This window comes from Pseudomonas mandelii (assembly GCF_024138395.1).
Classification (GTDB): domain Bacteria; phylum Pseudomonadota; class Gammaproteobacteria; order Pseudomonadales; family Pseudomonadaceae; genus Aquipseudomonas; species Aquipseudomonas mandelii_E.
Genome location: NZ_JAMYDU010000003.1, coordinates 230,686 through 343,908, shown reverse-complemented (window position 1 = coordinate 343,908; position 113,223 = coordinate 230,686). Strand labels below are relative to the sequence as shown.

Sequence of the window (113,223 nt, the reverse complement as noted above, 5' to 3'; positions counted from 1 at the left end):
TGGCCACGACGGTAGAAGACAACGTCGCCATCAAGCACTTCCAGAAAGTCGCCAAAGAACTGCAAGTAGTGCTGCCAATCAGCTTCTACGAACTGGCCGGTCGCGCGCGTTTCAACAGCATCGCGATCATCGATGCCGATGGCAGCAACCTCGGGATTTATCGTAAAAGCCACATCCCGGATGGCCCTGGCTACCACGAAAAGTACTACTTCAACCCGGGCGATACCGGCTTCAAAGTCTGGAACACCCGTTACGCGAAAATCGGCGTGGGCATCTGCTGGGATCAGTGGTTCCCTGAGTGTGCCCGCAGCATGGCGCTGCAAGGCGCGGAAATTCTGTTCTACCCGACCGCCATAGGCAGCGAGCCACACGACAAGAGCATTTCGTCCCGCGACCACTGGCAGCGCGTGCAACAAGGCCATGCCGGCGCCAACCTGATGCCGCTGATCGCCAGCAATCGCATCGGCAACGAAGAGCAGGACGGCTACGACATTACCTTCTACGGCTCGTCGTTCATTGCCAACCAGTTTGGCGAGAAAGTCCAAGAGCTGAATCAAATAGAAGAAGGCATTCTGGTTCACAGTTTCGACCTCGATGAGCTGGAGCACATTCGCAGCGCATGGGGCTCGTTCCGTGACCGTCGCCCGAATCTGTACGGCGCGATCAAAACCCTCGACGGTTCCCTGGAGTCCTGAACCATGACCACTTTGAACAGCACCCCTCGCACCGACGGCTTTTACATGCCCGCCGAATGGGCACCACAGACCCAGACCTGGATGGTCTGGCCCGAACGCCCGGATAACTGGCGCCTGGGCGGCAAACCGGCGCAAGCCGCGCACGTGGCAGTGGCCAAGGCCATCGCGCGATTCGAACCGGTGACCGTGGCGGTCTCCGCCGGCCAGTACGAAAATGCTCGTGCCCGTCTCGACGTGCCGAATATTCGTGTGGTGGAGATGTCCAGCGATGACGCCTGGGTTCGGGATACTGGCCCGACGTTCGTCATCAACAATCGCGGCGAAGTCCGTGGTGTGGATTGGGACTTCAATGCCTGGGGCGGTTTCGACGGTGGTCTGTATTCCCCGTGGAACCGTGACTCGCAGGTGGCGGGCAAGATCCTCGAAATCGAGCGCAGCCCGCGCTACCGCACCGAAGGTTTTGTGCTCGAAGGTGGCTCGATCCATGTCGATGGCGAAGGCACCCTGATCACCACCGAAGAGTGCCTGCTCAACCGCAATCGCAACCCGCACATGGACCGTGCGCAAATCGAAGCAGTGCTCAGTGCAAATCTGGCTGTGGATAAAATCATCTGGCTGCCGGACGGTTTGTTCAACGACGAAACCGATGGCCATGTGGATAACTTCTGCTGCTACGTGCGCCCGGGCGAAGTACTGCTGGCCTGGACTGACGATCCCCAGGACCCGAACTACCCGCGCTGCCAGGCGGCAATGAACGTTTTGCAAAACAGCACCGATGCCAAGGGGCGCCCATTCACGGTGCACAAGATGCCGATTCCTGGGCCGCTGTACGCGACTGAAGACGAGTGCGCCGGCGTGGATCCGGTAGACGGCACTCAGGAACGCAATCCGACCGTTCGTCTGGCCGGCTCTTATGTGAACTTCCTGATCGTCAACGGCGGCATCATCGCGCCGAGTTTCGATGACCCGTTGGACGGTCCGGCCAAAGAGATTTTGCAGGCTTTGTTCCCGCAGCATGAAGTGGTCATGGTGCCGGGCCGCGAACTGTTACTGGGTGGCGGAAACATCCACTGCCTTACCCAACAACAGCCCGCGCCGCACAAGGAATGAGTGAGGTTGTAACAGCTTGAGTTGATTGAAGAATCGATTGAGCAACGATTCAGCCTCGTCGTTTCATGGAAAGCCCCCAGCCCATCAGGACTGCGGGCTTTTTTTGTATCCACTTATGGACACTTCGAAAACATTGGCACAGCTCTTGTATCTCCGATGGGGCAACACGGGGGAGGGAGAGAACTTCGATGTTCTGTCATAAACCTTGGATATGTTAGCCGCTCACAAACCGGGAGAGAGCGCTGAGATGAACGCCGAAATGAACGTCGTGAGCGAGCGGGCAATGCATCCCCTGGCAGTTAACAGCGAATCGCTCCAGGTCTTGGCGCAGTGGTTGAAGTCCAATGGAACGCGTCAGATCAGGGAACCTGATCCGCGCCGGATGATGATCGAGCGCTACCCTGCTGGTTTGTTCAGCGAGGCGGAACTGGAAGCACTGTGGGATGTGATGGAAGGATAAGAAGAAAAACAACGGATTGATAAAAGCGCTGCCGGGAAGGCGGCGCTTTTTTTATGGGCGAAGGTTTTTATGATTGATCGTTGCCGCGCTGCGTGGGAACGCCTCACCGGACGCTCCGCGTCCATAGGGGACGCAGAGCGTCCCTGGCTGCATTCCCACGCAGAGCGTGGGAACGATCAACCCAAACCGTATCAACAGTGTTTAGAAACGGTAAGTTCCAGTCACGACCAGGCTCCGGGGTGCGCCCGGTTGAATCTGTGCCGCACTGGTGGCCGACGAGTAATACTCGCGATCGGTGATGTTGTTCAGCGCCGCCCGCAAATCCCAATCCTTGTGCCGGAACCCGGCCAATGCATCCCAACGGCCATAACCTGGCAGTACGGTTGTGTTGAGGTTGTCGGCGTAACGCTGACCCACCAGGGTCAAACCGGTTTCGGCGTACCAGCCCATTTCCGGTTTCCAGGTCAGGAACAGGCTGCCGTTGTGCTTGGCCACGTTGCTGATGCGTTTGCCTTCGAAGCCGTTGTTGTCCTTCTCGACTTTTGCGTCCTGCACGCCGACGCCACCGCGCACGTACCAGTTGCCAGCGATCTTGCCGGTGCCGGTCAGTTCGATCCCGCGCGAGCGTTGCAGGCCGGTGAGCAGGATCACGGTCGGATCGTTCGGGTCGCTGGTGCGACGGTTGGCCAGTTCCAACTCGTAGATCGCCAGCGTAGTGCTCAGGCGATCGTCGAGCCAGTCGCTCTTCACGCCGATCTCCTTCTGCTTGGTCAGCTCGGGACTCAGGTCGTTGCTGTTGCCGGCCGCGCCTGGGGTGATGCCGATCAAGCCGCCACCCACCGGGGAAAAGGTCTTGGTCCAGGACGCATAGAAGGAGTGATTCTGCAGCGGCGTCCAGACCACGCCTACTCGCGGGCTGGTGCTGTGGCTGTCCCGATCTTCGGAAATGCCCCGCAGCTTGTTGGTCGAATCGATATCAAAGGTGTCATATCGCAAACCGGCGAGCAGTTGCCATTGATCGTTCAGACGCAGTTGATCCTGCACGTACACCGCACGGCTTTCGACTTCGGTGTGGGTGCTGCTCGACACCTGCATGCGTCCGGTATGACGCAAGTCGCGATTCGGGTTGTACAGATCCAGCGCCGGTACCGGCGAACTGCCCCGCCCAGTCGTTGCTGCGTTGTACAGCGTCGGATCGCGACGCTGGCTGCCGATTTCGGTGCCGGTCAGCAGTCGATGCTCCAGGCCGAATGTGTCGAAGCCGCCTTCCAGTTCGACGTTGTTATAGACGTTACGGGTGGTCAGGTCTTGCTGCCAGTGCTGGCGCGTGACCTTGTTGGTCGCCGGGATGTAACCGGTCAGATAGGTGTTGTCGAAATCGCTGTTGAGCTTGAACACGCCCAAGGTATGACGCAGTTGCCAGTTGTCGCTGAGTTCATAGCTGAGTTTCGAACGCAGGGATTGCGACGTGTCGTCGATGAAATCGTGTTCGCTGCCGTAGGTCGTGTCCGGTCCTACATCCGCCGGGCGCCCGTTGACCCCGGGGATGCCGCGATCCGGCGTACGGTTGTAGCGGCTGTATTCGTACTGCACCAGCCAATTGAGGTCGGGCGTCAATTGCCAGCTCATGGACGGTGCGAACAGTTGGCGATTGCCACTGACGCCATCGCGAAAGCTGTTCTGGTCCAAGTTGCCCATGTTCAGGCGCAGGCTGATGTTCTCGCTCGGGTCGGTGCTGAGGTCGGCATACAGGCTGCGCAGATCGTCGCTGCCACCTTGGGCTTCAAGTGTCGAGCGGCGACCGAACTCCGGCAGCTTACTGACCCGGTTGACGATCCCGCCCTGACTGCCACGGCCATACAACACGGCCGCCGGGCCTTTGAGGACTTCGATGCGTTCGATGTTGTGCAAGTCGCGCACGTACTGGCTGTCGTCACGGATGCCATCGAGGTAGAAGTCGTTGCTGGCGTCAAAACCACGGATGCGCAAGCTGTCGAAACGGGTGTCGGCGCCACTGCTGACGTTGGGAATACCACTGAGTGCCGTGCCCAGATCGTTGGTGCCGTAATCCACCACGTTCGCGGTTTTCACCGAATCGATGGCCTGCGGCACGTAACGCACCGGTGTAGCCGTGCGAGTTGCGGTGCTGGTTTCCTTTACGCGCGGATCGTCAGCTTGCGCTTCGGCGTTGACCGAGGTCTCGGGTAAAACGGTCGTCGCGGCACAGGTAAAACCGGCAGACAGGAACGCGGAAAGCCCAAGGGTGACGGGCATAAGGCGGGAAGGGGCAGGCATCTGAAGCGCATCCGGAAGGGTAGAGAAAATCGAAGGCGCGAATGGTAATGCTTGTTATTTACTTCCGTTAATTATTCTTGAACGGTTCCTCTGTTTGATTGTTTCAAGTTATGTCGTGATTGGTACAAAAGTACTGAGGGTTATTCGACCGATTCATGAAACAGACTGAAAGCCATTCCAGCGTTTTTCCGAAACTGTCTGGGGGCTAATCTGCCGGCATCGAGTTTTCTTACTTTGTTGCCGGAGTCTTCCCATGATCCTTCACTACATTTACGACCCTTTGTGCGGCTGGTGTTACGGCGCCAAACCACTGGTCCAGGCTGCCCAAACCGTGTTGCCTGTCTTTGCCCACGGTGGCGGCATGATGACCGGCGCCAACCGCCAGACCGTTTCGCCACAACTGCGCAATTACGTAATGCCCCATGACCGACGCATCGCCGAGTACACCGGCCAGCCGTTTGGCGAGGCGTATTTCGAAGGTTTGCTGCGCGATGAGACTGCGGTGTTCGATTCCGCGCCGCCGATTGCCGCTGTGCTGGCAGCCGAGCAGATCGCAGAACGCGGCCTTGAATTGCTGGGGCGTTTGCAGACGGCTCATTACGTGGAAGGTCGACGAATTGCTGATAACACCGTGCTGCTGGAACTCGCCACAGAAATAGGCCTTGAACCTGAGGCCTTCCAACAGGCATTTAATGAAGCCGACACCGATCGCCATATCAAAGACAGTCGCGCACTCTTGGCCAAGGTCGGTGGTCACGGTTTCCCGACTTTCGCGCTGGAAAAGGATGGCCAGTTCACTCTGGTCGATATCGGCCCGTGGCTCGGCAAGCCGCAAGCTTTCGCCCAATGGTTGAGCCAGTCGTTTGCGGCAAAAGAGTCTTCATCCGCGTTTCAAGCCTGTGGCCTCGACGGCTGCGCCCATTGAATTCACCAGGAGTCACCATGGATAACCTGAGCCTGATCAAAAGCACCTACGAAGGCGCCAACTCTCAGGAGAACGCGCGCAACACCGCCGCGGCGCTGGCCGATGACGCTCGATGGACAGAGGCCGCGGGCTTCCCATACGCCGGGACCTATGTCGGTTTCGACGCTATCGTCGAAAACGTCTTCAAGCGCCTGGCCACCGAGTGGGAAGATTTTCAGTTCAAGGTCGAGAACTACGTCGCACAGGGCGACAAGGTGTTTGCCTACGGCAATTACAGCGGAATCTACAAAGCCACCGGCCGCCCGATGAATGCTCGGGTCGCTCACTTGTGGACCCTGGCCAACGGCAAAGTCACGCATTTCGAACAATTCGTCGACAGCCATACCGTGCAATTGGCTATCGCTGACAAGTGATTCCTGGACGATTTTTGCCTATTTACAGACGATTCATGAAATTGAAACAGACTTGATAAAAACCCCCGACCGGTTCGGGTTTTTTTTCGCCCTCATGAACGTAGGAAAATACGAAAAATGGCTGTTTTCGATCGCAAAAAGTCGAATTAAAGCAACTTCATACCGCGTTTCAACCAACGCTTGATATGCCTGAAATTCTTTCTCATGGGCCGCAAATCCTGCACCTACTAGATTAAGCCGCTAAATGCAGCGGAGACCTGGTAATGATCGTTTTGAACAGAGAAGTTGGCGAATCGCTACGGCGCGACAAATATGTCAACGTCCAGGGAGCTGACTTTAATCTGTTCGGTCATTTTTCCGACTTTGTCAGATTGACCAAAAGTTGGGAAAGCATGGAGCCGGACAGTTATTACGGCCAGGCCGAGGCGGGCATGCGTTTCCGTCGTTACAGCGATTTCGAATACAACCCGGTTACCCGTGACCTGACGCAGCTGGAACACCGCGCCTACGTGCAATCGAAGGCCAACAACAGCTATGTCGGCGGACTCGAGCGGCACTTCCAGGACTTCTCCAATGAAGTCATCAATTCGCCGGTGATGCGTAGCCTCATCGATGCGGATTTCGAGGTGTACAAAAACGTATTGCCGCCGGAGTTGCACGATGAAATCTGGCAATGCCAGATCCATCAGATCCGCATCGAGATCAAGCCGGGCAAGCAACTGGAAATTACTCCTGAAGGCATTCATTGCGACGGCTATCCGTTCAGCGGTGTGCATTTCTGGGGCCGCAATAACGTGGATGGCGCGGAGAGCCGTTTGTATTCGGCCCAAGAGGAACAATTGGCGGCGACGACCTATCTGGAAATCCTCGATACCACCTATTTCCTCGATCGCGACATGCGTCACTACGTGACACCTGCACGCAACACCCACGCTCACGAAATGGCCTATCGGCAGATTCTGGCCATTTCCTTCTCGCGGCCCGGGACCGCTTTCGACATTGTTCGCTGAACAGCTAGACCCCATGCACATCGCCGAGTGCCCTGCCCCGGTGATGCTGCAGCGCGCGACGGCCAAGGATGCCCAGCGCCTGGAACGCTTCTTTCGGCAATTCGAAGAAGTGTCGTTCTGTGAATGGCAGGACGCCAAATGCCTGCGCGGTGTGTTGGTGCAAAAAACCACCGCTGCGTTCCTCGCGCTCGATCTCCGTGGCGAAGTGGTCGGCGCGGTGTTGGGCGGCATGCTCGGCAGCCGTGGCACCATCAATCACCTGGCGGTGAGCCCGGTATATCGCAGCCAGGGCGTCGGTCAGCGTCTGGTTGAAGCGGCGTCGGCAGACATGAAACGGGTCGGTGTGCTGCGGATGTTCCTGTTCGTCGACGATGCTAACCTTGCCGGCAAACGTTTTTGGAGTGCCCAGGGCTTTTGCGAGCCGCGCGGCGAAACGACCTTTGAGAGGGACCTATGAATGAGACGTCCAGCAGCCAGCCGCTGATGGTCGAGCCCCAGCCCTCGCGCACGTTCGCTGAAGCCAGCCCGGTTATTGCAGGCTACTTCACGGTGTCGTTTGTGTTCGGTTTGATGGCCGTCAATGCCGGGTTGCCCGTGTGGCTGCCGGTCGCGATGTGCCTGTTCGTCTATGCCGGTGCCTCGCAGTTCGCCGCCCTGGCGCTGATCTCCAGCGGCGCGTCGCTGACCACCATCATCCTCACCACGTTTCTGATCAATGCACGGCACATGCTGATGTCGGTCTACATGGCCAAGGCCTTGCAGGCGATGGGGCTCAGTCGTCTCGAGCGCTGGTGTTATGCCGGCGGGCTGACCGATGAATCGTTTGCCTTCCACAGCGTCAAGCTGGGCAAGGGCACGCCGGTCAATGTGCGTTACCTGATCGGTTTCAATCTGTATTGCCACACGTCGTGGGTGCTGGGCGGTTTGCTGGGAGCGATCTGCGCGCAGTACGCGGCGCACCTGATCAAATATCAGCTCGATTATGCGCTGACCGCAATGATGCTCTACGTGCTGGTATCGCTGTGCAACACCCGCAACAAACTGATCGCCGCACTGGCCGCGGTCGCCTGCATGGGTGTCCTGAGCCTGATCGGTAATTCACCCTTCAACGTGTTCATCGCCACATTCGTCGGCTGCGGAGTGGGTGTATGCCTGACCAAACGTTCCTGATCCTGGTCGTCGCGCTGATGATGGCCGTGACGTTCCTGCCGCGCGCGTTGCCGCTGCAGGTGAGCACCGATCATTGGCCACCCCTGGTCGCCCGGGCGCTGGAATACCTGCCGGTGGCGATCGTCGCTGCAATCAGCCTTACGCCGCTGTTGATCAAAGATCAACAGGTGCAGCTCGATCGCCCGGAATTTTATGCAGCCATTCCGACATTGTTATGTGCGTATTTCAGCAAAAACCTCTTTCTCAGCGTAGCGGTGGGAACGGCTGCGTACATCGCGCTCGGATCGTTCATGTAGCGACAGAGCGACCACATCGTTCAAGGCCTGGCCCGACAACTCGGGGTTATTGACCGCCAACCGCACTTCGAGGGAATCCTCGAAACCCGGGAAAATGGTCAGGCCGTTACGCAGCGCCGCCTCACGGGAAACCATGCCGAGGCCGTCCATTTGCGTGATCAACGACAGGGTCAGGGTCTCGCTGCAGGAATAGATCATCCGCTTGCCTGACTCGTAATTACCTAGGCCTGCGTCGAGAAAACGCAAGAAGCTGTGGGAATACGGACAATCGTCGGCAGGGCGAACCTGAAACTTATTGCCGAGCAGCATCAGCGGGTCGTTTTCCTGACCGCAATGAGCCCCGACCACCTGCACCTGTACATCGGGCAGCGCAATGCTGGGTAACCCCGGTTGTTGCGGGCCGATCAACACGGCCAGGTCGAAATCCTCATTCTTCAACTTGCTGAGGTTTTCCATCGACTCGGCGTAGCTGAATTCCAGCTGATAATCAGGAAACACCTCAATGAGGCGTCCGATCATTCGCCGGTTGAAGTCGGCCGAGAGCGTGGTGTTAAGTGCAACCTTGAGCGTGCGCTGCCCAGGCACCTTGAGTGCGGCGACTTTTTCTTCCAGTTGCCGCGTAGCGACCAACACCTTGTCCATGTAGGGCGTGAGCTCCGTGCCCTGCGTTGTCAGAGTCAGCCCCTTGTTGGAGCGACGAAACAACCGAAAACCGAACTGCTCTTCGACCTTGTTCAACTGTGCGGCCAATGCCTGCACGGTCAAACAGGAATGCTCTGCCGCCGCCGACAATGAGCCGGTCTGCACAATGCGCATGAGGTTACGTAAGGTTCTGCTATCCATTTGGGTAATGCCCTCTAAAGTGGGCTGGCTATTGTTGTGTACCTGACCGCCCCGGTGGGCGTCGGTCGCGTGCTGGCTATGATCCTGCACCTGAGCATGCTTGTCCCGAGTTTAGTAGCGAAATGATTCCGCGTCCGATGGTTGGGGGCTTACACGGGATTAAGGTTTTCGGTGAGGTATAGATGATCGGAGCAAAAATGGCCCGAACGGGAAAGGTGTGGGCTTTTTCTGAGTGACGGTTTATCAACGAAACCTTTTCCCAAGGCAAAAAAAAGCAGCCTGATCAGGCTGCTTTCATGAATAGGTGCTTGATATTGTGCTCCCTCAAGCAGGGGAGGAGAGGTTTACCCGAACGCTGATTTCCAGGTCATCAACGGGGTTCCTAGCGTCGACTATCGCCACCTGAAGGCAGTCGGTTTCGCGCTCTCGATTAGATTGTCTGCCCGTGAGGGGTGGGTGTCAACGTGTGTGTTTGACCGTGTGTCGGCACCACGATCGGCTGATGGAAGAAGCCGGCGTGCTCGCCCGCATGTGCCCCGAAGACCGCGTCTCCGGCCCCGGCTCTACGCCAGTTTGGCGATGTGGAGCAAATCGGAGGCGTGGGGGGAGAGACGCCTGAGAACGAACGCGTGGGTTAAACGTTTAGTGATTTTTATGGCTGGGCAATAATTATTGGCTAGCCATAATTTTCATAATTTCGACGATTGAATACCAAAGGCTCTAGATATGGGCTATAGCCGAGTTCCGTGTCCCCCAAGCGTTCGATCAGACAAACGTGCGTTGCTCATCTATACGGCAAAGCCGTATAGTTCGGCTCATGTTCACGATTATCGAAACCGAAATTTTCAAGCGTTATGCTGAGTCCATCTGGGACGATGGCGAACGTCATGAATTCATTACCTGGCTGGCGGCTAATCCGTTGGCCGGCGATGTGGTTCCTGGTAGCGGAGGCCTGCGCAAGGTTCGTTGGTCCCGTAGCGGAATGGGGAAACGAGGTGGTACACGTGTCATTTACTACAACACGCTTTCCGAAGGCTCTATCTGGTTGCTGATCGCTTACACCAAGGCGAAGCTCGATAATTTACCCGCAGCCTTCCTCAAGCAACTGAAGGAGGAAATCAGCAATGGTCAATGAACTGGAACAGTTCCAGCAGGACTTGCTGGAGTCTGTACGTCAAATGAAAGCCGGCAAAGCTGCTCGCGTGACAGAGGTGCCGCTGTCTGCGGCTGCTGAAGCGCGAGCCAAAGTGGGCGTTTCTCAGAGCGCGTTCGCCAAGCTAATTGGAGTTAGTTTGCGAACGTTGCAGGACTGGGAGCAAGGGCGTCGGCAACCGACGGGAGCAGCGCAGACACTGCTACGTGTTGCGAGCCAGCATCCTGAGGCATTGCGCGATCTACAGGCGGTTTAGGATATAACGGGGTACTCATTAGCTGGTTTCAAGCCAAGGCTAATGGGTGCCCTTTATTTGGATTTCGATGATTTATCGGGCCCAATCAACGCTCGAGCGTGAGCCAGACTTCTCAGCTGTTCGGCCAATTCCCCAAGGTGTTGAACGCTTCAATCCGGAGTGCGCTCACAGTTCTTCTTTGAGATTTTTCGGGCCGAGCGTTGGTTTTTCAGTGCAGACCTCTACTCATTACACCAAGTAACTAATGATGTTCCCGCCCCCACCTTTATCCCTCTGACCCAACCTCCTACATTCTTCTCCAACGCCTCCTCATCATTCCGTTGAGAAGGCCACTGGAGATTTCCCCATGCCTTTCGTAAGCGTACGCATCACCCGCGATGGCGTTACCCCAGAGCAGAAAGCTCAGGTGATCGCTGAAATCACTGAAACCCTGGAACGCGTCCTCAACAAACGCCCGGACCTGACCCACATCGTGATCGAAGAAGTCGACACCGATAACTGGGGCTATGCCGGCATCACCACCACCCAGTACCGAAAGCAACTGGCTGAGGAAGGGGGGCAGTCGTGACTGCGTCCGTCACCATCGATTTCGTCTCCGATGTGGTGTGCCCATGGTGCGCCTTGGGCGCGACGGCGCTGGAGCAAGCGATCGAGAACCTGGCCGGTGAAGTCTCCGTCGAGCTGACCTTCAAGCCCTTCGAGTTGAACCCGGACATGCCGGCGGAAGGCGAGAACGCGATCGAGCACTTGATGCGCAAGTACGGGCGCAGCGCCGAGGAAGTCGCCGCCGGCAAAGCGATGCAGATCGCTCGCGGTGAGGCCATCGGGTTCAAGTTCGATCTGGAGAAGCGCAGTCATTTCTACAACACGTTTGATGCTCATCGTTTGTTGTTCTGGGCGTCGCAGGAAGGGCGGCAGATCGCACTCAAGCGAGCGTTGCTACGCGCTTACTTCGCCGACGGCCAGAACCTGAGCGATCACGAGACGCTGGTGCATCTGGCGGCTGAGGCGGGACTGGATGCGGAGCGAGCAGGCGAGGTGCTGGTTTCCGGAGCGTTCGCCAACGAGGTGCGTGAGCTTGAAGCGTTTTACCGCGAGCGCGGCATCAATTCGGTACCGGCCATGGTGCTGAACGGTCGTCACCTGGTGTCGGGCTCGCAATCGGTCGAGTACTACGAACAGATGCTGAGGCAAATGGCGCAGGCCCCCGCCGAAGCCTGATTGATCACTTTTCAAAACCATCATTTATTAGTAGAGGTTCATCATGAGCAATTCGAAAAAAGTCATCGTTATTACTGGCGCCTCCCAAGGTCTCGGCGCAGGCATGGTCAAGGCCTTCCGTGATCTCGATTACCGGGTAGTCGCCACTTCGCGTTCGATCCAGCCATCCACCGACCCGGACATCCACACCGTTGCCGGCGACATCGGCGATCCGGCGATCGCTCAGCGAGTCATCCGTGAAACGATCGAACGTTTCGGCCGTATCGACACCTTAGTGAACAACGCCGGGATCTTCGTCGCCAAACCGTTCACTGCCTACACCCCCGAAGACTACGCCGCGGTGCTGTCGGTGAATCTGAATGGTTTCTTCTACATCACCCAACTCGCGATCACCGAGATGGAAAAACAGGGCCGCGGCCACGTCGTCAACATCACCACTAGCCTGGTGGACCACGCGATTGACGGTGTGCCGTCGGTATTGGCTTCGTTAACCAAGGGTGGCTTGAACGCGGCGACCAAATCTCTGGCCATTGAGTACGCCAAACGCGGGATTCGGGTGAATGCGGTTTCCCCGGGCATCATCAAGACGCCGATGCATGGTGAGGAAACTCACGAAGCACTGGGGAATTTGCACCCGGTTGGGCACATGGGGGAGATCAGCGATATTGCTCAGGCTGTGGTGTATCTGGACAGCGCCAACTTTGTCACCGGCGAGATCTTGCATGTTGATGGTGGGCAGAGCGCGGGGCACTAAGAGTGATTCAGGAGTAGGGCGCTGTTCACAGCAGAAACGACGACCAGCGCTCTCATCCTTGAGTCATTAACCTCCGAACGGCGCTACCTTGATCGGTTCACCTTTTTTCGCGCATGACGGCGGATTGGTCATACCCAGCGTCAGCAGGTTGCCGCCGTTAATAATGCAGTTGAACTGCTGGTTATCGTTGGTTTTCAGCGCGACATAAGTATTCGTGCCTTCAGTACGACGGCTGACAATACTCAAGTCAGAAGGTGAATAGCCCAACGCGCCGGCGCTCTGAGATTTGATCTGCTCATCGGTTAGCGTGTTGGTACTGCTGGCGATGGAGTTGCAGCCGGCCAGAGTGAATAACAGCGCACCAGCCAGGGTTATTTTGTGGAGAGTCATGGGAGTGGTCCTTACTCGTTTGTGCTTCTTTCGGTCGTGTGGTGCCACGGACTTCCGGAAATCACAACTGAGGAAGCAGTGGCTTGTGAAGCGTAGCAGAGGGAAATCTGCTCATTAGTGGCTGAGAGACTTCTTGTGCTGACTGTGTAGGCCAATGCTGTCAGCCCCACGAACCCCAGAAACAACAAAGCCCTCGCATTTCTGCGAGGGCTTTGTTTTGTATGGTGCCGGCACCAGGAGTCGAACCCGGGACCTACTGATTACAAGTCAGTTGCTCTACCAACTGAGCTATACCGGCGTGTTAGGGCGACGATTATAGCGATTGGGTTGGTTCTGTAAACCCCTGAATTCAGACTATTTTTATGCAGGCGTTTGATCAGGCGCGAACCAGTACTTTCTTGAGTTTCTGAAGGGTGCGCCAGGCTCGGCTGTTTTGCATCGCTCGCAGCTGCGCTTCGGCATGTTCAGCGCGTTGCAGGGCGGCGGCGAGGTGGATTTCAGCGTCGGTGACGGGGTGGCTGAAATTATGGCCTTTGCAGAACTGGAAGTCGTCCAGGTTGCACGGCGGGATGTCGAAGGCGGGTTTGAGCGCCAGGTGTTCTTCGGCGAGATAGTAGGTGTTGATGCCGTCGAACAGGATGGACTGGTAACCGGCGCCGCTGACGAGGGTTTCCCAGGTCTGGTCGCGTTCCCATGGGGTTTCGATGAGGATGATCCACGGCCGCCATTGGGTGAAGTCCATGCCGCGCAGGACGGTTTCTTCGTGGCCTTCGACGTCGATTTTCAGGAAGTGGATGGGGCGGTTCCGGGCGTGTTGTTCGCAGATGGAGGCCAAGGTGCGGGATTTGACGGCTTGGCTGCGCACGTCCATGCCGGCGTCTTTGTGTTGCTGGGCCAGGGCCGGGTCGAGGGTCGACAAGCCGGTGCCGGCGATGCCGTAGAAGGTCAGGTCATCGGCGCTTTCGCCGGCCACGCATTGCAGGTTGGTGTCTTTTGGGCGTTGTTGGCACAGGGCGTCATAGTAATTTGGCATGGGTTCGACGTTGATGCCGGTCCAGCCGCGATCGTAGAAGGCTTTGGTGACGGAGTCCTGGGTGGGGTCGTTGGCCCCGATGTCGATGTAAAAGCCGTCTTCGACATCTTTGAGGGCGCGCCACAGGCGGATGTCTTCGAAATTCTGTGCGTAAGAAATGAACGTCACGGTCGCATCCTGTCGGTCAGATTTTTCTTGTTCAGGGCCGCACTGCCGGCGTCCTTGTATGCGTGTATAGCAAGGGACTTTGCAAGACGCAATTTTCCGCTATGGATGTCCGGTGTTGGGCGGTTATGTCGTTTTGATTAAATGCTTATGCACAATGGACCAGGAGCGATGGTCTGTTGATTACGATTTTGTGGACTCGTTCTCATTTGTCCGCAAACGCCTGTTTTACGGGTTTTTTATTGGTGTGAACAAAAAATGACCAGCAGTGTTTCAGGCGTAAAACAGCGTGGATATTGGATCCACGATAATTCCATCAACAGAGTTATCCACAGGATGTGGTTGTTTAAGGGCGTTCTGCCAGGAGTAGGAAATTGCGCGGTGTGAGTGGGGTTTCACAGAAGATGCCGAGGCGAACGGTGTAACCCTGCTCTATGAGAAAAAGTGCTCGATCAAGTACTAGCCACAGCTCCAAAGGCCGTCGGAAAAGGCCTCGCAGAAGCTCCAGGTTGCGCACTTCGGCCAAACGCTGCCAGCCGGCAACTTCCAGCGCGGCCCAATCCGACGCGTCGTCTGTGGATAAGTCTTTGAGCGCTGCCAGATCGCGGCAGTAATCGGCGAAAGGTTTGTCCAGCCAGGCGCTGGGCAGAGAAGGGGTCGGCAGGTATTCGTCGACGCCGCGCAGTTGCCGTTGCAGCAGGTCGAACGCCAGGCGCCGGGCCATGGAGGTGTCGCGCTGGCGTCGGACGCGAGCACCGGCGGTGACGGTTTCGCTCATCGGCAGCGCAAGATCATCGAGGGAAAGGTGTAGGTCGGAGCGCTCAGCCGCGCAGGAAAGTGGCTGATAGGTGTCCAGACTGATCCGGTTGTAGCAGCAGGGTGCAATGGCCAGTTGTTTGCAACCGGCGGCGCTGGCGAGCTGGATCAGTCGCACATGCAGATCACCGCAGGCGTGCAGCGCTACGGGCGTGTGATCGGCGTTCAGCACAGAGGCTGCGCCAGGCGCGAGCACATCCTGTTCGACATGCAACGCATGCAATTGATGACGCTGGCTGAGTGCCTGGCCGCTGGCGACCAGCGCCGGGTCGTACTCCAGGCACGTCAGTTGTTGCCCGGTTTGCAGCAGGCGTCGCCCCAAATGGCCTTTGCCCGAACACCAATCCAGCCAATGCCTCGGTGCATGAGCGAACTGCAAGCGACTGGCGAACGCTTCGATTTGCTGCCATTTGCGTCCCGGCACATCCACATTTAATCGATGGCCCGCCGCTTCAAGCGCACGAGCCGGCAATTCACCCACCGCGCTCAGTTCAGCAGACATCGCCGCCAATGAAGCAAACGGCTCCGGCGCATCAAGTAAACAAGGTTGGTTATGACTCTTTTCCGCATTCTCCAGCGACCGCCCGCGTAGCCAAAACGCCAATTCCGGGTAGGTCGCTTCCCAAGGCAATTGCAGATGGGTAAACGGTCGAGGCTTCCACAGCGCCTGATGCTCGAACAGAAAAGCATCCAGCGCGGTGAAACGGGCGAGCAGGGCCTCGCCCGTCAACACGCAGGAATCAACGCCCTTGGCAGGCATCGACGCGCAACCAGCGCTCCAGCAGTTTGAAGCCACGAACCAGCACGTAAGCCATCAGCAGGTAGAACATGCCTGCGGCGAAGAAGATCTCCACCGGCAAGTAGGTGCGGGCAATGATGGTGCGAGCCATGCCGGTCAATTCCAGCAAGGTCACGGTGCTGGCCAGGGCACTGGCCTTGAGCATCAGGATCACTTCGTTGCTGTAGGCCGGCAGGCCGATGCGCGCAGCACGTGGCAGCATGATGTAGAACAGTGCTTTGGCCCGGGACATGCCCAACGCCCGCGCTGCTTCAATCTCGCCCGGCGGAATCGCCTGAATTGCACCGCGCAGGATCTCGGCGATGTAGGCCGCGGTGTGCAGGGTCATGGTCGCGGTGGCGCACCAGAACGGACTGCGCAAGTACGGCCACATCGAGCTATTACGCACCGCGTCGAACTGCGCCAGGCCGTAATAGACCAGGAACAGCTGAACCAGCAACGGCGTACCACGGAAAAAGAAGATGTAGCCGTAGGGGAATGCCCGCACGTACCAGAGTCGCGACGAACGAGCGATGCCCAGCGGAATCGCCAGCAGCAACCCGGCAATCACGGCGATGGCCACCAGTTCCAGGGTCAGCGTCGCGCCCTGAGCCAGTTTCGGCAGCCACTTGATGATGACTTCCCAGTTCATTGGGTGCTCCTCGCGAAGCCGCGAGCGGCGCGTCGTTCCATAAAGTGCATGCCGGTCATGGCCAGAATGGTCAGGCCCAGATACATGAAGGCGGCCACCATATAGAAGGTGAACGGTTGCTTGGATATGGTCACGCCGATTTGTGTGTGACGCATGATTTCTTCCAGGCCGATGACGGATACCAGCGCGGTGTCTTTCATCAGGATCATGAACAGGTTGCCCAGGCCGGGGAGTGCGATGCGCCACATCTGCGGCATGATCAGCCGGGTAAAGATGCGAAATTTCGACAGGCCCAGGGCCACGCCGGCTTCACGGTGACCTTTGGGGATCGCCAGAATCGCGCCGCGAAACACTTCCGTGGCGTAGGCGCCGAAGCACAGCCCCAGCGCGATTACGCCGGCGGCGAAGGCGTTGAGTTCAAGGTCGGGGTTGCCGAAGAACTCGCCCAAGGCACGCATCAGGTTGACTGTGCCGAAGTAGATCAGCAGCACCCAAAGCAATTCCGGGATACCGCGAACCAGTGTGGAATAAGTGCCGCCAAGCCATTGCAATGGCTTGTACGGGGAAGTCTTGGCCAAGGCGCCGAGCAGACCGAGCACCAGCCCCAGGCACAAGGCCGAGAGTGCCAGTTTCACAGTCATCAGCGCACCAGCGGCGAGCGCCGGGCCGAATCCGTAGAGGTCGATAATCATGGATTTCTTTTCAAATCGCGGCAGGCAATGCCAAGACCGGCACCGTCAGCGAACGGCGCCGGTCAGGCAGGTCAGAATCAGTAGATGCTGAACGGGAAGTACTTGTCGTTGATCTTCTTGTAAGTGCCGTCTTCGACGATTTCTTTCAGGGCAAGGTTCAGCCTCGCGCGCAGGGTGTCGTCTTTACGCACGGCGATACCGATCTTGTCGCTTTCTTCCACCGGGTCGCCTTTGAATTCGTAAGCACGGCCGGCGTCGCTTTTCAGCCATTCGTAGTTGACGTACTTGTCGGCCAGGATGCCGTCCAGACGTCCGGAAGTCAGATCCAGATAAGCGTTTTCCTGGGTGTCATAGAGTTTGACTTCAACACCGGGCATGTTGTCTTCCATCCAGGTGCCGGCGAGGGTCGCGCGTTGTGCACCGATCACTTTCCCCTGCAGGGAATCCTTGTCGGTTTTGAACTCTTTGTCTTTCGGTGCGATGAACTGCAGCTTGTTGGAGTAGTACGGTTCGGTGAAGTCCACCGCTTGCTTGCGCTCGTCGGTGATCGACATCGAGGAGATCAGGAAGTCGAATTTCTTGGCGTTCAGGGCCGGGATGATGCCGTCCCAGTCGGACGTGACCACGGTGCACTCGACTTTCATCTTGGCGCACAGGGCATCGCCGATTTCTCTGTCGAAGCCGACGACATTGCCACTGGCATCTTTGTTGTTGAACGGCGGGTAGGCCGCTTCGATGCCCATCTTCAAGGTCTCGGCGGCGGCACCGGCGCTGAAAGCCAGGGTGACAGCAGCGGCCAGGAAGATTTTTTTGTAGTTCTGCATGCGGGTAGCTCCGTTAGCGGTTGCTGGACATGAATTGTTTGCAGCGCGCCGAAAGCGGGTTTTCGAACACCTGCTGCGGCGATCCTTGTTCTTCTACCAGGCCCTGGTGGAGGAACACCACTTCGCTGGAAACCTGACGGGCAAAGCCCATCTCATGGGTCACGAGCAGCATGGTGCGGCCTTCTTCGGCCAATGCGCGGATGACATTAAGTACTTCCTGAACCATTTCCGGGTCAAGGGCGGAGGTGGGTTCGTCGAACAGAATGACCTTGGGCTGCATCGCCAGAGTGCGGGCGATGGCCGCGCGTTGCTGCTGGCCGCCGGAGAGTTGCGCCGGGTAAGCGTGGCGCTTGTCAGCGATGCCGACCTTGGCCAGCAAGGCTTCGGCGACTTCGATGGCCTCGCGTTTGCTTTGGCCGAGCACGCGGCGCGGGGCTTCGATGATGTTGTCGAGCACGCTCATGTGCGGCCAGAGATTAAAGTTTTGAAATACAAAACCGATCTCGCTGCGCAGGCGATTGATCTGTTTGCCGTCGGCAGCGACCAGTTCGCCGTTCTTGGCGGCTTTGAGTTTGAGTTCTTCGCCGGCCACCAGGATCTGGCCCTGGTGCGGGTTTTCCAGCAGGTTGATGCAACGCAGGAACGTGGACTTGCCGGAACCGGAGGAACCCAGGATCGAGATCACGTCGCCGTCGCGGGCGGTCAACGAGATGCCTTTGAGCACCTCAAGCTGTCCGTAGCGTTTGTGCAAGTTGCGGATTTCAAGCGCGGGCGTGGCCTCAGCCATGTGCGTTCCTCATAGTGTTTTGTGCTCCTGCTATTGGCGGCCTTCCTAGCGAGGCGGCCAACCTAGCATAGCGTTCGAATGGCAGCCAACAGCGCCAGCGACGGTAAACGGGTCGCATGTGGCAGGTTGTCGCATCGGCACAGCAGACTGTCGCCCAATCAACAACCGAACAGCCGTTTGACACGCTTGGGCTTGGCTGTCGCGTAAAAAAAGGCGCGATGTTGCCAGCTTTGACGGGGTGTTGGAAGCGCTAACCGGACAAACGTTCCTGATCTGCACTTTTATTGTGCGTGCACGAATTTTTTGATGTGTTTCTGGTGCGCTGATCGTTTTGACACGCGGTGAAAAAATCGCCTTCAGCATGTGGCTGTTTCCGGGGTTGACCTACGCGGTGTTGAACTGATTCGCGCTGCGTAATGCAAAACGGCCGCTGTCAGAGATGACAAGCGGCCGTTTTTGTTTTGTCCATTGTGCTCGATTCAATCGGGGTGAACCCAGTCTTCAACCCGTAAACCGGAGACACGTTCAAATTCCCGAAGGTTATTCGTCACGATGGTGAATCCTCGTGAGCGCGCGTGACCGGCAATCATGTGGTCATAAGGGCCTATTGGTGTCCCTGCTTTAGCCAGTTCCGAGCGAATCATTCCGGTGTGCGCTGCTGCGTCATAGTCAAAAGGCAAGATCTCAAGACGGGCAACAAAGCCTTCAATGACAGCGAGGTTTTTTTCCGGTGCGGCAGATTTCTCGGCACCGTATATCAACTCCATCAAGGTGACGGCGCTGATGCATAACTGGCCGTGATGACGATTGAAGGCTTCGCGTACAACTTGTGGCTTGTTCTTGATGGTGAAGATGCAGATGTTGGTATCGAGCATGTATTTGATCATTAGAACGACTCACGCTCCTGATCGGTTGGCTGCTCACGGTCGGCCATAAAATCTGCGCTCACGCCTTCACCGTCGAACCAGCTATCCCAGGCTTCTCCTGCCGGGGTGATGAGGCGAGCCCTGCCGATAGCGATAACATCGACGCGCTTCACATCACTGGGCATTGCGACAGCTTTGGGCAGACGGACGGCCTGGCTTCGATTGCTCATAAAAAGGGTGGTTTGTTCCATGATGACCTCCTGCGCTTTGCTGACGCTTGAAGTCAGGAGGATAGAACCCAGGAGGGATATGTCAATGGGATATACGTGACAGTTGACGAAAGGATAAGCTCTCAAAAAAGCGGCCGCTGTCTCGAATGGCTGGCGGCCGTTTTTGATGTAGCGCTCATTCAGCGGGTTTCGGAGGCTCCGTCATAATGTCGATGGCCTGTCGATAGCTGTCCAGTGCAGTGCCGAAATCCTTGATGACTTCGGGGTCTTCCAGCCAGCGTTGTGCTGCTTCGCGATCGATGCCATCAGCCCACATGCGGTAGTCAATCAACATGTCGGCGGCCAGATGGGTAGCGGCCATGGCCTCGTTCTCGGCATTCTCCATATCGAGAAGATCCGGCTCGTCTGCGATGATTCGACTGAGCGATACCAGCATGCTCACCAGCATATGGATCCGGCTTGTCTGCTCTTCCTCTTGCATTACGTAGAACATGGTCAGGATGTCTTCGGGGATCACTTCGCCTTCTTCGAGCAATTTTTCTGCGTCAAAAAGCTCGTCGACTTCGGACGGACCATTGAGACTGGCCAACGGAGGTCTGCCGCTGATGCGGATTTGCTTGGCTTTGATCTTGGCGCGTTTGGCGCGTTTCTGTTGCTTGTTCAGGGAGGCCATAGGAGCTCAGTCTGGTTTCTGTTGGGTTTGGGCCGCTATGGCGTCGGACGCCGCCACGTAATCAGCCTGGAATGCCGCAGACTCGATCCACGCCAAGGCGCCGGCTTCGTCTGTCTCGGTAGACCATTGGCGATATTCGATCAGAGCGGCGAGGATGAAGTCCATCGCACCTTCTTCACCTTCCTGTTCGTACACCAGTTCCAGCAGCGGGTCTTCCAGGAAGGCTGCGCACATCGCTTGCTGACTGGTTTTTTCAGCGTCGATCATTTTCTTGAACAGTTCGGTCAGGTCCACCGATTCGAAGTCGATGCGATCGTCGTTCGGGTCCAGCTCGACCGGCGCGGCAGCCCGCTGAGTGCGGTTCTGCTTGGCCTTGGCTTTGGCGCGGGAGGCGCGTTTGTTCTGCTTGTTGGCGGAGGCCATGGTGTCGTTCCGTATTTCGTTGAGAGGGCAAGTTGCTCAGCTGCGCGACACTCGCCGCCCGGGAGTATCAGGGGCCAGTTCGCCCGTCTGTAGCCAGTACAATGCAATGGGCCATAGTGTGGCTTGGTATGCGCTGCGAAAAAAGGCGAAATGTCCGACTTCTTCTTCGCCGATGTCTTCAGGGGTGATTCGCAGGTGGGTGTTTGTACTGCCAGTGAAGTAGCCGAGCAGACGTTCGATGGCTGGAATCGTGCCGTAGGGATCGTCGCTGAGGCTGATCGCCAGGGTTTGGGCGATGACGCTGGCGAAGGGGAGCTGACCGTTTTTGGCGTGGATGACACGACCGCTGGGGCGTTTCTCGTATCGGGCGGTGGGCATGCTCCAGTCGCGGACTACGCCAGCGGGGGTATCTTCGAGCCATCCGAGGCGTTTGCCGGGAAAGTAGCCGTAAAACATGGTCATCAATGGCATCACCACATGCCACTTGCCAAACATTCGCCAGCGATGAGCGGGGGCATAGTCGCGCCAGTAAGCGAACTGCGCACCCACCGTCACCAGGCGTCGGATCACATGCCCGGAGGCACCCAACCCGGCCGCGCAACCGCCAAAGCTGTGGCCGACGACATTGATGGGTTGCTCCGCAAACTCGCGTTGCGCCCTTTGCAGCATTGCCTCGAAGTCCAGCGCTCCCCAGTCGGACCATGAGGCCTCAAGCCCTTTCAGCGATGCCGGGCGCGACTCGCCGATGCCGCGGTAGTCATAGGTGATCACGTCGAAGCCGTTGGCGAACAGGTAATCGGCGAAGCGCGAGTAGTGTCTGCAACGGACTGAAGTAGCGGCGTTGATGATCACCACCGGACGGGTTGGGTCTTGATTCGCATGCCGCCAGGTGAAGCCGCCAAGGATGAAGCCGTCGGCGGCGGGTTCGTTGAAAGAGTCACCAGGTGTGCCGGTGGGTAACGGCAATTCAAGTTGCGCTGGGGCCAGTGAGGGCATGTCCTGCAAATTCATCGGCTTGAACCTTTGCGGTTAGCCAACCACCATAGTCTTCGCGCCGTTCATGAACAATCCACCCGTGCTTATCGGAGCCTCTGTTTGAGTAACCGCTCCTCAAGCACTGCCCATTCCCGATCCAGTTCTGTGCGAAGTTCCTCTTCGCTCGGCAGCACCAGTCTGTAGGTGCTGGCGAACAGTTGTTCGTTGCCTTGCAGCACTGAATAGCGCACCACCGATTCATCTTTTTTCGCGCAGAGAATGAGGCCGACGGTGGGGCCATCCTCCGGTCCGCGCTTGAGGTCGTCGTACATGCGCACGTACATGTCCATCTGGCCGACATCCTGGTGGGTCAGTACGCCGCGCTTGAGGTCGAAGATGACGAAGCACTTGAGCAGGTAGTTGTAGAACACCAAGTCGATGTAGAAGTCTTTGCTCTCGGTACTGATGCGTTGCTGGCGAGCGATGAAGGCGAAGCCTTTGCCCAGTTCGAGCAGGAAGCCCTGGAGTTGATTGATCAATGCTTGTTCAAGTTCGCTTTCCTGGATCAAGCCCGCATTGGGCAGGCCGAGAAATTCCAGTAGCACGGGGTCCCGGATGAAATCCCGAGGGCTGGCGTTCATTTCCTGGATGTTGGTGGCGGCTTCCTGTTTGACGGCGGCCCGATCGCGGCTCGCCAGCAGGCGTTCGTAATAGAGGGTATTGATCTGGCGCTCGAGGGCGCGACTTGACCAGTTCTGCAGAGCAGATTCGTTCATGTACCAGTGGCGAGCGTTGTCGTTGTCGACTCGTAGCAGTCTGCGGTAGTGGGTCCAGCTCAATTCGTGACGCAGTGCGTCACGAATTGGGAATGCTTGATAGAACAGGCGCATGTAGCGAAGGTTGGAAGCGTCGAAACCTTTCCCAAACTGCTCCGTCAGTACTTTCGCCAGCGTCGATAGCAACTGCTTGCCATAAACCGCCCGCCGAGCACCTTCCTGTTCGAACTCGACAATATGCCGTCCGATCTGCCAGCAGGTTTGCACCTGAACGGTATCGACCGCTCGCAGCACCTTCTGACGCGCTTCTCGGATCAACTCGCCAAGATTGCCGAGCAGTGAAGTGATCTGTGGATCTTGAGAGCTATCGGGTTTGAGAGGGGTCATGACATCTTCCGTGGCTGAAGGAAACAGGCGGAAGAGGATGGCAAGAGAGTGACGGTCCGCGATGCCGGGCGCGGCTGGTAAATCGGAAGGAAAGGCGAATTCGTTTTGCAGGACCGCGCCGATGACAGACGCTCCTTGAGGTGCACATCACGTAGTCCAATTCGCAGTGATCCCAAGTTCGAATCAATCTAAAACTTGAACATTCAGCAACAAATCTAAAAAGAGTAACGATTGGGTTCTGCGTAACCCGGGAGTCGTCATCATGAAGTATGTCCATTCATTCATGCTGCCCATCGCCGCTGTCGGCGTATTGATGTTTCCAGTCGTGCTTACCGCCGCCAGTCTTGAACCGATCGACAGCACAGGCGTGCAAGTCCAGCAGCAACAGCAAAACGGGATTACTTACCTGTCCGGGGGGATCGGAGAGGATGAGGCTCGAGCCATTCAACAAACGCAGGGCTACAACCTGCACATGACTTTCTCCATCGGTGCGGAGGGCAAATATGTTCCGGATGTAAATCTGGTCATTCAGAAAGACCCGGGGCAACCCGTGCTGACGCTGAGCGAAGCCGGCCCGTTGGTTTACGTTCAGCTGCCACCTGGCAAGTACACCGTCGTCGCGACACGCAATGGTGTGGAACGGCGTGATACGGCGGAGGTAGGAAGTGGTGCCGCTCGCAATCTTGTCTTCCACTGGAATACTGAAAACTAGCCCAAGAGAGACGACTTGCTCGATGCCTGATCAAATCGCGGGCATAAAAAAAACCCTGAATCTTGCGATTCAGGGTTTTCGGTATTTGGTGCCCAGAGACGGAATCGAACCGCCGACACGGGGATTTTCAATCCCCTGCTCTACCGACTGAGCTATCTGGGCAACGGGGCGCATTAAACTGGTTTTTCAGGGGGTCGTCAAGAAAGTTTTCAAAAAAATTTTAATTATTACCGTCGCTTACGATCCGCCCCCCGAAAAAACGGGATTATTCAGCCGGCGGAACGTAGCCTTCGGCCTTGGCGTATTCCTCGCCGGAAAAGAACTTGTCCATCTCGCCCTGAAGGTATTTGCGGTCTTCGGCGTTCATCATGTTCAGGCGTTTTTCGTTGATCAGCAGGGTCTGGTGTTTCTGCCAGTCCGCCCAGGCCTTGGCCGAGACATGGTCAAAAATGTCCTGACCTTTTGCACCCGGAAATGGAGCGCGCTCCAGGGCGGGCAATTCTTCTTTGTACTTGCGGCACTTGATGGTGCGGGTCATGACGACTCTCCTGCGTTCAATACGGCGGCCGCGCGTTCGAGCAAGGTTTTGACCGGGGCGGCAAGGCCCAGGCGCGGCGGGGTGGCGAGGTTATACCAGAGCCAGTCGGCCTCGGCCACGTGATGGCCGGCCTCCTGGACCTGAACCAGCCAGGGTTCGATGGATAACTGAAAGTGGCTGAAGGTGTGCACCAGGCTTGGCAGTGCCTGTTGGGTGCCCAATTCCAGCGAATGCTGTGAAGCCAGATGTTGCAGGTCGTCGAGGTCGTCGAGTTCCGGCAGGCTCCAGAGACCGCCCCACAGGCCCGTGGAAGGGCGACGGTAAAGCAGAATCGCCCCTTCGCCATTGGCGAGCATCGGCATCAGCGTGCGCTTCTGTGGCACGGCTTTGCGCGGTTTGGGAATCGGGTAGCGGGTTTCCAGGCCAAGCATATGCGCCTCGCAACCCTTTTCCAGCGGGCAGAGCAGACAGCTCGGTTTGCTGCGGGTGCAGAGTGTGGCGCCCAGGTCCATCATCGCCTGGGTGTAGGCGTTGACACGGGTCTGTGGCGTGAAGCGCTCAGCGTTGGCCCACAGCTGTTTGGCAACCTTGGGGTCGCCCGGATAACCCTCTTGCGCGGTAAAGCGCGCCAGCACGCGTTTGACGTTGCCATCGAGGATCGGCGCCCGCAGGCCCATGCTCAGGCTGGCAATCGCGCCGGCGGTGGACAGGCCGATACCCGGCAGATCGGTGAGCTTTTCCACATCACGGGGAAACTCGCCGCCATATTCGGCAACGACAATCTTCGCGGTCTTCTGCAAGTTGCGCGCGCGGGTGTAGTAACCGAGACCGGTCCACAGGTGCAGCACTTCGTCTTCCGGCGCGGCGGCCAGGGCTTCGACCGTCGGCAACGAAGCCATGAAACGGTCGAAGTAGTTCAGCACAGTGCTGACCTGGGTTTGCTGCAACATGATTTCCGAAACCCACACCCGATAAGGGGTGATGCCCTGCTGCCAAGGCAAATCGTGGCGGCCGTGGCGGTCGTACCAATCCAGCACCGCTGTTGAAAACTGCTCGGCTCTCATCGCTTGAACAGCCCCTTGAGCGCGTTTTTCAGTTCCGGGCTGACTTTATCGCCAAGCTTCTCGTCGATTTTTTCGCTGATCCGTTCGCCAGCCAGTTTGCTCGCGACTTGTCCCATGCGTTCGTTGTCGAGGCGACAAGCCTTGGCGCCCAGTTCCAGCGGCCCACGGCAGCGCAGTGGCCACTCGATGCCGACGAAGCGCTCGCTGACCTGGCAGGCCGGGTCCGGCATGTCGCTCTTGTCGCCTTCGACGATCACGCCGACGCGGTAATCCATGCCCAGCACCCGCAGGTCGATGTCGCCGTTACCGTTGACGGTCATGCCCGGGATGCGCACTTTCAGGTCGGGGTTACTGGCCACGCCGTTGCGCAAGGTCAGGTTGCCCTTGAGTTCTTCGAACGGTGTGTCCTTGCCCCGTGGCTCGCCGGTGAGGGTTTTGCGATTCAGGGTGGCGATGCCTTTGCACAGTTGCTGCTCAAGGTTGGCATTGAGCAGCACGCCGTTGTTGATGACGAAACTGGCATTGCCGTTGAGGTTGTCGATCAACACGCTCTGGCTATTGCCGCTGCTGGTCAGCGCGCTATCGAGCGTAACCAGGCCTTGGACCGGTGGATTTTTCCCCTGGCTTTCGAGGATTTTTTCTACAGGCACTTTACTGATGCGCGTCTGCATGTTCAGCGCCGGCACTTGCTGGCGCACGTCCAGGGTACCTTTGGCTTCGAAGTTGCCGTCGTACAGGTCGCCGCGCAGGTTCTCCAGGGTCAGCAGGCCGCCTTGGCCTGTGGCTTTGAGTGCAGCATTCTGAATCGGCAGTTTGTCGAGGGTCAGCTGGCCGAAGGTCAGGTCGGCGTTCACGTCGAGTTTGCTCAGACGCTCTACCGGCAACAGGCGCTCGGTGCTCCACGGGCCTTTGGTCGGTGAGGGGGGCAGCGGTGAACTGCCCGCGCCAGCCATGGCCTCGCTCTCTGTGTTGGTCACTTCGGCCTGACGCACCTGCTTCGCGCTGTTGGCTTGGGCGGATTTTGGCGGCAAGTAACGATCGACGCTGAAGGTGTCAGCCTTGAGGTTCATGCGCAGCGATTGCTTGGCGAAGTCCTCGACAGCGATGCGGCCGCTGAAAGTGCTGTCGTCGAGTTTCAGGTTGAGGTTATCGAGGGACAAACTGGTCGGCGTGCCGGTAACCTGGCTGGCCAATTCGACTTTGCTCAGGCTGCCTTCGGCCATCGCCGGGAGTTTCTGGCCGATGCTGTCGACGAATTTCGCCAGATCGAATTGAGCAATCGACAGGCCGCCGCTGATTTGCGGGGTTTTGTCGAGGTCGTTGGCCTTCAGTTCACCCAAGGCGCGCAGTTGGTTGGCGGAGATTTTGATGCCGGTCCATTCGGCGACGTTGGCAGCCCTGTCCAGCAGCAGCTGACCTTGCGCGGCGAAGGTCATGGTCTTGCCTTGCAGTGGATCGCCAGCGACTTCACCGGAGAGTTTCATGTCTTCGAATTTGTAGCGTTGCAGCGCACGCTCGAAACGCAACTCGCCGGCCAGCTCCGTCCGCACCCGCAGAACTGGTTGGTTAGTACCGAGGAACGCGGTGAGTTTGACCGGAATGTTGGTCGAATCATGTACCGGACCAGTGCTCAGCTGGATGCTTTCGGCGCTGAACTGCTTGCCGGTTCTCTCGTCGCTGTATGCAACGCGGGCGTTATTGACGGTCAGGCTGTCGATGTCCAGACGGATCGGCTGGGCCGGTTTTTCTGCCTGAGCGGTAGTTGTTGGCGCAGGTTCGCCGGTAGCGGCGGGCGGCGTGGCCGAGGTGCTCGGGGTGGCAGGCGCCGGGGCCTTGCCGATGTCTTCCCAGTTACCGTGGCCGTTCTTGTCGCGATTCAGGCGCAGGTTCAGGCCTTCGACGCGCACATCACTCATCTGCACTTCGCGGCGCAGCAACGGAATCACGCGGACTGACAGGCCGAGCATCTGCAAGTCAGCAAACGGCTCGGCAGGCTTGGCCAGGGTTGCAACACTGGCTTCGTGCAATTCCAGGCCCAGCCAGGGAAACAGGCTCCAGCCGATATCGCCATTGAGCGTCAGCTCGATGTGGGCCTTGTCGCGGGCAATCTGGCGAATCTCGTCTTTATAGTCGTTGGGATCGAAGAGGTGGGTCAGGGCAAAGCCCAGCGCCACAATGATCAGCAACAGCCCGAGAAGTACCAGACCCAGGATTTTGCCGAACGCTTTCATGGGCGAGTCCTTGTATTAGTCGAATTCGAAATTTAGCCGGGGAGTATAGCGCTCCGAAGTGGCCGATCGTTCAGCGATCACGTCGGGAGCTCATCCAGCGCTACCTTCAGCTTAGCCGCCAGCGCTTGAGCTTCGAGGTGCCCGGCAGGCGCCAACAGTCGCAATGTCGCGCCCGATTGCGAGGCCATTTTTTGCGCTTCGTTCACCAGACGCTCGGCAACGCCACGATGACGGGTGATTTTTCGTACGCATAAATGGGACAAATGCCAGATGTCCTGGTGCCGTTGCAAGCGTGCGGCGCCCAATAGCCGATCATTAAAGCGTCCGGCAATCAGCGAACCGTCCTGCAGGCAGTCTTCGATCAGCTGCATGTCCCCTGCGAATGGCGCAAACAGCCAATCCGGGGCGTCGCGGTAGATCTTCTGCAGATCTTGCTGATCCTGATAAGTGGCTTGGTTCAGCAGCTCGACAACGATCGGCATGGCGCTTCCTTTGAAAAGTTAATCCGCGTGAAAAAACATTTTGTTGCGGTTGTACGAGAACAGACGACATACAAAAAGGTGATATCAGTTTGGTTTTTCTGTCACGTGCAAATGGTAACCTCTGCCCGTTCGCCCGTCCCTTCCGGGACGTGATGTCGCACCAAAATGGAGCTTCACCTAAAAACAGTCATGCCTGCGTGCATAAAGGCTGGGGGTGAAGTACGGCTGGCGAACAAATACTAATAATTGGGGGAAACACCATGACCACGAGCATCACGGCGGACGACTTTGCCGACCAGCCCGCGTTCCTGTCCAAGGAGCGCATCATCGCCAAGCCCGGTTTTAACCGTTGGCTGGTTCCACCGGCCGCTCTGGCCATCCACCTGTGCATCGGCATGGCCTACGGCTTTTCGGTGTTCTGGTTGCCGTTGTCCAAAGCCTTGGGCGTCACCAAGGCAGTGACCTGCGCGCCGGACATGAGCTTCATCGCTCAAGTCTTTACGTCTCAATGCGACTGGCCGATCTCGATGCTCGGCTGGATCTATACCCTGTTCTTCATCTTCCTTGGCTGCTCGGCAGCGATCTGGGGCGGCTGGCTGGAACACGCAGGTCCTCGCAAGGCCGGTGTGGTGTCGGCACTGTGCTGGTGTGGCGGTCTGCTGATTTCGGCGCTGGGGGTCTATACCCACCAGATCTGGCTGATGTGGATCGGCTCCGGGGTCATTGGCGGTATCGGCCTGGGCCTGGGTTACATCTCGCCGGTCTCGACCCTGATCAAGTGGTTCCCGGACAAGCGCGGCATGGCCACAGGCATGGCGATCATGGGCTTCGGTGGTGGTGCGATGGTCGGTGCTCCTCTGGCCGCAGCGCTGATGGGCCACTTCGCTTCGCCAACCAGCGTGGGCGTATGGCAGAGTTTCCTGGTGATGGCCGCGATCTACTTCGTGTTCATGATCGGTGGCGCGCTGTCCTACCGCGTTCCGCCAACTGGCTGGAAGCCTGAAGGCTGGACTGCTCCGGCGAAAAAAGCTTCGAACGCGATGATCACTCACCGTCACGTCCACGTGAATGTGGCGTGGAAGACCCCGCAATTCCGTCTGGTGTGGCTGGTGCTGTGCCTGAACGTATCCGCCGGTATCGGCATCCTCGGCATGGCTTCGCCGCTGTTGCAGGAAGTGTTCGGGGGCAAACTGATCGGTGTTGATCTGCTATTTGGTCAACTGGACGCTGGTCAACTGGCCTCGATCGCGGCGATCGCTGCCGGTTTCACCGGTTTGCTGAGCCTGTTCAACATTGGTGGCCGGTTCTTCTGGGCTTCGTTCTCGGATTATCTGGGTCGCAAAAACACTTATTTTGTGTTCTTCGCCCTCGGTTTCGCGCTGTACGCGCTGATCCCTAACCTCGGTCACCTGGGCAGCGTTGCGCTGTTCGTGGCGGCGTTCTGCATCATCCTGTCGATGTACGGCGGTGGTTTTGCGACGGTGCCGGCTTACCTGGCTGACTTGTTCGGCACGCAAATGGTCGGCGCAATCCACGGTCGTCTGCTGACGGCGTGGGCGGCGGCGGGTGTGTTGGGGCCGGTGTTGGTGAACTACCTGCGTGAATATCAACTGAGCATCGGCGTTGAACGTGCGGCGGCTTACGACATCACCCTGTACATCCTCGCGGGCCTGCTGGTGCTGGGTTTCCTGTGCAACCTGATGGTTCGCCCGGTGGCCGACAAGTACTTCATGAGCGACGCTGAACTGGCGGCCGAACAGGCGCTGGGCCACGACAAGGGTGCTGACGCCAGCACCGTGCTGGAGTGGAAAGCGGACGCAGGCACCAAGCCGTTGGCGGTGGCTGCGTGGCTGGTGGTGGGTATTCCGTTGGCGTGGGGTGTGTGGGTGACGCTGCAGAAAACAGCGGTTCTCTTCCAGTAAGCTTCCCGTAACGGATCGTTCCCACGCTCTGCGTGGGAACGCCTCCCGTGACGCTCCGTGTCACATCCAGAGCGGACGCGGAGCGTCCAGGGCTGCACTCCCACGCAGAGCGTGGGAGCGATCAGTGGTCTTGGGGTACTTGTACTGACATGTACATCGCTGGCGGCTCTGAATTCACTCCGTCAGTGATATCACCTCTCGTGTTTCTGTTTAGCGCCCGCGACCCTATAATGGCTGCCTTTTTCGCCCCAATGATTTTTGCGGAGCTGGTGATGGCCGAACGTATGGCGTCTGTCGAGCGCGACACTCTGGAAACCCAGATCAAAGCCTCGATCAACCTGGATGGCACCGGAAAGGCCCGATTTGATATCGGTGTACCTTTTCTTGAGCACATGCTGGACCAGATCGCCCGTCACGGGCTGATCGACCTGGATATTGTCAGCAAGGGCGACCTGCATATCGACGACCACCACACGGTGGAAGACGTCGGTATCACCCTGGGTCAGGCCTTCACCAAAGCCATCGGCGACAAGAAAGGCATCCGTCGCTACGGCCACGCCTACGTGCCGCTCGATGAAGCGCTGTCGCGTGTGGTGATCGACTTTTCCGGCCGTCCTGGCTTGCAGATGCATGTTCCTTATACCCGCGCGACCGTCGGCGGTTTCGACGTTGACCTGTTCCAGGAATTTTTCCAGGGCTTCGTCAACCATGCCAACGTCACCCTGCACATCGACAATCTGCGTGGGCACAACACCCACCACCAGATCGAAACCGTATTCAAGGCTTTCGGCCGCGCCCTGCGCATGGCTGTGGAGCTGGATGACCGCATGGCCGGTCAGATGCCGTCGACCAAAGGCGTTCTGTAATGCAGACGGTCGCGGTTATCGATTACGGCATGGGCAACCTGCACTCGGTGGCCAAGGCCCTCGAGCACGTCGGTGCCGGCAAGGTTCTGATCACCAGCGATGCCGATGTGATTCGCGAAGCCGATCGCGTGGTATTCCCCGGCGTCGGTGCAATTCGCGATTGCATGGCGGAGATCCGTCGCCTGGGCTTCGACTCGCTAGTGCATGAAGTCAGCCAGGACCGTCCGTTCCTCGGCATCTGCGTCGGCATGCAAGCCTTGCTCGACAGCAGCGAAGAGAACAACGGCGTGGACTGCATCGGCCTGTTTCCAGGCCAGGTGAAGTTCTTCGGCAAAGATCTGCACGAAGATGGCGAACACTTGAAAGTGCCGCACATGGGCTGGAACGAAGTGAAACAGACAGTAGAACACCCGCTGTGGCACAACATTCCGGACCTGGCGCGTTTTTACTTCGTGCACAGCTACTACATCGCTGCCGGCAATGCGCGGCAGGTGGTGGGTAGCGGTCACTACGGTGTCGATTTCGCCGCAGCGCTGGCCGACGGCTCGCGTTTTGCCGTGCAGTTCCACCCGGAGAAGAGCCATACCCATGGCCTGCAATTGCTGCAGAACTTCGCTGCGTGGGATGGTCGCTGGTAAATGGCTGCCAAAAAGAAGCCGCCGATCCTGACCCTCACTCCCGAGCAGGAGAACGAGGCCAATCACAAGATCAAACGCTTCATGGAGGACCGTTTCGAGCTGGACCTGGGTTCGTTCGAAGCGGCTGAAATCCTTGAGCTGTTTACCCGCGAAATTGCTCCGCACTATTACAACAGGGCGATTTTCGATGTGCAGACGCACCTCAAAGAGAGGTTCGAAAGCATCGAAAGCGACCTGTGGGCGCTCGAGAAAAACTGATTTCCGAGCGAAGCTGAATACTCGAATTTGAAGGTTTGCCAGATGCTGATTATTCCCGCTATCGATCTTAAAGACGGTGCCTGTGTTCGTCTGCGCCAGGGCCGCATGGAAGATTCCACGGTGTTCTCCGATGACCCGGTGAGCATGGCTGCCAAGTGGGTGGAAGGCGGTTGCCGCCGTCTGCATCTGGTCGACCTGAACGGTGCCTTCGAAGGCCAGCCGGTCAACGGCGAAGTGGTCACCGCCATCGCCAAGCGCTACCCGAACCTGCCGATTCAGATCGGCGGCGGTATCCGCTCGCTGGAAACCATTGAACACTACGTCAAAGCGGGCGTGAGCTACGTGATCATCGGCACCAAAGCCGTGAAAGATCCGGCTTTCGTTGCGCAAGCCTGCCGCGCGTTCCCGGGCAAAGTGATCGTCGGTCTGGATGCCAAAGACGGTTTTGTCGCCACTGACGGCTGGGCTGAAATCAGCACCATCCAGGTGATCGACCTGGCCAGGCAATTCGAAGCCGACGGTGTGTCCGCGATCGTTTATACCGACATCGCCAAAGACGGCATGATGCAGGGCTGCAACGTTTCGTACACCGCCGCCCTGGCTGCTGCGACGAAGATTCCAGTGATCGCTTCCGGCGGTATCCACAATCTGGGTGACATCAAGTCGCTGCTTGACGCCAAGGCGCCAGGCATCATCGGCGCCATCACCGGCCGGGCGATTTACGAAGGCACCCTCGATGTCGCTGAAGCGCAAGCTTTCTGCGATTCGTACAAAGGCTGAGGACTCACCATGGCGCTGGCCAAACGCATCATCCCTTGCCTGGACGTGGATAACGGCCGGGTGGTCAAGGGCGTCAAGTTCGAGAATATTCGCGATGCCGGCGACCCGGTGGAAATCGCCCGTCGTTACGACGAGCAAGGTGCCGACGAGATTACCTTTCTCGACATCACCGCCAGCGTCGACGGTCGCGACACCACGCTGCATACCGTCGAACGCATGGCCAGCCAGGTGTTCATCCCGCTGACCGTGGGCGGCGGCGTGCGTACCGTGCAGGACATTCGCAACTTGCTCAACGCCGGTGCGGACAAGGTCTCGATCAACACCGCTGCTGTATTCAACCCGGAATTCGTCGGCGAAGCGGCCCAGCATTTCGGCTCGCAATGCATCGTCGTCGCCATCGACGCGAAGAAGGTCTCCGGCCCGGGCGAAACCCCGCGCTGGGAAATCTTCACCCATGGCGGTCGCAAGCCAACCGGCCTCGACGCCGTTGAGTGGGCGAAGAAGATGGAAGGCCTCGGTGCCGGTGAAATCCTGCTGACCAGCATGGACCAGGACGGCATGAAAAACGGCTTCGACCTGGGCGTCACCCGCGCCATCAGCGATGCGCTGGGGATTCCGGTGATCGCGTCCGGCGGTGTCGGCAATTTGCAGCACTTGGCCGATGGCATTCTCGAAGGCCACGCCAGCGCAGTGCTGGCGGCGAGTATTTTCCACTTCGGCGAATACACCGTGCAGGAAGCCAAGGCCTACATGGCTCATCGCGGCATCGTGATGCGCTAAACACTACAGGCCAGTGGACAGTATGGCGGGCTCAAGGCACTCTTGAGCACGCCATGGATTCCGGTAGCCCGACATGCTTAAACGTCTTCTTCTTGTCCTCGCCAGCGCTTCTCTGTTGCTCGTCAACGGAGCCCGCGCCGCAGAAAATCCCGCCACCGACCTGGTGCTGCTGACGGAAAACTTCCCGCCGTACAACATGGCGAAGAATGGCAAAAATTTCGCTCAGGACGAGAACATCAACGGCATTGCCGTGGACATCATTCGTGAGATGTTCAAGCGCGCGGACATGACCTACAGCCTGACGCTGCGTTTTCCGTGGGAGCGAATCTACAAGCTTGCTCTGGAGAAACCGGGTTACGGCGTGTTCGTGATGGCGCGTTTGCCGGACCGCGAAAAGCTATTCAAATGGGTCGGTCCGATTGGTCCGGATGACTGGATCATGCTGGCCAAGGCTGACAGCAAGATCAGTCTTGAAACGCTGGATGACGCCCGCAAGTTCAAGATCGGCGCGTACAAGGGCGATGCGATCGCCGAGACGCTGGCCAAGCAGGGTCTCAAACCCATTGTCGTGCTACGTGATCAAGATAACGCGAAGAAACTTACCAGCGGCCTGATCGACCTGTGGGCGACGGGTGATCCGGCCGGACGCTATCTGGCCCGCCAGGACGGTGTGGTCGGACTTAAAACCGTGCTGCGTTTCAACAGCGCCGAGCTTTACCTGGCGCTGAACAAGGGGGTTCCAGACGAAGTGGTGGCCAGACTTCAGGCGGCGCTGGATCAACTGCGCAAGGAAGGCGTGGTGGACGACATCATGGCGCGCTATCTCTGATACTCCGGTTGGTGAAATGTTGTTCCCTATAGAAAGTTATCGAGCTCCAGTGGGTGGCGTTACCAAATCAAATCGCGTTGCCGAGGGTTGCAGGTCTGACTCATTGCTGGCGTAACTACAGACTTTCAAAGGGCTGTCTGGTGGCAGCAACTCGAGCTCCGCTGCTTTCTTGTACCGCTCGTCACGGAAACCGGCACAGGGTGTGTTATCGACGCTCGTTGAATAGAAGAAATGCGAGCTGAAATCAGGATATGCGCCTTCCCATTGCATCGATGTAAATTTTTTATTATGGCCAAACGCTGGTTCAGGAGCGGGCTCTGCAAGATGGGCCGCGTGGGTGAAAGTATTCTTCAGTAATGGAGTTGTCAGTTTTTGTTCTTTCGTACGTACACCTATTATGCACAATACATGCATGCGCGTTTCGGGACCGACAGAATCATTAATATGGCCGTTTGTAGCGCTGATGGCGACACTATAGTTTTCTGGTTTCTCGCAATTGAGGGCATCTCGCACAGTTTTGTATCGGTAATGTGGAGTATCAATGTTGAATGCAAAATTCCATGTCGGCATTGTTTCATTGCCCAAATAGTCCATTTCAGGCCGAAGTCTGGTTCTTAAGAATAAGCTCTCGAAGTCGACGTTCACGTTGATTTGTTGTAAGTCACACGTTGCAGTGCCATTGCTGAATATTCCATTTATGAAACAGCTTGATAAAAACGCGGGTGAAAAACCGTAATGGCGTTCAGAAACAATACTCGTGATCTGGTTTGTTCGCCGATCAACCATTGGGCTACCGGAGCTCCCGTTATCCAAATCCTTGCACTCGTTCACTAACCCACCGGGAAATGCGGGCGGTATACCAGAGATAGTCCTGGACACTTCCTGGGTGCAGGCACTCAAGCGCAAGGTCCTGGTGGTGAAGGTGCCGGGTGCACCGACATTGAGCACGTCATGAGAGAAAAAAGGGGGCGCGGGTGAAATTTTGAGAGGCATGATCTGGTCTTGCAATAATGCCGACAGAGGCTTCTCAAGTTCGAGTATCGCTAGATCTGTTCCTAACATGCTTGTCCAGATGGCCGTACGGACTTTGTATGTTTTGTGATTGGATGCCGTGTCTTGAAAATAATTGAACGTTACGTTTGCAGTGAACTCATGATTCAGCTTTGAAGTACCATATTCAGCTAATACGCAGTGGCCGGCTGTGATTACATAGGCGGGCGCAGTGTTCGTCCAGCCGGAATCTCTGGTGTCAATAAGAACTGCGGTGCAAGTACCTTTGGGCGTATTCAAGAGGCCAATTCCCGTCCAGCGTGAATACCGGCTGTCACTGTTTGTTAACGGTTTGGAAGGGGAGCCGTTCTTTAAATTGTCTCCGATATCAGTTTGTGCAGCTTCAGCGAACAAAAAGAAGTGACTGATCAGGTAAATTGTCAAAGTGATATGTTTGAATTTCATTTGCCATCCTTGGCGATAGATGTTTGTGGTGACAGGAGAGCAGACTCGAATGCCTGCTGTGTGATTCATAGCGTCGAGGTAGGGTGACGATTATTCGCAGGGGCAGGTGGTACATATTTATATAGTCGGCCGCCGCGCAATGGCTGGTAAATAACCGGATGGGTTAATTAGCGAGAGGCATCCGGTAAATGCCGTCCTTCCCATGCCCAGCCATCGCCCGATTGCCGCGCACGCTGATCATCTGTTTGATATCGATCCAGTCAATGCCCTGAGCCTTGAGCTTGGGCAATTCACGTTCGAGCACCGCCAATGTCTGCGGATACGGATGCCCGATCATCACCGCAGAACCCTGCTTGCGCGCCAGGCTGATAGCCGTCTGTAGCTGAGTGTGGATCGCGGCTTCAGTGGGTTCGTCATCTAGGAACACATCCCGTGAAACGCTCGCCAAACCGATTTTCTGCGCCTCGGCGGCCGCCACGGTTTGCGCGCTGGTACGGCTGTCGACGAAGAACTTGTGTCGACGCTGCAAGTCCGCCATCAGCCAGGCCATGGCCGGTTGCTGAGCGGTCATGCGGCTGCCCATGTGGTTGTTGATGCCAGCGGTATACGGCACAGCCTTGAACGCCGCGTTCAAGCGCTTCTCGAGTTCTTCGATGGGTAATTCGGGATGCCAGGCAAACGGTCCGGTGGCCGGGGCCATGGGCATGTGCAGGATGACGATCTTGCCGGCGCGATGGGCTTCGCGGGCGAACTCGGTGGCGTGGGGTGTGTCGGGCATGATTGCCGCGGTGACCGGGCCGGGCAGTGCCAGTACGCGGCGATCCTGGAGCAAGTTCTGCCCCAGGTCATCGATGATCAGGCTCAGATAAGCCTTCGCCGGTGTGGCCGCCGTCGTGGCAGGCGTCGCGTTAGCGACACCCGCCAGACAGCACAGCAGGCCGAGGAGCAACCGCAGGCGCATCTCAGCGGCCAGAAGTGATGCTCAGTCCTTTGAGCAGGCTCAGGGCCTGGGCCAACTGGTAATCGTCATCCTGCGGCATGGCCTTGGCTTTGCCGCCGGAACCGGTCGGTTTGTCGGCGCCGCCGTTGCCATTGCCCAGGTGACCTTGCAGATCGGCTTCCTTGAAGTATTCGCCGTCCTGCTCGTTGGTGATCTTGGCCCTGCGCACTTCGATGTCCGGGACGATACCCTGTGCCTGAATCGAGCGACCATTCGGTGTGTAGTACAACGCTGTGGTGATTTTCAGTGCGCGTTCGTTGTTCAGCGGCAACACGGTTTGTACCGAGCCTTTGCCGAAACTGTTGGTGCCCATGACCACTGCGCGTTTCTGATCCTGCAGGGCGCCTGCGACAATTTCCGAGGCGGAGGCGCTGCCACCGTTGATCAGCACGACCATTGGCACGGCTTCGCTTTCGTCCTTACCGGTGGCGGAGAAGCGCAATTCGGAGTTGGCGATACGGCCCTTGGTGTAGACGATCAGGCCCTTGGTGATGAAATGGTCGACCACTTCCACCGCCGATTGCAGCACGCCGCCCGGGTTGTTACGCAGGTCGAGGACGATGCCGCTGAGCTTCTTGCCGTTGTCTTTGCGCAGTTTGGCCAGGGCCTTGGAGACCTCTTCGCCGGTCTTGACCTGGAACTGGGTGATGCGAATGTAGCCGTAGCCGGATTCCAGCAACTGGCTCTTCACGCTCTTCACTTGAATGATGGCGCGGACCAGGGTCACGTCGAACGGCGCACCGCCGTCGCGCACCAGGGTCAGTGTGATCTTCTGGCCGATCTTGCCGCGCATCTTGTCCACGGCTTCGGTCATGCTCTGGCCGCGAGTCGGCTGGCCATTGATCTTGACGATGAAGTCGCCGGCCTGAATGCCGGCCTTGGAGGCCGGAGTGTCATCGATGGGCGAAACCACTTTGATGAAACCGTCTTCGGCGCCGACTTCGATGCCCAGGCCGCCGAATTCGCCGCTGGTGCTTTCCTGCAATTCAGCGAAGTCTTCCGGGCCCAGATATGCGGAGTGCGGGTCGAGGTTGCTGAGCATGCCTTTAATGGCGTTTTCCAGCAGGGTCTTGTCGTCCACAGGTTCTACATAGGCTGCCTTGATCCGGTCCATGACCTCGGCAAAGGTGCGCAACTCGTCCAGCGGCAATGGCGCCTTGGTGGTCGCAGCGGTGCCTGCAGGTGCAATCGCCGGGGCAGGCTCAGCGGCAAACGCCAACGGTGCGCCGATCACCAGGGCAATCGTCAGGGCCTGCGAGGTAAGGCGGGACAAATACAGCATGTCGAACGAACTCCTGAATTAGGTAACGTGCTTATCCTTGCGCACGACACCATTGCGCCGGATCACTCGGGTGACCCTGCTGACGAATAGCGAAATACAGTGCTGGTGTGTCCTGCCCGCCACTGTTACCGACAGTGGAGATGGACTCACCGGCTTTTACCACGTCACCCGCAGACTTGAGCAGCGTCTGGTTGTGACCGTAAAGACTCAAAAAACCGTTGCCGTGGTCGAGGATCACCAGCAACCCGGCGCCTCGCAACCAATCGGCAAACACCACGCGGCCACCGTGAACGGCATGCACCTGGCTGCCGGCGGAGGCGCTGATCATCACGCCGTCCCATTTGGTGCGGGCATCGTCGCCACGGCTTTCACCGAACCGTGCCAGCAGTCGACCATTAACCGGCCATGGAAGTTTGCCTCGGGTGGAAGCAAAGGGGCCGCCAAAGGTTTCGCCTGAACTTGAAACCAGTGCGCCGGGTGTCGATTTAACGGTTTTGCGTGGGGCGTCAGTGGCATCTGCTTCAGCCTGAGCCTCACGTAAACGCTTTTTTTCGGCTTCCTGCTGGGCGATCAGCGCTTTTTGCCGCGCCTCTTCTGCCTCTCGGGCCTGACGGGCCAGGGTTTCTTCAATGGTTTTAAGGACTTTAGACAGATCCGCCTGATCCTGCTCGCGCGCCGCCAGTTTCTGATCGCGGGCCTTCACGTCGTCGCTGAGTTTGGCCAGGACTTGCTGGCGCTCCTTGCGGACCTTGTCGAGTTCGTCGCGCTGGCTGTCGAGGCTGCTTTTCTGCACCAGCAATTGCGCCTGCTGCATGGCGATGTCTTTTTCGACATTGGCCAGTTGGCGCAGGGTTTCGTTGAAACTCTTCAGCTGCTCCAGGCGAGCCTGGCTCAGGTAGTCGTAATAGGTGAGGGTGCGCGCGAATTTTTCCGGATTCTGCTGGTTGAGCAGCAACTTGAGGTACTCCTGTTGGCCATTCTGATAGGCCGCGCGGGCCTGAATGGCGATCAGTCGTTGCTGTTCAATGCGCGCGCTCTGGAGTTTTTTTTTCTCGGCATCGAGTCGCTGTAGCTCGGATTCGCTTTTCTTCAGCTCTTTTTGCAGGGCTTCGACCTGCTTCTCGAGCTTGCCCATCTCGGTTTCGGTGCCCTTGAGGTCTTTCTGCACTCCGGATTTTTCTTCCTGGAGTTTACCCAGCAATTTTTTCAGCTCGGCAATGTCCTGACGCGTGGCGTCCAACTGTTGTTGGGTTTGCGTGCGCTCGTCGGCAAAGGCCGGTTGAAGCAGGCAGGTCAGGGCAAGGGCTATCAGTACGCGAAGCATAGAGGCGGGCGACACCAGGGAAAGGGACGGCCTAGTATGCCCGCCAAGCGCAGCAAAAAAAATGCCCAATTGGGGCTGTGTGATAACTGGAGTAAGCGACAGGGTGAATTCCATTTCGAAAACTCCACAAACCACTGTGGGAGCGGGCTTGCCCGCGATGACGTCCTGACATTCAACATAGAGGTTGGCTGTCAGATTGCTATCGCGGGCAAGCCCGCTCCCACAGGGTTTGGCGTCGTCAGATGGATCTGATCAGACCAGAATCGAAGTCCCGGTCATTTCCACTGGTTTCTCAAGCCCCAGCAACATCAGCATGGTCGGCGCGACATCCGCCAGCACGCCGCCGTCGCGAACCTTGAAGTCACGCTTGCCGACATAAATGAACGGCACCGGCTCGGTGGTATGCGCGGTATGCGCCTGGCCAGTGGATGCGTCGGACATTTGCTCGACGTTGCCGTGGTCAGCGGTAATCAGGGCTTCGCCGCCGACTTTTTCCAGGGCATCGACGATACGGCCGACGCACAGGTCCAGACATTCAACCGCTTTGACGGCCGCATCGAAGACGCCACTGTGGCCGACCATGTCGCCGTTGGCGTAGTTGACCACGATCACGTCGTAACGCTGGTTTTCAATGGCATCAACGATGCGGTCGGTGACTTCCGGAGCGCTCATCTCGGGCTGCAAGTCATAGGTGGCGACTTTCGGCGACGGGATCAGGATGCGTTCTTCGCCCGGGAACGGTTCTTCGCGACCGCCGGAGAAAAAGAAAGTCACGTGGGCGTACTTCTCGGTTTCGGCGATGCGCAGCTGCGTCTTGCCGTTTTTCGCCAGGTAATCGCCCAGCACGTTGTCCAGGCTGCTTGCGGCGAAGGCCGACGGCGCGGGGATGCTGGCGGCGTATTGGGTCAGCATGACGAAACCGGCAAGTGCAGGCTGGCGAGCGCGTTCGAATTCCTTGAAATCGTCTTCGACGAACACGCGGGTCAATTCGCGAGCGCGGTCGGCGCGGAAGTTCATGAAGACTACGGCGTCGCCGTCTTCGACTTTCACCGGTTCGCCAATGGAGGTGGCTTTGACGAATTCGTCGCTCTCGCCACGTTCGTAGGCGGCTTGCAGGCCTTCCTGTGCGGTGGCGGCGTTGAATTCGCTGTTGCCATCGACAATCAGGTTGTAGGCCTGGGACACGCGATCCCAACGGTTGTCGCGGTCCATGGCGTAGTAACGGCCAATGATGCTGGCGATCCGGCCTTTGCCGAGGGCTTCGAAGGTCGCGTCCAGCAACTCGATCGACGACTGGGCGCTTTTCGGTGGCGTATCGCGGCCATCAAGGAAGGCGTGCAGGTAAATTTTCTCGGCGCCGCGCTTGTAGGCCAGCTCAGCCATGGCGACCAGGTGATCCTGGTGGCTGTGAACACCGCCATCGGACAGCAGACCCATGAAGTGCACGGCTTTGCCGGCAGCAACGGCTTTATCCACAGCAGCGCAGATGGTCGGGTTCTCGAAGAACTCGCCGTCGCGGATCGCTTTGGTCACACGCGTGAAGTCCTGGTACACCACGCGGCCGGCGCCGAGGTTCATGTGACCGACTTCGGAGTTGCCCATCTGGCCGTCCGGCAAGCCGACGTCCATGCCGCTGCCCGAGATCAGGCCGTTCGGCACGGTGGCCCACAAGCGGTCCAGTACGGGCTTTTTGGCCGCAAAGATGGCGTTGGATTCAGGGCTTTCACTGTGACCGAAGCCGTCGAGAATAATCAGGACCAAAGGTTTAGGCGTGGTAGTCATGGATTCCACTCGTGGCTGAGTAAAAGAAGGCGATGGAAAAGGGAGTGGCAGTTTAAAGCGAAGTTCCGATGCCGTCACCGCCGGACGGGGTTTGGCCCACCATAGTGGCTGTGTATACTGGCCGACATTTTAACGCCCTGGAACCTCCTTCGATGGTTGCTAACCTGATTCAATTTGCCACCAACCACTATCTGCTTGTCGGTATCTTCGTCGTACTGCTGGCGTTGCTGATCGCTTATCAGATGCAGGGCGGCGGCCGCAGCCTGAGCACCGGTGAACTGACCGGGCTGGTCAACAAGGACGCAGGCGTGGTGATCGACATCCGTCCGATCAAGGATTTCACCGCTGGTCACATTGTTGGCGCGTTGAACATTCCTCACGACAAACTGACCGCTCGCGTCGGCGAACTGGAAAAGCACAAGGCCAAGACCATTATCCTGGTCGACGCCATGGGCCAGACTGCCGGCACTCATGCCCGCGAGCTGATGAAAGCCGGCTTCACCGCCGCCAAGCTGTCCGGCGGTATTTCCAGCTGGAAAGCCGACAATCTGCCGCTGGTGAAGTGATATGAACCACGTCGTCGTCTATTCCAGCGATTACTGCCCTTATTGCTCGCGAGCCAAATACCTGCTCGAGAACAAAGGCGTAGCCTTCGAAGAGATCAAGGTCGATGGCAAGCCGCAGGTGCGTGCCGCAATGGCTCAGAAGGCCGGACGAACATCCGTGCCACAGATCTGGATCGGCAGCACCCACGTTGGCGGCTGTGATGATTTGTTTGCCCTGGAGCGCGCCGGCAAGCTCGACGCCATGCTCAAGGCCTGACTGCCTTACTTGAAATAGCCAACCCTACAAGACCCGAGATCAGAAAGGATCTGAGATGACTGACCAACAGAACACTGCAGCTAGCGAAGAAGAAACCGCACCGCAATTCTCCTTGCAGCGCATCTACGTACGCGACTTGTCCTTCGAAGCCCCGAAAAGCCCGGCGATCTTTCGCCAGCAGTGGGAGCCGAGCGTCGGTCTGGATCTGAACACTCGCCAGAAGGCTCTGGAAGGCGACTTCCACGAAGTTGTGCTGACTCTGTCGGTTACCGTGAAAAACGGTGAAGAAGTGGCGTTCATCGCTGAAGTGCAACAGGCCGGGATCTTCCTGATCAAGAACCTGGACGATGCTTCGATGAGCCACACCCTCGGCGCGTTCTGCCCGAACATCTTGTTCCCGTACGCTCGCGAAACCCTGGACAGCCTGGTGACCCGCGGTTCGTTCCCGGCCCTGATGCTGGCCCCGGTGAACTTCGACGCACTGTACGCACAAGAGCTGCAACGCATGCAGGCGGCTGGCGAGACTCCAACCGTGCAATAAAGAAGCTTCGTTTGCTCCATGAGAAAAGCGCCTTCAACGGGCGCTTTTTTCATGGAGCAAACGAAACCTTCGTGTAGGAGCTGCCGAAGGCTGCGATCTTTTGATTTTGATCGTTCCCACGCTCTGCGTGGGAATGCAGCCCGTGACGCTCCGCGTCACTGGACGCGGAGCGTCCCTTGAGGCATTCCCACGCAGAGCGTGGGAACGATCAGGTCTGCGGGTTACTTGAACCCGAGCTGGCGCCAGCCTTCATACACGGCGACGGCCACGGTGTTGGACAGGTTCAGGCTGCGGCAGCCTTCGCGCATGGGCAAACGCAGGCGTTGTTCGCTGGGCAGGGCGTCGAGCACTTCGGCCGGCAAGCCACGGCTTTCGGGGCCGAACAGGAAGGCATCGCCCTCGGCGAAACTGGCGTCATGAAATGGCCGCGAGCCCTTGGTGGTAAAGGCGAACAGCCGTGGATGGCCGAGGCTTTCCAGACAGCTGGCGAGGTCTGCGTGGCGTTGCAGGGTGGCATACTCATGGTAATCGAGGCCGGCCCGGCGCAGACGCTTGTCGTCCATCTCGAAGCCCAGCGGTTCGATCAAATGCAGGTGGCAGCCACTGTTGGCGCACAGCCTGATAACGTTGCCGGTATTCGGCGGAATTTCTGGTTGAAAAAGGATGACGTGAAACATGCACGGCTCCGAAGGTAAAGATGACGGGCATTCTACGCCGCCAAAGGACCCTCGTTCGAAACTATTCCCGCGAGTGATGGCTTCGCTGGCGATTGTCGGGCTGATGGTGGGCCTGATGATCGGTCGCCTGACCGCGCCCGACCCCAGCGTTTTAGAGCAAGTCGAAGTGACGAGCGATGGGCTGGTGGTATGGTTCAACAACGAACCCAGAACCCACGGCGAGCTGGTCGACGGCAGCGTGGCGCTTTTGTTCGAGGCTGAAGGCAAGGCGCAAAAAGGTCAGCTCAAGCTCAACGGCAGAGACGTGAACTGGCGAACGCGGTTGAGTGATGGGGGATTGTTGCTGACGGTGGTGGCGGCTCGGCCGCTGCTGGGCGAGTGGGCCGGTAGCGAGGTCGATGACCGCTGGCGGCTGGAGATCCATCTCCGAGAACAATAAAAGAGGGAATCCCCGGCCTGCCTGTACCAAGGTTCCCAAAACGGGAGGGCTCGCGCATTGCGGCGGGAGCCCGGTGTAAAGAGGGAATCCCCGGCCTGCCTGTACCAAGGACCCCAAAACGGGATGGGCTCGTCGCAGTAGCGGTATGAGCCCGGTGTAAAGAGGGGAATCCCCGGCCTGCCTGTACCAAGGTCCCCGAAACTGGGTAGTGAATCGAATCACTGATTGGACTATTGCAGGGTGCGTGCCAGTTTTTAACAGGTGGAAACAAAAAGCCGCTGAGCATCGCTAGAAGCCCCGTAATTAGGGGCTTCTGTGTTTCTGCGGTACGTTTTTTTTGCAGATGGAGGCGGGGTTTTGGATCGGCTTTTGTGCGCGATTGCGGGTCATGGTGCATTTAGGCGGTGCATGGTGGCCCTAAAAGCTTCGCGGGCAAGCCTCGCTCCTACAGGTTCAGCGTTGACCACCATTCGGGGTTCACACTGGACCTGTTGATCATTCCCACGCTCTGCGTGGGAATGCAGCCCGGGACGCTCCGCGTCCCTGCCGAAGCGGACGCATAGCGTCCACTGAGGCATTCCCACGCGGGAGCGTGGGAACGATCAGGTGAGGGGATTAACCCTCATCCCCTTCCTCATCATCCCCACCATCAACCTTCATCCCCAATTCCTTGATCTTGCGCGTCAAGGTATTGCGACCCCAACCCAGCAAAACGGCAGCGTCGCGGCGGCGGCCGGCGGTGTGTTTGAGGGCGGTTTCGATCATGATCCGTTCGAATGTCGGCACGGCACTGTCCAGCAGACTCGACTGACCGCGAGCCAGCGCCTGATCAGCCCATTGACGCAGCGCTTGCTCCCAGTTGGTCACCGGCGCCGAATCTTGCGGCAGGCTCAGCAGCTCTGGCGGCAGATCACTGATGTGCACTTCGCGACCCGAAGCCATCACCGTGATCCAGCGACAGGTGTTCTCTAGCTGACGCACGTTGCCTGGCCATGGCAGGTTCTTCAGGTATTCCTCGGTTTCGCTTTTCAGCAGCTTCGGTTCCACCGCCAGTTCTTGCGCGGCGCGGCTGAGGAAGTGCTTGGCCAGGGTCGGGATGTCTTCGCGACGGTCCGACATCCGTGGAATGTGAATGCGGATCACGTTGAGGCGGTGGAACAAGTCCTCACGGAATTTACCGGCATGCACCAGGGTTTCCAGATTCTGGTGAGTCGCGGCGATGATTCGTACATCGACCTTCACCGGCACATGGCCGCCTACGCGGTAAAATTCACCGTCCGCCAATACCCGCAGCAAGCGAGTCTGAGTGTCCGCCGGCATGTCACCGATTTCATCGAGAAACAGTGTGCCGCCGTCAGCCTGTTCAAAACGCCCACGACGCAGGTTGGCCGCGCCGGTGAATGCGCCTTTTTCATGGCCGAACAGTTCGGACTCCATCAGATCCTTGGGGATCGCCGCCATGTTCAGCGCAATAAACGGCGAGGCTGCCCGTGGGCTGTGACGGTGCAGGGCATGGGCCACCAGTTCTTTACCGGTACCCGATTCGCCGTTGATCAGCACGGTGATGTTGGAGTGGCTCAAGCGCCCGATGGCGCGAAACACTTCCTGCATCGCCGGTGCTTCGCCGATGATTTCCGGGGTGCGGGTCAAGGCGACCGGGACCTCCAGGCCTTGCTGTTCCTGAGCGTGCTGGTTGGCGCGTTTGACCAGCGACACTGCTTCGTCGACATCGAACGGCTTGGGCAGGTATTCGAACGCGCCGCCCTGATAGGACGCGACAGCGCTGTCCAGATCGGAGTGCGCGGTCATGATGATCACCGGCAGCCGTGGGTGTTGTTCGCGAATCCGTGCCAGAAGGTCCAGACCGCTGGCACCCGGCATGCGGATGTCGGAGATGATCACGTCCGGCTGCTGGCGCGCCAGGCGGCTCATCACGCCATCGGCGCTGTCGAAGCTTTGCGTGGTCATGCCTTCCTGCTGCAAGGCTTTTTCCAGGACCCAACGGATAGAACGGTCGTCATCGACGATCCACACGGTTTCACTACGGCTCATGTCGATGTGGCTCCTTGTTCCAGTGGCAGAAAGATCGAGAACGTGGTGTGGCCTGGATGGCTGTCACATTCGATCAGGCCCTGGTGCTGGCTGATGATGTTCTGGGTAATGGCCAAGCCGAGCCCGGTACCGTCCGGGCGACCGCTGACCATGGGGAAGAAAATGGTTTCTTGTAGCTCGGCGGGGATCCCCGGACCGTTGTCGATGATTTCGATCTTGGTCACCAGGCGATGGCGCACGTGGCCGATGGTGAACTGGCGCATGGCGCGGGTCCGCAAGCTGATACGGCCAAGGCGCAGCTCGTTCTGGCTGCTGATGGCCTGCATCGCGTTGCGCACGATGTTCAGGACGGCCTGAATCATCTGTTCACGATCAATCAAGACATCCGGAATGCTTGGGTCGTAGTCGCGCACCAAAGTGATGCAGCCCTGGCTTTCGGCTTCCACCAACTGACCCACGCGTTCCAGCACTTCATGGACGTTGCACATGGCCAGTGACGGCAATTTGTTGGAGCCGAGCATGCGATCCACCAGATTGCGCAGACGATCGGCTTCTTCAATGATGACGTTGGTGTAATCGCGCAGGCTTTCTTCCGGCAATTCACGGGCGAGCAACTGAGCCGCGCCGCGAATCCCGCCCAGCGGGTTTTTGATCTCGTGGGCGAGGCCGCGTACCAGCATCTTGCTGGTTTCTTGTTTTGACAGCTGTGCCTCTTCCTTGGTGATCCGCAATAAGCGGTCACGCGGGTGAACCTCCAGCAGCAGCAGCGTAGCGCCATTGCTCAGGATCGGTGTCACGGCGTAGTCGACGGTCAGGGTCTGGCCAGTGAGGGCGGTGAGCATCGCTTCGCGCTTGGTGAACGGGTGCGCCTGCTCGACTGCCTGGCGCAGGGAGTTCAGCGCCTCGGTGGATTCGGTGAACAACTCACTGATGAACTGGCCATGGCTACGCTGGCCGCTGATGGCCAGCAGCATCTCCGCCGCCGGGTTCATGTACTCAAGGCGCAGTTCGGCGTCGAGCAGAATGGTGGCGGTGGTCAGGTTGTCGAGTAGCAGGCGGTGTAGTGCGTCGCTAATGGTCATCAGGACCTCTTTTGGAGCAGGGCATGCGCATGAATAACGCGCCGATACGAGGAAAATGCAAAAACCAAACCAAGGCTCCGAAAAGAAGCGTTTAGAGCCTGAAACAGGCGTTTGACGCTCGTTTGCGTAGCGTTCTGCCAGCTTTCGCGGGTACTTTCGAACCAAAATGGGCTGGGATGTGAGTACTGTGCACTCTATTGCACCAATATAGTGCGCAAACCTGAACGAAGTAAAAAGACGCGCAGGGGAGGTAAGGTCAGCCCGTAGCAGCTGCCGAGCCTGCGAGGCTGCGTTCGGCTGCGAAGCAGTCGTGAATCCGGCTAATGCGGTCTGCCTGACGCACCGCAGTTTCTGATTTTACGACTGCTGCGCAGCCGAACGCAGCCTCGCGGGCTCGGCAGCTGCTACAAAGAGCTCGGCTGAGATTGCTTAACTGACCGGCATCAGCGCCAGAAGAAGCTTTGTTCTTCTTCGGGTTTGTCTTTGAGGGGGCATTCCGGTCGTTGGCCGTAGTCGGTGAGGATGCAGGGTTTGACCTGACGCTTCTGCGCGAGGGAAATGCGCTGCATGTGGAACGGTTGATTGGCCGTGCGTTCGACGGTACGGCCCTGTTCGTCGAGGATTTCCACCGACAGGTGATGGCTTCCGCGGTCGATGTTGCTCAGGGCGAACACCGGACTCGGGCCAGGCTCGGCGGTGGGTTGGCCATCCAGCAGCAGACGATAGCGATGACCCTGTTGCAAGCCGGGTTCGCTGGTAACGCTGACGATCAATTCACCGGCAGTGCTACGGATCGTGGCATCCGGGTCCGGCACCAGCACACGAAGCATGTCGTAATGAAACAGTGGTTTGGTTTTCGTGGCTGTCATTGGTGCGGCGCCGCTCGGGTTGGCCGACATTCGATTGCTGGTCGCCAGTGGTACACGCTTGGCATTACGGGTGCCCGGCTGATCAGTGAAGACCCGATTGCCCTGGGCGTCGATGTAGGTGAAAACCTCGGCCATTGCCGGCAGGCTGATCAGGCACGCGACCAACAGCCAGAACCTCAAGGCTTATGCACCCGTTGCACGGTGAAAGTCACGGTGGGGCTCTGCTGCACGACGTTTTGCCCATCGATCACCTGAACTGCGAGGCGATGTTTGCCACGGTCGATGTTCACCAGTTGCAGAATCGGGACGTTGCTCAATTGACCGTAGGGTTGATCGTCCAGTAACAGCCGCAATCGATGAGAGCCTTGCAGGCGCGGCTGGATCAATACGCCAACCGTGAACGTGCCGTTGTTGGCGCGCAAGGCTTCTTCGGTGGGCAGCCCGGTCAGCTCCAGCACTTGATAGGCGCTGTTGGGCTGTTCACGGCTACTGGATTGCGCAGGCGCTACAGGCTCGCGCGGCGGTTGAATCTCGACGCTGTTGAGCGGTGGCAGCTCCACCGGCTGAGCCTTTACGCCATCGGGTGGTTGATTGCTGTAGGCGGTGTTGCCGTTGGCGTCGGTGTACTTGTAGATCTGCGCGGCGGCGGGCAGGGCGATCAGCACAAGCAGGCATAACAACAATGAGCGCATTGCAGGCTTCCATTGGCCGTCGGGCAAGTGTCCGGCCCTGTTCCGTTCATGGCGACTAAGCGCTGAGCATAGAGCACTTCAGCGCATATCGGCAGGTCGGCTCAACGGCTGGCGCTGCACAACTCGGCGCTGGCGCGTACCTGGGCAAGCTCGCGCAATGGCGCATGGTCACCGGTTTTATTGGCCTTGGCCAGCCAGGACGGGCACTGCGGGTCGTTGCGATAAGGGCTGAAATCGGCCAGTTGTTGCAGCAGGCGTTTTTGTAACTGATCAAGTTGTGGGCGGATCTGCCCGACGAGATCGGGGCGAGGATCGTTGGGCGCCTTGCCTTGCGCATGCCAGTCAGACAGGTGCGCGTATTGCACCAGTTTGTTGGCCTCGATCTGCGCCGAGAAAAATTGTTCGACGGCTTCGTTGCTCAGTTTATAGGCGGGTGCCAGGGCGACAGCGCCAGCAATGACTTCGCGCTCGCGCTGACGGTCTTCGACCGGTTTGCCGCTGTCCCATTTGCTCAGCGCGACCTGATCGGCAATTGCCAGGCGTTCTTCGATGGTGCCAAGCAGCGGGGCGAGGGCGGCAGGTGCCGGGCTGGCAAAAGCGCTGTTGGTCAGCAGGGCTGTGAGCAGGGCAAGGCATGGGCGTAGGCGCATGGGGCATCTCGGCTTTATCGGATGAAGGCCATGATGCACGCAACCGGGCATCTGATGACAGACAGTCGCCCATAAAAAAGGCCTCCCGAAGGAGGCCTCTCTTTTGTCACGCCGCGTAGCGCGGCGCTACCGGATCAGCAGCTGTAGTACAGCTCATATTCCAGTGGGTGTACGAAGGTACGAACCTTGATTTCTTCTTCGCTTTTCAGGGCGATGTAAGCGTCGATGAAGTCGTCGCTGAAAACGCCGCCTTTGGTCAGGAACGCACGACCTTTGTCCAGCTCTTCCAGGGCTTCTTTCAGGCTGCCGCAAACTTGTGGGATCTCTTTCGCCTCTTCAGGCGGCAGGTCGTACAGGTTTTTGTCAGCTGCGTCGCCAGGGTGGATCTTGTTCTGGATGCCGTCCAGGCCAGCCATCAACAGTGCAGCGAAGCCCAGGTACGGGTTAGCTGCCGGATCCGGGAAGCGAGCTTCGATACGGCGAGCGCGAGGGCTGGACACGTAAGGAATACGGATCGAAGCCGAACGGTTACGAGCCGAGTAAGCCAGCATCACTGGAGCTTCGAAACCTGGGACCAGACGCTTGTAGGAGTTGGTCGACGGGTTGGTGAAGCCGTTCAGCGCCTTACCGTGCTTGATGATGCCGCCGATGAAGTACAGGGCGGTATCGGACAGGCCGGCATAGCCTTCGCCAGCGAAGGTGTTCTTGCCATCTTTGGCGATGGACAGGTGAACGTGCATGCCCGAACCGTTGTCGCCGTACAGAGGCTTAGGCATGAAGGTCGCGGTGCGGCCATATGCGTCAGCAACGTTGTGTACGCAGTACTTCAGGGTTTGAACTTCGTCAGCCTTGGCAACCAGGGTGTTGAACTTCACGCCGATTTCGTTCTGACCGGCAGTCGCCACTTCGTGGTGGTGAACTTCGATGACCAGGCCCATTTCTTCCATGGCGTTGCACATGGAGGTACGGATTTCGTGGTCGTGGTCGAACGGCGGAACCGGGAAGTAGCCGCCTTTGACGCCTGGACGGTGGCCTTTGTTGCCGCCTTCCACGTCCTGGTCGGACATCCACGAACCTTGTTCGGAGAAGATTTTGAACATCGAACCGGAGATGTCGGACTTGAACTTCACTTCGTCGAAGATGAAGAATTCAGGCTCTGGACCCACGAATACGGTGTCGCCGATACCGGTCGACTTCAGGTATTCCTCGGCACGCTTGGCGATCGCGCGTGGGTCACGGTCGTAGCCTTGCATGGTCGAAGGCTCGATCACGTCGCAAACCAGGATCAGGGTCGGCTCTTCGGTGAACGGGTCGAGAACGGCAGTGCTGTCGTCCGGCATCAGGATCATGTCGGAAGCTTCGATGCCTTTCCAGCCAGCGATGGAGGAACCGTCGAACATTTTGCCTTCTTCGAAGAAAGCTTCATCCAGCCCATCGCGAGCCGGCATGGTCACGTGGTGCTGAGTGCCTTTGGTGTCCGTGAAGCGCAGATCAATCCACTTGACGTCATGATCTTTGATGAGTTGAACCGACTTCGACATAGTGTCCTCCGGGTGGCTTCGGGCTTAGTAGTGGATGCCCTTAGAATGTGGGTGATGCCGGCGCGAATACTCTGCCAAGGCAACCTGCCTCACAAGGGAGCAAATTGCATGCCAGTGCCCCACCATGGGTTTTTTGCCCCAATATCACGCTTATAAAGGTGCAAAGCCTCGAAAAGCGCCAAACCTCGCCCTGTAATGTAGCGTTGAAATCCATAAATGACCTGTTTTGGTGCGCGTAAAACCTTCTGCACATTAACTGGTTAAACCTTGAGCAATTTCCGCTATAATCCGCGCCCCCCTTTTTCGGCTGGCCCAGCGCGCGCTGTTTTCATGAAACTAATCGTAAAAGTCTTCCCCGAGATCACCATCAAGAGCCGCCCGGTACGGATGCGTTTCATCCGCCAGTTGGCCAAAAACATCCGTACCGTGCTCCGCGATCTGGATCCGGCTGTGGTGGTGAATGGTGTGTGGGACAATCTCGAGCTGGAAACCCGCGTCAGCGAGCCGAAAGCCCTGAAGGAGATGACCGAGCGCCTGAGCTGCATGCCGGGCATCGCGCATTTCCTGCAGGTCGATGAATACCCGTTGGGCGACTTCGACGACATCGTCGCCAAGTGCAAACAGCATTTCGGTGATGCCCTGGCCGGGAAGATTTTTTCGGTGCGCTGCAAGCGTGCCGGGAAGCACGAATTCAGCTCCATGGACGTCGAGAAATACGTCGGCAGCCAACTGCGTCGTCAGTGCGGCGCCGCCGGAATCTCGCTCAAAGAGCCTGAAATCGAAGTTCGCATCGAAATTCGCGACAAACGGTTGTTCGTGATCCACAGCCAGCACAACAGCATCGGCGGTTATCCGCTGGGTGCTCTGGAGCAGACGCTTGTACTGATGTCCGGTGGCTTCGATTCCACCGTCGCCGCCTACCAGATCATGCGCCGCGGGTTGATGAGCCATTTCTGCTTCTTCAATCTGGGCGGACGTGCCCACGAACTGGGCGTCATGGAAGTCGCGCACTTCATCTGGAAGAAGTACGGCAGCTCCCAACGCGTGTTATTTGTCAGTGTGCCGTTCGAGGAAGTACTGGGAGAAATTCTCGGGAAAGTCGATAACAGTCATATGGGTGTAGTTTTGAAGCGTATGATGTTGCGCGCTGCTTCCCGTATTGCCGATCGGCTGGAGATCGAAGCGCTGGTCACCGGCGAAGCGATTTCCCAGGTGTCGAGCCAGACGTTGCCGAACCTGTCCGTGATCGACTGCGTGACTGACAAGCTGGTCTTGCGCCCGCTGATCGCCAGTCACAAGCAGGACATCATCGACCTGGCCAACGAAATCGGCACTGCCGATTTCGCCAAGCACATGCCGGAATACTGCGGGGTCATCTCGGTGAACCCAAAGACCCACGCCAAGCGTCCACGCGTGGAGCATGAAGAGAAAGAATTCGACATGGCGGTGCTCGAGCGTGCGCTCGAGAACGCCAAACTGGTGCCGATCGATCGCGTGATCGACGAATTGGGCCAGGATTTGCAGATCGAAGAAGTCAGCGAAGCACTGGCGGGCCAGATCATCATCGACATCCGTCACCCGGATGCCGCTGAAGACGAGCCGCTGGAACTCGCTGGCATTGAGGTGCAGACAATGCCGTTTTATGCATTGAACGCTCGTTTCAAGGAACTGGACCCTACTCGCCAGTACCTGTTGTATTGCGACAAAGGCGTGATGAGTCGCCTGCATGCCCACCATTTGCTCAGTGAGGGGCATGCCAATGTGCGCGTTTATCGACCGAGCTAAGTGCCCGGGGCTGTTTGCCTGTGGCCTGCGTCACCGGCCCCCCGACGCCGCCGTCAAGCTGTAACGGCAAGGCCTGACTCTACTGTAAATCGCTGCCAAGACTTGTCAGCACACCGAATCCTCTGATCGAGATACACAAGTGATCGAAAATCTACGCAACATCGCCATCATTGCTCACGTTGACCATGGTAAAACCACCCTGGTAGACAAACTCTTGCGTCAATCCGGCACCCTGGAGCGCAACGAGCTCAACGACGAGCGCGTGATGGACTCCAACGACCAGGAGAAAGAGCGCGGTATTACCATTCTGGCGAAAAACACCGCCATCAACTGGAACGGCTACCACATCAACATCGTGGACACCCCGGGCCACGCCGACTTCGGCGGCGAAGTTGAACGCGTAATGTCGATGGTTGACTCCGTTCTGCTGCTGGTTGACGCTCAAGACGGCCCTATGCCGCAAACCCGTTTCGTGACCAAGAAGGCTTTCGAAGCCGGCCTGCGTCCAATCGTGGTGATCAACAAGGTTGACCGTCCAGGCGCGCGTCCGGACTGGGTTCTGGATCAGATCTTCGACCTGTTCGACAACCTCGGTGCCACCGAAGAACAGCTGGACTTCAAAGTCGTCTACGCCTCGGCCCTGAACGGCATTGCCGGTCTGGAACACACCGACATGGCTGAAGACATGACTCCGCTGTACCAGTCGATCGTCGACAACGTACCTGCGCCGAAAGTCGACCGTGACGGTCCGTTCCAGATGCAAATCTCCGCTCTGGACTACAACAGCTTCCTGGGTGTTATCGGCGTAGGCCGTATCGCTCGTGGTCGCATCAAGCCGAACACTCCGGTTGTCGCTATCGACGCCGACGGCAAGAAGCGTAACGGTCGTATCCTGAAGCTGATGGGTCACCACGGCTTGCACCGCATCGACGTTGAAGAAGCAGCTGCCGGCGACATCGTCTGCATCAGCGGCTTCGACCAGTTGTTCATCTCCGACACTCTGTGCGACCCACTGAACGTCGAAGCGATGAAGCCGCTGACCGTTGACGAGCCAACCGTTTCCATGACCTTCCAGGTAAACGACTCGCCTTTCTGCGGTAAAGAAGGCAAGTTCGTCACCAGCCGTAACATCAAGGAACGTCTGGACAAAGAACTGCTCTACAACGTTGCTCTGCGCGTCGAAGAAGGCGACACCGCCGACAAGTTCAAAGTCTCCGGCCGTGGTGAGCTGCACCTCTCGGTACTGATCGAAACCATGCGTCGCGAAGGCTTCGAAATGGGTGTTGGTCGTCCGGAAGTAATCATCCGCATGGTTGACGGCGTCAAGCACGAACCGTACGAAAACGTGACCATCGACCTGCCAGAAGAATCGCAAGGTTCGATCATGGAACAGATCGGTATCCGTAAAGGCGACCTGACCAACATGGTTCCGGATGGCAAGGGCCGTGTGCGCCTTGAGTACAACATCCCCGCTCGTGGCTTGATCGGTTTCCGTAACGAGTTCCTGACCCTGACCTCCGGTGCAGGCATCCTGACCTCGATCTTCGACCGTTACGACGTGATGAAGTCCGGCGACATGTCCGGCCGTCAGAACGGCGTGCTGGTTTCGGTTGCTACCGGTAAGGCTCTGACTTACTCGCTGGAAACCCTGCAAGCTCGCGGCAAACTGTTCCTGGGTCACGGTGAAGACGTGTACGAAGGTCAAATCGTCGGCATCAACAGCCGCGACAACGACCTGGGCGTCAACCCAACCAAAGGCAAGAAGCTCGACAACATGCGTGCTTCGGGTAAAGACGAAACCATCGCTCTGGTTCCGCCTATCCGCTTCACTCTGGAGCAGGCTCTGGAATTCGTTCAAGAAGACGAATTGTGCGAAGTCACTCCTAAGTCCATCCGTCTTCGCAAGAAGATCCTGGGCGAAAGCGAGCGTACCCGCGCTGCCAAGAAAGCTGGTAACTGAGTTTCGACTTAGTTAGCGCTTAAAGAAACGCCCCCGACCGCAAGGTCGGGGGCGTTTTTGTTTGTCTGGCTGTAGCAGCTGCCGAGCCTGCGAGGCTGCGTTCGGCTGCGCAGCAGTCGTGAAATCAAACGCTGCGGTGCATCATTTCGACCTTATTCCCCGGACTGCGGCTGCTCTGCAGCCGAACGCAGCCTCGCTAGGGCTCGACAGCTGCTACGGGGATTGAGGCGTCTTTAAAATTTTTCCAGAGTGCGACGGCTATTGCTGCTCTCGCGCACCACTTCTTTGGGCTTGTACGCGCAGTACCCCGGCCGCGGTCCGATCTTCGGGTGGTTGCGGCAGGTATCCGGGCGCTTATCATAAATAGTGCACAGACGGCTCTTGCGATCCAGGTACAGGCAATCGTTGTTGCTCATGCGCTGAAGGGTGAAGATCTCGGACTTCTGGTTGTAGCGCTCGACGATCCCTTCCTTCTGCAAACGCTTGGCGATGTTCTTCGGCGGATCGCCACGCTCGAACTCATCGACGATGCCGATACGGATCAGATCCTTGATCTTGACCTCGACCGGCAAGGTGCAGCAGCTGGACACGCAGGAACCGCACATCGGGGCAGAGTACTTGGCCCAGGTATCGAGGCGATCAATCTCCGCGGCGGCGATCAGGTTGGGCTTCATCATCGGTTGTTACCAGCGTGTGCATCAGGGCGCGGGATCATACCGGGACTGGTGGATTTTTGAACAACCTTTCGCCAGATTTTTTCGCTGGGCGCAAAATAACCCCTGTGACCGGCACGGCCCCTGCATTGTTTCTGGCACGCGACAACGTAATGTCGATCTATCTCGCACTAACAGGGAAAACTGCCGAACCAGAGTCTCAATGGTCTGTCAGACCGACTAGGCTCAGACAACTTCACGCTCGCTCGAGGTCCTATCGATGACTCAAGAACCACTTGTTCGCGAAGCAGAGGTGGCCGCATTCCGCGACGCCGTCTTGACCAAGCTTACCTACGCGGTGGGCAAAGACCCGGATCACGCCTTCGACCACGACTGGTTCGAAGCCATCGCCCTGGCGGCGCGCGATCACATGGTCGAGCACTGGATGGACCACACCCGGCAGATCTACCGCAAAGGCCAGAAACGGGTTTATTACCTCTCCCTTGAATTCCTCATCGGCCGCTTGCTCTACGACAGCCTGAGCAACCTCGGCCTGCTCGATGTGGCCCGCGAAGCCATGACCGAACTTGGCGTCGACATCGAACGCATACGTCTGCTGGAGCCCGATGCGGCATTGGGCAACGGAGGCCTCGGGCGTCTGGCGGCGTGCTTCCTGGAAAGCATGTCGACCCTGGGCATCGCTGGCCATGGTTACGGTATTCGTTACGAGCACGGTTTGTTCCGCCAGGCCATCGTTGACGGTTGGCAGCAGGAGCAGACCGAACACTGGCTGGATTTCGGTAACCCGTGGGAGTTCGAACGGCCAGAAGTCGCCTACCCGATCGGTTTCGGCGGCAGTGTCGAAACCGTGACCGATGAGAACGGCAAATCCAGGCAAGTCTGGTCCCCGGCGGAAACCGTGCGGGCCATTGCCTATGACACCCCGGTGGTCGGTTGGCAAGGCGCGAGTGTCAACACGCTGCGATTGTGGCGTGCCCGGGCCATGGAAGATTTGCACCTGGAGCGCTTTAACGCTGGCGACCACTTGGGCGCGGTCGCCGAAGTGGCCCGGGCCGAAAGTATCTCCCGCGTGCTCTACCCGGCGGACAGCACCGATGCCGGCCAGGAACTGCGCCTGCGTCAGGAATACTTCTTCGTTGCCGCGTCCCTGCAGGATTTGCTGCGCCGCCATCGCAACATGCACACCTCGGTGCTGACCCTGGGCGACCACGCGGCGATTCAACTCAACGATACTCACCCCTCGATCGCCGTGGCCGAGTTGATGCGTCAGTTGGTCGACGTTTATGACGTGGCGTGGGATGCGGCTTGGCAAGTTACGGTCGACACGCTGTCGTACACCAACCACACGCTGTTGCCGGAGGCGCTGGAAACCTGGCCGGTCGGTTTGATGGAGCGGATGCTGCCACGGCACATGCAGATCATTTATTTGATCAACGCCCAGCACATCGACTCATTGCGGGCCAAGGGTGTTCACGATTTCGACGTGTTGCGTGCAGTGTCGCTGATCGAGGAGGACAACGGTCGTCGCGTGCGCATGGGCAACCTGGCATTCCTTGGTTCTCATAGCGTCAACGGCGTGTCCGGCCTGCACACGCAGCTGATGCGCAGCACGGTGTTTTCCGAGTTGCATAAACTCTATCCGGAGCGGATCAACAACAAGACCAACGGCATCACCTTCCGCCGCTGGCTCTATCAGGCCAACCCCGGGCTGACCTCGATGATGGTCGACGCCCTCGGCCCGGATCTGCTGGATAACCCCGAAGAGCGCCTGATAGGGCTGGAACCATTCGCCGAGAAACCTGCATTCCGTAAACAGTTCGCCGAGCAGCGGCTGCACAGTAAAAAAGCCCTGGCGTACCTGATTCATGAACGGTTGGGGATCGCGATCAATCCGGCGGCGATGTTCGACGTACAGGTCAAACGGATCCACGAATACAAGCGTCAGTTGCTCAACCTGCTGCACACCGTCGCGCTGTACCAGGCGATTCGTGCCGAACCGGAAATCGACTGGGTGCCGCGGGTGAAAATCTTCGCTGGCAAAGCGGCGGCCAGTTATCACCAGGCCAAGTTGATCATCAAACTGACCAACGACATCGCCCGGGTGGTCAACAATGACCCGACCGTGCGTGGTTTGCTCAAAGTGGTGTTCTTGCCCAACTACAACGTCAGCCTGGCCGAAAGCATCATTCCGGCGGCGGATTTGTCGGAACAGATCTCCACCGCCGGCTTCGAAGCCTCAGGCACCAGCAACATGAAGTTCGGCCTCAACGGCGCGCTGACCATCGGCACGCTGGATGGGGCCAACGTGGAGATGAGCGAGCGCATTGGTGTCGAACACATGTTCATCTTCGGCCTTAGCGCCGAGCAAGTGGAGGCGCGCAAGTCCAACCATGAGTTCAACGCGGCACCGGACATTGCCGCTTCCCATCGACTCAACGATGTGTTGCAAGCGATTCGCGGCGGGGTGTTCTCACCGGACGATCTGTCCCGCTATACCACGCTGATCGATTCGCTGGTGGACTATGACCGCTTCCTGGTCTGCGCCGATTTCGACGCTTACTGGAACGCTCAGATACGCGTCGAGGCTCATTGGCACGACTCCAAAGAGTGGTGGCGCTCGGCGGTATTGAGCAGCGCGCGGATGGGCTGGTTCTCATCCGACAGGACCATTCGCGAGTACGCCACGGATATCTGGAAAGCATTGGAGTAAGTCTTCGACCGGCTCGATATACTGGCGCGCCGGAAAAGATCGCAGCCTTCGGCAGCTCCTACGGTCAGCGTTCACCTAACATTGTGGTGAACGCGGTCGTTGTAGGAGCTGCCGAAGGCTGCGATCTTTGCTGTACGGGCTGCGCTAATCTTTCTGGATTGGCCAATGCGCTTAGGGATATCGACCATGCAATGGATGTTCATGCTGATTGGGCTGCTGCTGGGCTGGCTACTCGATGAGTCGTTCAGCGGGGCGCTGTTGGGCGCTTTGCTCGGGCTGGGTATTGGCCAAGCCATCCGCATTGGCCGCTTGAGTACCCAAACCGCCGAACAGCGGCGCTTACTCGATCAGGCGCAGGTTGCGCTGAATGCGCTCGAGCAGCGACTGGCCTTACTGGAAGTGTCGGGCGTAAAAACACCTGAAGCCACTGAGCCTGCCGCCATCGAACCCGTTCCATCCCCTGAAATCATTCTCGAGCAAGCCCCTGTCGCAGCCCCGGAATTGATCTGGGAGCTGCCGCCCGAACTCGAACCCATCACGCCGGCCGCCACCGAAGCCAGTCGTCCGCCGCCCGCGGATGCCTGGAAACCCGAACCGGTCGCCCGCGAACCACAGCAACCGGCAGCGCCGCGCGGCCCGAACTTCATCGATCGGGCTATCAGCGGCGCGCGCAACTGGCTGTTCGGCGGCAATACCGTGCTGCGGGTCGGCGTGGTGCTGTTGTTCCTCGGTCTGGCCTTCCTGTTGCGTTATGCCACCGAAGGCATGGTGGTGCCGGTCGAGTTGCGTTACGCCGGTGTCGCGGCGGCGGCCTTGGGTTTGCTCGCACTGGGCTGGTTGCTGCGACTGCGCAACAGCAATTACGCGCTGATGCTGCAAGGCACCGGGATTGCGGTGTTGTACCTGACAGTATTTGCCGCGATGCGTCTGCATCCGTTGCTCGACCCCACGGCTGCACTGGGGCTGCTGGTGGTGGTAACGGTGTTCTCGGCAATTCTCGCCATTACCCAAAACGCCTTAGGCTTGGCCGCCGCAGCCGCCTTGGGCGGTTTCGCCGCACCGATCCTCACTTCCACCGGCGCCGGCAACCATGTCGCGCTGTTCAGCTACTTTGCCTTGCTCAACGCCGGCATTCTCGCCATCGCGTGGTTCAAGGCGTGGCGGTTGCTCAACCTGATCGGTTTTGTCGGCACCTTCGGCATCGGGTTGGCGTGGGGCCTGCGTTCCTATACACCGGAATTGCTGTGGAGCACCGAGCCATTCCTGATTCTGTTTTTCCTGATGTATCTGGCCATCGGCCTGTTGTTCGCTCGGCGCAAGCTGCTGGAAATGAGCGATGCACCCGAGGACGACAGCCGCGAGGCACTGCTGCACTGGTCAGCGCGCAAAGGTGATCACGTCGACGGAACGATGCTGTTCGGCCCGCCGCTGGTGGGCTTCGGTTTGCAGTTCGCGCTGGTGGAGCATCTGGAATTTGCCGCCGCTTTCAGCGCCTTGGCGCTGGGCATGATTTACATGGGGTTGGCCCGGTGGCTGGCGGGCGGTCGAGCACTGTTGTTGGCGGAAACCTGTCTGGCGCTCGGGGTGATTTTCGCCAGTCTGGCGATCCCCTTGGGACTCGATGCGCGTTGGACCGCGGCTGCCTGGGCGGTGGAAGGCGCGGGGATTTTCTGGCTCGGCCTGCGTCAACAACGACCGCTGGCGCGAGCCTTTGCCTTGCTGCTGCAACTGGGCTCGGCACTGGCGTTTCTCAGTGAGCTGCGGATCGGCGAGAACAGCCTGCTCGATGGCGCGCCGCTGGGAGCGTTGATGCTCGGCGTGGCGCTGCTGTTCAGCTTTTACCAATTGCGCAAAGCGTTGCCCGAACAGGCCTCAAAGTGGGAACGCCAAGGGCTGCCGGTGCTGGCTTGCCTGGGGCTGACGTTCCTTTATCTGCTGGCGCCGCTGTTCTTCTTCACTCACGGCACGGCGATCAGTTGGGCGCTGGCCGGATTGGCGACGCTGTTCGTCGGCCTGCGCCTGCAATCGCGAACCTTCCTGTTCACCGCGTTCGCCGTGCAACTGCTCGGCGGTGCGTTGTTCCTGCTGCGGCTGCAAGGGGCGGGTGGTGAGTCTGCCGCGGTGTTCAGCGCCGGTTGGAGCGGTTTGCTCAGCGCGTCACTGATCGGACTGGCGTTGATCGCCGGTATGTTGCTGGCGGCCCGCGACGAAATGGTGCGCAGCGACGTGCGTTTGCTGCGGGGCTTGTCAGTGGTGTTGCTGGCCGGTCTGGTGCTGATCAACCTCGCCGTGCTGTTCGTGTTGCCGTGGCAAACCGCGAGCGCGGTGTGGGCCGCCAGTGGTTTGTTCATCATCTGGCTGAGCCTGTACCTGAAGCAGCGCGTGAGTTTTGTCTTTGGTCTGCTGTTGCAGGTGATCGGCGGCGCTGCGTTCCTGTTCGCCGGGCCGGACCTGCTCGGCCCGCTACTCAACGAAGGGTTGCGGCCGCTGGCGCATAGCGGCTTCTGGACGCCGCTGGTGTTGGGGCTGGCTGCATTCGGCGGGGCCTGGCGTTTACAGCTCGGCAACCATGCTTCGGCCTTCGATGGGTTGAGCCTGCAGCGTTTGTCCGAAGTGTTGCTGGTGTGGGGCGCGGGTTGGTGGGCGCTGGCGTGGGTCAGTGAAGTGCTGCGCTTTGCGCCGTCGAATCTGCAAGCCACCTTGTTGCTGGCCGTCGCTGCTGTGAGTGTCGCGCTGTGGACGTTGTTGGCGTTGCGCCTGAAGTGGTCGTCGCTGGGCTTGCTCTGCACCTTGCTGATTCCCGCCGCCGGTCTGGTGCTGCTCGCCGCTTGGCATTCGCGTTATCACCCGGCCGCCAACTTCGGCTGGCTGGTTTGGGCCGCGGTATTCGTCGTGCATTTCATCTCACTGCGACGCTTGGCGGCGATGCTGCCCGCCAACGCCCTGAGCACCGCCCATGTACTCGGCTGCTGGCTGTTGATCGGCGTGTTGGCCTTGGAGCTGCGTTACGGTCTGCTGCTGTTGTCGGAACAGTACAACGCCTGGCGCTGGTTGGGCTGGGCAATTCTGCCGAGCCTGTATCTGGTGCTGATGGCCGCGCCGCGTGCGTGGCCATGGCCGGTATCGGAGTATCCCCGCGAGTATCGGCTCTATGCCGCTGCGCCATTGGCGTTGTTGATGCTCGGCTGGTTCTGGCTGGCGAACATCGCCAGTGACGGTACTGCTGAGCCGTTGCCGTATGTGCCACTGATCAACCCGTTGGAGCTGGGTCTGTTGTTTGCCTTGTTCGGCGTTTACGTCTGGTCTCGCAGCGCCGTGACGCAACTGGCGATACGCAAGGAGTACGCCGATAACGCCACGCAAGTGATTGCCGGGGTTTCGCTGTTCGTCTTCTTCACTGCGCTGGTGATGCGCGCGGCTCACCACTGGGGTGGCGTGCCGTACGCGCTGGACCTGCTGCTTGGGTCGATGCTGGTGCAGGCCGGCCTGTCCATCGTCTGGACCCTGATGGCCCTGAGTCTGATGATCGGTGGGCATCTGCGTCATCGCCGCGAAGTCTGGCTGATCGGCGCGGCGCTGATAGGGCTGGTGGTCGCCAAACTGTTCTTCGTTGAATTGAGTAACCGCGGCGGGCTCGCGCGGATCGTGTCGTTTATCGGCGTTGGTGTGTTGCTGTTGGTGGTGGGCTATTTTGCTCCGTTGCCGCCCAAGCGTGCCGAGGCTGTGCCGGATGTTGAAAAACCGGCCCCTGAAACCGAAGGAGTGTCGTCTTGAGTCAGAAGCTGAACCTGGGCTGGTGGGGGGCTGTGGTGTTGGGTGTGACACTGTCGGTCGGCGCGCAGGAAAAACCGGCGGACTTTGCCGCGCAGATGCCGTTGTCGGTAAGTGGCGAGGGCCCGTGGTATCGCCTGGAGTTGCCCTTGGACGTGCAGCTGAAAGCGCGGCAAACCGATCTCAGCGATCTACGCGTGTTCAACGCCGCTGGTGAGCCTCAGGCTTATGCCTTGGCCAGAGAACCCGGGCAGACCCGCGAAAACCGCATGCTTCACGACGTGAAGTGGTTCCCGTTGTACAACTCAGCGGATGCCACCGAACGCGCGCCAAGTGTGCGGGTGCAATCGAACACCAACGGCACGTTGATCGAAGTGCAGCCGTCCAGCCAGTTGGAGGCAGGCGAAGAAGAGCTGCGCGGCTGGTTACTCGATGCCAGTCGAATCAAGGCGCCATTGCAGCAATTGATCCTCGATTGGACCAGCGATCGCGACGGTTTTCAGCGCTTCAGCATTGAAGCCAGCGACGATTTGCAGCATTGGCAGTCGTGGGGCGAAGGGCAAGTGGCGCGTCTGACGTTTGCCGATGAACGGGTCGAGCAACATGAAGTTGGGCTGCCGGGGCAATCGGCGCGCTACCTGCGCTTGCTGTGGAGTTCACCGCAATCGGCACCGGTGCTGACGTCGGCGCAACTGGAAAGCACCAACCCACGCACCTTGCCGCTGCCGTTGGTCTGGTCGCAACCATTGGCCGGCACCAGCGTGAAGGCCGGTGAGTACGTCTGGCAATTGCCGATGGGGTTGAACGTCCAGCGCTTGCAGATCGAGCTGAATCAACCCAACAGCCTGGCACCGGTGACATTGTCGGGTCGCCGGGAAACCAGCTTGCCATGGCAAACGCTGACCAGCGGTTTGCTCTACCGCTTGACCCAGAACAGCCAGGAGGTGGTGCAGAACGAATTGCAGCTGCCAGGCCAGACCGTGCAGCAATTGAAGCTGACAGTGGATGAGCGCGGCGGTGGCCTGGGCGCCGAAGCGCCGACCGTCCGATTTGCCGTGCGCTCCACACAACTGGTGTTCCTGGCGCGCGGGGCCGGGCCTTATACGCTGGCGCTGGGGAGTGCGACGGTGAAGGCGGCGAGCTTGCCATTGTCGACGCTGATACCGGATTACAGCGCTGCAAAGCTGGCGGCGTTGGGCAAGGCGACGGTGGAGGGTGGGGTCGTGGTGACTCCGGCGGCGACCGTGCCAACGGTGGCGGACACGAACTGGAAGAAATTCGGGTTGTGGGCGGTGCTGTTGCTCAGCGTGCTGTTTTTGGGGGCCATGGCGTTCAGCTTGTTGCGCAAGCCTGCGGCCAAATCCTGAGGATGGCTGGCGCTGCGCGCCATTCGCGGGCAAGCCTCGCTCCTACAGGTAATCCACCAACCCTGTAGGAGCGAGGCTTGCCCGCGAAGGCGTCCTTCCGGCCACCAAAAATATTGAAACTGTCGCCAATCACGGCCCCATTTCGAACTACGCTCAACCCCGCACATGAACTCTATTGGGTGTATCACGTCTGATAGGAGGAAATGCGCCCCGACTCGCGTTAAACTGCGCGGGTTTTTAGCCCCCCATTCCACCGGAGCCTTCCATGTCCCGCGTTACCTTGAGTCGCTATTTGATTGAGCAGACCCGCAGCAACAACACTCCTGCCGATCTGCGCTTCCTGATCGAAGTGGTGGCGCGTGCCTGCAAGGAAATCAGCCACGCCGTCTCCAAAGGCGCCCTGGGTGGCGTTCTGGGCAGCATGGGCACTGAAAACGTCCAGGGCGAAGTGCAGAAGAAGCTCGACGTGATCTCCAACGAAATCCTGCTCGAAGCCAACGAGTGGGGCGGTCACCTGGCCGGCATGGCGTCCGAAGAAATGGACAACGCCTACCAGATCCCGGGCAAATACCCGAAAGGCGCGTACCTGCTGGTATTCGACCCGCTGGACGGTTCGTCGAACATCGACATCAACGCCCCGGTCGGCACCATCTTCTCGGTACTGCGTTGCCCGAACGAATACCTGAGCCAGAACGAGCCGTTGAATGAAAAGGCTTTCCTGCAGCCAGGTACTCAGCAAGTGGCCGCCGGTTATGCCATCTATGGTCCACAGACCATGCTGATCCTGACCCTGGGTGACGGCGTGAAAGGTTTCACCCTGGACCGTGAAATGGGCAGCTTCGTCCTGACCCACGAAGACATCACCATTCCTGAAACCACCCAGGAATTTGCCATCAACGCGTCCAACCAGCGTCACTGGGAAGCTCCGGTACAGCGCTACGTGGGCGAATTACTGGCAGGCGAAGAAGGCCCGCTGAAAAAGAACTACAACATGCGTTGGGTCGCCGCGATGGTGGCGGATGTACACCGCATCCTGACCCGCGGCGGTCTGTTCATGTACCCACGCGACAGCCGCGAGCCGTCGAAGCCGGGCAAACTGCGCCTGATGTATGAAGCCAACCCGATGTCGTTCCTGGTCGAACAAGCCGGCGGCGCCTCCACCGACGGTCACCAGCGCATCCTCGACATCCAGCCGGAAGGCCTGCACCAGCGTGTTGCGGTGTTCCTCGGTTCGAAAGAAGAAGTTGTCCGCGTCACGGCTTACCACAAGGAATAAACCATGACCGCGCCTTGGCAGCCGTTGCTCGAATGGTGGTTCGGATCTTTCGAATCCCCCAACGAAATAGCGGCTGACAAGGGCAAGTTATGGTTCGGCAAGCGCGACAGCCAGGACCTCGAAGCGCGGATGCGTTTCGGGGATCTGGTCGAGCAGGCACTGGCCGGCGGATTGACTGAATGGGTGCAATGCCCTGAAGGTTGGCTGGCCCTGGTGCTGCTGCTCGATCAACTGCCGCGAATGATCTTTCGCGATACCCCCAAATCCTTTTCAGGCGATCTCAGGGCTCAGGCACTGGTAGCGCAAGGCATTGCCGCGGATTTCGATCGGCAACTGCGACCGATCCAGCGAGTGTTTATCTATCTGGTGTTCGAGCACTGCGAAAACCTGGCGGTGCAGAACGAAGCGGTTTCGCGGTTTCTTGATCTGGTTGAACAGCAACCAGAGGCGGATCGGGCGGTGTTTGCCGACAACCTGGATTATGCCGAGCGGCATCAAAAGATCATTGCGCGGTTTGGGCGGTTTCCCCATCGCAATGCGGTGCTGGGACGCGAATCTACGGCTGAGGAAATTGAGTTTTTGAGTGGGCCGGGATCGCGGTTCTGATGGGCTGCGAACTCACGGATTTCCTTGTAACAGTCGCTTCATCAGCAGTGTGGGCAGGTTTTTCCGCGTATCGGCAATGATGTGGACGTAGATCGTTTGCCCCCGCACCTCATAAATGATCCGGTTCATTCCCGAGAGAGTTTGTCGATATTGGCTGAGATTGAGCTTCTCAATCTCTTCCGGGACTGACCCGGCATAGGGCTGGCTTCCCAAATGACGGATGGCTGCTTTCAGATTGGCGTAGGTGTTTTGCCATGTCTGTGAAGAAAATTGTTTGGTGAGATAAGTACGAATTTCTTTGAGGTCTGTTTCGGCGGACTGAAGAATGACGACCTTTAAGCTCATTGATGGTCGGCCTTGTCCATTTCTGCAAAGACGTCTTCGGCATCCCGAAACTTGCCCTCCTCAATCTCCCGATTGCCCATTGCCAAGAGCTTTAAAAGAGCCATTGTGTCTTCTTGCTCTTCAAAGCTTTTCACATCCATGACCACAAGCTTCGCTTCACCGTTTTGGGTGATCACCAAGGGTTCACGGCTCTCGGTGAGCGTTTTAACGATTTCTGCAGTGTGGCTTTTCAGGTAACTGATCGGCTTGATTTGGGATGAAAGCTTCATGGGATGAGCCTCGTCAGATTGGATAGGACTGAGTTTAGTCTTAATTCAGTCCTGCGTCAGGCTGCACCGACCAACGTTTCCAGGAGTCGGGTCTCGTTCTAGATTTTCGTTGCAGCCAATGCCGTCTTCGCGGGCAAGCCTTGCTCCTACAATTTATGCGCGGTGCGCCAATCCCTGTAGGAGCGAGGCTTGCCCGCAAAGGGACCTTGAAGGCACTAGATCCGGAAACTGCCAACCAACTGCTTCAACCGCGCTGCCTGCTGCTCAAGATCAGCACACGCACGCAAGGTCGATTGCAAATTCTCCACACCTTCCTGGTTCAGCGTATTGATCTCGGTGATGTCGACGTTGATCGACTCGACCACGGCCGTCTGTTCTTCGGTCGCGGTCGCCACGGACTGGTTCATCCCGTCGATCTCACCGATGCGCTGCGTCACGCTACCCAGGCGTTCGCCGGCCTGGTTGGCGATGCCGACGCTGCTTTCGCTCTGGCGCTGGCTGTCGGTCATGGTGCTGACCGCTTCCCGGGCGCCGACTTGCAGTTCTTCGATCATCTTCTGCACTTGCTGCGCCGAATCCTGAGTGCGGTGGGCGAGGTTGCGCACCTCATCCGCGACCACGGCAAAACCACGACCGGCTTCACCGGCACGGGCTGCTTCAATGGCTGCGTTGAGCGCCAGCAGGTTGGTTTGCTGCGAAATGCTGGTGATCACTTCCAGAATCTGGCCGATGTTTACCGTGTTGCTGTTCAGGGTTTCGATGTTGCCGCAGGAGTCGCTGATTTTTGCCGACAGCTGCTGCATGGCTGCGATGGTTTTATCCACCACGTGCTGACCGTCTTCGGCCAAGGCACGGGCGTCGCTCGAATGCTGCGAAGCAAGGGCGGCGTTCTGGGCGATTTCCTGAGCGGCGGCGCCGAGTTCATTGATCGCCGCAGCCACGCTGCTGGTGCGTGAGGCTTGTTGATCGGAGTTGAACATCGATGAGTTCGATGCAGCCACTACGCGCAAGGCGACTTCGTTGACTTGGCCGGTGGCCGAGGACACTTCGCGGATCGAGGTATGAATCCGCTCCACAAAACGGTTGAACGAGATGCCCAGCGCACCGAATTCGTCCTGGCCGTGAATGGTCAGACGCTTGGTCAGGTCGCCTTCGCCCTCGGCGATGTCATGCATGGCGCGGCCCATGGTCAGCAGTGGTTGCATCAGCACGCGGATCAACATGCTCAGCAGCGCGATGATGATCACCACGGCAATGATCATGGCGATGATTGCCGAGGTGCGGAATTCGCTGAGCATCGAGAACGCGGTCTCTTTATCCAGCACCAGCGCCACGTACCAGTCTGCAGATGGCACACCGTTAATGTGAGTGAAGGAGACAAACTGGGTTTTTCCGTCCAGTTCGACTTCCTTCAGGCCCGGGCTGATTTTCGGCGCGCCGTTGGGGTAAGCGTCGGCCAGGTTCTTGAGCACCAGTTTGCTGTCCGGGTGAATCAGGATCTTGCCGTCTGCGCTGACAATGAACGCATGGCCGTGGCCACCGAAATTTAACGAGTTGATGATCGCGCTGACGCTGGACAAATCAATGTCTGCACCGGCGACGCCAATCATTTGATTCTGATGCTTCACTGGCGTGGCAACGGTGATCACCAGTTTGCCCGACGACGCCGCAATGTAGGGTTCAGTGACGATGGTCTGTTGCGCGTTGTTGGCTGCCTTGTACCAGCCACGAGCGCGCGGGTCGTAGTCCGCCGCGCGATTGCCGGCCGGGACCGAGAACATCACACCATCGGTGCCGCCGAAGTAGCTCAGCTGGAAGTTGCTGGTGTAGGCCGGCAGGTCGATGGCGCGCTTGAGGTTGGCCTGGGCGCTGCCGTCCACGGTGATTTGCTGGGACAGCGATTGCAGCAACTGGATGCGGCTTTCCAGCCAGGTCTGGATGTTGCTGGTGGTCAGGCTGCCGAGTTCCTGCATCGAGGACTCGGTACTGCTGAGCAGGGTCTGCCGCTGGCGGTAATCGTTGAACAGGATGAAACAGGCGAATGCAACGGCCACCACGAGAGCGGCTGCCAACAGGATTTTGTGGCTGAATTTCATGTTTCTGGTCATTAAATGAGCTACCGCTAAGGGGCTGGTCAACAAGGGGTGTCAATTTGCCACAGTGGAAGGCTTTGCGCTGTTTCTATGTCGACTGGCCAGCGCCAAAGATTAGGCGGCTTCTGCGAAAACCGACGAAATACTCAGCGGCGCGAAAAAGTGGCTGATTTATCGTCAAAAGGCTGACGGGCGACCAAACAAATAGCCGAATCCTCAGGGAACCAGACAGGTGTTTTCTCTTCTAAGCTTCAGCTTGGCAGCCATGCCATTCCCTACCCCCAGGAGTTACACCATGTCGCTGCGATCTATCGCCTTGCTCTCGTTCTGCGTGTTGTTGGCAGCGTGCGGCAAGATCAATCAGGAAAATTACTCGAAGCTGTCGACCGGCATGCCCAAGGCCGAGGTTGAAACCTTGCTGGGCAAACCGACCGATTGCTCGGGCGCGCTCGGCATGTCCAGTTGCACTTGGGGTGACCAAAAAAGCTTTATCAGCGTGCAGTATGCCGGTGACAAAGTGCTGATGTTTTCCGGCCAAGGCCTGAAGTAAACCGGGGCTGTTCGCCCGCGGGAGAAAAAAATAATGAAGCGGTTACTGATCGTTCTTTTTGCCGGCCTGGTACTGGCCGGCTGCGCCACTTCTGGCGTAGATACGTTGGCACCCAAGACCGTCAACACGGTCAACCTCAAGCGTTACCAGGGAACCTGGTACGAGTTAGCGCGTCTGCCGATGTATTTCCAGCGCAACTGCGCGCAATCCGAGGCCCATTACACCCTCAAGCCTGACGGTGACATGGCGGTATTGAACCGCTGCCTGACGTCGGATTGGCAATGGGAAGAGGCCAAAGGCACGGCTTATCCACAGGTGCCCGGCAAGGCCGACAAGCTGTGGGTCGAGTTCGATACCTGGTTCTCGCGACTGATCCCGGGTATGGCGAAGGGAGAGTACTGGGTGTTGTACGTCAGCGATGATTACAAGACCGCGATTGTCGGTGACCCGAGCCGCCGCCATCTCTGGCTGCTGTCACGCACCCCGACGGTCAATGGTGTAGTGCGCGAAGAGCTGCTGAGCAAGGCGCGTCAGCAGGGTTATGACACGACGCGACTGATCTGGCGCACGTCGGATACCAAGATGGCCAAGACGTCTAACTGATCGCACATATCCCTGTGGGAGCGAGCTTGCTTGCGATAGCGGACTGTCAGTCAACATCATTGTTGAACCTGGTGGCCCCATCGCGAGCAAGCTCGCTCCCACAGATTTATAGGGTGTCAGCCCAAGAGATCGCGCAGAACCTGGGTAAAGGCGCGGTTACTTTCTTCTTCCTCGGCATGGCGCCCATCACGCACAACCCACTGGCCGTTGACCAGCACATCGCGCACCTGACGATCACCACCGGCAAACAACCAACGGTTGAGAATTCCATCGCCACTGGCCGTCGCCAGGTACGGATCGTTGCCATCCAGCACCAACCAATCCGCGCGCTTGCCGACTGCCAGGGCGCCAATCGGCTGTCCTAGCGCTTGGGCACCGCCATCCAGCGCGGCGTCGTACAGTGTGCGGCCGACCATCGGCTGATCCGCGCCATACAAACGATTACGCCGCTGATCGCGCAGACGCTGGCCGTATTCCAGCCAGCGCAATTCTTCCACCACACTCAATGACACATGGCTGTCGGAACCGATGCCCATGCGCCCACCCTGCGCCAGGAAATCCACCGCCGGAAAAATCCCGTCGCCAAGGTTGGCTTCGGTGGTCAGGCACAGGCCGGCGATGGCGCGGCTCTTGGCCATGAGCGTGACTTCTTCCGGGTTGGCGTGAGTCGCGTGGACCAGGCACCAGCGCTGATCGACTTCAGTGTTTTCGTACAGCCATTGCAGCGGACGGCGACCGCTCCAGCTCAGGCAGTCATCGACTTCCTTCTGCTGTTCGGCAATGTGAATGTGTACCGGGCACTGCTTGTCACTGGCTGCCAGCACTTCACTGATCTGTTGCGGTGTAACCGCGCGCAAAGAGTGGAAACACAAACCCAGGGCCTGCGCCGGCTGTTGCGCCAGGAGCGGCTGCAAGCGCGACTGCAATTTCAGGTAGTTTTCGGTGCTGTTGATAAAGCGGCGCTGACCTTCGTTCGGGGTCTGGCCGCCGAAACCGGAGTGGCTATAGAGCACTGGCAGCAGGGTTAAACCAATACCGGCGGAGCTGGCCGCCTGGCTGATGCGCAGCGCCAGTTCGGCCGCGTCTGCGTATGGTTGGCCGCTCGTGTCGTGGTGTACGTAATGAAATTCCGCGACCGAGGTGTAACCGGCCTTGAGCATTTCGATGTACAGCTGACGGGCGATGACGCCGAGTTGGTCCGGGCTGATTTTTCCGACGAGCCGGTACATCAAATCGCGCCAGGTCCAGAAACTGTCGTTCGGATTGCCCGCCACTTCCGCCAAACCGGCCATGGCCCGCTGGAAGGCGTGAGAGTGCAAATTCGGCATCCCCGGCAGCAGCGGACCGCTCAGCCGCTCGGCATCATCTGCGTGGGAATCGGCCTGGATATGGGTCAGCATGCCATCGACGCTGACCTCAAGACGTACATTGTTGGCCCATCCACTAGGCAGCAGCGCGCGTTCGGCAAAGAAGGCGGACATGGTTCAGCACCCCATCGTGTGTTATTTGTATATACATATACAGACGTTTGCCTGCTCGGTAAACTCCGGCAAGCTAGCAACTCCTATTAAATGAACAAGGATCAAACGTGCCGACTCCCTCTGCCACATTGCCGCCGAATGCCAATCTGAGCGCCAATCTGGGCGACAGTCCGGCGCCCTTGTACGCCCGCGTCAAACAGATGATTACCCAGCAGATCGACAGTGGAAACTGGCCGCCGCACTACCGTGTTCCGTCGGAAAGCGAGTTGGTCAGTCAGCTGGGTTTCAGCCGCATGACTATCAACCGCGCGCTTCGCGAGATGACCGCCGACGGCTTGCTGGTGCGCATGCAGGGTGTCGGAACATTCGTCGCCGAGCCGAAAAGCCAGTCTGCCTTGTTTGAAGTGCACAACATCGCCGACGAGATCGCCTCCCGTGGCCATCGCCATACCTGCAAGGTGATCACCCTTGAAGAAGAGGCCGCCGGTTCCGAGCGGGCCGTGGCCCTGGACATGCGCGAAGGCCAGAAAGTTTTCCACTCGCTGATCGTGCATTTCGAAAACGATATTCCGGTGCAAATCGAAGACCGTTTCGTCAACGCGCTGGTCGCGCCGGACTACCTCAAGCAAGACTTCACCCTGCAAACGCCCTACGCCTATCTGAATCAGGTCGCGCCGTTGACCGAAGGCGAGCATGTGGTCGAAGCGATTCTCGCCGAGCCGTCCGAATGCAAATTGCTGCAGATTGAGAAGGGCGAGCCGTGCCTGCTGATTCGTCGCCGCACCTGGTCTGGCCGTCAGCCCGTGACCGCCGCCCGTTTGATCCACCCCGGTTCCCGCCATCGTCTGGAAGGACGGTTCCACAAGTAAAGAGCCCTATGAGCCAGTTGAAAGTTTTACGCGCGATCGATTACCCGCGCATGCCGTGGAAAAACGGCGGTGGCAGCACCGAAGAAATCACCCGTGATGGAGGTGCCGGCCTTGAGGGTTTCGGCTGGCGCCTGTCGATTGCCGACATCGGTGAGTCGGGCGGGTTTTCCATCTTTGCCGGCTATGAGCGGGTGATCACCGTGCTGCAAGGCGAGGGCATGAGCTTGCGCGTCGACGGTCAGGACACGCGTCCGTTGTTACCGCTGGACCCGTTTGCGTTCAGTGGCGAGAGTCATGTGTCCTGCACATTACTCGGCGGGCCGATTCGCGATTTCAACCTGATTTATGCGCCGGACCGTTACCACGCGCGATTGCAGTGGCTGGAGGGCGATCAGCGGTTTTTCAGCTCGGCCGGCACCGTGTTGGTGTTCAGCGTCGCTGAACAGCTTGAAGTGACGGTGGGTAACAGCGCCTCTCAGCTAGGGCGCCATGATTGTCTGCAGCTGGACGGTAACGTTGGTCTGCTGGATATCTCCGTCAAGGGTCAGTGCTGTGTGATCGAGCTGGCCGCACGCTGATCCAGCACCGAGTCGCCTCTATCGCGGGCAAGCCTGCTCCCACAGGGACATCATCGTACTTGTGGGAGCGGGCTTGCCCGCGATGCTTTTCAGGGCTCAAAACCCGTTTCCCATTGCGCACCACTTTGTTACCGAACGCCCCAGCGTGGCGCAAAACCACGTTCACGTAACAACTCCCTGTTCGCTCAAACAAACCTCAAAAAAATTTCATCTACGCTGAAACCCTTGATCCATGGGCTTTCCAGCCATCCAAAAACTTTTCTTGAGCACTCATCCAGCAAGTTGGCCGCTTGATTGCATATGCTTGTATGTACAAGTAAAGACGTATGCGTATGAGTCGATTCGAGGCTCCCCGCAACGTCCACTGATTCGCTTGTGTCGCTTTGACGCGCACAGGCTGGCTTGCCCACCGCCAGGGTTGGTTTGGATTGATCGCTGAGGAGTCTTTTTCGTGACTGACAATACCCAGAAACCTACAAAGTTTCGTGACGTTGAAATTCGTGCCGCTCGCGGTAACAAGCTGACCGCCAAAAGCTGGCTGACTGAAGCGCCGCTGCGCATGCTGATGAACAACCTCGACCCGGAAGTCGCCGAGAACCCTAAAGAACTGGTGGTTTACGGTGGTATTGGTCGTGCGGCCCGTAACTGGGAATGCTACGACAAGATCGTCGAAAGCCTGACCAACCTGAACGACGACGAGACCCTGCTGGTGCAATCCGGCAAGCCGGTCGGCGTGTTCAAGACCCACAGCAACGCCCCGCGCGTGCTGATCGCCAACTCCAACCTGGTGCCGCACTGGGCGAGCTGGGAACACTTCAATGAACTCGACGCCAAAGGCCTGGCCATGTACGGCCAGATGACCGCCGGCAGCTGGATCTACATCGGCAGCCAGGGCATCGTTCAGGGCACCTACGAAACCTTCGTCGAAGCCGGTCGCCAGCACTATAACGATGACCTGAAAGGTCGTTGGGTCCTGACCGCAGGCCTCGGCGGCATGGGCGGCGCGCAACCATTGGCCGCAACTCTGGCCGGCGCGTGCTCGCTGAACATCGAGTGCCAGCAGGTCAGCATCGATTTCCGCCTGAACAGCCGCTATGTCGATGAGCAAGCCACCGACCTCGACGACGCGCTGGCCCGCATCGCCAAATACACCAAAGAAGGCAAAGCGATTTCCATCGCTCTGCTGGGGAACGCGGCTGAAATCCTGCCGGAACTGGTCAAGCGCGGCGTGCGCCCGGACATGGTCACCGACCAGACCAGCGCCCACGACCCGCTCAACGGCTACCTGCCGGCCGGCTGGACCTGGGAAGAGTACCGCGCTCGCGCCAAGATCGAGCCTGCTGCTGTGGTCAAAGCCGCCAAGCAATCCATGGCCGTGCACGTTAAAGCGATGCTCGACTTCCAGAAAATGGGCATTCCGACCTTCGACTACGGTAACAACATCCGTCAGATGGCTCAGGAAGAAGGCGTCGAGAACGCGTTCGACTTCCCAGGCTTCGTACCGGCTTATATCCGTCCGCTGTTCTGCCGCGGCATCGGCCCGTTCCGTTGGGCTGCACTGTCGGGCGACCCGCAGGACATCTACAAGACCGACGCCAAAGTAAAAGAACTGATCCCGGACGATGCCCACCTGCACAACTGGCTGGACATGGCTCGCGAGCGCATCAGCTTCCAGGGTCTGCCGGCACGTATCTGCTGGGTTGGCCTGGGCCTGCGCGCCAAGCTCGGTCTGGCCTTCAACGAGATGGTCCGCAGCGGTGAATTGTCCGCGCCAATCGTGATCGGTCGCGACCACCTGGACTCCGGCTCTGTTGCCAGCCCGAATCGCGAAACCGAATCGATGCAGGACGGTTCCGACGCCGTGTCCGACTGGCCACTGCTCAACGCTCTGCTCAACACCGCGAGCGGTGCGACCTGGGTTTCCCTGCACCACGGCGGCGGCGTCGGCATGGGCTTCTCCCAGCATTCGGGCATGGTGATTGTCTGCGACGGTACTGACGAAGCGGCCGAGCGTATCGCTCGCGTGCTGCACAACGACCCGGCTACTGGCGTTATGCGTCACGCCGATGCCGGTTACCAGATCGCGATCGACTGCGCCAAGGAGCAAGGTCTGAACTTGCCGATGATTACCGGCAAATAAACAGGCTTTGGCCTGATGCAAAACCTGTAGGAGCGAGGCTTGCCCGCGAAGGCGTCTTTTCTGACACACCGCGGTTCGCGGGCAAGCCTCGCTCCTACAGGGATCACCAACACCGACAAACAATCCACAGAGGTTGAACATGGCTGTTAACAGCGATCGTGCAGGCAGTAAACCGTTGATCGAGAAACGTTCGATCGACTACATCCCGGAAGCGGAGAGACACGGTCGTCTGTTGAGCCAGTTCACCCTGTGGATGGGTGCCAACCTGCAAATCACCGCGATTGTCACCGGGGCTCTGGCCGTGGTGCTGGGCGGTGACGTGTTCTGGTCGTTGATCGGTCTGTTGATCGGTCAACTGCTCGGCGGTGGCGTAATGGCGCTGCATGCGGCGCAAGGGCCCAAGCTTGGCCTGCCGCAGATGATTTCCAGCCGGGTACAGTTCGGTGTGTACGGCGCGGCCATCCCGATCGTGCTGGTGTGTCTGATGTACCTCGGTTTCACCGCAACGGGCACCGTGCTTTCCGGCCAGGCGCTGGGCCAGTTGTTTGGCGTCAGCGACAGCGTCGGTATCCTCATTTTCGCCAGTGTCATCGTACTGGTCACGGTGCTCGGTTATCGGGTGATTCATTTCATCGGCCGTGTCGCCAGTGTCATTGGCGTGATTGCCTTCGTTTACCTGTTCAGTCGCCTGATGAGCCAGACGGACGTTGGCGCACTCCTGCAAATCCGCCACTTCAGCTGGAGCAGCTTCCTGCTCGCGGTATCGCTCGCAGCGTCCTGGCAGATCGCCTTCGGCCCCTACGTGGCTGACTACTCACGCTACCTGCCGAGTAGCACGTCCTCGGTGAAAACCTTTTTCGCCGCCGGTGCCGGTTCGGTCATTGGCGCACAGGTGGCGATGATCCTCGGTGTGTTTGCCGCCGCCATGGCCAACGGGCAATTCGCCGGCCACGAAGTGGCCTACATCGTTGGTTTGAGCGGCAGCGGTGCCACCGCCGCGCTGCTGTACTTCAGCATCGCATTCGGCAAGGTCACCATCTCCACGCTGAACTCCTACGGCAGCTTTATGTGCATTGCGACCGTCATCAGCGGTTTCCGTGGTGACCTGCGGGTAACGCACTTGCAGCGTCTGGTCTTCGTGCTGGTCATCGTAGGCACTGCGACCCTGATCGCGTTGCTCGGTCAGCACTCGTTCCTCGGTGCGTTCAAGTCCTTCATCCTGTTTTTGCTGGCTTTTTTCACGCCATGGAGCGCGATCAACCTGGTGGACTACTACTGCATCACTCGCGAGCGCTATGACGTGCCGGCGCTGGCCGATCCGAACGGTCGCTACGGCCGTTGGAACCCGCTCGGTATCAGCGTCTATGTCTTCGGTGTGCTGGTGCAACTGCCGTTCATTTCTACCAAGTTCTATACCGGTCCGCTGGTGGACGCTCTGGGTGGTGTGGATATTTCCTGGATCATCGGTCTGGTGCTTCCCGCAGCCCTGTATTACGTGTGCGCGAAAAAATGGCACAGCGCAGTACCCGATCACCTGATCCTGCCGGTCGAGCAGGACAGCGATGTACAACCTGAAACAAGCGGGGCCGGTCGCGCTGCAGCGCAGGCCTGATTGGACGTGGACAGGGCTGGATGCCTCTTGACTGCCGTAAGCCAACTCATGATTAGGAGCGTCAAACAATGAAATCGAACAAGACCCTGCTGACCACATTGCTTTCCATGGGCCTGCTGGCCAGCGCCGGCGCCACTCAGGCGGCTGGCTGGTGCGAATCGGGCAAACCGGTGAAGTTCGCCGGCCTGAACTGGGAAAGCGCCATGCTGCTGACCGACGTGATGCAAGTTGTGTTGGAGAAAGGCTACGACTGCAAGACCGACAGCCTGCCAGGTAACTCCATCACCATGGAAAACGCCCTGAGCAGCAACGACATTCAAGTGTTCGCCGAAGAGTGGGTCGGCCGTAGCGAAGTCTGGAACAAAGCCGAGAAGGCCGGCAAAGTCGTCGGTGTCGGCGCTCCTGTCGTGGGGGCCGTCGAAGGCTGGTACGTGCCGCGCTACGTGATTGAAGGCGATGCCAAGCGCAAGCTGGAACCCAAGGCGCCGGACCTGAAGAACATTGCCGATCTGGCCAAATACTCCGCTGTGTTCAAGGACGCCGAAGAGCCCTCCAAGGGCCGTTTCTACAACTGCCCGGCTGGCTGGACCTGTGAATTGGACAACAGCGAAATGCTGAAAAGCTATGGCCTCGAAAATAGCTACACCAACTTCCGCCCAGGCACCGGCCCGGCGCTGGATGCGGCAGTGCTGTCGAGCTACAAGCGTGGCGAGCCGATCCTGTTCTACTACTGGTCGCCAACGCCGCTGATGGGCCAGGTCGACGTGGTGAAACTTGAAGAGAAGCCAGGCGTGAACAAAACCGTGACCATCAAGGTCGGCCTGTCTAAAACTTTCCACGAGCAAGCCCCGGAACTGGTAGCCGTGCTGGAAAAGGTCAACCTGCCGATCGACCTGCTGAATCAGAACCTCGGGCGCATGGCCAAAGAGCGGATCGAGTCGCCAAAACTGGCCAAGATCTTCTTGAAGGAACATCCTGAAGTCTGGCACGCGTGGGTGAGCGAAGACGCAGCCAAAAAGATCGACGCGGCCTTGTAGGTCGAGTGTCTCCGACTGTCGGCGACGGCAGTCGGATGCTTGATCGCAACCCCTTGATTGAGAGTCTTTTTATGTTTCCCGAAAGCTTTACCTTTTCCATCGCCGACTGGGTCAACAGTTGGGTCGATTCGCTGGTCACCAACTATGGCGACGTGTTCCGCAGCATCTCCGACACCCTGTTGTGGGCCATCGTCAATCTTGAAGGGCTGCTGCGTGCGGCGCCTTGGTGGCTGATGCTGGCGATCGTGGCGGGCGTTGCCTGGCACGCCACCCGCAAAATCGTGACCACGTCGGTCATCGTCGGTCTGCTGTTCCTGGTGGGTGCGGTCGGCCTCTGGGACAAGCTGATGCAGACCCTCGCGCTGATGATGGTGGCGACAGTCATCTCAGTGCTGATCGGCATTCCGCTGGGCATCCTCTCGGCGCGCAGCAATCGCCTGCGTTCAGTACTGATGCCACTGCTGGACATCATGCAGACCATGCCGAGTTTCGTGTACCTGATCCCGGTATTGATGCTATTCGGCCTGGGCAAGGTCCCGGCAATTTTCGCCACGGTGATCTACGCCGCGCCGCCGCTGATCCGCCTGACCGATCTGGGGATTCGTCAGGTCGACGGTGAAGTGATGGAAGCGATCAACGCCTTCGGCGCCAACCGCTGGCAACAACTGTTTGGCGTGCAACTGCCGCTGGCCCTGCCGAGCATCATGGCCGGGATCAACCAGACCACCATGATGGCCCTGTCGATGGTGGTCATCGCCTCGATGATCGGTGCCCGTGGCTTGGGTGAAGATGTGTTGGTGGGGATTCAGACCCTCAACGTCGGACGTGGTCTTGAGGCCGGTCTGGCGATCGTGATTCTGGCAGTGGTCATCGACCGCATTACTCAGGCGTATGGTCGGCCACGGCATGAGGTGAGCAAATGAGCAGCGAAGCCATTAGCAAAAGCAATGAAGCCATCAGCAAGATCGAAGTCAAAAACGTCTTCAAGATTTTTGGCAGCCGTTCCAAGGATGCGCTGGGCATGATTGGCCAGGGCAAGACCAAAGACCAGGTATTGGCCGAAACCGGCTGCGTGGTTGGCGTGAACGACCTGTCGCTGAGCATCGGCACCGGCGAGATTTTCGTGATCATGGGGCTGTCGGGTTCCGGCAAGTCGACCCTGGTGCGCCACTTCAATCGCCTGATCGACCCCACCAGCGGCGCGATCCTGGTGGACGGCGTGGACATCCTGCAATACGACATGGAAGCCTTGCGCGAATTTCGCCGGCACAAGATCAGCATGGTGTTCCAGAGCTTCGGCCTGCTGCCGCACAAGACCGTGCTGGATAACGTCGCCTACGGCCTGAAAGTACGCGGCGAGAGCAAGCAAATGTGCGCCGAACGCGCGCTGCACTGGATCAACACCGTGGGTCTCAAGGGCTACGAAAACAAATACCCGCATCAGCTGTCCGGCGGTATGCGCCAGCGTGTGGGCCTGGCCCGCGCCTTGGCGGCGGACACCGACATCATCCTGATGGACGAAGCCTTCAGCGCCCTCGACCCGCTGATCCGCGCCGAGATGCAGGACCAGTTGCTTGAGCTGCAAAAGACCCTGCACAAGACCATCGTCTTCATCACCCACGACCTCGACGAGGCCGTGCGCATCGGCAACCGCATCGCGATCCTCAAGGATGGCCGGCTGATTCAGGTCGGCACGCCACGAGAGATCCTGCATTCGCCGGCGGATGAGTATGTGGACCGGTTTGTACAGCGGCGGGCTGCGGTGGTTTAAGGGTTTGCGGTGATCGGGCGGGCCTCTTCGCGGGCAAGCCTCGCTCCTACAGGATTGGCGTTTGCCTCCGAATGTGGGAACGACACAAACCTTGTAGGAGCGAGGCTTGCCCGCGAAGGCGTCGGTAAAGCTGCATCAACATTCAGGTTGTACGCATGAGGTCAAAGATGTCCCAGGCTGAAAAAATCGTTATCGCCGACGCTCCATTGCGTTGGCAGGATGTGGTCGCCGTCGCTCGTCACGGCGCGCAGCTCGAGCTGTCGCCTCAGGTGTGGGCGCGGATTGAAAATGCCCAGGCGATCGTCCAGCGCATCGTCGCCAGCGGCGAGCGCGCCTACGGCGTCAACACCGGCCTTGGCGCCTTGTGCAACGTCTCGCTCAAAGACGAACAACTCAGCCAATTGTCGCGTAACACCTTGCTCAGTCACGCCTGTGGCGTCGGTGCACCGCTGGCCGACGAGCAGACCCGCGCAATCATGTGCGCCGCCATCGTCAATTACAGCCATGGCAAATCCGGCCTGCATCGGCAGGTGGTCGAGGCGCTGCTGGCGTTGCTCAATCGTGGCATCACCCCGCAAGTGCCCTCCCAGGGCTCGGTGGGTTACCTGACCCACATGGCCCACATCGGAATCACGCTGCTGGGTGTTGGTAATGTCAGCTATCGCGGGCAGATCGTTTCCGCGCAGCAGGCCTTGAGCGAGGAAGGTCTGCAACCGGTCCAGCTCGGCGCCAAAGATGGCTTGTGCCTGGTCAATGGCACTCCGTGCATGACCGGTCTCAGCTGTTTGGCAATTGCCGATGCGACGCGTCTGGTGCAGTGGGCTGATGTGATCGGTGCCATGAGCTTCGAAGCTCAGCGCGGTCAGATCGCCGCGTTTGACGCCGAGATCATCGCGCTCAAGCCGCATCCAGGCATGCAGCAAGTCGGTATCAATCTGCGCGCATTGCTCGATGGCAGTGAGGTGATTGCCAGCAGCAAAGGTATTCGCACTCAAGATGCGTTGAGCATCCGTTCGATCCCTCAAGTCCACGGCGCCGCTCGCGATCAACTTGAGCACGCGAAAAAGCAAATCGAAACCGAACTCAACTCGGTCACCGACAACCCGATGCTGCTGGGCACGCCGGACGACTTCCGGGTGGTGTCCCAGGCCAACCCGCATGGTCAGTCAGTGGCATTGGCAGCGGATTTGCTGGCGATTGCCATGGCGGAAATCGGCTCTATCGCCGAGCGTCGCCTGGACCGCTTGATCAACCCGCATGTCAGCGGTTTGCCGGCGTTTCTGGTGGCCAATCCCGGGGTGAATTCCGGGATGATGATCGTCCAGTACGTTGCCGCGTCCCTGTGTGCGGAAAACCGCCAGTTGGCGCAACCAGCGGTGCTCGACAACTACGTCACCTCGGGCTTGCAGGAAGACCACTTGAGCATGGGCACCAACGCGGCGCTGAAACTGCATCGCGCGCTGGAAAACTGCACGCAGATTCTCGCCATTGAATATTTGCTGGCATCCCAGGCGTTCGAATTCCTCAAAGAACAACGCTTTGGCGCTGGCACCGATATCGCGTGGCGTCTGCTGCGTGAGCGGGTTCCGGCCTACGACCAGGACCGCTGGCTGGCGCCGGACATCGCCGCTGCTGCCGGTGTTTTGAAAGATTCAAATTTGCTGCACAAGGCTTTACCGAACCTGAACTGATTTCTACATAAGCCAGCGTGCCAAGGCGCCATCCCCTCAAAAGGCGGGAAGCGACGGACAACGGATATCTCCGGAGCGTGTGGCTAGTTAATAACAAACTCTCAAAAGGAGCACAAAATGACTGCGCTTAACCTGATTCCCGGCCAACTGAGCCTTGCCCAACTGCGTGATGTTTATCAGCAACCGGTCAAAATCACCCTCGACGAAAGCGCTTCGGCGCAAATCGAAGCCAGCGTCGCCTGCGTGGAACAGATCCTCGCCGAGAACCGCACTGCTTATGGCATCAACACCGGTTTCGGCCTGCTGGCCTCGACCCGTATCGCCAGCGAAGACCTGGAAAACCTCCAGCGCTCGCTCGTTTTGTCCCACGCCGCCGGTGTTGGCGAGCCGATCAGCGACGCCTTGGTGCGGTTGGTCATGGTGCTTAAGGTCAACAGCCTGAGCCGTGGTTTCTCCGGCATTCGCCGCGTAGTGATCGACGCGCTGATCGCGCTGATCAATGCCGAGGTTTACCCGCACATTCCATTGAAAGGTTCGGTCGGCGCCTCCGGCGACTTGGCGCCATTGGCGCATATGTCCCTGGTGCTGCTGGGCGAAGGTAAAGCTCGCTACAAAGGCGAGTGGATGCAAGCAACCGAAGCGCTGAAAGTTGCCGGTCTGACACCGCTGACCCTGGCCGCTAAAGAAGGTCTGGCGCTGCTCAACGGTACTCAGGTTTCCACCGCTTACGCCTTGCGTGGCTTGTTTGAAGGCGAAGATCTGTTCGCCGGTGCCGTGGCGCTGGGTGCCCTGACCGTCGAAGCGGTACTGGGCTCGCGCTCGCCGTTTGATGCACGCATTCATGCCGCTCGTGGCCAGAAAGGCCAGATCGACGCCGCTGCCGCTTACCGTGATCTGCTGGGCGAGCGCAGCGAAGTGTCCGACTCGCACCAGAACTGCGAAAAGGTTCAGGACCCGTACTCCCTGCGCTGCCAGCCGCAAGTCATGGGCGCCTGTCTAACCCAGTTTCGTCAGGCCGCCGAAGTGCTCGCCATCGAAGCCAACGCCGTTTCGGACAACCCGCTGGTGTTCGCCGCTGAAGGCGACGTGATCTCCGGCGGTAACTTCCACGCCGAGCCGGTGGCCATGGCCGCCGACAACATGGCACTGGCCATTGCCGAAATCGGTTCCCTGAGCGAGCGCCGCATCTCGCTGATGATGGACAAGCACATGTCGCAATTGCCGCCATTCCTGGTGGCCAATGGTGGTGTGAACTCCGGCTTCATGATCGCCCAGGTGACCGCGGCGGCCTTGGCCAGCGAGAACAAGGCTTTGTCTCATCCGCACTCGGTGGACAGTCTGCCGACTTCCGCCAACCAGGAAGACCACGTGTCCATGGCTCCGGCGGCGGGCAAGCGTCTGTGGGAAATGGCGGAAAACACGCGTGGTGTTCTGGCGGTGGAATGGTTGGCGGCAGCTCAGGGGCTGGATCTGCGCGAAGGTCTGAAGACCTCGCCAAAACTGGAAAAAGTCCGCGCCATCCTGCGTACTGAAGTGCCGTTCTACGAGAAGGACCGCTTCTTTGCTCCTGATATCAACTCGGCTAGCGAGTTGTTGGCGACCCGTTGCCTGAGCGAGCTGGTCACGGCGAAGTTGCTGCCTAGTCTGTAATGGCCTCTTCGCGGGCAAGCCCGCTCCCACAAGGATCTCGCTGAACCTGTGGGAGCGGGCTTGCCCGCGATACGATTTTGAACATTGTGGAGACTAAGGGATGAAAACCCTCTGGCAACACTGCCACGTCGCGACCATGGCGCAAGGCGTCTACTCGATCATCGAGGACGCGGCCATCGTGACGTCAGGTGCGCACATTGAGTGGGTTGGTCCGCGCGGCGAACTGCCGTCGGGCGAATACCCGGCCGTCAATGACCTCAACGGGGCCTGGGTCACCCCGGGCCTGATCGACTGCCACACCCACACGGTGTTCGGCGGTAACCGCAGCGGTGAATTCGAGCAACGTCTACAAGGCGTCAGTTATGCGGAAATCGCCGCGGCCGGCGGCGGCATTGCCAGCACCGTGCGCGCCACTCGCTTGGCCTCCGAAGACGAGCTGTTCGCCAGCGCCGCCAAGCGCCTGAAGAGCCTGATGCGCGACGGCGTGACCACGGTCGAGATGAAGTCCGGCTACGGCCTGGACCTGGCCAGCGAACGCAAAATCCTGCGGGTCATCCGCCGTCTCGGCGCCGAGCTGCCGGTCAGCGTACGCAGCACTTGCCTGGCCGCCCACGCTCTGCCGCCGGAATACGCTGATCGCGCCGACGACTACATCGATCACATCTGCGCCGAGATGCTTCCAGCGCTGGCGGCCGAAGGGCTGGTGGATGCGGTGGACGCTTTTTGCGAATACCTGGCGTTTTCGCCGGAGCAGGTCGAACGGGTTTTCGTCGCCGCGCAGAACCTCGGCTTGCCGGTGAAGCTGCATGCCGAGCAATTGTCGTCGCTGCACGGTTCGAGTCTGGCGGCGCGTTACCACGCGTTGTCCGCCGATCATCTGGAATTCATGACCGAAGACGACGCCATCGCCATGGCCAAGTCCGGCACCGTCGCGGTGTTGCTGCCCGGCGCGTTCTACTTCCTGCGGGAAACCCAATTGCCGCCGATGGAAGCCCTGCGCAAACACGGCGTAAAAATCGCCATCGCCAGCGATCTCAATCCCGGTACTTCGCCGGCGCTGTCGTTGCGCTTGATGCTGAACATGGCCTGCACCTGCTTTCGCATGACCCCGGAAGAAGCCTTGGCTGGCGCTACGATTCACGCCGCCACCGCGCTGGGCATGGCCGAGACTCACGGTTCGCTGGAAGCCGGCAAAGTCGCAGACTTCGTCGCCTGGCAGATTGATCGACCGGCCGACTTGTCGTACTGGCTGGGCGGCGACCTGGAAAAACGCGTCGTGCGTCACGGCGTCGAAACGAGCGTTTAGGAGAGCAGTTGTGGATAAGGTTCTGAACTTCAAACAAGGCCGCGTGCCGCTGCTGATCAGCATGCCCCACGCCGGTCTGCGCCTGACCCCAGCGGTCGAGGCCGGGTTGATTCCCGACGCGAAAAGCCTGCCGGACACCGACTGGCACATCCCAAGGCTTTACGAATTCGCTGCCGAGCTGGGCGCCAGCACCCTGGCAGCCGAGTACTCGCGGTTTGTCATCGACCTGAATCGACCGTCCGACGACAAGCCTTTATATGTCGGCGCCACCACTGGCCTGTACCCGGCGACGTTGTTCGACGGTATCCCATTGTTCCGCGAAGGGCTGGAGCCATCGGCCGAAGAACGGGCGACTTATCTGGAGCACATCTGGACGCCGTATCACCGCACCTTGCAGGAAGAACTGGCGCGGCTGAAAGCCGAATTCGGCTACGCGTTGTTGTTCGATGCGCACTCGATCCGCTCGATAATTCCGCACCTGTTCGACGGCAAACTGCCGGACTTCAACCTTGGCACCTTCAACGGCGCCAGTTGCGATCCACAATTGGCCAGCCAACTGGAAGCCATCTGCGCACGGCATGGCGATTACAGCCATGTGCTGAACGGTCGCTTCAAGGGCGGGCACATCACCCGCCATTACGGCAACCCGGCCGAGAACATCCATGCCGTGCAACTGGAGTTGGGTCAGTGCACGTACATGGAAGAGTTCGAGCCCTTCCGCTATCGCCCGGACCTGGCGGCGCCGACGCAAGTGGTGCTCAGGGAATTGCTGCAAGGGCTGCTGGCGTGGGGGCAACAGCGTTACAACGCATAACCACTAACCTGTGGGAGCGAGCTTGCTCGCGAAGACGGCGGCACAGTCAACATTGATATTGCCTGACCCACCGCTTTCGCGAGCAAGCCCGCTCCCACAGGTCATCACCCGCCTCGATACCTGATTGAGACTGTCGCCACCGTGCAAATCCCGGTCGCTACAGTTCGCTTTTACCCTCTCGACGCTGCGTAATGTTCTGGGCACGGTGCACGAAGACACCGGCCCTCACAATAATCTGCCGCACGAGACTCTCCGATGAAAAGACTGTTCACCCGCTGTCTCTCAATCCTCTGCGGCACGGCTCTTCTGAGTACAAGCGTTCTGGCCAGTGACGACCCATCCTGCAAGACCGTACGCATGGGCGTGGTCAACTGGACCGACGTGATCGCCACCAGTGGCATGGCCGATGTGCTGCTCAACGGCCTTGGCTACGAAAGCAAGCAAACCAGCGCGGTGCAGCAAATCATCTTCGCCGGCATCCGCGACAAACGCCTCGATATCTTTCTCGGTTACTGGAAACCGGCGATGGACAAAAACATCGCCCCATTCTTGGCCGCCAATCAGGTGAAGGTCATGGACAAACCGAGCCTGGCCGATGCCCAGGCGACCCTTGCCGTGCCTGATTATGTTGCGGCGGCGGGCCTGAAAACCTTCGCCGACATTGCCAGATTCAAGGATCAGCTCGGCGGCAAGATCTACGGCATCGAACCGGGTAGTGGTGCCAATACCACGATCAAAACCATGATCGAAACCAATCACTTTGGCTTGAAGGACTTCAAGCTGATCGAGTCCGGTGAAGCCGGGATGCTCGCCGCCGTGCAGCGGGCGGTGAATCGCAAGGAGTTCGTGGTGTTCGTCGGCTGGACCCCGCATCCGATGAACATCAACATGAACATCGCCTACCTGACCGGCAGCGAAGACGTCTACGGGCCGAACGAAGGCGCGGCGACCGTTTCCGCCGTGACCGCACCGGACTATGCCGAACGCTGCCCGAACGTGAACCGCCTGCTGGAAAACCTGACCTTTACCGCCGCACAGGAAAGCCAGTTGATGGTACCGATCATGGAGCGCAAGACGCCGCAGGATGTCGCCAGGCAATGGCTGCGTGATCATCCCGAAGATCTTCAACGCTGGCTGACGGGTGTCAGCAGTTTTGACGGCAAGGAGGGTGTGGCAACCGTTCAGGCCAGTTTGAAAAACTGACTGGTCGAGCGGGAATCACTGTGGCGAAGGGGACGCAGAACCTGTGGGAGCGTGGCTTGCCCGCGAAGAACGATGACGCGTAATACCTGAAATACCGCGGCGCATTCTTCGCGGGCAAGCCACGCTCCCACAGGATTTCCGTCGTTCTTAAATTGCGGCAAGCCCCTTCGCCACAGACCCCCATTCCACTATTTGGCTGACTGCAGGCATGGCTTTTTATCCACTCTCCGAACACATGGCGGCTTTCGTCGAGAAAACCCTCAGCTTCAACAGCACCGACAGCAGCCTCACCGGTTTGCGTCAGGCCTACAGCGAGATGTGCCGGGCATTTACCCCGCCGCCTCCCACTATGTTTGAGGTGGTCGACTTCCAATTGGCTGGCGTAGCGGTGCGTTCCTGGCAACCGCCGATCACGCCATCGACCAACGGTTGGCCGTGCATTGTGTACCTGCACGGCGGCGGTTGGGTGGTGGGGGATCTGGATTCCCACGCCTTCATCTGCGCCGAACTGGCGTCGCTGCTCGGCGTGTTGGTAATTGCCGTCGATTATCGGCTGGCACCGGAGCATCCGTTTCCGGCGGCGTTCGATGACTGCCTGAGTGTCTGGCGTGCGTTGCGCACAGGACCGTTTCAGCTCGACCCTGCGCGGACACTGGTGGCGGGCGACAGCGCTGGCGGCAATCTCGCCGCTGCGTTGTGCCTCGCGTTACGCGATGCCGGTGAGCCAGTGCCATGCGCGCAAGTTCTGATCTATCCGGGACTGGGCGGCGATCACCGATTGCCGTCGCGCAGCGAATGCGCCGATGCGCCATTGCTCAGCAGCATCGATCTGGATTGCTATCACGCGTTGTACTTGGGCGGCATCCGCCGGCCGACGGCCTATGCGATGCCCTTGCTTGCCGACGATTTCAGCGGTCTGCCGCCGGCGTTGATCGCCGTGGCGCAGTTCGACCCGCTGCGCGATGACGGCGTGCTTTACGCCGAGCGACTCAACGCCGCAGGCGTGAGCGCAACGCTTTATTACGGGGAGGGACTGGTTCACGGCTGTTTGCGGGCGCGGGGGCAGGCCGCCGAGGTCGATCGACTCTATAAAACCCTGCTCGGCTATTTGGCTGAGAAGACGGGCTGACAAACGCTGACGCTGCAAGGGGCATGCTCATTGAAGTAATTCGGGTTTATGATGCCGGACGGCAGAATAATAGAAGTCCCCCCAGGGATGACCTCGACCCCTTACGGAGCGCGCAATGCAGACTTTGTACCCGCAGATCAAACCCCACGCCCGGCACGATCTGGCCGTCGATAAAACCCACACGCTGTACGTCGACGAAAGCGGTTCGCCGGAAGGTTTGCCGGTGGTGTTCATCCACGGCGGCCCCGGCGCCGGGTGTGATGCCCAGAGCCGCCGGTATTTTGATCCGAACCTGTATCGCATTGTCACCTTCGACCAGCGCGGTTGTGGTCGCTCCACGCCCCACGCCAGCCTGGAAAACAACACCACCTGGGATCTGGTCGCCGACCTCGAGCGGATTCGCAAACACCTGGGCATCGACAAATGGGTGCTGTTCGGCGGCTCCTGGGGTTCGACCCTGGCCCTGGCCTACGCGCAAACCCATCCGGAGCGCGTGCATGGTTTGATTCTGCGCGGGATTTTTCTTTGCCGTCCCCAGGAGATCGAGTGGTTCTACCAGTGTGGCGCCAGTCGTCTGTTTCCCGATTACTGGCAGGACTACATCGCGCCGATCCCACAGGACGAACGTCACGACTTGCTCTCGGCGTTCCATAAACGCCTGGTCGGCAACGATCAGATCGCCCAGATGCACGCGGCCAAGGCCTGGTCCATGTGGGAAGGTCGCACCGCCACTCTGCGGCCGAATCCGCTGGTGGTCGACCGTTTCTCCGAGCCTCAGCGTGCGTTGTCCATCGCCCGTATCGAGTGCCACTACTTCACCAACAATGCTTTCCTCGAGCCGAACCAACTGATTCGTGACATGGCCAAGATCGCCCACCTGCCGGGCATTATTGTCCATGGTCGCTACGACGTGATCTGTCCGTTGGACAACGCCTGGGAACTGCATCAGGCCTGGCCGAACAGCGAATTGCAGGTGATTCGCGACGCCGGCCATGCGGCGTCCGAAACAGGTATCACCGATGCCTTGGTACGCGCCGCTGATCTGATGGCCCGTCGTATGCTCGACTTGTCGCCTGACGAAGCATGAAGGGCCTGCTGCAACGCGTGCGTGGCGCGCGAGTCGAGGTTGCGGGGGAGGTGGTTGGCGCGATAGATCAGGGGTTGCTGGTTTTGGTTGCAGTCGAGCCCGACGATACTCGGGTCAGCGCCGACAAACTTCTGCATAAACTGCTTAACTATCGAGTATTCAGTGACGCCGAAGGCAAGATGAATCTGTCCTTGGCGGACGTAGGCGGCGGGTTGCTGTTGGTCTCGCAGTTCACCCTGGCCGCCGACACCAAAAACGGCTTGCGCCCCAGTTTTTCGACTGCGGCTCCTCCGGATTTGGGTGAGGAGCTGTTCGACTATCTAACAGGCAAAGCGAAACAGATGCATGGCACTGTGGCATCAGGTAGATTCGGCGCGGATATGCAGGTGCACCTGGTCAATGATGGCCCGGTAACCTTCCTGTTACAGACGTGAAAGCGCTTGAAACATCTTTTTAAGGGCATTTCGGCTGAAAACGGGGTCTTTTCCCGATAAATACTTGGTTTCCCCTGATGCGTTGTAACGCGGCCTACTAGATAATCGCGCGCTACGGGGATCAGCGTTCGTTGGTCCGTTTTGACTTAGGTAGAGACTTGTCCGGTACCTGTTGGGGAATCATTTTGCCCCATAGGAGTCGGAACAATGCTCGCCAACTTGGCAAGAGTGGTTCGCAGGGTCGGTTTTTTTCCACCGCACACCGTGCTGGCACTTTAACTGGCCGTTGGTTTTTTGATCTGTTTTCGGCGAGGGTTGCTCGTGATTGTTAGTCCCTGTAATGCACCAAAATTGTCTGCCAAACGGTTTCGAAGCGCTCTGGTAGCAGGTTCTGCACTGCTCTGCCTGTTCAGCGCGGGCCAACTTTGGGCATTCAATCTGGATGACGTATCGGTCAAGGCAAAAGAGCTGGCCGGGCAAAAGTACGAAGCCCCGCGCAGTAACCTGCCGAATGAATTTCGCGAGATGAAATTCGCGGACTATCAAAAAATTCGGTTCCTCACGGAAAAAGCCGAATGGGCGAACCAGAAAACCCCCTTCAAGCTTTCGTTCTATCACCAGGGTATGCACTTCGATACGCCGGTGAAAATCAACGAAATCACGGCCAACACCGTCGAAGAAATCAAATACGACCCAAGTCGTTTCGATTTCGGCGACGTGAAGTTCGATCCTAAAGCCACCGAACAGCTGGGTTATGCCGGTTTCCGTGTGCTGTACCCGATCAACAAGGCCGACAAGCAAGACGAAATCATGACCATGCTCGGCGCGAGCTACTTCCGCGTCATCGGCAAGGGGCAGACCTACGGCCTCTCCGCTCGCGGCATGGCCATTGATACCGCTTTGCCATCCGGCGAAGAGTTCCCGCGCTTCACCGAGTTCTGGATCCAGCAGCCGAAGCCGGGCGACAAGCACCTGGTGATCTTCGCCCTGCTGGATTCGCCGCGTGCCACCGGTGCCTATCGCCTGACCGTGCGTCCGGGCAGCGACACGGTCGTCGACGTCAAGGCCAGGATGTTCCTGCGTGACAAGGTCACCAAACTCGGCGTTGCGCCGCTGACCAGCATGTTCCTGTTCGGCGCTAACCAGCCGTCGAAAGTGCTGAACTACCGTCGCGAACTGCACGATTCCAGCGGCCTGTCGATCCACGCCGGCAACGGCGAATGGATCTGGCGCCCACTGAACAATCCGAAACACCTGTCCGTGAGCAACTTCTCGATCGAGAACCCGCGCGGTTTCGGCTTGCTGCAACGTGGTCGTGACTTCAGTCACTACGAAGACCTCGATGACCGCTACGACAAGCGCCCAAGTGCCTGGATCGAACCCAAAGGCGATTGGGGTAAAGGCTCCGTCGATCTGGTAGAGATTCCTACGGCCGACGAAACCAACGACAATATCGTCGCTTTCTGGAGCCCGGAAAAACTGCCTGAGCCTGGCCAGTCCCTGGACGTTGCCTACCGCATGCACTGGACCCTCGACGAAGCCTCCCTGCATTCGCCGGACAGCGCCTGGGTTCAACAGACCCTGCGTTCCACCGGTGACGTCAAGCAGTCGAACCTGATTCGTCAGCCGGACGGCAGCGTGGCCTATCTGGTGGATTTCGAAGGCCCGTCCCTGCAAGTCCTGCCGGAAGATGCCGAAGTGCGCAGCCAGGTGAGTGTTGGCGACAACGCAGAACTGGTCGAGAACAGCGTCCGTTACAACCCTGAAACCAAGGGCTGGCGCCTGACTTTGCGGATGAAGATCAAGGATCCGAGCAAGGCCACCGAAATGCGCGCTGCGCTGGTCAAGAACATCTCGCCTGCCGAGGCGCTCAAGACCGCGGCGCCAGCGTCCAGTTCTTCCGTTGCCAAGGCCGACAAGATCGCCGCCCGCCAGCAGGAGAAGAAGGACAAGCAGGCTGAAGCACACGCCCAAGCCCAGCAAGTCAAGGATACCAAGGACAAGGACAACAATGACGCCAAGCAGCCTGTCGCTGCCGAAGCGGCCCCAGCCACAACGGAATCGGTACCGACTGAACAAGTCCTGACCGAGACCTGGAGCTATCAGTTGCCCGCCGATGAGTAATTCACAAGTACAGCCACAAACGCTTGCCGAGTACCTGGCGCATTTGCCGATGAGCGACGAGCAGCGCGCGGAACTCGCGGGCTGCAAGTCTTTCAGTGAACTGCACGAACGTCTGTCGACCTCGACGTTCGACGCGCCGACCGAGGCTGCTCAAGCCTCGGTCGGCCGGCGCCTGACCCTGAACTCCGCCGAAGAACTGGCGGATGCGGAAATGCTGGTGCTCGACGCCAGTGGTCGGGTTTGCCTGAAGGCAACCCCGCCGATCCGTCGGACCAAAGTCGTGCCCGAGCCGTGGCGCACCAACATTCTGGTGCGTGGCTGGCGTCGGCTGACCGGTCGCACCAATCCGCCGGCCCCGCCGAAGGATGAAAACGTGCTGCCGGCGGCTCGCTGGCGCACTGTCGGTTCGATCCGACGCTACATTCTTCTGGTGCTGATGCTCGGTCAGACGATCGTCGCCGGCTGGTACATGAAAGGCATCATGCCGTACCAGGGCTGGTCGTTCGTCGATCTTGAAGAAGTCCTGCATCAACCGCTGACCCAAACCGCCACGCAAGTGCTGCCATATGCCTTGCAAACCAGCATTCTGATCATGTTCGGGATTCTGTTCTGCTGGGTCTCCGCGGGCTTCTGGACCGCGCTGATGGGCTTTCTCGAGTTGATCACCGGTCGTGACAAGTACCGCATTTCCGGCGCCAGCGCCGGCAACGAGCCGATCGCCAAGGACGCACGCACCGCACTGGTGATGCCAATCTGCAACGAAGACGTGCCGCGGGTGTTCGCCGGTTTGCGGGCGACCTTCGAATCGGTTGCGGCCTCGGGTAACCTGGATCGCTTCGACTTTTTCGTGCTCAGCGACAGTAACGACGCCGATATCTGCATCGCCGAGCAACAGGCTTGGCTGGACGTCTGCCGCGAAGCCAAGGGCTTCGGCAAGATCTTCTATCGCCGCCGTCGCCGCCGCGTAAAACGTAAAAGCGGCAACCTCGACGACTTCTGCCGTCGTTGGGGCGGTGACTACAAGTACATGGTCGTGCTCGACGCCGACAGCGTGATGAGCGGCGAATGCCTGAGCAGTCTGGTGCGCCTGATGGAAGCCACGCCGGACGCCGGGATCATCCAGACCGCGCCGCGTGCGTCGGGCATGGACACCCTTTATGCGCGTATGCAGCAGTTCGCAACCCGTGTGTACGGTCCGCTGTTCACCGCCGGTCTGCACTTCTGGCAGTTGGGTGAATCTCACTACTGGGGTCACAACGCGATTATCCGCATGAAGCCGTTCATCGAGCACTGCGCCCTGGCGCCATTGCCCGGTAAAGGCGCGTTTGCCGGTGCGATTCTGTCCCACGACTTCGTCGAAGCTGCGCTGATGCGCCGTGCCGGCTGGGGCGTATGGATTGCCTACGACTTGCCGGGCAGCTACGAAGAACTGCCACCGAACCTGCTGGACGAACTCAAGCGTGACCGTCGCTGGTGCCACGGCAACCTGATGAACTTCCGGCTGTTCCTGGTCAAGGGCATGCACCCTGTACACCGTGCGGTGTTCCTGACCGGCGTGATGTCGTACCTGTCTGCGCCGTTGTGGTTCTTGTTCCTGGTGTTGTCGACGGCCTTGCTGGCGGTCAACACGTTGATGGAACCGCAATACTTCCTGGAACCGCGTCAGCTCTATCCACTGTGGCCACAATGGCAGCCGGACAAGGCAATTGCGTTGTTCTCGACGACCATCGTGCTGCTGTTCCTGCCGAAGTTGCTGAGCATCATCCTGATCTGGAACAAGGGCGCGAAAGAGTTTGGTGGCAAGTTCAAGGTGACGCTGTCGATGCTGCTGGAGATGTTGTTCTCCATGCTGCTGGCGCCGGTACGGATGATTTTCCACACCCGTTTCGTACTTGCCGCGTTCCTCGGCTGGGCCGCGACCTGGAACTCGCCGCAACGTGACGACGACTCCACTCCGTGGAGTGAAGCGGTAAAACGCCACGGTCCACAAACCTTGCTGGGCTTTTTCTGGGCGCTGCTGGTGATCTGGCTGAACCCGAGCTTCCTCTGGTGGCTGGTGCCGATTGTCGGTTCGCTGATGCTGTCGATCCCGGTATCGGTGATCTCCAGTCGTGTCGGTCTGGGCCTCAAGTCCCGTGACGAAAGCCTGTTCCTGATTCCTGAGGAATATTCTCCGCCACAGGAGTTGCTGGCGACCGATCAGTACACCCACGAAAACCGTTGGCATGCACTGAACGACGGCTTCGTCCGGTCGGTGGTCGATCCTCAGCAGAACGCTTTGGCGTGTGCGCTGGCGACGTCCCGTCACCGTCAGGCCGAGCCGATCGAATGGCTGCGCATCGAGCGGGTTCGCCATGCGATGAAGGTCGGGCCTGCCGGGCTGACCAACAACGAGCGCGTGGCCCTGCTGAGTGATCCGGTGGCACTGGGTCGCTTGCATGAGCAGGTCTGGAACGAAGGCCACGCCGAGTGGCTACAAGCCTGGCGCACATCGGTGGATGCCGATCCCCATGCGCCGCTTTTGCCGCTCAAGCCTGTGAGCGTGCAGCCTCAGTTGGCCTAATGAAAAACCCCGCGAAAGCGGGGTTTTTTTTGGGCTGATGATCTGATTGAAGACAACGTTTGTGTTCGGCGCGGACCTTGTGGAAGCGGGCAAGCCCTAATGCCAGTCAGTTAAGGGCAAATCGGACCTGTAGGAGCCAGGCTTGCCGGCGAAGGCGTTCTTAAGGACACCTTCGCCGGCAAGCCTGGCTCCTACAGAAAAGCGGCTTACTCGCTTAACTGACTGGCATTAGGGCGAGCCCGCGAGGGCATCACCCCGGTTTCAAGCGAACCGGGATACCCGCATCAGTTCAAACCTTGAATCGCCCCACCAGCATTTGCAAATGCGTCCCCAACCGCGCCAGCTCGACGCTGGAGGCCGCGGTCTCTTCACTGGCGGCCGAGGTCTGCTCCGACACATCACGCACGTTCAGCACGCTGCGGTTGATCTCTTCAGCTACTGCACTCTGTTGCTCGGCAGCGGCGGCGATCTGCTGGTTCATCGACTGAATTGCCGACACGGTGCGAGTGATGCTTTCCAACGAGCTACCGGCGCGGCGAGTCAGTTCGACGCTGCTGTCGGTCAGGCTGCGGCTGTTGTCCATGATGGTCGCGACTTGCTGAGTGCCGGTCTGCAGGCCGACGATCAGCTCTTCGATTTCTTCGGTGGACTTCTGGGTGCGCTGGGCCAGGCTGCGGACTTCGTCAGCGACCACGGCAAAACCGCGCCCGGCTTCACCAGCGCGGGCAGCTTCGATGGCAGCGTTGAGCGCCAGCAGGTTGGTTTGCTGGGCCACGGACTTGATCACGTCGAGCACGCTGCCGATCTTGTCACTTTCGCGCTTCAGGTCGCCCATGGCGGCAGTGGAGTTGCCGACTTCGACGGCCAGGCGCTCGATCTGGGCGATGGCTTCGCCGACCACCCGATCGCCCTCGCGGGCCTGTTGGTCGGCGGCGACGGCGGCTTCGGACGCTTCCTCGGCGTTGCGCGCGACTTCCTGCACAGTGGCGGTCATTTCATGCATGGCGGTGGCCACCTGATCGGTTTCGACCTTTTGGCTGTTGACCCCGGCGCTGGTCTGTTCGGTGACGGCGGACAGCTCTTCAGCGGCGCTGGCGATTTGAGTCACGCCATCGCTAATGCCACCGATCAGTTCCCGCAGGCCCAGGGTCATGCTCTGCATGGCACGCTGTAGCTGACCCAGTTCGTCCTGGCGTTCGGACGTCAGGTTGTGAGTCAGGTCGCCCGCGGCGATACGTTCGGCCACCTTGAGGGTCTGGCTCAGGGGAATGACGATCTGGCGAGTGATGGCCCAGGCCGCGAATAAACCAAAGGCTGCCGCCAGGACGGTGGCCATCAGCAGCAGGTTTTTGGCCTGCGCTGCATCGGTGTCACGCACGACGGTTTGCGAGGCGGTGAGCTTTTTGCTGAGGTCGAGCAGAATGTCGCCTTGCGCGCTCATGCGCTTGAGGGCTGCGGCGCTGGCGACTTGGGAGTCGCGGAACTGGCTGACAGCCGCGCGATAGGCTTTGAGTGAGTCGCTCGCCTGTTGCAGGTTGGCGATGTGTTGTTCCGGCAGTTGAGACGGCAGGCTTTCGAGGTTTTTCAGCGCGTTGCCGATGGCGTCCAGCGCAGGCTGTTCTGCCTCGGGTTTGCCGCTGTAGGTGTAACCGCGGACCTGGAAACGCGCTTGCTGGATCAGCTTGCTCAGGTCGATCACGCTGTTGAACCGAGCGACGCTGTCGCCTTGCAATAACGTGTTTTCGACTTCAGCGACACGGGCCACGGCGTTATCGGCGGTGGCGCCCAGTTTGCTGCGAGCATCTTCGCGGGTGGCGGTGGCCTGAGTCATATCAGCGAAGGCGCGTTTGTACTCGCTGACCGCGGCCAATTGCTGGTCGATCATCGCCACGTCGGCAGGCTGTTCGATCAGTGTGCGAGCGGTTTTCAGGCCGGTATCGAGTTGGCCGATCAGCTCGTTGACGGCGCCCGGGCCTTGTTCGCCACGGCGCATGTCGTAATCCAGACGGGCGAGGCGCAGGTCTTTGGTCAGCTCATTGAGGCTGGAAATAAACCCAAGCGTATCGCCACGGCTTATCACACCGCTCAAGCCGGTCCAGCCGGTGAAGGTGATCAACAAGGTCAGAAGCAGCACCAGACCGAAGCCGACACCCAGTTTGCGATTGACGCTTACGTTTCCCAGTTTCTCGGCTAGCCAACGGTACATGCTGCAACTCCCCTCGCAACCATCAATTGGTTTTATGGGAACTGTATCGGCAGGCAGATGGCATTCTGTAGGCGCTGTGGGCACAGACCTCACGGTAAACGCATTCCTTGTAGCAGCTGGCGAAGCCTGCGTTCGGCTGCGAAGCAGTCGTCAAACAGTTACACGCGGCCAACCTGAAAGACCGCGGTGCCGGATTTTACGACTGCTTCGCAGCCGAACGCAGGCTTCGCCAGCTGCTACAGGGAGTGTGCAGTTAGAACAACCGCGAGAGCAGCGCGGTGACGGCAGTTTCGACCCGCAGGATGCGCTCGCCGAGTTGCACCGGTTGCAGACCGGCCTTGCCCAGCAAGTCGATTTCGTAGGGAATCCAGCCGCCTTCGGGGCCGATGGCCAGGGTCACGGGCTCGTCCAGGCCACGAGGGCAGGGCGGGTAGTTACCGGGATGACCGACCAGACCAAGGGTGCCTTCGGTAATGGCCGGCAGACGATCTTCGACAAAAGGCTTGAAGCGTTTCTCGATGACGATTTCCGGCAGCACGCTGTCCCGGGCCTGTTCAAGACCCAGGATCAACTGCTCGCGAATCGCTTCCGGCTCCAGGAACGGGGTTTGCCAGAAGCTCTTCTCGACGCGATAGCTGTTCACCAGCACGATTCGCGGCACACCCATGGCGGCCACGGTCTGAAACACCCGACGGAGCATTTTCGGACGGGGCAGGGCCAGCACCAGAGTCAGTGGCAGCTTGGCCGGTGGCGGCTGGTCGAGGGTGACGTGCAACTCGGCTTCATCGGCGTCCAGGCGCAGCAATTCGGCCGAGCCCATCAAGCCGCCGATACGCCCGACCCGCAGGCTGTCGCCAACAACGGAACGATGGACTTCCTGCATATGAGTCAACCGGCGATCGCGCAGGATCGCCCGGTCGGCTGCAATGAAGTCGGCCTCTTCGAGGAGCAGCAGGTTCACGCTTGAGTCGCTGGCGGCTGGTCGTTGTGATCGTCAGCCGGCTGGTCGTCCGGGTGCTCGCCGCGCTTGCTGATCAGGCCGCCAAACAGGATGCCGATCTCGAACAGCAACCACATCGGTACGGCCAACAGCGTCTGCGAGAAAATGTCCGGCGGCGTCAGGATCATGCCGACCACGAAGCAGCCGATGATCACGTACGGACGGATTTTCCTCAGGTAGGCAACGTTGACCACGCCGATCCACACCAGCAGCACCACGGCCACGGGAATCTCGAACGCCACGCCGAAGGCGAAAAACAGCGTCATGACGAAATCGAGGTAGCTGGTGATGTCGGTCATCATTTCCACGCCGGCCGGGGTGGCGGCGGCGAAGAACTTGAAGATCAGCGGGAACACCAGGAAATAGGCGAAGGCCATGCCGGTGTAGAACAGCATAATGCTGGATACCAACAACGGCACCGCGATGCGCTTCTCATGCTTGTACAGGCCCGGCGCGATAAAGCCCCAGATCTGATGCAGGATCACCGGAATCGCCAGGAACAGCGAGACCATCATGGTCAGTTTCAGCGGCGTCAGGAACGGCGACGACACGTCGGTGGCGATCATCGTCGCGCCAGCCGGCAGGTACTGGCGTAGCGGCGTGGAGACGAAGGTGTAGATCTGCTGGGTGAAGGCAAACAGCCCGGCAAAAATGATGAACACCGCCACGACACAACGCAGCAGGCGAGTGCGCAACTCGGTGAGGTGCGAAACCAGCGGCATGTGCTGGTCGTTTTCGGGGAGATCGCTCATGAGACTCGCGGCGGCAAAGTGGTGTCGTGAGGGGCCGGCGTTGTCGGCGCGACGGCAGGAGCAACGGGTTCTACGGACGCGACAACCGGCGCCGGTTCAACAGCTTTCACCGTTTCCGTCGGTGCAGCGGCAGGTGCAGCTTCTGCCATCGGAGCATGAATCGTCTGCTCCGCCACAGGTTCAACCGGCGTCGGCTCCTGTTGAGTTGGCGTGAAGATCTTCCGCGCCTCCTGCTCCAGGGACAGAATGTGCTCGTTGTGCAGTTGCCGGCGGATCTCGTCGGCACCGATTTCACGTTCAACTTCCTGTTTGATCGCGTTGAAGCTGCGTTTCAGCCGCCCGACCCACAGGCCGGCGGTGCGCGCAGCACCCGGCAGACGCTCGGGCCCCAGCACCAGCAGGGCGACGAGGCCGACGAGCAGCAGTTCAGAGAAGCTGATACCAAACATTAGTCAGTGCTCACGAGTCTTTGCGGGTCGGCTCTTCGACTTTTTGCGCCTGCACGTCGATGGTGTGCGGCTGGTTCACAGAAGCCTGTGGCTGAACCGGCGGTACCGGTTGGGCCGGGGTCACCGTCGGGTCAGCGGGCTTGTCTTCATCGTTCATGGCCTTGCGAAAGCCCTTGATCGACTCGCCCACGTCAGTGCCGAGGTTTTTCAGTTTCTTGGTGCCGAACACCAGCACCACGACAACCAGGATGACGACCCAGTGTTTCCAGTCAAAAATACCCATGTTGCGTTCCTCTCTGATAATTGTTCAGGCGGACGGGCGAGAGGCTTTCTCGGCGTGTCCGGAAAGACCGAAGCGACGGTCCAGTTCATCGAGCACAGCCTGTGGATGCTGCCCCAGTTGGGCGAGCATGACCATGCTGTGGAACCACAAATCGGCGGTCTCGTAGATCACATCGCTGCAGTCACCGCTGATGGCGGCATCCTTGGCGGCAATGATGGTTTCGACCGACTCTTCGCCGACTTTTTCCAGAATCTTGTTCAAGCCCTTGTGGTACAGACTGGCGACATACGAGCTGTCGGCGGCAGCGCCTTTGCGCTCTTCCAGCACCTGGGCCAGACGGGTCAGGGTGTCACTCATGGGTGTGTCCTGCGGAGTAGATAGCGTGCGGGTCTTTCAGAACCGGGTCGACGGTTTTCCAGTCGCCGTTCTCGAAGACGCGGTAGAAACAGCTCTGACGGCCGGTATGGCAGGCGATGTCGCCGATCTGCTCAACCATCAGGATGATCACGTCAGCGTCACAGTCCAGGCGCATCTCATGCAGGGTTTGCACGTGGCCGGACTCTTCGCCTTTGCGCCACAGCTTGCCACGGGAACGTGACCAGTAAATGGCACGGTTCTCGGCAGCGGTCAATTCCAGCGCTTCGCGATTCATCCAGGCCATCATCAGGACGCGTCCGGTCTTGTGATCCTGGGCAATCGCCGGCACCAGGCCATCGGCGTCCCACTTGATCTCGTCCAGCCAGTTTTTCATCTTCGACTCCGACAGCGGGCCCTACTTCAATAGTTGAGACCGACGTTCAATTCAGCGTTGAAACAGTGTGCCAGCGTGTGGCGCGACTGGCTATCGGCGAACGACCAGATACAAACCGACCGCCACCATGATTGCGGCGGGCCAATGCCCCAGTTCATTCAGCGGGCCACCGGCGGCGAGTATCGTGCCACCGGTCAAATGAGCGGTGCCGAGCAACCGCAGGAACCAGTCGTCCTTGCGCTTGTGCCAAGGGGGCGGCGGGTCGTTGGCGTGGGGCTGAGACATGCGTTCGAGCAGGTCACGGGCCATGTTGGCCAGATGCGGGATCTGCTCGAATTGGCTCTGCACGTTGCCTAACAAGGCTTTGGGGCTGACGCGCTCGCGCATCCAGCGTTCGAGGAACGGCTGGGCGGTGTTCCACAGATCGAGGTCCGGATACAGCTGACGGCCCAGGCCTTCGATGTTCAACAGGGTTTTTTGCAGCAACACCAACTGCGGCTGCACTTCCATGTTGAAGCGTCGAGCGGTCTGGAACAGGCGCATCAGCACCTGGCCGAAGGAAATATCTTTTAACGGTTTTTCGAAGATCGGCTCGCACACGGTACGGATCGCGGCTTCGAATTCGTTGAGTTTGGTTTCCGCCGGCACCCAGCCCGAATCGATGTGTAGCTGCGCGACACGGCGATAATCACGCTTGAAGAACGCGAACAGGTTGCGCGCCAGATAGTCCTGGTCTTCCGGGGTCAGGCTGCCGACGATGCCGCAGTCGATCGCAATGTACTGCGGACTCCACGGTTGCACGGTGCTGACGAAGATGTTGCCGGGGTGCATGTCGGCGTGGAAGAAGCTGTCGCGGAACACTTGGGTGAAGAAGATCTCCACGCCACGCTCGGCGAGCATTTTCATGTCGGTGCGCTGGTCGGCCAGGGTCGCGAGGTCGGTGACCTGAATCCCGTAGATACGCTCCATCACCAGTACTTTCGGCCGGCACCAGTCCCAATAGACTTGCGGCACATAGAGCAGCGGCGAACCTTCGAAATTGCGTTTCAGCTGGCTGGCGTTAGCCGCCTCGCGCAGCAGGTCGAGTTCGTCGTAGATGGTTTTTTCGTAATCGCTGACCACGTCCACCGGGTGCAGCAAGCGAGCATCTGCCGAGAGCTTTTCCGCGGCGCGGGCAAGAATGAACAGCCACGCCAGATCTTGGGCAATGATCGGTTTGAGACCCGGGCGGATCACTTTGACGACGACTTCTTCACCAGTTTTCAGCTGCGCGGCATGCACTTGCGCCACCGAGGCCGAGGCCAGCGGTTCAACGTCGAAACGGCTGAAGACTTCACTGATTTTTTTGCCGAGCTGCTCTTCGATCAGCCGGATCGACACTTGCGAGTCGAACGGCGGCACGCGGTCCTGCAGCTTCATCAGTTCATCGGCGATGTCTTCGGGCAGCAGGTCACGGCGCGTCGAAAGGATCTGGCCGAACTTGATGAAAATCGGCCCCAGGTCCTGCAACGCCAGGCGCAATCGCGCGCCACGGCTCAGGTCCAGCGTCTTGCGCGGGAACCAGCGCCACGGCAAGGCATAGCGCAGCGCCAGCAAAAACCAGGGCAGTGGCAGGGCGAACAGCAAGTCATCGAGGCGGTAGCGGATCACAACGCGCTGGATGCGCAACAAACGGCGGACGGCAAGCAGCTTCATGCGTTATCGCTTGGGTCGAGGGATCGGAAAAGGCGCTCGAAACGCGCCTCGAGACGTTCCAGATCGAGCTTGATCTGGTCCAGTTCATTAAAACGGGCGTCAGCTTCGTGCTGGCCGACGAGGGCGCGCGATTCTTCGGCCAGGTATTCGCCCAGGTTCTGGTTCAGGCTGGCGAACCCTTGCTGATACCAGCGTGCGCGACTGCGCAGATGACCGCCGACCAGTTGCGTGGCCACAGGTCCGAGCCAGCGCGAGAGTTCGTACTCCCAGTCCAGTTCGAGGTCCTGAAGGATCGCCGCCAGTTCCAGCAGCACGCCGCTGTCGCCGTCGAGTTCGACTTCAGGGTCATGCAGGACCGAGGTCTTGTCCTTGTTCATCGCCAATTTCAGCAGGCTTGAGGCCGGTGCGCGCAAGGTGCAGTCGGCACCGGTTTCCCACTGGGAGGCGAGCATCAGGCCTTCATCGCTGGGCAAGATGAACAGTTGCAGTGCCGGGTTGCGGCAGTCGACGGCAATCACCTTGCCACTCAAATGCGCCAGCCGCGGCAGCGCCGTGCTGTCTAGACGCAGCACCCGGTTCAGGCCGAGCTCAACGCTGGCAAGCAGGCCGGCCAGCAACATCAGGGCTTGATGCCGCGGTGCAAGGCGACGATGCCTGCAGTCATGTTGTGATAGGTCACGCGATCGAAACCGGCCTCCACCATCATCGACTTCAGGGTTTCCTGATTCGGGTGCATGCGGATCGATTCGGCCAGGTAGCGATAGCTTTCCGAATCATTGGTGATCAACTTGCCCATCAACGGCATGAAGGCGAACGAATAGGCGTCGTAGGCTTTGGACATCAGCGCATTGGTCGGCTTGGAGAACTCCAGCACCAGCAAACGGCCGCCCGGTTTCAGCACGCGCAGCATCGAGCGCAGGGCGTCTTCTTTATGCGTCACGTTGCGCAGGCCGAAGGCGATGGTGACGCAATCGAAATGGTTGTCCGGGAACGGCAGCTTTTCAGCATCGGCCTGGACGAATTCAACGTTGCCGGACACACCCAGATCCAGCAGGCGGTCACGACCGACCTTGAGCATGGATTCGTTGATGTCGGCCAACACGACTTGGCCAGTCGGGCCAACGAGGTGCGAGAACTTGCGGGTCAGGTCGCCAGTGCCGCCGGCGATATCCAGCACGCGATTACCGGTGCGCACGCCCGACAGCTCGATCGCGAAACGCTTCCACAGACGGTGCATGCCGCCCGACAGGAGGTCGTTCATCAGGTCATACTTGGCGGCTACCGAGTGGAACACCTCAGCGACTTTTTCCGCTTTCTGGCTTTCCGGAACGTTTTTGAAGCCGAAGTGAGTGGTGGGTTCGGCATCGCTGCCTTTGCGCTGATCAGTCATATCGCTGTCACCAAAAGAGAATGCGGGACATTCTAATCCCGGTGGCCTGCTTTGTCTTGGCAAGGCTGAAGGTAAGATAGGCAATCACCGGGACGTTTTGACGCAGTAACGGTCAAGATCTTCAGGAAGTATTCATAAAGCAGGAGTCATTCGATGGCCCGTATCAGTGTTGAGCGTACCCACGGCCTGGGTAAGGAAGCGGCCCGCGAGAAGGCCGACAAGTTGGCGCAGAAACTGTCCGAACAATATGGTCTGGAACCGCAGTGGTCCGGCGACACCCTGAATCTCACACGCTCGGGTGTAAAAGGGGCGGTGTATGTGGGCGAGGACTCGATCAAGGTCGATGTCGAACTGGGCCTGTTGATGTCCGCCATGAGCGGCACCATCAAATCGGAAATCGAAAGGGCTTTGGATAAAGCGTTGGTGTGAGACCGAAAAGATCGCAGCCTCGTTTCACTCGACAGCTCCTACAGGTGTACGCCGCCGTCTTTTGTAGGAGCTGTCGAGTGAAACGAGGCTGCGATCTTTTCCATCAGGCATCACCGATTTGTGTCACTTGTTAGGGTGCCGTTTCTAATTATTCTCACTACTTTGTGCCTGAGCCCGACTCGATGCGGGCAGTTCCTCGACCCTTCTGCGCGTGAGGTGCACCATGGCCAAAGTTATTCTGAAGAAAAAAGTCGATGTTGAGACTAACGCACTTGGCGACGTCAAATCGTATGCCCGCAAGATCTGGCTGGCAGGCCTGGGTGCTTATACCAGGGTCGGCCAAGAGGGTGGCGAGTACGTTCAAGAGTTGATCAAGGCTGGTCAAGCTGTTGAAAACAAAGGTAAAAAAGTCATCGATGAGAAACTCGAAGCGGCCAATGCCGAAATCGATGAAGCCAAGAGTGAAGTGAGCACTTTCAAAGGCAAAGTCGAACTTCAACTCGATAAGGTCGAGCGGGCTTTCGATACGCGTATCGCAAGCGCCTTGAATCGTATCGGCATTCCGTCTAAACATGACGTTGAGACACTCTCTGCTAAGCTCGATGAGCTGACGGCATTGCTCGAACGTGTCGCGCGTAAATCTTAAGGAGAACGGGATGGCTGGTAAAAAGAATACTGAAAAAGAAGGCAGCTCGTGGATCGGGAAGGTCGAAGACTACTCCCGCAAGATCTGGCTGGCTGGTTTAGGCGTGTACTCGAAGATTGATACTGACGGCAGCAAGCTCTTCGATACATTGGTTAAGGACGGCGAGAAAGCCGAGAAGCTCACCAAGAGCGCCGTCGGCAAGAAAGTCGATGCTGCCAAGGACTCCGCTTCGTCGGCCAAGTCGCGCATCAGCGGCGTGAAAGATCGTGCACTGGGCAAATGGGATGAGCTGGAAGGGGCTTTCGACAAGCGTCTGAACAGCGCCATTTCGCGCCTGGGTGTACCGAGCCGCAATGAAGTCAAGGCACTGCACAGCAAGGTCGATACCCTGACCAAGCAAATCGAAAAACTCACCGGTGCGAAGGTTGCGCCTGTTGCGGCGAAAACCGCGGCAGCCAAACCAGCAACCAAAAGCACTGCCAAACCATTGGCCAAGGCTGCTGCTAAACCGGCGACCAAAACTGCAGCAGCGAAACCTGCAGCCAAAGCGGCCGCAAAACCTGCAGCTAAAACCGCAGCGGCCAAACCTGCCGCAGCGAAGAAGCCTGCAGCCAAGAAGCCAGCAGTGAGAAAACCGGCAGCCCCGAAAGCGGCTGCACCGAAGCCAGCAGCGGCTGCCGCCAAACCGGCAACCCCGGTGAGCACGGCGAACTCCGCCGCTGCGCCGACCCCTGCTGTAACCCAGACTGCCGCGCCGGCTCTGTCGACGCCAACCAGTCAGTCCTGATGATCATTCCCACGCTTCGCGTGGGAATGCCTCACCGGACGCTCCGCGTCCATTGTGGCTGTGACGCAGAGCGTCACCGGCTGCATTCCCACGCGGAGCATGGGAACGATCAAGCCCGGCCTGCGAAGGTCGGGCGTTTTTGTTTTGAAGATTCAAGATTTGGGTCGCTTGTCGAAAAAAGATCGCAGCCTTCGGCAGCTCCTACAGGGGATTGCGTACACCTGTAGGAGCTGCCGAAGGCTGCGATCTTTTGATCTTAATGCTCTTCGAGGTACTGCAACGCCAACCGCTCGGTCGCAACCTTGATCGGCGGTAGCAAATGCGGCGCCACCAGCATCATGATCTGATAAACCACCAGTCGCACTTCACCTTCACGGTCGAGAATTCGCTGATAGTCCAGCGAGAACAGCAACGTCATGGTGATTTGTTCCACCAGTTGCCCCAGCGCCTGGGTGTCACTGACCAACTGACCTTGAGCTTTCAACTGTGCCAGCAATGAAGCCAGCGTGCGCTTCAACGCGTTGAGCAGGTTGCGTATCCCCTTGGCCAGTTTCGGCAGGCGGCCGGCAAGGTTCGACAGGTCCTGGAACAGAAACCGGTAATGGGCCAGGCGTTCGATGATCAGGTGCAGGAACAGCCAGTAATCGTCGGGCGCCAGTTCCACATCGGACGGCGGATCGAGCAAGGGCGTCAACTCGGCCTGGAAGCGCTCGAACAACCCGAGGATCAGCGGTTCCTTGCCGTGGAAGTGGTAGTAGAGATTGCCTGGGCTGATGCCCATTTCGTTGGCCACTTCCATTGTGGACACATTCGGTTCGCCCTTCTGATTGAACAACTGCAGGGCACATTCGAGAATCCGGTCGCGGGTTTTCATCCAGTCTTCTTAATGTCGAGTCATGCCACGGCCATTGTCGGCCGTGGTTCGTTGAACGTCAGCGCACGCGCACGTAAGTACCGGGTGCTGCCTCCATCGGTGGATAGTTCTGGTTGCCGAGGGCCATCCGGGTTTCGTGTTGTGCGCCGGAGCGTTCCTGAATCCAGCTCAGCCATTGCGTCCACCAACTACCGTCGACGCGCTTGGCGTCGTAATACCAGGCCCGTGGGTCGCTGCTCAGTTTCGGATTCTCGACGTAGTTGGCTTTCGGATTGTGGGGCGGGTTGAGAATGCTCTGCACATGACCGCTATTGGACAGTACAAAACGCCGCTCGCCACCCAGCAGCAATGTCGAGCGATACACTGCATCCCACGGGGTGATGTGATCATTCATGCCCGCCACGCTGAAACTGTCGACAGTGACTTTCTGCAGGTCAATCGGCGTGCCGCACACTTCCAGACCGCCTGGATGACTCAGCGGGTTGTGCTTGAAGAAGTCCAGCAGATCGCCATGAAACGCCGCCGGCAGGCGCGTGTTGTCATTGTTCCAGTAGAGGATGTCGAACGCTGGCGGCTCCTTGCCCATCAGGTAGTTATTGACGAAGTAATTCCAGATCAAATCGTTGGGACGCATCCAGGCAAACACCCTGGCCATGTCACGACCTTCCAGAACGCCCTTCTGATACGAGCGGCGCTTGGCGGCTTCCAGCGTCTGTTCGTCGGCGAAGAGGGTGACCGGGCTGTCTATCTGGCTGTCGAGCATGCTGACCAGGTAGGTCGCGCTGGACACCCGTCGTAGCTGTCGCTTGGCCTGCAAATGCCCTTGCAATGCGGCAATGGTCAGCCCGCCGGCACAGGCCCCCATCAGGTTGACCTCGCGAGCGCCGGTGATTGCCCGGCACACATTCATCGCTTCTTCGGTGGCTTCGACATAAGACGACAACCCCCATTCGCGATGACGCACATCGGGATTGCGCCAGCTTATAATGAAGGTCTGCAAGCCGTTTTTAAGGGCGAACTGGACGAAGCTATTGTTGGGGCTCAAATCGAAAATGTAGTACTTGTTGATCTGTGGCGGCACGATCAGCAAGGGTTTGGAATACTGTTTTTCGCTCATCGGCTTGTACTGGATCAGCTCCAGCAGCTCATTGCGAAACACCACGGAGCCGGTGGTGGTGGCGATCGTTTTGCCCACCTCGAATGCTTGTTTGGTGACTTGTCTTGGAAGGCCGTCGTTGTGTAGGAGGTCGTCGAGCAAATGGCCAATGCCCCGGACCAGGCTGCTGCCGCCGGTGTTGAAGATTTCCTTGATCGCCAGCGGATTGAGCAGGGTGTTGGAGGGCGCCATGGCATCATTGATCAAGGCAAAGGCGAAGTGGGCGCGGGCACGATCCTCCGGGCTCATGTTGCTTTCGTCGATCCAGCTTTTGACTTCTTTCTGCCAGCTCAGGTAGGCCTGCAGGCTACGGCGATAAAAAGGATTGAGGCTCCACGTCGGGTCGGCAAAGCGACTGTCCTGCGGGTTGGTCGGGTGCAGGGTTTCACCCAACAGGACACGGCCCAACTGGCCGCCCAGCTTCAAGGCATGCCGGGCCGTATACACCGGGTTGCGCAGGCCGTGGGTGGCCAGGCTGCGCAAGGTCGAAAGCAAGTCCCGGCCGCGCAGACCGGTAATCGCACTCTGAGCATTGATGAATGCAGCGGGAGTGGGCAAAGAGCCCTTCGCTGGTTTGTCGCGCATGAGTTAACACTCCTTCGTCATCAGGCCAAAAACAAACACACCCGAACAAAACACCATAGACGTTGTTGCGGGTTGTTGCGCGGCACGGCCTCCTGCCGACTCCTTTTTATAAACAAAAAACCGGGGTCGGTTAACCGCCCGATGGCGCCGGATGCGGATGCATTACTGCGCGCTGACGTTCCTCCTCAAGAAACTTCATGATGATCGGTGCCACCGCTTCGGCACGGGTAATCAAAAACAGATGGCCGTCGTCGATGATGTGTAATTGGGCGTTGGGAATTCGCCAGGCCAACATGCGCATGTTGATCAGCGGGATCAGTGGATCGTCGTCGCCGGCCAACACCAAAGTTGGCTGGTTGATCTTGTGCAGCCAGTGAATGCTGGTCCAGCCGAGGCCGGCGAACAGCTGCCAGTAGTAACCGAGTTTGCCTGCCGAGCGGACCCTGGCGGCGTGACTGGCTGCCAGGGTCGGATCGCGACGGAACGAGCCGCCATAAATCATCGGTGCAATACGAATCACATGAGATGGCTGGATGTAGCGCCGTGGGCTGGCCATCATCCACAGTACTTTCGGCTTGCCCGGCACCATCACGGTGCCGGCTGCCGTGGCCGCCAGTACCAGTTTCTTGCAGCGCTCGGGATAGTCATGGGCGAACTGCTGCGCCAGGGCGCCACCCCATGACACGCCAATCACGTTGACTTGCCCGTAATCGAGATAGTCGAGCATTCGCGCCGTGAGTTTCGCCAGGCTCGAAAAGCGATAGGGGCGGTTGGGCGTCGATGAGCCGCCGACGCCGGGAACGTCGAAGGCGATAACTTCCAGGTCCGGATCCAGCGCCTGGACGAACGGGAATATCAGCTCCAGGTTGGCGCCGATGCCGTTGAAAATCAGCAAGGGCGTCAAGTGAGGCTTGCCGGGGCGTACCGCGGTGCGGAGGGTCTGGCCATCCAGGTTGACGGTACGAAAGACGAACGGTTGCGGCATGCACGGAGCCCTGTAGGTTTTAAACGCTGATCGAGCCGTCCCGGGCCGTCGCAGAATGTTCGAGGCTGGCCTCGAGAGTAATGGGTAGAAATCGCGGCACCTCCCAGTGCCGCGGACTGCGAGTTATTTGAGGCTCAACGTTCATGCACGTAAGTGCCCGGCGACGCTTCACCCGCCGGATAGGCCTTGTTGCCAAGGTTGGCGGGGGACTTTTTCAGTTTGCCCGAACGCTCGGCCTGCCACGCCTGCCAATGCAACCACCAGGAATCGGTGTGCTTGGTGGAGTTTTCCATCCATTCTTCGGCTTTGACCGGCATGTCGGTGCTGGTCATGTAGCGCGCTTTCGGATTGCCCGGAGGGTTCAGAATGCTCTGGATGTGCCCGCTGCTGGACAGCACAAACTCGACCTTGCCGCCGAACAGTTGCGCGGATTTGTAGCAGGACTTCCACGGGGTGATGTGATCGTTGGTACCGGCCAGGGAAAAGATGTCGGCCGTCACCTGCTTGAGGTCGATCGCGGTGCCGCACACTTCCAGTGCCTCGGGGCGGATCAATGGGTTGTTTTTGAACATCTCGATCAGGTCGCCATGGAATGCCGCCGGCAACCGGGTGGTGTCATTGTTCCAGAACAGGATGTCGAAAACCGGCGGCTCATTACCCAGCAGGTAGTTGTTGACCCAGTAGTTCCAGATCAGGTCGTTGGGGCGCATCCAGGCGAAGACTTTCGCCATGTCGCGACCTTCCAGCACACCGGCCTGGTAGGAATGGCGTTTGGCGGCTTCGAGGGTTTGCTCATCGACGAACAGGGCCACATCGCTGTCCAGGGTGGTGTCCAGCACGCTGACCAGCAGGGTGAGGGCGTTGACCTTCTTCTCGCCGATCGCTGCGTAGTGGCCCAGCAGGGCGGTGCAGGTGATGCCGCCGGAGCAGGCACCGAGCATGTTCACGTCTTTGCTGCCGGTAATCGCGGTGACGACATCGACCGCTTCCTTGAGCGCTTCGATGTAGGTCGACAGACCCCACTCGCGCTGCTCCTTGGTCGGGTTGCGCCAGCTGACGATAAACGTCTGCACGTTGTTGCGCAGGCAGAAGCGCGCCAGGCTCTTGTCCGGGCTCAGGTCGAAAACGTAGAACTTGTTGATCTGTGGCGGCACTACCAGCAGCGGGCGCTCATGCACCTGCTCGGTGATCGGTCGGTACTGGATCAACTCCAGCACGTCGTTGCGAAACACCACTGCGCCTTCCGTCACGCCCAGACTCTTGCCGACTTCGAACGCGCCCATGTTGACCTGGCTCGGCATGCCGCCGTTGTGCACCAGATCCTTGGCCAGGTGGGAGAGGCCGTCGAGCAGGCTCTTGCCACCGGTTTCGAAGAAGCGTTTGACCGCTGCCGGGTTGGCCGCCGTGTTGGTCGGGGCCATGGCTTCGGTCATGAGGTTAATCACGAAATGACCGCGAGCGACGTCCTTGGGCGAGAGGCTGCTGTCATCGATCCACGCGTGAAGCTCCTTGCGCCACGCCAGATAAGTTTGCAAATAACGCTTATAGAGCGGGTTCTGGCTCCAGGCCGGATCAAGGAAGCGACGGTCATCACTTTGCGGTTGAAGCTCGGATTTTCCGAGCAGCACGTTCTTGAGTTCGATGCCGAAATGGGCGACATGCCTGGCACTGTGGATGGGTTGTCTGATGGCCTGGCTCAGCACCATGCGGGCAGAGCCCAAGAGATCCTTTCTACGTAGTCCAACAACAGGATTCAGCCCCAAGGTGTTTTCCGAAGCCTGAAATTTCAAGTCATCGTTAAGCTTGTTACTCATCTACGACGCTCCATTGTCCTGAGACGAGTACCTGAGCCCAGCTGTGTAGTCACACAGTACGCCAGGTACTACTGCTCGGGTGACTGTAAATTGCGCATCGCTGCTTTTTAGTTCAGAGAGCACTGCACGGAACTTGCCAGCTCCATTGGTTACCCGAGTTTAATTTTTTTCGCAAGCGGGCCAATCGTTGACACCGCAGCGGAGCATTCAAACAGATGGAATTAGAAAATGCCCTCTAAACAGCCAGAGGCCTGAGCTAGAGCATCAGCTTGACGACTGATTCATTCGGATCACGGGTCTTTCCAGCTGCTTTGAGTTCCGCAAGATAATCACGCCAGAGATCTTCTTGGCGCACTGCCAGCTGGTACAGATATTCCCAAGTGAACAGGCCGCTGTCGTGGCCGTCGTCGAAGGTCAATTTCAGTGCGTACTGACCAGCCGGTTCGACCTTGCTCAGGCCTACGCCGATCTTGCCAAATTGCAGGATAGGTTTGCCGTGGCCCTGGACTTCGGCGGAAGGAGAATGCACGCGAAGAAACTCGGCGGGCAGGTGATATTCCTCCCCGGACGCGTATTTGAGCGTCAGGGTTTTTGAGGCTTTGTGGAGTTTGATGTCGGTGGGGAGTTGGGTCATGGCTGGTCGTCCGTCTATGTGGAACGATCTGTAGGAGCTGCCGCAGGCTGCGATCTTTTGATCTTCGGCGTTAGCCGGAAAAGATCGCAGCCTGCGGCAGCTCCTACAGGTGTTACGTTCTCACAGGAGAGTAGGTGACCTACAGGATATAACGGGACAGGTCTTCGTTCTGCGCCAATTCGCCCAAGTGGCTGTTGACGTAATCGGCATCGATCAGGATCGGCTTGTCCTCATGGGTGCTGGCCAGATCGCCGGCGCTGAACGACACCTCTTCGAGCAGACGTTCGAGCAGGGTGTGCAGGCGACGGGCACCGATGTTTTCGGTTTTCTCATTGACCTGCCAGGCGATCTCGGCGAGACGCTTGATGCCGTCCGGCAGGAATTCGATGAGCAGCCCTTCGGTTTTCAGCAGTGCACAATACTGCTCGGTGAGCGATGCATGCGGTTCGCTGAGAATGCGTTCGAAATCTTCCGGGCTCAGGGCTTTGAGCTCGACCCGAATCGGCAGACGACCTTGCAGCTCCGGCACCAGATCGCTCGGCTTGCTCAGGTGGAATGCACCGGAAGCGATGAACAGAATGTGGTCAGTCTTGACCATGCCCAGTTTGGTGTTGACGGTGCAGCCTTCGATCAGTGGCAGCAAGTCGCGCTGCACGCCTTCGCGGGACACGTCGATGCCGCCGGAATTGCCGCGCTTGGCGACCTTGTCGATTTCGTCGATGAACACGATGCCGTGCTGCTCGACGGCTTCCAGGGCCTTGGCCTTCAATTCTTCTTCGTTGACCAGGCGACCGGCTTCTTCGTCGCGTACCAGTTTCAACGCTTCCTTGACCTTGAGCTTGCGGTTTTTGCGCTTGCCCTTGCCCATGTTGGCGAACAGGCTCTGCAGTTGGTTGGTCATTTCTTCCATGCCCGGTGGCGCGGAGATATCGACGCCGGACACTTCGGCCACTTCGATTTCGATCTCCTTGTCATCCAGCTGACCTTCACGCAGGCGTTTGCGGAACAGCTGACGGGTATTGGAATCCGCGGACGGCGCGGAGTCTTCGTTGCTGAAACCCATGCGTGCCGGTGGCAGCAATGCATCGAGGATGCGTTCTTCGGCGGCGTCTTCGGCGCGGTGGCGAACCTTGGTCATTTCCTGTTCGCGCAGCAGCTTGATCGCAGCGTCGGCCAGATCACGAATGATCGATTCGACATCGCGGCCGACGTAGCCCACTTCGGTGAACTTGGTCGCTTCGACTTTGATGAACGGCGCGTTGGCTAGCTTGGCCAGGCGACGGGCGATCTCGGTTTTACCGACCCCGGTCGGGCCGATCATCAGGATGTTCTTGGGGGTGACTTCGACGCGCAGCTCTTCGGGCAGCTGCATCCGGCGCCAGCGGTTGCGCAAGGCGATGGCGACGGCGCGTTTGGCATCGTCCTGGCCGATGATATGGCGATTGAGTTCGTGGACGATTTCACGGGGGGTCATGGGCATAATAATTGGCGGTCCTCAAGCAACAGTGAGCCGTGGCGCTAGGCCGAAACAGGCTTACTCAGCGAGGTCCTGCTCCTCAATGGTGAAGGTGTGGTTGGTGAATACGCAGATGTCGCCGGCGATGCCGAGCGCTGTTTCGACGATTTCCCGCGCCGACAAATCGGTTTTCTTCAACAGGGCACTCGCGGCAGCCTGGGCGTAACCACCGCCGGAACCCATGGCGATCAGGCCTTCTTCGGGCTCAACCACGTCACCGTTACCGGTGATGATGAGGGAGGCATCTTTGTTGGCGACCGCGAGCATGGCTTCGAGGCGGCTCAGTGAGCGGTCGGTGCGCCATTCTTTGGCGAGTTCGACGGCGGCGCGAACCAGGTGACCCTGATGTTTCTCCAGCTGGCCTTCGAAGCGCTCGAAGAGGGTGAAGGCGTCAGCGGTGGCTCCGGCAAAACCGGCGATAACCTGGCCGTGGTAGAGGCGGCGAACTTTCTTCGCATTGCCTTTCATCACGGTATTGCCGAGCGAAACCTGGCCGTCGCCGCCCATGACGACTTTGCCGTGGCGGCGAACTGAAACGATGGTGGTCAAGGGAGAGTCTCCACGCAGCGGGGCGAAAATGCCTTCTGCCAACTCATATGGGGGTGGTGGAGCGTTTTTCAACTGTAGGACGCGGCGGGGGACGAGCGGTGCCTGACAGACGATCGTTCCCACGCTCTGCGTGGGAATGCCTCAAGGGACGCTCCGCGTTCCAGCGCCGGAAGGGACGCAGAGCGTCCCGGGCTGCATTCCCACGCAGAGCGTGGGAACGATCGGGCGCGGGATCAGCGACTCTGACGTTGTTGTAACAACAGGTTGCTGAAACCGCTGCCAGCCAGTTGTTTCTGAGCGGTGGTCAGCTGTTCGCGGTTGCTGAACGGGCCGACCAGCACCCGATACCAGGTCTCGTCCTTCACGGTGCCGGACTCAACCGCCACGGCCTGACCCAGCAGAATGATCTGCGCACGAACCTTGTCGGCATCGGCTTCCTTGCGGAACGAACCGGCCTGCAGGAAGAACTTGGTCACCGGCGCCGCTTTCGCCACGGGTGGCGCTGGCGGCGGGGTGATGCCGGCCAATGCCGCTTGAGCCCGGGCGGTGTCGATTTTCGCCGCTTCCGCAGGCGTCACCGGCGTGGTCGGAATGGCTGGCACTTGTGGCGTCGGCAGGGTTTTCTCCGGCACCGCGTCCGGCGGCACGATGACTTCCGATTCCGGCAGCAAAGTGTAGAAGTCGTACTTCGGCTTCACCGGTTGCGTCGGGCTCGGCGGGGTCTTGTTGGCCTCGGCGATCTTGCTGGCTTTTTGCTGCTCGATCTTCTCTCGCTTGACGGTATCGCTGCCCTTGCCCGGCTCCAGCTTCATCAGGAACACAATGAACGCGCCGACCGTCAGGCCAATGGCCATCCACAGCCAGCCCGGGATCGGTTGCTTTGCAGGAGCTTGGTAACGGCTGGCGCCACGCTTGGGTGCAGGTTTTTTCTTGGCAGCCAACTTACATACGCTCCAGAGTTTCCAGACCCAAGAGTTCCAGGCCTTGCTTGAGAGTGCGACCGGTCAGCGCGGCGAGGCGCAGACGGCTCTGCATTTGCGCCGGGGTGTCGGCGCCGAGGATCGGGCAGTTCTCGTAGAAGCTGGAGAACAGGCCGGCAACATCGTACAGGTAGGTGCAGAGAATGTGCGGCGTGCCTTTGTCGGACACGTTATTGAGGATTTCGCCAAACTGCGCCAGTTTCGCCGCCAGCTCATGTTCGTGCGCGGCTTCGAGGACGATCTGTCCTTCGACTTCGCTGAAATCCTTGCCGAGTTTGCGGAACACACCGGCCACCCGGGTGTAGGCGTACAACAGGTACGGCGCGGTGTTGCCTTCGAAGTTCAGCATCAGGTCGAAGTTGAAGCTGTAGTCGCTGGTGCGGTGCTTGGACAGGTCGGCGTATTTCACGGCGCCGATGCCCACGACCTTGGCGATGTTGCGCAACTCGTCTTCGGCAAGTGTCGGGTTCTTCTCTTTCACAAGCGTGTAGGCGCGTTCCTGGGCTTCGGTCAGCAGATCGATCAGCTTCACGGTGCCGCCGTCACGGGTCTTGAACGGGCGGCCATCGGCGCCGTTCATGGTGCCGAAGCCCATGTGTTCCATTTCCATCGGGTGCGTCACGAAGCCGGCCAAGCGCGCGACCTGGAACACTTGCTGGAAGTGCAGGGCCTGGCGCTGGTCGACGAAGTACAACGCACGATCAGCCTTCAGCACGCCGCTGCGGTAGCGCACGGCTGCGAGGTCGGTGGTGGCGTAGAGGTAGCCGCCGTCAGCCTTGACGATGATCACCGGCAGCGGGTCGCCGTCGGCATTCTTGAACTCGTCGAGGAACACGCATTGAGCGCCGTTGCTCTCGACCAGCAGGCCAGCGGCCTTGAGGTCGTTGACCACGTTGATCAGATCGTCGTTGTAGGCGCTTTCGCCCATTACGTCGGCCATGGTCAGTTTGACGTTCAGCAGTTCGTAGATTTTCTGGCAGTGCGACAGCGAGATGTCTTTGAACTTGGTCCACAGCGCCAGGCAATCCGGGTCGCCGGCTTGCAGCTTGACCACCAGGCCACGGGCGCGATCAGCGAATTCTTCGGATTCATCGAAGCGTTGCTTGGCGGCGCGGTAGAAGTTTTCCAGGTCCGACAGCTCATCGCTGGTGATCGGGTTTTCCTGCAGATAAGCCATCAGCATGCCGAACTGGGTACCCCAGTCGCCAACGTGGTTCTGGCGGATCACTTCGTCGCCGAGGAATTCCAGAACCCGCGCCACGCCGTCACCGATGATGGTCGAACGCAAATGGCCGACGTGCATTTCTTTGGCCAGGTTCGGGGCCGACAGGTCTACCACGGTGCGCTGCACCGGGCCGGCTTTGCGCACGCCGATGTGGTCGTCGGCCAGCGCGGCGTCCAGGCGGGTCGCCAGGGCTTGAGTGTTCTGGAAGAAGTTCAGGAAGCCAGGGCCGGCGATTTCGGTTTTGGAGACGTTCTCGTCGGCCGGCAGCGCGGCGATGATTTTCTCGGCCAGGTCACGTGGCTTCATGCCCGCAGGCTTGGCCAGCATCATGGCGATGTTGCTGGCGAAATCGCCGTTTTTCTTGTCGCGAGAGTTTTCCACCTGGATCGCCGGCGACAGGCCTTCAGGCAACACACCTTCGTTGACGAGTTGGGTGATGGCTTGTTGGATCAGCTGGCGAATGGTGTCTTTCATGGTCTGCTCTTTCGACCGCAAGCGCGGCGGCGCTTCGATGCGCTGGTGGAAAAACTGGGCATTATCCGTTGCGAAGACGAGCTTGCCAACTATAGCGGGCAGGTTATGGATATGTGGTGACAATTCGGCCGTCTTCGCGGACAAGCCTCGCTCCTACAGAGATTTGCGT

General features: G+C 58.9%; 110 protein-coding genes, 2 tRNA genes and 4 pseudogenes (1 of these 116 only partly in view). 56 read left to right on the top strand and 60 right to left on the bottom strand.

Translation table 11 applies throughout. The features are described 5' to 3' along the window. From aguB to NHU87_RS07830, 3 genes are all read left to right on the top strand, one after another. Positions 1-695: the 3' portion of an N-carbamoylputrescine amidase gene (gene aguB, locus NHU87_RS07840; RefSeq protein ID WP_253547151.1), read on the top strand. It extends 184 nt beyond the left edge of the window; 695 of the gene's 879 nt are visible here — the last part of the coding sequence; its start codon lies off the left edge, out of view; the stop codon is at positions 693-695. 3 nt (positions 696-698) lie between these two features. After that, entirely contained in the window at positions 699-1,805 is a 1,107-nt protein-coding gene (aguA, locus tag NHU87_RS07835) for an agmatine deiminase (RefSeq protein ID WP_007895251.1), read from the top strand. 247 nt (positions 1,806-2,052) lie between these two features. After that, entirely contained in the window at positions 2,053-2,265 is a 213-nt protein-coding gene (locus tag NHU87_RS07830; RefSeq protein WP_008068732.1) for a hypothetical protein, read from the top strand. 201 nt (positions 2,266-2,466) lie between these two features. Here the strand turns inward: NHU87_RS07830 and NHU87_RS07825 are convergent, their stop codons facing one another. Further along, on the bottom strand, positions 2,467-4,560 hold the full coding sequence (locus NHU87_RS07825) for a TonB-dependent receptor (protein ID WP_253547148.1): 2,094 nt from the start codon (positions 4,558-4,560) through the stop codon (positions 2,467-2,469). Positions 4,561-4,813: 253 nt separating this feature from the next. Here NHU87_RS07825 and NHU87_RS07820 point away from each other — a divergent pair, with 253 nt between their 5' ends. The 6 genes from NHU87_RS07820 (at position 4,814) to NHU87_RS07795 (ending at position 8,374) form a co-directional block, all read left to right on the top strand. Next, the gene (locus NHU87_RS07820; RefSeq protein WP_253547146.1) at positions 4,814-5,485 is read left to right on the top strand and encodes a DsbA family protein; all 672 of its coding nucleotides are present in this window, start codon (positions 4,814-4,816) and stop codon (positions 5,483-5,485) included. Between the two features lie 17 nt (positions 5,486-5,502). Continuing rightward, positions 5,503-5,898: a nuclear transport factor 2 family protein gene (locus NHU87_RS07815; RefSeq protein ID WP_052962850.1), complete on the top strand. Its 396-nt coding sequence runs from the start codon at positions 5,503-5,505 to the stop codon at positions 5,896-5,898. A gap of 263 nt (positions 5,899-6,161) precedes the next feature. After that, positions 6,162-6,908 (top strand): 2OG-Fe dioxygenase family protein, encoded by a 747-nt coding sequence (locus NHU87_RS07810; protein ID WP_253547144.1) that lies wholly within the window; start codon positions 6,162-6,164, stop codon positions 6,906-6,908. A gap of 43 nt (positions 6,909-6,951) precedes the next feature. Further along, positions 6,952-7,365 carry a GNAT family N-acetyltransferase gene (locus tag NHU87_RS07805; RefSeq protein WP_253547386.1) on the top strand — a complete coding sequence of 138 codons (414 nt, stop codon included), beginning with the start codon at positions 6,952-6,954 and terminating at the stop codon, positions 7,363-7,365. Then, entirely contained in the window at positions 7,362-8,078 is a 717-nt protein-coding gene (locus NHU87_RS07800) for an AzlC family ABC transporter permease (protein ID WP_253547142.1), read from the top strand. The genes NHU87_RS07805 and NHU87_RS07800 overlap by 4 nt, the downstream gene beginning before the upstream one ends. After that, positions 8,057-8,374 (top strand): AzlD domain-containing protein, encoded by a 318-nt coding sequence (locus tag NHU87_RS07795; protein ID WP_253547140.1) that lies wholly within the window; start codon positions 8,057-8,059, stop codon positions 8,372-8,374. The genes NHU87_RS07800 and NHU87_RS07795 overlap by 22 nt, the downstream gene beginning before the upstream one ends. Here the strand turns inward: NHU87_RS07795 and NHU87_RS07790 are convergent. Then, positions 8,291-9,217, bottom strand: a complete 927-nt coding sequence (locus NHU87_RS07790) for a LysR family transcriptional regulator (protein ID WP_253547138.1) — start codon at positions 9,215-9,217, stop codon at positions 8,291-8,293. The two genes, NHU87_RS07795 and NHU87_RS07790, sit on opposite strands and share 84 nt — an antisense overlap. A 490-nt stretch (positions 9,218-9,707) precedes the next feature. On the opposite strand from NHU87_RS07790, the pseudogene NHU87_RS07785 reads away from it, so the two are divergent. The 6 genes and pseudogenes from NHU87_RS07785 to NHU87_RS07760 form a co-directional block, all read left to right on the top strand. Continuing rightward, positions 9,708-9,791: pseudogene (locus NHU87_RS07785) on the top strand (RES domain-containing protein); the annotation flags it as partial. A gap of 243 nt (positions 9,792-10,034) precedes the next feature. Next, complete coding sequence (locus NHU87_RS07780) at positions 10,035-10,352, top strand: transcriptional regulator (protein WP_253547136.1); 318 nt, start codon at positions 10,035-10,037, stop codon at positions 10,350-10,352. Continuing rightward, positions 10,342-10,626 (top strand): helix-turn-helix domain-containing protein, encoded by a 285-nt coding sequence (locus tag NHU87_RS07775; RefSeq protein ID WP_253547134.1) that lies wholly within the window; start codon positions 10,342-10,344, stop codon positions 10,624-10,626. Before NHU87_RS07780 ends, NHU87_RS07775 begins: the two co-directional genes overlap by 11 nt. 346 nt (positions 10,627-10,972) lie before the next feature. After that, the gene (locus NHU87_RS07770) at positions 10,973-11,194 is read left to right on the top strand and encodes a tautomerase family protein (RefSeq protein WP_253547132.1); all 222 of its coding nucleotides are present in this window, start codon (positions 10,973-10,975) and stop codon (positions 11,192-11,194) included. Further along, a complete protein-coding gene (locus NHU87_RS07765) occupies positions 11,191-11,847 on the top strand; it encodes a DsbA family oxidoreductase (RefSeq protein WP_253547130.1) in 657 nt (218 codons plus the stop codon). The genes NHU87_RS07770 and NHU87_RS07765 overlap by 4 nt, the downstream gene beginning before the upstream one ends. Before the next feature lie 43 nt (positions 11,848-11,890). Beyond that, a complete protein-coding gene (locus tag NHU87_RS07760; protein ID WP_253547128.1) occupies positions 11,891-12,601 on the top strand; it encodes an SDR family NAD(P)-dependent oxidoreductase in 711 nt (236 codons plus the stop codon). A 66-nt stretch (positions 12,602-12,667) separates the two neighbouring features. Here NHU87_RS07760 and NHU87_RS07755 read toward each other — a convergent pair whose 3' ends face one another. The 14 genes from NHU87_RS07755 to NHU87_RS07690 all read right to left on the bottom strand — a co-directional run bounded on the left by NHU87_RS07755 (position 12,668) and on the right by NHU87_RS07690 (position 23,068). Continuing rightward, positions 12,668-12,991 (bottom strand): hypothetical protein, encoded by a 324-nt coding sequence (locus NHU87_RS07755; RefSeq protein WP_063341871.1) that lies wholly within the window; start codon positions 12,989-12,991, stop codon positions 12,668-12,670. A 222-nt stretch (positions 12,992-13,213) separates the two neighbouring features. After that, positions 13,214-13,289: transfer RNA gene (locus NHU87_RS07750), tRNA-Thr, on the bottom strand. A gap of 78 nt (positions 13,290-13,367) precedes the next feature. Continuing rightward, positions 13,368-14,192, bottom strand: a complete 825-nt coding sequence (locus NHU87_RS07745) for an FkbM family methyltransferase (RefSeq protein ID WP_253547126.1) — start codon at positions 14,190-14,192, stop codon at positions 13,368-13,370. 343 nt (positions 14,193-14,535) lie between these two features. Continuing rightward, positions 14,536-15,765, bottom strand: a complete 1,230-nt coding sequence (locus tag NHU87_RS07740; RefSeq protein ID WP_253547124.1) for a methyltransferase — start codon at positions 15,763-15,765, stop codon at positions 14,536-14,538. After that, positions 15,746-16,435 (bottom strand): ABC transporter permease, encoded by a 690-nt coding sequence (locus tag NHU87_RS07735; RefSeq protein WP_123498398.1) that lies wholly within the window; start codon positions 16,433-16,435, stop codon positions 15,746-15,748. The genes NHU87_RS07740 and NHU87_RS07735 overlap by 20 nt, the downstream gene beginning before the upstream one ends. Then, a complete protein-coding gene (locus NHU87_RS07730) occupies positions 16,432-17,127 on the bottom strand; it encodes an ABC transporter permease (RefSeq protein ID WP_008068748.1) in 696 nt (231 codons plus the stop codon). The genes NHU87_RS07735 and NHU87_RS07730 overlap by 4 nt, the downstream gene beginning before the upstream one ends. Positions 17,128-17,204: 77 nt before the next feature. Then, entirely contained in the window at positions 17,205-17,951 is a 747-nt protein-coding gene (locus NHU87_RS07725) for an ABC transporter substrate-binding protein (protein WP_217855249.1), read from the bottom strand. A gap of 13 nt (positions 17,952-17,964) precedes the next feature. Continuing rightward, positions 17,965-18,738, bottom strand: a complete 774-nt coding sequence (locus tag NHU87_RS07720; protein WP_253547122.1) for an ABC transporter ATP-binding protein — start codon at positions 18,736-18,738, stop codon at positions 17,965-17,967. 479 nt (positions 18,739-19,217) lie between these two features. Beyond that, the gene (vapC, locus tag NHU87_RS07715; protein WP_253547120.1) at positions 19,218-19,625 is read right to left on the bottom strand and encodes a type II toxin-antitoxin system tRNA(fMet)-specific endonuclease VapC; all 408 of its coding nucleotides are present in this window, start codon (positions 19,623-19,625) and stop codon (positions 19,218-19,220) included. Next, on the bottom strand, positions 19,625-19,855 hold the full coding sequence (vapB, locus tag NHU87_RS07710) for a type II toxin-antitoxin system VapB family antitoxin (RefSeq protein WP_237883583.1): 231 nt from the start codon (positions 19,853-19,855) through the stop codon (positions 19,625-19,627). Before vapB ends, vapC begins: the two co-directional genes overlap by 1 nt. Before the next feature lie 154 nt (positions 19,856-20,009). After that, positions 20,010-20,507 (bottom strand): hypothetical protein, encoded by a 498-nt coding sequence (locus tag NHU87_RS07705; protein ID WP_253547118.1) that lies wholly within the window; start codon positions 20,505-20,507, stop codon positions 20,010-20,012. Positions 20,508-20,513: 6 nt separating this feature from the next. Further along, on the bottom strand, positions 20,514-20,930 hold the full coding sequence (locus NHU87_RS07700; protein ID WP_253547116.1) for a hypothetical protein: 417 nt from the start codon (positions 20,928-20,930) through the stop codon (positions 20,514-20,516). Positions 20,931-20,966: 36 nt separating this feature from the next. After that, positions 20,967-21,941, bottom strand: a complete 975-nt coding sequence (locus NHU87_RS07695) for an alpha/beta hydrolase family protein (RefSeq protein WP_253547114.1) — start codon at positions 21,939-21,941, stop codon at positions 20,967-20,969. A gap of 68 nt (positions 21,942-22,009) precedes the next feature. Beyond that, complete coding sequence (locus NHU87_RS07690) at positions 22,010-23,068, bottom strand: PDDEXK nuclease domain-containing protein (protein ID WP_253547113.1); 1,059 nt, start codon at positions 23,066-23,068, stop codon at positions 22,010-22,012. A 262-nt stretch (positions 23,069-23,330) separates the two neighbouring features. On the opposite strand from NHU87_RS07690, the gene NHU87_RS07685 reads away from it, so the two are divergent. After that, on the top strand, positions 23,331-23,780 hold the full coding sequence (locus NHU87_RS07685) for a carboxypeptidase regulatory-like domain-containing protein (RefSeq protein WP_253547111.1): 450 nt from the start codon (positions 23,331-23,333) through the stop codon (positions 23,778-23,780). An 86-nt stretch (positions 23,781-23,866) separates the two neighbouring features. Here NHU87_RS07685 and NHU87_RS07680 read toward each other — a convergent pair. The 5 genes from NHU87_RS07680 to NHU87_RS07660 all read right to left on the bottom strand — a co-directional run bounded on the left by NHU87_RS07680 (position 23,867) and on the right by NHU87_RS07660 (position 28,095). Then, positions 23,867-23,942 (bottom strand) — tRNA-Phe (locus tag NHU87_RS07680). A 103-nt stretch (positions 23,943-24,045) separates the two neighbouring features. Continuing rightward, positions 24,046-24,318 (bottom strand): oxidative damage protection protein, encoded by a 273-nt coding sequence (locus NHU87_RS07675; protein WP_253547109.1) that lies wholly within the window; start codon positions 24,316-24,318, stop codon positions 24,046-24,048. After that, entirely contained in the window at positions 24,315-25,382 is a 1,068-nt protein-coding gene (mutY, locus tag NHU87_RS07670; protein WP_253547107.1) for an A/G-specific adenine glycosylase, read from the bottom strand. Before mutY ends, NHU87_RS07675 begins: the two co-directional genes overlap by 4 nt. Next, a complete protein-coding gene (locus tag NHU87_RS07665; RefSeq protein WP_253547105.1) occupies positions 25,379-27,613 on the bottom strand; it encodes an AsmA family protein in 2,235 nt (744 codons plus the stop codon). The genes mutY and NHU87_RS07665 overlap by 4 nt, the downstream gene beginning before the upstream one ends. 77 nt (positions 27,614-27,690) lie before the next feature. Further along, a complete protein-coding gene (locus NHU87_RS07660) occupies positions 27,691-28,095 on the bottom strand; it encodes an acetyl-CoA sensor PanZ family protein (RefSeq protein WP_253547103.1) in 405 nt (134 codons plus the stop codon). Positions 28,096-28,355: 260 nt separating this feature from the next. Here NHU87_RS07660 and NHU87_RS07655 point away from each other — a divergent pair, with 260 nt between their 5' ends. The 7 genes from NHU87_RS07655 (at position 28,356) to NHU87_RS07625 (ending at position 34,168) form a co-directional block, all read left to right on the top strand. Continuing rightward, positions 28,356-30,017: an OFA family MFS transporter gene (locus NHU87_RS07655; protein ID WP_253547101.1), complete on the top strand. Its 1,662-nt coding sequence runs from the start codon at positions 28,356-28,358 to the stop codon at positions 30,015-30,017. Between the two features lie 272 nt (positions 30,018-30,289). Further along, positions 30,290-30,883, top strand: coding sequence for an imidazoleglycerol-phosphate dehydratase HisB (hisB, locus tag NHU87_RS07650; protein ID WP_007939452.1), 594 nt, complete (start codon positions 30,290-30,292; stop codon positions 30,881-30,883). Next, positions 30,883-31,521: an imidazole glycerol phosphate synthase subunit HisH gene (gene hisH / locus NHU87_RS07645; protein ID WP_253547099.1), complete on the top strand. Its 639-nt coding sequence runs from the start codon at positions 30,883-30,885 to the stop codon at positions 31,519-31,521. The genes hisB and hisH overlap by 1 nt, the downstream gene beginning before the upstream one ends. Next, positions 31,522-31,779, top strand: coding sequence for a DUF2164 domain-containing protein (locus NHU87_RS07640; protein ID WP_046045558.1), 258 nt, complete (start codon positions 31,522-31,524; stop codon positions 31,777-31,779). A 42-nt stretch (positions 31,780-31,821) separates the two neighbouring features. Further along, a complete protein-coding gene (gene hisA / locus NHU87_RS07635; protein WP_253547097.1) occupies positions 31,822-32,559 on the top strand; it encodes a 1-(5-phosphoribosyl)-5-[(5-phosphoribosylamino)methylideneamino]imidazole-4-carboxamide isomerase in 738 nt (245 codons plus the stop codon). A 9-nt stretch (positions 32,560-32,568) separates the two neighbouring features. Continuing rightward, a complete protein-coding gene (hisF, locus tag NHU87_RS07630; RefSeq protein WP_007897430.1) occupies positions 32,569-33,339 on the top strand; it encodes an imidazole glycerol phosphate synthase subunit HisF in 771 nt (256 codons plus the stop codon). 73 nt (positions 33,340-33,412) lie between these two features. After that, positions 33,413-34,168: a substrate-binding periplasmic protein gene (locus NHU87_RS07625; protein ID WP_253547095.1), complete on the top strand. Its 756-nt coding sequence runs from the start codon at positions 33,413-33,415 to the stop codon at positions 34,166-34,168. Between the two features lie 36 nt (positions 34,169-34,204). Here the strand turns inward: NHU87_RS07625 and NHU87_RS07620 are convergent, their stop codons facing one another. The 5 genes from NHU87_RS07620 to gpmI all read right to left on the bottom strand — a co-directional run bounded on the left by NHU87_RS07620 (position 34,205) and on the right by gpmI (position 41,011). After that, on the bottom strand, positions 34,205-35,623 hold the full coding sequence (locus tag NHU87_RS07620; RefSeq protein ID WP_253547093.1) for a trypsin-like serine peptidase: 1,419 nt from the start codon (positions 35,621-35,623) through the stop codon (positions 34,205-34,207). Positions 35,624-35,786: 163 nt separating this feature from the next. Further along, positions 35,787-36,584 (bottom strand): divergent polysaccharide deacetylase family protein, encoded by a 798-nt coding sequence (locus NHU87_RS07615; protein ID WP_253547091.1) that lies wholly within the window; start codon positions 36,582-36,584, stop codon positions 35,787-35,789. 1 nt (position 36,585) lies between these two features. Then, positions 36,586-37,905, bottom strand: coding sequence for a S41 family peptidase (locus NHU87_RS07610; protein WP_253547089.1), 1,320 nt, complete (start codon positions 37,903-37,905; stop codon positions 36,586-36,588). Between the two features lie 31 nt (positions 37,906-37,936). After that, positions 37,937-39,229 carry a murein hydrolase activator EnvC family protein gene (locus tag NHU87_RS07605; protein ID WP_253547087.1) on the bottom strand — a complete coding sequence of 431 codons (1,293 nt, stop codon included), beginning with the start codon at positions 39,227-39,229 and terminating at the stop codon, positions 37,937-37,939. A 252-nt stretch (positions 39,230-39,481) separates the two neighbouring features. Next, the gene (gene gpmI / locus NHU87_RS07600; protein ID WP_253547085.1) at positions 39,482-41,011 is read right to left on the bottom strand and encodes a 2,3-bisphosphoglycerate-independent phosphoglycerate mutase; all 1,530 of its coding nucleotides are present in this window, start codon (positions 41,009-41,011) and stop codon (positions 39,482-39,484) included. Between the two features lie 152 nt (positions 41,012-41,163). On the opposite strand from gpmI, the gene NHU87_RS07595 reads away from it, so the two are divergent. Genes NHU87_RS07595 through secB form a run of 3 tightly spaced genes read left to right on the top strand, consistent with a single transcriptional unit; the run spans position 41,164 to position 42,374 of the window. Then, the gene (locus NHU87_RS07595; protein WP_253547083.1) at positions 41,164-41,577 is read left to right on the top strand and encodes a rhodanese-like domain-containing protein; all 414 of its coding nucleotides are present in this window, start codon (positions 41,164-41,166) and stop codon (positions 41,575-41,577) included. A gap of 1 nt (position 41,578) precedes the next feature. Next, a complete protein-coding gene (gene grxC / locus NHU87_RS07590; RefSeq protein ID WP_253547081.1) occupies positions 41,579-41,833 on the top strand; it encodes a glutaredoxin 3 in 255 nt (84 codons plus the stop codon). Positions 41,834-41,888: 55 nt separating this feature from the next. Next, positions 41,889-42,374, top strand: a complete 486-nt coding sequence (gene secB / locus NHU87_RS07585; protein ID WP_007897410.1) for a protein-export chaperone SecB — start codon at positions 41,889-41,891, stop codon at positions 42,372-42,374. A gap of 221 nt (positions 42,375-42,595) precedes the next feature. Here secB and NHU87_RS07580 read toward each other — a convergent pair whose 3' ends face one another. Then, the gene (locus tag NHU87_RS07580; RefSeq protein ID WP_008068783.1) at positions 42,596-43,051 is read right to left on the bottom strand and encodes a tRNA (cytidine(34)-2'-O)-methyltransferase; all 456 of its coding nucleotides are present in this window, start codon (positions 43,049-43,051) and stop codon (positions 42,596-42,598) included. Here NHU87_RS07580 and NHU87_RS07575 point away from each other — a divergent pair. Beyond that, positions 43,050-43,490 carry a hypothetical protein gene (locus tag NHU87_RS07575; RefSeq protein WP_253547079.1) on the top strand — a complete coding sequence of 147 codons (441 nt, stop codon included), beginning with the start codon at positions 43,050-43,052 and terminating at the stop codon, positions 43,488-43,490. The two genes, NHU87_RS07580 and NHU87_RS07575, sit on opposite strands and share 2 nt — an antisense overlap. 615 nt (positions 43,491-44,105) lie before the next feature. On the opposite strand, the gene ntrC is transcribed toward NHU87_RS07575, so the two are convergent. The 6 genes from ntrC to glnA form a co-directional block, all read right to left on the bottom strand. Further along, entirely contained in the window at positions 44,106-45,542 is a 1,437-nt protein-coding gene (gene ntrC / locus NHU87_RS07570) for a nitrogen regulation protein NR(I) (protein WP_253547077.1), read from the bottom strand. Beyond that, positions 45,539-46,624, bottom strand: a complete 1,086-nt coding sequence (glnL, locus tag NHU87_RS07565) for a nitrogen regulation protein NR(II) (protein ID WP_038978561.1) — start codon at positions 46,622-46,624, stop codon at positions 45,539-45,541. Before glnL ends, ntrC begins: the two co-directional genes overlap by 4 nt. A 443-nt stretch (positions 46,625-47,067) precedes the next feature. Then, a complete protein-coding gene (locus tag NHU87_RS07560) occupies positions 47,068-47,673 on the bottom strand; it encodes a DUF4124 domain-containing protein (protein WP_253547075.1) in 606 nt (201 codons plus the stop codon). Then, complete coding sequence (locus NHU87_RS07555; RefSeq protein WP_253547073.1) at positions 47,670-48,185, bottom strand: DUF4124 domain-containing protein; 516 nt, start codon at positions 48,183-48,185, stop codon at positions 47,670-47,672. Before NHU87_RS07555 ends, NHU87_RS07560 begins: the two co-directional genes overlap by 4 nt. Positions 48,186-48,286: 101 nt before the next feature. Further along, on the bottom strand, positions 48,287-48,835 hold the full coding sequence (locus NHU87_RS07550; protein WP_253547071.1) for a chorismate mutase: 549 nt from the start codon (positions 48,833-48,835) through the stop codon (positions 48,287-48,289). A 134-nt stretch (positions 48,836-48,969) separates the two neighbouring features. Further along, complete coding sequence (glnA, locus tag NHU87_RS07545) at positions 48,970-50,376, bottom strand: glutamate--ammonia ligase (RefSeq protein WP_007907861.1); 1,407 nt, start codon at positions 50,374-50,376, stop codon at positions 48,970-48,972. A gap of 330 nt (positions 50,377-50,706) precedes the next feature. Here glnA and thiI point away from each other — a divergent pair, with 330 nt between their 5' ends. Then, entirely contained in the window at positions 50,707-52,161 is a 1,455-nt protein-coding gene (thiI, locus tag NHU87_RS07540; protein ID WP_008005335.1) for a tRNA uracil 4-sulfurtransferase ThiI, read from the top strand. Between the two features lie 139 nt (positions 52,162-52,300). After that, on the top strand, positions 52,301-54,121 hold the full coding sequence (typA, locus tag NHU87_RS07535) for a translational GTPase TypA (RefSeq protein WP_007907857.1): 1,821 nt from the start codon (positions 52,301-52,303) through the stop codon (positions 54,119-54,121). A 233-nt stretch (positions 54,122-54,354) separates the two neighbouring features. On the opposite strand, the gene NHU87_RS07530 is transcribed toward typA, so the two are convergent. Next, entirely contained in the window at positions 54,355-54,795 is a 441-nt protein-coding gene (locus tag NHU87_RS07530) for a YkgJ family cysteine cluster protein (RefSeq protein ID WP_237883772.1), read from the bottom strand. A gap of 259 nt (positions 54,796-55,054) precedes the next feature. Between NHU87_RS07530 and NHU87_RS07525 the strand changes: the two genes are divergently transcribed. The 5 genes from NHU87_RS07525 (at position 55,055) to NHU87_RS07505 (ending at position 64,525) form a co-directional block, all read left to right on the top strand. After that, positions 55,055-57,505, top strand: coding sequence for a glycogen/starch/alpha-glucan phosphorylase (locus NHU87_RS07525; RefSeq protein WP_253547069.1), 2,451 nt, complete (start codon positions 55,055-55,057; stop codon positions 57,503-57,505). Between the two features lie 186 nt (positions 57,506-57,691). Then, complete coding sequence (locus NHU87_RS07520) at positions 57,692-61,279, top strand: DUF2339 domain-containing protein (RefSeq protein WP_253547067.1); 3,588 nt, start codon at positions 57,692-57,694, stop codon at positions 61,277-61,279. Continuing rightward, positions 61,276-62,643, top strand: a complete 1,368-nt coding sequence (locus tag NHU87_RS07515; RefSeq protein WP_253547065.1) for a DUF3999 domain-containing protein — start codon at positions 61,276-61,278, stop codon at positions 62,641-62,643. The genes NHU87_RS07520 and NHU87_RS07515 overlap by 4 nt, the downstream gene beginning before the upstream one ends. Before the next feature lie 265 nt (positions 62,644-62,908). Next, a complete protein-coding gene (locus NHU87_RS07510) occupies positions 62,909-63,919 on the top strand; it encodes a class 1 fructose-bisphosphatase (RefSeq protein ID WP_253547063.1) in 1,011 nt (336 codons plus the stop codon). A gap of 3 nt (positions 63,920-63,922) precedes the next feature. Continuing rightward, entirely contained in the window at positions 63,923-64,525 is a 603-nt protein-coding gene (locus NHU87_RS07505) for a DUF924 family protein (protein ID WP_253547061.1), read from the top strand. A gap of 12 nt (positions 64,526-64,537) precedes the next feature. Here NHU87_RS07505 and NHU87_RS07500 read toward each other — a convergent pair whose 3' ends face one another. From NHU87_RS07500 to NHU87_RS28585, 4 genes and pseudogenes are all read right to left on the bottom strand, one after another. Then, entirely contained in the window at positions 64,538-64,870 is a 333-nt protein-coding gene (locus tag NHU87_RS07500; RefSeq protein ID WP_253547060.1) for a type II toxin-antitoxin system RelE/ParE family toxin, read from the bottom strand. Continuing rightward, a complete protein-coding gene (locus tag NHU87_RS07495; RefSeq protein ID WP_030129260.1) occupies positions 64,867-65,139 on the bottom strand; it encodes a type II toxin-antitoxin system Phd/YefM family antitoxin in 273 nt (90 codons plus the stop codon). The genes NHU87_RS07500 and NHU87_RS07495 overlap by 4 nt, the downstream gene beginning before the upstream one ends. Positions 65,140-65,354: 215 nt before the next feature. Beyond that, positions 65,355-66,119, bottom strand: coding sequence for a methyl-accepting chemotaxis protein (locus tag NHU87_RS28590; protein ID WP_437180826.1), 765 nt, complete (start codon positions 66,117-66,119; stop codon positions 65,355-65,357). A 93-nt stretch (positions 66,120-66,212) separates the two neighbouring features. Further along, positions 66,213-67,235: pseudogene (locus NHU87_RS28585) on the bottom strand (HAMP domain-containing protein); the annotation flags it as partial. 292 nt (positions 67,236-67,527) lie between these two features. Between NHU87_RS28585 and NHU87_RS07485 the strand changes: the two are divergent. Beyond that, positions 67,528-67,782 carry an outer membrane protein assembly factor BamE gene (locus NHU87_RS07485; RefSeq protein ID WP_253547056.1) on the top strand — a complete coding sequence of 85 codons (255 nt, stop codon included), beginning with the start codon at positions 67,528-67,530 and terminating at the stop codon, positions 67,780-67,782. 33 nt (positions 67,783-67,815) lie between these two features. Next, positions 67,816-68,385 carry a lipocalin family protein gene (locus NHU87_RS07480; protein ID WP_253547054.1) on the top strand — a complete coding sequence of 190 codons (570 nt, stop codon included), beginning with the start codon at positions 67,816-67,818 and terminating at the stop codon, positions 68,383-68,385. Positions 68,386-68,501: 116 nt separating this feature from the next. On the opposite strand, the gene NHU87_RS07475 is transcribed toward NHU87_RS07480, so the two are convergent. Continuing rightward, positions 68,502-69,866, bottom strand: coding sequence for a formimidoylglutamate deiminase (locus tag NHU87_RS07475; RefSeq protein ID WP_253547052.1), 1,365 nt, complete (start codon positions 69,864-69,866; stop codon positions 68,502-68,504). 200 nt (positions 69,867-70,066) lie between these two features. Here NHU87_RS07475 and hutC point away from each other — a divergent pair, with 200 nt between their 5' ends. From hutC to hutG, 11 genes are all read left to right on the top strand, one after another. Further along, positions 70,067-70,735 carry a histidine utilization repressor gene (gene hutC, locus NHU87_RS07470; RefSeq protein ID WP_238542634.1) on the top strand — a complete coding sequence of 223 codons (669 nt, stop codon included), beginning with the start codon at positions 70,067-70,069 and terminating at the stop codon, positions 70,733-70,735. 8 nt (positions 70,736-70,743) lie between these two features. Beyond that, entirely contained in the window at positions 70,744-71,313 is a 570-nt protein-coding gene (locus NHU87_RS07465) for a HutD/Ves family protein (RefSeq protein WP_253547050.1), read from the top strand. A gap of 451 nt (positions 71,314-71,764) precedes the next feature. Beyond that, positions 71,765-73,453 carry a urocanate hydratase gene (hutU, locus tag NHU87_RS07460; protein WP_253547048.1) on the top strand — a complete coding sequence of 563 codons (1,689 nt, stop codon included), beginning with the start codon at positions 71,765-71,767 and terminating at the stop codon, positions 73,451-73,453. 139 nt (positions 73,454-73,592) lie between these two features. Continuing rightward, on the top strand, positions 73,593-75,065 hold the full coding sequence (locus NHU87_RS07455; protein WP_253547045.1) for a purine-cytosine permease family protein: 1,473 nt from the start codon (positions 73,593-73,595) through the stop codon (positions 75,063-75,065). Between the two features lie 68 nt (positions 75,066-75,133). Next, the gene (locus NHU87_RS07450) at positions 75,134-76,102 is read left to right on the top strand and encodes an ABC transporter substrate-binding protein (RefSeq protein WP_253547042.1); all 969 of its coding nucleotides are present in this window, start codon (positions 75,134-75,136) and stop codon (positions 76,100-76,102) included. Positions 76,103-76,173: 71 nt separating this feature from the next. Beyond that, the gene (locus NHU87_RS07445; protein ID WP_123499998.1) at positions 76,174-77,025 is read left to right on the top strand and encodes an ABC transporter permease; all 852 of its coding nucleotides are present in this window, start codon (positions 76,174-76,176) and stop codon (positions 77,023-77,025) included. Continuing rightward, a complete protein-coding gene (locus NHU87_RS07440) occupies positions 77,022-77,873 on the top strand; it encodes a quaternary amine ABC transporter ATP-binding protein (RefSeq protein ID WP_053078303.1) in 852 nt (283 codons plus the stop codon). Before NHU87_RS07445 ends, NHU87_RS07440 begins: the two co-directional genes overlap by 4 nt. Before the next feature lie 167 nt (positions 77,874-78,040). Next, positions 78,041-79,564, top strand: a complete 1,524-nt coding sequence (hutH, locus tag NHU87_RS07435) for a histidine ammonia-lyase (protein WP_253547039.1) — start codon at positions 78,041-78,043, stop codon at positions 79,562-79,564. A 117-nt stretch (positions 79,565-79,681) separates the two neighbouring features. Further along, positions 79,682-81,214: a histidine ammonia-lyase gene (gene hutH, locus NHU87_RS07430; RefSeq protein ID WP_253547037.1), complete on the top strand. Its 1,533-nt coding sequence runs from the start codon at positions 79,682-79,684 to the stop codon at positions 81,212-81,214. 100 nt (positions 81,215-81,314) lie between these two features. Beyond that, positions 81,315-82,520: an imidazolonepropionase gene (hutI, locus tag NHU87_RS07425; RefSeq protein WP_253547035.1), complete on the top strand. Its 1,206-nt coding sequence runs from the start codon at positions 81,315-81,317 to the stop codon at positions 82,518-82,520. A 10-nt stretch (positions 82,521-82,530) separates the two neighbouring features. Beyond that, positions 82,531-83,334, top strand: coding sequence for an N-formylglutamate deformylase (gene hutG / locus NHU87_RS07420; protein ID WP_253547032.1), 804 nt, complete (start codon positions 82,531-82,533; stop codon positions 83,332-83,334). On the opposite strand, the pseudogene NHU87_RS07415 reads toward hutG, so the two are convergent. Continuing rightward, positions 83,325-83,432, bottom strand: a pseudogene (locus tag NHU87_RS07415) (metal ABC transporter ATP-binding protein); the annotation flags it as partial. The gene hutG and the pseudogene NHU87_RS07415 sit on opposite strands and share 10 nt — an antisense overlap. A 157-nt stretch (positions 83,433-83,589) precedes the next feature. Between NHU87_RS07415 and NHU87_RS07410 the strand changes: the two are divergent. The 6 genes from NHU87_RS07410 (at position 83,590) to mdoH (ending at position 91,874) form a co-directional block, all read left to right on the top strand. Continuing rightward, complete coding sequence (locus NHU87_RS07410) at positions 83,590-84,537, top strand: choline ABC transporter substrate-binding protein (RefSeq protein WP_253547029.1); 948 nt, start codon at positions 83,590-83,592, stop codon at positions 84,535-84,537. 208 nt (positions 84,538-84,745) lie between these two features. Beyond that, the gene (locus NHU87_RS07405) at positions 84,746-85,666 is read left to right on the top strand and encodes an alpha/beta hydrolase (protein ID WP_253547026.1); all 921 of its coding nucleotides are present in this window, start codon (positions 84,746-84,748) and stop codon (positions 85,664-85,666) included. Between the two features lie 115 nt (positions 85,667-85,781). After that, positions 85,782-86,753, top strand: coding sequence for a prolyl aminopeptidase (gene pip / locus NHU87_RS07400; protein WP_253547024.1), 972 nt, complete (start codon positions 85,782-85,784; stop codon positions 86,751-86,753). Beyond that, positions 86,750-87,187 carry a D-aminoacyl-tRNA deacylase gene (gene dtd, locus NHU87_RS07395; RefSeq protein ID WP_253547022.1) on the top strand — a complete coding sequence of 146 codons (438 nt, stop codon included), beginning with the start codon at positions 86,750-86,752 and terminating at the stop codon, positions 87,185-87,187. Before pip ends, dtd begins: the two co-directional genes overlap by 4 nt. Before the next feature lie 321 nt (positions 87,188-87,508). After that, the gene (locus NHU87_RS07390) at positions 87,509-89,311 is read left to right on the top strand and encodes a glucan biosynthesis protein G (protein ID WP_253547019.1); all 1,803 of its coding nucleotides are present in this window, start codon (positions 87,509-87,511) and stop codon (positions 89,309-89,311) included. Next, complete coding sequence (gene mdoH, locus NHU87_RS07385; RefSeq protein WP_253547016.1) at positions 89,304-91,874, top strand: glucans biosynthesis glucosyltransferase MdoH; 2,571 nt, start codon at positions 89,304-89,306, stop codon at positions 91,872-91,874. Before NHU87_RS07390 ends, mdoH begins: the two co-directional genes overlap by 8 nt. A gap of 289 nt (positions 91,875-92,163) precedes the next feature. Here the strand turns inward: mdoH and NHU87_RS28580 are convergent, their stop codons facing one another. The 11 genes and pseudogenes from NHU87_RS28580 to ubiE form a co-directional block, all read right to left on the bottom strand. Then, positions 92,164-92,877, bottom strand: a complete 714-nt coding sequence (locus NHU87_RS28580; RefSeq protein WP_437180825.1) for a methyl-accepting chemotaxis protein — start codon at positions 92,875-92,877, stop codon at positions 92,164-92,166. A 144-nt stretch (positions 92,878-93,021) separates the two neighbouring features. After that, positions 93,022-94,080, bottom strand: a pseudogene (locus NHU87_RS28575) (methyl-accepting chemotaxis protein); the annotation flags it as partial. A gap of 253 nt (positions 94,081-94,333) precedes the next feature. Beyond that, a complete protein-coding gene (locus NHU87_RS07375; RefSeq protein WP_253547013.1) occupies positions 94,334-95,041 on the bottom strand; it encodes a 16S rRNA (uracil(1498)-N(3))-methyltransferase in 708 nt (235 codons plus the stop codon). Continuing rightward, entirely contained in the window at positions 95,038-95,832 is a 795-nt protein-coding gene (gene tatC, locus NHU87_RS07370) for a twin-arginine translocase subunit TatC (RefSeq protein WP_253547010.1), read from the bottom strand. The genes NHU87_RS07375 and tatC overlap by 4 nt, the downstream gene beginning before the upstream one ends. After that, positions 95,829-96,281, bottom strand: a complete 453-nt coding sequence (gene tatB / locus NHU87_RS07365) for a Sec-independent protein translocase protein TatB (protein WP_253547007.1) — start codon at positions 96,279-96,281, stop codon at positions 95,829-95,831. Before tatB ends, tatC begins: the two co-directional genes overlap by 4 nt. A 10-nt stretch (positions 96,282-96,291) precedes the next feature. Then, the gene (locus NHU87_RS07360; protein ID WP_253547005.1) at positions 96,292-96,564 is read right to left on the bottom strand and encodes a twin-arginine translocase TatA/TatE family subunit; all 273 of its coding nucleotides are present in this window, start codon (positions 96,562-96,564) and stop codon (positions 96,292-96,294) included. Positions 96,565-96,588: 24 nt separating this feature from the next. After that, the gene (locus tag NHU87_RS07355) at positions 96,589-96,921 is read right to left on the bottom strand and encodes a phosphoribosyl-ATP diphosphatase (protein ID WP_007899279.1); all 333 of its coding nucleotides are present in this window, start codon (positions 96,919-96,921) and stop codon (positions 96,589-96,591) included. Continuing rightward, positions 96,914-97,315, bottom strand: a complete 402-nt coding sequence (gene hisI, locus NHU87_RS07350; RefSeq protein ID WP_007899278.1) for a phosphoribosyl-AMP cyclohydrolase — start codon at positions 97,313-97,315, stop codon at positions 96,914-96,916. Before hisI ends, NHU87_RS07355 begins: the two co-directional genes overlap by 8 nt. A gap of 90 nt (positions 97,316-97,405) precedes the next feature. Continuing rightward, entirely contained in the window at positions 97,406-99,010 is a 1,605-nt protein-coding gene (ubiB, locus tag NHU87_RS07345) for a ubiquinone biosynthesis regulatory protein kinase UbiB (RefSeq protein ID WP_253547002.1), read from the bottom strand. After that, positions 99,007-99,630 carry a ubiquinone biosynthesis accessory factor UbiJ gene (locus NHU87_RS07340; RefSeq protein WP_253546998.1) on the bottom strand — a complete coding sequence of 208 codons (624 nt, stop codon included), beginning with the start codon at positions 99,628-99,630 and terminating at the stop codon, positions 99,007-99,009. Before NHU87_RS07340 ends, ubiB begins: the two co-directional genes overlap by 4 nt. After that, positions 99,630-100,400: a bifunctional demethylmenaquinone methyltransferase/2-methoxy-6-polyprenyl-1,4-benzoquinol methylase UbiE gene (ubiE, locus tag NHU87_RS07335; protein ID WP_008005057.1), complete on the bottom strand. Its 771-nt coding sequence runs from the start codon at positions 100,398-100,400 to the stop codon at positions 99,630-99,632. The genes NHU87_RS07340 and ubiE overlap by 1 nt, the downstream gene beginning before the upstream one ends. 153 nt (positions 100,401-100,553) lie before the next feature. On the opposite strand from ubiE, the gene NHU87_RS07330 reads away from it, so the two are divergent. From NHU87_RS07330 to NHU87_RS07320, 3 genes are all read left to right on the top strand, one after another. Then, entirely contained in the window at positions 100,554-100,829 is a 276-nt protein-coding gene (locus NHU87_RS07330; protein ID WP_253546995.1) for a polyhydroxyalkanoic acid system family protein, read from the top strand. A gap of 223 nt (positions 100,830-101,052) precedes the next feature. Further along, the gene (locus NHU87_RS07325) at positions 101,053-101,475 is read left to right on the top strand and encodes a phasin family protein (protein WP_253546992.1); all 423 of its coding nucleotides are present in this window, start codon (positions 101,053-101,055) and stop codon (positions 101,473-101,475) included. 10 nt (positions 101,476-101,485) lie between these two features. Next, a complete protein-coding gene (locus NHU87_RS07320; protein WP_253546988.1) occupies positions 101,486-102,262 on the top strand; it encodes a phasin family protein in 777 nt (258 codons plus the stop codon). Between the two features lie 256 nt (positions 102,263-102,518). Here NHU87_RS07320 and NHU87_RS07315 read toward each other — a convergent pair whose 3' ends face one another. The 9 genes from NHU87_RS07315 to argS all read right to left on the bottom strand — a co-directional run bounded on the left by NHU87_RS07315 (position 102,519) and on the right by argS (position 113,054). Next, a complete protein-coding gene (locus tag NHU87_RS07315) occupies positions 102,519-103,136 on the bottom strand; it encodes a TetR/AcrR family transcriptional regulator (protein ID WP_048396070.1) in 618 nt (205 codons plus the stop codon). Between the two features lie 58 nt (positions 103,137-103,194). Next, complete coding sequence (phaC, locus tag NHU87_RS07310) at positions 103,195-104,877, bottom strand: class II poly(R)-hydroxyalkanoic acid synthase (protein ID WP_253546986.1); 1,683 nt, start codon at positions 104,875-104,877, stop codon at positions 103,195-103,197. Between the two features lie 130 nt (positions 104,878-105,007). After that, positions 105,008-105,862 carry a poly(3-hydroxyalkanoate) depolymerase gene (gene phaZ, locus NHU87_RS07305; protein ID WP_253546984.1) on the bottom strand — a complete coding sequence of 285 codons (855 nt, stop codon included), beginning with the start codon at positions 105,860-105,862 and terminating at the stop codon, positions 105,008-105,010. Positions 105,863-105,996: 134 nt separating this feature from the next. After that, entirely contained in the window at positions 105,997-107,676 is a 1,680-nt protein-coding gene (gene phaC, locus NHU87_RS07300) for a class II poly(R)-hydroxyalkanoic acid synthase (protein WP_253546982.1), read from the bottom strand. 256 nt (positions 107,677-107,932) lie between these two features. Further along, positions 107,933-108,310, bottom strand: a complete 378-nt coding sequence (locus tag NHU87_RS07295) for a gamma-butyrobetaine hydroxylase-like domain-containing protein (RefSeq protein WP_253546980.1) — start codon at positions 108,308-108,310, stop codon at positions 107,933-107,935. A gap of 139 nt (positions 108,311-108,449) precedes the next feature. Further along, positions 108,450-109,790 (bottom strand): ATP-dependent protease ATPase subunit HslU, encoded by a 1,341-nt coding sequence (hslU, locus tag NHU87_RS07290; RefSeq protein WP_253546978.1) that lies wholly within the window; start codon positions 109,788-109,790, stop codon positions 108,450-108,452. A gap of 54 nt (positions 109,791-109,844) precedes the next feature. After that, on the bottom strand, positions 109,845-110,375 hold the full coding sequence (gene hslV / locus NHU87_RS07285; protein ID WP_007899242.1) for an ATP-dependent protease subunit HslV: 531 nt from the start codon (positions 110,373-110,375) through the stop codon (positions 109,845-109,847). Positions 110,376-110,608: 233 nt separating this feature from the next. Further along, the gene (locus NHU87_RS07280; protein ID WP_038978602.1) at positions 110,609-111,316 is read right to left on the bottom strand and encodes an SPOR domain-containing protein; all 708 of its coding nucleotides are present in this window, start codon (positions 111,314-111,316) and stop codon (positions 110,609-110,611) included. Between the two features lies 1 nt (position 111,317). Continuing rightward, entirely contained in the window at positions 111,318-113,054 is a 1,737-nt protein-coding gene (gene argS, locus NHU87_RS07275) for an arginine--tRNA ligase (RefSeq protein WP_253546976.1), read from the bottom strand. Positions 113,055-113,223: the final 169 nt, after the last annotated feature.

Coding starts and splice junctions, on each gene's coding strand:
- aguA (WP_007895251.1), top strand. CDS start 699: ATGACCACTTTGAACAGCACCCCTCGCACCGACGGCTTTTACATGCCC.
- NHU87_RS07830 (WP_008068732.1), top strand. CDS start 2,053: ATGAACGCCGAAATGAACGTCGTGAGCGAGCGGGCAATGCATCCCCTG.
- NHU87_RS07825 (WP_253547148.1), bottom strand. CDS start 4,560: ATGCCTGCCCCTTCCCGCCTTATGCCCGTCACCCTTGGGCTTTCCGCG.
- NHU87_RS07820 (WP_253547146.1), top strand. CDS start 4,814: ATGATCCTTCACTACATTTACGACCCTTTGTGCGGCTGGTGTTACGGC.
- NHU87_RS07815 (WP_052962850.1), top strand. CDS start 5,503: ATGGATAACCTGAGCCTGATCAAAAGCACCTACGAAGGCGCCAACTCT.
- NHU87_RS07810 (WP_253547144.1), top strand. CDS start 6,162: ATGATCGTTTTGAACAGAGAAGTTGGCGAATCGCTACGGCGCGACAAA.
- NHU87_RS07805 (WP_253547386.1), top strand. CDS start 6,952: ATGCTGCAGCGCGCGACGGCCAAGGATGCCCAGCGCCTGGAACGCTTC.
- NHU87_RS07800 (WP_253547142.1), top strand. CDS start 7,362: ATGAATGAGACGTCCAGCAGCCAGCCGCTGATGGTCGAGCCCCAGCCC.
- NHU87_RS07795 (WP_253547140.1), top strand. CDS start 8,057: ATGCCTGACCAAACGTTCCTGATCCTGGTCGTCGCGCTGATGATGGCC.
- NHU87_RS07790 (WP_253547138.1), bottom strand. CDS start 9,217: ATGGATAGCAGAACCTTACGTAACCTCATGCGCATTGTGCAGACCGGC.
- NHU87_RS07780 (WP_253547136.1), top strand. CDS start 10,035: ATGTTCACGATTATCGAAACCGAAATTTTCAAGCGTTATGCTGAGTCC.
- NHU87_RS07775 (WP_253547134.1), top strand. CDS start 10,342: ATGGTCAATGAACTGGAACAGTTCCAGCAGGACTTGCTGGAGTCTGTA.
- NHU87_RS07770 (WP_253547132.1), top strand. CDS start 10,973: ATGCCTTTCGTAAGCGTACGCATCACCCGCGATGGCGTTACCCCAGAG.
- NHU87_RS07760 (WP_253547128.1), top strand. CDS start 11,891: ATGAGCAATTCGAAAAAAGTCATCGTTATTACTGGCGCCTCCCAAGGT.
- NHU87_RS07755 (WP_063341871.1), bottom strand. CDS start 12,991: ATGACTCTCCACAAAATAACCCTGGCTGGTGCGCTGTTATTCACTCTG.
- NHU87_RS07740 (WP_253547124.1), bottom strand. CDS start 15,765: ATGCCTGCCAAGGGCGTTGATTCCTGCGTGTTGACGGGCGAGGCCCTG.
- NHU87_RS07735 (WP_123498398.1), bottom strand. CDS start 16,435: ATGAACTGGGAAGTCATCATCAAGTGGCTGCCGAAACTGGCTCAGGGC.
- NHU87_RS07730 (WP_008068748.1), bottom strand. CDS start 17,127: ATGATTATCGACCTCTACGGATTCGGCCCGGCGCTCGCCGCTGGTGCG.
- NHU87_RS07725 (WP_217855249.1), bottom strand. CDS start 17,951: ATGCAGAACTACAAAAAAATCTTCCTGGCCGCTGCTGTCACCCTGGCT.
- NHU87_RS07720 (WP_253547122.1), bottom strand. CDS start 18,738: ATGGCTGAGGCCACGCCCGCGCTTGAAATCCGCAACTTGCACAAACGC.
- vapC (WP_253547120.1), bottom strand. CDS start 19,625: ATGATCAAATACATGCTCGATACCAACATCTGCATCTTCACCATCAAG.
- vapB (WP_237883583.1), bottom strand. CDS start 19,855: ATGGAACAAACCACCCTTTTTATGAGCAATCGAAGCCAGGCCGTCCGT.
- NHU87_RS07705 (WP_253547118.1), bottom strand. CDS start 20,507: ATGGCCTCCCTGAACAAGCAACAGAAACGCGCCAAACGCGCCAAGATC.
- NHU87_RS07700 (WP_253547116.1), bottom strand. CDS start 20,930: ATGGCCTCCGCCAACAAGCAGAACAAACGCGCCTCCCGCGCCAAAGCC.
- NHU87_RS07695 (WP_253547114.1), bottom strand. CDS start 21,941: ATGAATTTGCAGGACATGCCCTCACTGGCCCCAGCGCAACTTGAATTG.
- NHU87_RS07690 (WP_253547113.1), bottom strand. CDS start 23,068: ATGACCCCTCTCAAACCCGATAGCTCTCAAGATCCACAGATCACTTCA.
- NHU87_RS07685 (WP_253547111.1), top strand. CDS start 23,331: ATGAAGTATGTCCATTCATTCATGCTGCCCATCGCCGCTGTCGGCGTA.
- NHU87_RS07675 (WP_253547109.1), bottom strand. CDS start 24,318: ATGACCCGCACCATCAAGTGCCGCAAGTACAAAGAAGAATTGCCCGCC.
- mutY (WP_253547107.1), bottom strand. CDS start 25,382: ATGAGAGCCGAGCAGTTTTCAACAGCGGTGCTGGATTGGTACGACCGC.
- NHU87_RS07665 (WP_253547105.1), bottom strand. CDS start 27,613: ATGAAAGCGTTCGGCAAAATCCTGGGTCTGGTACTTCTCGGGCTGTTG.
- NHU87_RS07660 (WP_253547103.1), bottom strand. CDS start 28,095: ATGCCGATCGTTGTCGAGCTGCTGAACCAAGCCACTTATCAGGATCAG.
- NHU87_RS07655 (WP_253547101.1), top strand. CDS start 28,356: ATGACCACGAGCATCACGGCGGACGACTTTGCCGACCAGCCCGCGTTC.
- hisB (WP_007939452.1), top strand. CDS start 30,290: ATGGCCGAACGTATGGCGTCTGTCGAGCGCGACACTCTGGAAACCCAG.
- hisH (WP_253547099.1), top strand. CDS start 30,883: ATGCAGACGGTCGCGGTTATCGATTACGGCATGGGCAACCTGCACTCG.
- NHU87_RS07640 (WP_046045558.1), top strand. CDS start 31,522: ATGGCTGCCAAAAAGAAGCCGCCGATCCTGACCCTCACTCCCGAGCAG.
- hisA (WP_253547097.1), top strand. CDS start 31,822: ATGCTGATTATTCCCGCTATCGATCTTAAAGACGGTGCCTGTGTTCGT.
- hisF (WP_007897430.1), top strand. CDS start 32,569: ATGGCGCTGGCCAAACGCATCATCCCTTGCCTGGACGTGGATAACGGC.
- NHU87_RS07625 (WP_253547095.1), top strand. CDS start 33,413: ATGCTTAAACGTCTTCTTCTTGTCCTCGCCAGCGCTTCTCTGTTGCTC.
- NHU87_RS07620 (WP_253547093.1), bottom strand. CDS start 35,623: ATGAAATTCAAACATATCACTTTGACAATTTACCTGATCAGTCACTTC.
- NHU87_RS07615 (WP_253547091.1), bottom strand. CDS start 36,584: ATGCGCCTGCGGTTGCTCCTCGGCCTGCTGTGCTGTCTGGCGGGTGTC.
- NHU87_RS07610 (WP_253547089.1), bottom strand. CDS start 37,905: ATGCTGTATTTGTCCCGCCTTACCTCGCAGGCCCTGACGATTGCCCTG.
- NHU87_RS07605 (WP_253547087.1), bottom strand. CDS start 39,229: ATGCTTCGCGTACTGATAGCCCTTGCCCTGACCTGCCTGCTTCAACCG.
- gpmI (WP_253547085.1), bottom strand. CDS start 41,011: ATGACTACCACGCCTAAACCTTTGGTCCTGATTATTCTCGACGGCTTC.
- NHU87_RS07595 (WP_253547083.1), top strand. CDS start 41,164: ATGGTTGCTAACCTGATTCAATTTGCCACCAACCACTATCTGCTTGTC.
- grxC (WP_253547081.1), top strand. CDS start 41,579: ATGAACCACGTCGTCGTCTATTCCAGCGATTACTGCCCTTATTGCTCG.
- secB (WP_007897410.1), top strand. CDS start 41,889: ATGACTGACCAACAGAACACTGCAGCTAGCGAAGAAGAAACCGCACCG.
- NHU87_RS07575 (WP_253547079.1), top strand. CDS start 43,050: ATGCACGGCTCCGAAGGTAAAGATGACGGGCATTCTACGCCGCCAAAG.
- NHU87_RS07580 (WP_008068783.1), bottom strand. CDS start 43,051: ATGTTTCACGTCATCCTTTTTCAACCAGAAATTCCGCCGAATACCGGC.
- ntrC (WP_253547077.1), bottom strand. CDS start 45,542: ATGAGCCGTAGTGAAACCGTGTGGATCGTCGATGACGACCGTTCTATC.
- glnL (WP_038978561.1), bottom strand. CDS start 46,624: ATGACCATTAGCGACGCACTACACCGCCTGCTACTCGACAACCTGACC.
- NHU87_RS07555 (WP_253547073.1), bottom strand. CDS start 48,185: ATGCGCTCATTGTTGTTATGCCTGCTTGTGCTGATCGCCCTGCCCGCC.
- NHU87_RS07550 (WP_253547071.1), bottom strand. CDS start 48,835: ATGCGCCTACGCCCATGCCTTGCCCTGCTCACAGCCCTGCTGACCAAC.
- glnA (WP_007907861.1), bottom strand. CDS start 50,376: ATGTCGAAGTCGGTTCAACTCATCAAAGATCATGACGTCAAGTGGATT.
- thiI (WP_008005335.1), top strand. CDS start 50,707: ATGAAACTAATCGTAAAAGTCTTCCCCGAGATCACCATCAAGAGCCGC.
- NHU87_RS07530 (WP_237883772.1), bottom strand. CDS start 54,795: ATGAAGCCCAACCTGATCGCCGCCGCGGAGATTGATCGCCTCGATACC.
- NHU87_RS07525 (WP_253547069.1), top strand. CDS start 55,055: ATGACTCAAGAACCACTTGTTCGCGAAGCAGAGGTGGCCGCATTCCGC.
- NHU87_RS07520 (WP_253547067.1), top strand. CDS start 57,692: ATGCAATGGATGTTCATGCTGATTGGGCTGCTGCTGGGCTGGCTACTC.
- NHU87_RS07510 (WP_253547063.1), top strand. CDS start 62,909: ATGTCCCGCGTTACCTTGAGTCGCTATTTGATTGAGCAGACCCGCAGC.
- NHU87_RS07505 (WP_253547061.1), top strand. CDS start 63,923: ATGACCGCGCCTTGGCAGCCGTTGCTCGAATGGTGGTTCGGATCTTTC.
- NHU87_RS07500 (WP_253547060.1), bottom strand. CDS start 64,870: ATGAGCTTAAAGGTCGTCATTCTTCAGTCCGCCGAAACAGACCTCAAA.
- NHU87_RS07495 (WP_030129260.1), bottom strand. CDS start 65,139: ATGAAGCTTTCATCCCAAATCAAGCCGATCAGTTACCTGAAAAGCCAC.
- NHU87_RS28590 (WP_437180826.1), bottom strand. CDS start 66,119: ATGTTCAACTCCGATCAACAAGCCTCACGCACCAGCAGCGTGGCTGCG.
- NHU87_RS07485 (WP_253547056.1), top strand. CDS start 67,528: ATGTCGCTGCGATCTATCGCCTTGCTCTCGTTCTGCGTGTTGTTGGCA.
- NHU87_RS07480 (WP_253547054.1), top strand. CDS start 67,816: ATGAAGCGGTTACTGATCGTTCTTTTTGCCGGCCTGGTACTGGCCGGC.
- NHU87_RS07475 (WP_253547052.1), bottom strand. CDS start 69,866: ATGTCCGCCTTCTTTGCCGAACGCGCGCTGCTGCCTAGTGGATGGGCC.
- hutC (WP_238542634.1), top strand. CDS start 70,067: ATGATTACCCAGCAGATCGACAGTGGAAACTGGCCGCCGCACTACCGT.
- NHU87_RS07465 (WP_253547050.1), top strand. CDS start 70,744: ATGAGCCAGTTGAAAGTTTTACGCGCGATCGATTACCCGCGCATGCCG.
- NHU87_RS07455 (WP_253547045.1), top strand. CDS start 73,593: ATGGCTGTTAACAGCGATCGTGCAGGCAGTAAACCGTTGATCGAGAAA.
- NHU87_RS07450 (WP_253547042.1), top strand. CDS start 75,134: ATGAAATCGAACAAGACCCTGCTGACCACATTGCTTTCCATGGGCCTG.
- NHU87_RS07445 (WP_123499998.1), top strand. CDS start 76,174: ATGTTTCCCGAAAGCTTTACCTTTTCCATCGCCGACTGGGTCAACAGT.
- NHU87_RS07440 (WP_053078303.1), top strand. CDS start 77,022: ATGAGCAGCGAAGCCATTAGCAAAAGCAATGAAGCCATCAGCAAGATC.
- hutH (WP_253547039.1), top strand. CDS start 78,041: ATGTCCCAGGCTGAAAAAATCGTTATCGCCGACGCTCCATTGCGTTGG.
- hutH (WP_253547037.1), top strand. CDS start 79,682: ATGACTGCGCTTAACCTGATTCCCGGCCAACTGAGCCTTGCCCAACTG.
- hutI (WP_253547035.1), top strand. CDS start 81,315: ATGAAAACCCTCTGGCAACACTGCCACGTCGCGACCATGGCGCAAGGC.
- NHU87_RS07410 (WP_253547029.1), top strand. CDS start 83,590: ATGAAAAGACTGTTCACCCGCTGTCTCTCAATCCTCTGCGGCACGGCT.
- NHU87_RS07405 (WP_253547026.1), top strand. CDS start 84,746: ATGGCTTTTTATCCACTCTCCGAACACATGGCGGCTTTCGTCGAGAAA.
- pip (WP_253547024.1), top strand. CDS start 85,782: ATGCAGACTTTGTACCCGCAGATCAAACCCCACGCCCGGCACGATCTG.
- dtd (WP_253547022.1), top strand. CDS start 86,750: ATGAAGGGCCTGCTGCAACGCGTGCGTGGCGCGCGAGTCGAGGTTGCG.
- mdoH (WP_253547016.1), top strand. CDS start 89,304: ATGAGTAATTCACAAGTACAGCCACAAACGCTTGCCGAGTACCTGGCG.
- NHU87_RS28580 (WP_437180825.1), bottom strand. CDS start 92,877: ATGCATGAAATGACCGCCACTGTGCAGGAAGTCGCGCGCAACGCCGAG.
- tatC (WP_253547010.1), bottom strand. CDS start 95,832: ATGAGCGATCTCCCCGAAAACGACCAGCACATGCCGCTGGTTTCGCAC.
- tatB (WP_253547007.1), bottom strand. CDS start 96,281: ATGTTTGGTATCAGCTTCTCTGAACTGCTGCTCGTCGGCCTCGTCGCC.
- NHU87_RS07360 (WP_253547005.1), bottom strand. CDS start 96,564: ATGGGTATTTTTGACTGGAAACACTGGGTCGTCATCCTGGTTGTCGTG.
- NHU87_RS07355 (WP_007899279.1), bottom strand. CDS start 96,921: ATGAGTGACACCCTGACCCGTCTGGCCCAGGTGCTGGAAGAGCGCAAA.
- hisI (WP_007899278.1), bottom strand. CDS start 97,315: ATGAAAAACTGGCTGGACGAGATCAAGTGGGACGCCGATGGCCTGGTG.
- ubiB (WP_253547002.1), bottom strand. CDS start 99,010: ATGAAGCTGCTTGCCGTCCGCCGTTTGTTGCGCATCCAGCGCGTTGTG.
- NHU87_RS07340 (WP_253546998.1), bottom strand. CDS start 99,630: ATGTTGCTGGCCGGCCTGCTTGCCAGCGTTGAGCTCGGCCTGAACCGG.
- ubiE (WP_008005057.1), bottom strand. CDS start 100,400: ATGACTGATCAGCGCAAAGGCAGCGATGCCGAACCCACCACTCACTTC.
- NHU87_RS07330 (WP_253546995.1), top strand. CDS start 100,554: ATGGCCCGTATCAGTGTTGAGCGTACCCACGGCCTGGGTAAGGAAGCG.
- NHU87_RS07325 (WP_253546992.1), top strand. CDS start 101,053: ATGGCCAAAGTTATTCTGAAGAAAAAAGTCGATGTTGAGACTAACGCA.
- NHU87_RS07320 (WP_253546988.1), top strand. CDS start 101,486: ATGGCTGGTAAAAAGAATACTGAAAAAGAAGGCAGCTCGTGGATCGGG.
- NHU87_RS07315 (WP_048396070.1), bottom strand. CDS start 103,136: ATGAAAACCCGCGACCGGATTCTCGAATGTGCCCTGCAGTTGTTCAAT.
- phaC (WP_253546986.1), bottom strand. CDS start 104,877: ATGCGCGACAAACCAGCGAAGGGCTCTTTGCCCACTCCCGCTGCATTC.
- phaZ (WP_253546984.1), bottom strand. CDS start 105,862: ATGCCGCAACCGTTCGTCTTTCGTACCGTCAACCTGGATGGCCAGACC.
- phaC (WP_253546982.1), bottom strand. CDS start 107,676: ATGAGTAACAAGCTTAACGATGACTTGAAATTTCAGGCTTCGGAAAAC.
- NHU87_RS07295 (WP_253546980.1), bottom strand. CDS start 108,310: ATGACCCAACTCCCCACCGACATCAAACTCCACAAAGCCTCAAAAACC.
- hslU (WP_253546978.1), bottom strand. CDS start 109,790: ATGCCCATGACCCCCCGTGAAATCGTCCACGAACTCAATCGCCATATC.
- argS (WP_253546976.1), bottom strand. CDS start 113,054: ATGAAAGACACCATTCGCCAGCTGATCCAACAAGCCATCACCCAACTC.